The sequence below is a fragment of the Pseudomonas sp. GW821-FHT07E12 genome (assembly GCF_058986605.1).
The window spans coordinates 56749-147290 of record NZ_JBYSVX010000007.1 but is presented as its reverse complement, the minus strand read 5'-3'; the positions used below and the strand labels follow the sequence as shown (position 1 = coordinate 147290).

Below are 90542 nucleotides of genomic sequence, written 5' to 3'. Positions count from 1 at the left end.
GGCTTCAGCCGCGATGAGGCTTTCCCGAGAACGCCTCATCGCGGCTGAAGCCGCTCCTACAATCCATGGCATCCGTTATCACCGGTGCTGGTTTCTGCCTGGGCCATCGTGGCAAATATCAGCGGGTCTCCTCGGCCGCATCGGCCACCGGTGACGGCGGTTGTGCCGGAACTTCAGCAGGAACCGCCACTTCCAGTGCATGCGACGTCGACGTCAGCATGTGGGCACTGCGCCAGCCGCCCCAGCGGTAGTAGGCCAGCGACATCAGCATTGCGCACAGCGAACTGATCGGGAAGCTCCACCAGACCGCATCGGCGCCGAACCGGGGCATCAGCAATTCGGCGAGCGGCACCCGGATGCCCCATAGCGCCAAGGCCAGGATCACCAGCGGTGGTATCACCGCGCCGGTCGCGCGGACCACGCCGGAAATGACGAAGGTCACGCCGAACAGCAGGAACGACCAGATCGCGATGTGATTGAGGTGCCGCGCCGTCTCCAGCGCCACGCTGCCGGGCGGCAGGAACAATGACAGCGTCCAGCGATCGAGCAGGATCAACGGTGCAATCAGCGCGCCGGTCAGCAGGAAATTGAACAGCACACCGCTGCGTGCGGCAGCCCCGACCCGATCCCATTGGCGTGCGCCGACGTTCTGCGCGGCCATCGACGAGCATGCCGCACCGATCGCCATTGCCGGCATCTGCACATAGGTCCATAGCTGCAGCGCCGCCCCGTAGGCCGCCGCGGTATCGGTACCGAAGCCGTTGACCATGCGCATCATCGCGATCATCGCCAGCGAGATAAGCACCATCTGCAGGCCCATCGGAATACCCTTGCCGATCAGTGCCCGCAGGATCGGCAGGTTGATCAGGAACATCGCCGCATCGCGCCGGCCCAGCCACAGCACGTGGCCTCGACTGCGCATGTAGAGCAGCAGGCCGGACAGTGCGATCGCCTGGGCGGTGAGGGTCGCCCAGGCAGCGCCGGCGATCCCCAGTCGCGGGAACGGCCCGAGGCCAAAGATCAGCAGCGGGTTCAGCGCGATATCCAGCACCACCGACAGCAACAGGAAACGGAAGGGCGTGCGCGAGTCGCCAGCACCACGCAGCGCAGCCGACAGGAACGCGAACATGTACAGCAGCGGCATCGCCAGGAAGATCACCCGCAGATAGGCCTCGGCCAGCGCCAGCGAATCGTGGGGTGTCCCCATCGCCGCCAACAGGTGCCGGGCGAGCCAGACGCCGAAGATCGCGACCAGGACCGAGATGCCGACGAAGAACGTGGCGCTGGTGCCCATCACCCGCCGCGCCTGGACGACATCCTTGGCCCCCATCGCCTGGCCGATCAGGATGGTGGCCGCCATGCCGATGCCGAACACCGAGCCGATCAGGAAGAACATGATGTTGTTGGCATTGGCCGCCGCGGTCAGCGCGGCCTCGCCGAGGTAGCGCCCCACCCAGATCGCGTTGATCGAGCCATTGAGCGACTGGGCAATGTTGCCGGCCAGGATCGGCAGGGCAAATAGCAGCAAGTTCTTGCCGATTGGGCCCTCAGTAAGCGAAGTTGGACGCTGCATCGTGGCCAGGGCAGTTAAATTGAGGTGCAATCTTAACGGGGGCGCGCTCGTTAGTCGCTGCTGTGCGCTGTGTGGCTGCATGTCGAGAATTTGTTAAAATTAGACAAGAGGCACATATTTTGGTGTAGGTTTGACATGCGCTGACCCCCACAGCGTTTGTGTTTGTCCCCAGGAACGGGGGCAAGGTTCTGGAGGACTTGGCTTTGTTACATGGATCAGTTCGCGAGCTTGCCTTGAATGAGGCAGGTCTTCGCCATTCGCCAGGGGCATTAGCGGCAGTGGGTCTGTGGCTTCGGGTCGCGGATGTTTCCGTGCTGCTCGTAGCTGTTGCAGGCGCACACGTGCTGCGCTTTGGTTGGGTTGTGCCATCTGCGGTGCAGCGCATGTCGATCGGGACTTTGCTGCTCTACGCGCTTCTCTGCTTTGCCGTCGCGCCGCTGTATCGCCATTGGCGCAGCCGCAGCTTCGTGCGCGAACTGGCCATGCTTTCGATGTGCTGGCTGGCGATTTTCGCGGCCTTCTCCGTGCATTCGCTTCTGGTCCAGATGGCGGATGACGTTTCCCGGATCTGGCTCGCCTACAGTTTCCTGATCGGTTATTCCGGCATGGTGGCGGTGCGGTTCGGGGTAAAGACCCGGCTGCATATGCTGCGTCGCCAGGGCTGGGGGCAGCAGCGCGTGGTGGTGCTCGGACTCAGGCCGCCGGTGCTGAAGCTGCACCGCTATCTGATGGCATGCCCGGGCCTCGGTGTGGGCATCGCCGGCTACTTCGCTTCGCCGGATGACACCCGCTTCGGCAGAAGGAGTGATCTGCCGCGTTGCCTGGGGGCTCTCGATACCCTGGAAACCTACCTCCAGACTTCCCGGCACGAGATCGACCAGGTCTGGATCTCGATGCCGCTGACCGGTGAGGGGGGCAGGATGAAAGCGGTCCTCAAAATGCTGGAGCGCTTTCCGGTACCGGTCAAGCTGGTTCCGGACATTCGCACATTCGGGATGCTCAACCCCAGCGTCGAGCAGATCGGCAGAGTGCCGGTTATCAATCTGCGGCAGGGCCTGGCGAAGGGCAATTACCAGGTTCGCAAGCGGATCGAGGACGTCATCCTGGCACTGTGTGCGGCGATCTTTCTGTCGCCGTTATTGTTGCTGGTGGCGCTTGGCGTCAAGTTGAGTTCGCCGGGTCCTGTGCTGTTCCGTCAGCGTCGCCATGGATTGGGCGGGAAGGAATTCCACATGCTCAAGTTCCGCTCGATGCACGTGCACCAGGAGGAGTCCGGCAACGTGACCCAGGCGACGCGTAACGACCCGCGCGTCACCCGTTTCGGTGCCTTCCTGCGTCGTACCAGTCTCGACGAGCTGCCCCAGTTCTTCAACGTGCTGGGCGGCAGCATGTCGGTAGTGGGGCCGCGACCGCACGCGGTGCAGCACAACAATCATTACGAACACCTCATCGACCGCTACATGCATCGCCACTACGTGAAGCCGGGCATCACCGGCTGGGCCCAGGTGCACGGCCTGCGTGGTGAGATTCACGAGTTGCGTTCAATGCGAAAGCGCGTGCAGTACGACATCGATTACATCCGCCGTTGGACGCTGTGGCTGGATCTGAAAATCGTCGTGCTGACGGTGCTGAAGGTGCTTAGGCAGAAGACGGCGTACTGACATTTTGTTGTCGTATGCAGCGGCAGGGGACGGTTGAATGCTGTGGTGTAAGGCACTAAGGTTTGTTCAATCGTTGAACAAGGATGGCGCGTGTGCAGTCTGACGAAGTACGTCACCGATTGTTGAAAATGATCGAGGAGCGCCCCGAGCTGACCCAGCGCGAGGTCGCTATCGAGCTTGGTATCAGTGTGGGCAAGGTGAACTATTGCCTGCGTGCGCTGGTGAACCGTGGCTTCGTCAAGCTCGACAACTTCCGGCGCAGCGCCGACAAGCGCAAATACCGCTATTGGCTGACGCCATCCGGTATCGAGGAAAAGACCCGGATTACCTTTCAGTTTCTGCGCCGCAAGCTGGACGAATACGAGCGTCTCAAGCATGAGATCGCAGTATTGGTGGCCGAGCTCGGAGAGCTGAAAGCGGAGTCCGAGCGGCAGGAGGAGTTCAGCTGATGCGCGGCTGGCATCTCGTTCTCACTCGCCCAAAGCAGGAGCGGGTGGCTTTGGTGCAACTGGAGCGCCAGGGGTATGAGGCCTGGTTGCCGTTGGCACACGATCGCGCCGGCAATCAGGATTCCACACGTGTGATGCCACTATTTCCACGATATCTGTTTGTCAATGTGGATAGTGAAACCGACAACACAGCCCCGATTCGCAGCACGATCGGCTGCTGCGGGCTGGTGCGATTCGGAATGACGCTGGCCATGTTGCCGGTGCAGGTGGCAGAGGCCATTCGACTGCGCTGCGATGACCAGGGGTATGTGCGCACTGGTTGCGACTGGGAGCCGGGTGCTCGATTGAAAGTTCTGGATGGTCCGTTCTCAGGCTTCGAGGCGGTGTTCCAGGCGCGCTCGGCTGGTGAACGTGTCTCGGTCTTGTTGCATTGGCTGGGCGTAGCCCGGCCGGTCCAGATGTCGGCTGGGAGTCTGAGACTCGCCACCGACTGACGCTGCGGGTGCAGCACCCGCAGCGCACACCATTATGCGTGACCCCTTGGGCGAACGTAGGGCGGTAGCGTGCCTGAGGGGGGGGGGGCGATCTATTGTCGAGCAAGGTAGTGGTTCCATATGAAAATCGCACTTCGCGGATGACAGGCTGTGCCGGCTTCTCCAGCGTTGTATTGCGGGTGCAAAGATCGATTCCGGCGTGAAGTGCCTGAGCACCGGCAAGCATCCATCGCCTGATCGATTAAGGTGGCTTCAAACCATTTCCCCATCTCCCGTATCCAACCGGGGCATTGTGAAGAGCATCATTGGAAAGACCGGCGCGGTCATTTGAATGTTCCAAGGAGCTTGAATTTGTGAGGCGGGGCACCTTTTCACGGCGGATATTCCGGTGAATGTGCTTCAGTTGCACGCGACCCCTGTTTGGTCCGGTGTGCAGCCAGTTGGGGTATGCTTTAAGGTCACGTGCGACCAGAGGTCGCTTGAACAAGGGCCTACACTAGGGCCATGGACTCATCGGGATTTTTAGTAGGTGTTCAAGAACATTTTGTTCGTATGTATCGGCAACATCTGTCGAAGCCCTTCGGCCGAAGTGATGATGCGCCACGCGTTGCAGGGGCGGGACATCCAGGTTTCTTCGGCAGGTCTCGGCGCATTGGTTGGCCGTTCGATCGATCCTACGGCGCAAGAGTTGCTGACGGAGCATGGCCTTGACGCCAATACACACCGAGCTCGTCAGGTCGATTCCAGCATTCTTGCGATGGCCGACTTGGTGCTGGTGATGGAGCGCAAGCACCTGAAGGCCATCAGTGAGCAGGCCCCCGAAGCCTCAGGAAAAAGTTTCCTGCTGGGCAAATGGCAGTCCGACCGGGATATCCCTGACCCTTATCGACAGCAGCGCCCCGCTTTCGAGCATGTCTACCGCCTTATGGCGGAAGGTGTCGAAAGCTGGCGGCGCTATATCTAGTTTCGACTTTTCCATTTTTTCCCATTCTTCATTAATTCTTTCGAGCCATTCGCCTGCCATGACGAGCCAAGATCCACGAACCACCACTGCCGTTGACACGGATGAGATCGATCTGCGGCAACTGTTGGGAACCCTGATCGATCACAAGTGGTGGATCACCGGCATCACCGCGACTTTCTTCGTCATGGCGGTGGGCTATGCATTGCTGGCTACCCCCATTTACCGGGCCAATGCCATGGTGCAGGTGGAATCCAAGATTCCGTCGTTGCCTGGGCTGACGGATCTGACCCAGACCCTGGGGGTGGGCGGCAGCTCTGAGGCGACGACCGAGATCGCGTTGATCACCTCGCGTGCTGTGGTCGGCAGTGCCATGGACGAACTCAAGTTGGACGTGAAGGCCGAGCCCTATCGTTTTCCTTTGCTGGGGAGCTATCTCGCGCGCAAGGCGGAGAGAGCAGATCCGGACTCGATCGCCAAACCCTGGCTGGGGCTCAACAGCTTTGGCTGGGGAGGGGAGAGGCTGGACATTTTCCAACTGGAGATGCCGGCCCGCCTGCTGGAAACGAATTTCACGCTGACGGCTGGCGATAAGCCGGGAAGTTTCATTCTGTCTGCCGATAACGGGGACTTGCCCGCGTTGCAAGGACAGGTGGGAGAGCCTGTGGAGGGGCGCGGTATAAAGATCCAGGTGGCTCAGCTGAAAGCCAATCCAGGGACCCGCTTCCATGTGGCCAAGCTGCGTCGGCTGAACGTTGTTTCCAACCTGCAGAGCGACGTCGTGGTTTCCGAATCCGGCAAGGACTCGGGAATCCTGACATTGAGTTACGAGAATGCCGATCCGGCCTTGGCACAGGACTTCCTGCAACATGTGGCCCAGGCCTATGTGCGCCAAAACGTAGAGCGCAATTCTGCTGAAGCCTCCGCGCAGCTTGTTTTTGTCAAAGAGTTGTTGCCGAACGTCCGCAAACAGGTGGATGCGGCCCAGGAAGCACTGAGTGCCTATCAAACCAAGGCCAATTCGGTCGACCTGAGCCTGCAAACCAAGGGATTGCTGGACCAGGCTGTTGCGGTGGAAACCAGCATCCAGCAATTGCGCCTGCAGCAAGCTGAAATGGACCGCAAGTTCACCCGCGACCACCCGGCTTATCAGGCGTTGATGCGGCAGCTCGGTGAACTTGAAGGGCGCAAGGCCGGGTTCCAGGGGCAGGTCAAACAGTTGCCCGAAGCACAGCAGGAACTGCTCAAGCTGACTCGCGACATGCAGGTTGGCAATGAGATGTATACGGCGCTGCTGGGCCAGGCTCAGCAATTGGACGTGGCGCGTGCTGGCACCGTAGGCAACGTACGCATCGTCGATGCGGCGGCAGTGGACGAGACTGCACCGGTGAAACCCCGCAAGGGATTGGTCGTACTGGTAGGTGCATTGCTTGGGGCCTTCCTGTCCGTCGGCATCGTATTGCTGAAGCAGATGCTCAATCGGGGAATCGAGGATCCTGCGCACATCGAGGAACTGGGATTGCCGGTGTATGCCTCCATCCCCGTAAGCCCGACCCAGGTAAGCGACTCGGTGCGTGGCCGTTTTCGCGGCGACGGTAAACTCCATCTGCTCGCGGTCAACGAGCCTGCAGACCTGGCGGTGGAGGCCATTCGCAGTCTGCGTACAAGCCTGCATTTTGCGCGGCTGGAAGCGAAGAACAATGTTGTGCTGATCTCTGGTTCCAGCCCCAACGCAGGCAAGACCTTCGTGTCCTCGAACCTGGCGACGGTGATCGCACAGGCAGGGCAGCGAGTACTGATCATCGATGCAGACATGCGCAAGGGAACGCTGCACAAGGCATTGGGTGCTTCGCAGTCGCCGGGATTATCGGATGTGCTGGTTGGCGACGTTTCCGTTGAACGGGCTACTCATACGCTGCCGGGATTGGAAAACCTGCAGTTCATCGCGCGCGGCGATGTGCCGCCGAACCCCTCCGAACTGCTGATGCACGAGAATTTCACCCGTCTGCTGGAGCGGGTGACGAAGGAGTATGACTTGATCATCATCGATACCCCGCCGATTCTGGCAGTCACCGATGCGGCTATCATCGCCCATCATGCGGGGACCAGCCTGCTGGTCGCGAGGTTTGGCCTGAATCAACCCAAGGAGTTGGCGCTGGCGAAGAAGCGTTTCGAGCAGAATAACGTCAAGCTCAAGGGCGCGATCTTCAACGCCGTCGAACGACGTTCGACAGGCTATTACAGCTACGGCTACTACGAGTACAAATCCAGCTGAGGCATCTGTCGTTCCTTTGCCTGTCGGGAGAGGGGACGGGCCTGCTCCGGCATGTTTGATTCGTCACGCCATGGTTTTCTTGCGCCGGTTGGCGATATGGCCTGCATGACATGTGATGTTCCGCAGGTATGCGGCCTTGATCGCGTGGATTGATTCTTGGCCACGGGGGATGGTTACAAGGGGCTGCCGGAATCGGGCTTGTCATTTCGTTGGCACGTTGCCTGTTCCCGGGCAAGCCCTGTTTGCACCACGGCTTTCCACGGTTTCTATAGAGCCAAGCTTGCCTGGTTCTATTGGCTCCATGGCGCAATCCGTGCTGCTTGGCATCCCGAGGCCAGCCACTGTCGATCGCCTCTTCCACATCAGACAACTACATGAAAATTGCAATCGCCGGTACCGGCTACGTCGGGTTCTTCATCGTGGTGCTGCTTGCCCAGCACCATGCTGTGGTGGCGCTCGACGTCGACCCGATCAAGGTCCGGAAGCTCAATGACAGACAGTTCCCCATTGAGGACAAGGAAATTCAGGATTACCTGAGCAATCAGAGTCTCGATTTTCGCGTCGTATCGGACAGGCGCGAAGCCTACGAGGCCAGCCGCGTCACCGGCAACATCCGCGATGTGGCCAGCAAGGTCCACGGCCGCGATTTGTTCGGGGTGGATTGAACGTGATGGATATAACCAAGCTCAGAATCGCCATCGTGCATGACTGGCTGGTCGTGTATGGCGGTGCTGAACGGGTGCTCGAAGAACTCATTGGCCTGTTTCCTCAGGCCGACATTTTCAGCACGGTCCACGATCTGGACGACAGCAACAATGCTTTCCTGAAGGGCAAGGTCCCCACGACCACCTTCATCCAGAAGCTGCCGTTCGGCAGGAAGAAATACCGCAGCTACCTGTCACTGATGCCCCTGGCCATCGAGCAACTGGACCTGTCCGCCTACGATCTGGTGATCAGCTCTTCATCGAGTGTGGCCAAGGGAGTCATCACCTCGCCAAATCAGCACCACTTGGCTTACGTGTACAGCCCGGCACGCTATGCATGGGACCTGCAGCACTCCTATCTGAAGGAGGGGGGCATCGAGACGGGCGTGAAGAGCTGGCTAGCCCGTATTCTGTTGCACTACTTCCGCATCTGGGACGTGCGCACCGCCATGGGGGTGGACAAGTACGTGGCCATTTCCAAGTTCATCGGTGCTCGCATCCGCAAGATCTACGGCCGCGAATCGCAGGTGGTGTATCCCCCGGTTGACGTGGAGCGTTTCACTCCCGGCGGTGAAAAGGAAGACTTCTACCTGACCGCCTCGCGGATGGTGCCTTACAAGAAAATCCCGCTGATTGCCGAGGCATTCTCGCGCATGCCGGGCAAGAAGCTGGTCATCATCGGCGAGGGCCCGGAGATGGAGCGGGTCAAGGCGCTGGCCGGCCCGAATGTGAGTGTGCTGGGCTACCAGCCTGGCGCGGTGATGCTCGATCACATGCGCCGTGCCAAGGCCTTCGTGTTCGCCGCGGAGGAGGATTTTGGCATTGCCCCGCTGGAGGCGCAGGCCTGTGGCACGCCTGTCATTGCCTACGGCCGTGGCGGCGCGCTGGAAACGATTGTCGGCAATGGTGATTCGCCCACCGGCCTGTTCTTCGGCGAACAAACGGTGGATTCGATCTGTGCGGCCGTGGCCCGCTTCGAAGCCAGTCCTGCCGTCTTCCTTCCGGAGAACTGTCGTGCCAATGCGATGCGCTTTTCCACCGATGCCTTTCGCAGGAACTTCCTTGCCCAGGTTCACGAGTTGCTGCAGGGAGAATGACCCGCACATGCATGCCGACGACTTCGCCAAGCAAAACAAGCCACGCGTGACTGGAGGGTGGTCATGAAAAAACTGGTGCTTGTCCAGATCATGTTCTTCCTGTTCGCCATTGTCGGCGCCTTTGCAGGCTTGTCCGCGATCATCGAACTTGTCTATCTGCCATTTGCACTGGTCCTTGGCCTGTATTTGTTTCGCGCTTCGTCGCCCAACTACCTGGGCTTCTGTATGTGGTTGTGGATGCTGACGCCCTTCGTGCGGCGCGTGGTCGATTTCAATACCACCTACCACGCCGAGAGCCTGGTGATGCTGGCGCCCTACCTGGTCAGCTGCATCGCGGCCACGTCGATGCCCAAACTGCTGCGCAGGCGCATTTCGGCCTATGTCCTGCCTTACCTCGGGATCATTGCGATCGTGCTGTGGGGTTTCGTCATCGGCTTGTTCCAATCCGGCTTTTTCGCCGCCGCCTACGCAGCGCTGACCTGGTTGGGCCCGATTTTTATAGCTTTGCATATCCTCGGCCACCCAGAATTTATCGAAGCCAATACCTCGCAAGTATTCAAGGCTTTCGAATGGGGTGTGCTTATTATCGGCATCTATGGCCTTTACCAGTTCTTCTTCTATCCTGCATGGGACAAGTACTGGGTGACGAATGCGGAAATGGGGGCCATCGGTTTTGCCGAAGCGGGCAATGTTCGCCTGTTCTCGACCATGAATTCGCCCGGTGTATTCGCTCTCTTCCTCACCGCAGGGCTAATCACGATATTGCCCAAGCAGGGCATCTTCAAAAACATCGTGTTCGCCATCGGCCTTGCCGCACTGATGTTGTCGCTGGTGCGTTCGGCGTGGTTGTGCTTCCTGATGGGCTTCATCTTCATCCTGTTTGCCATGCAATGGAAGCGTCGAATCCGTTACATCATCGGGGCGCTGGTGCTTGCCGTTGTTTCCCTGCCATTGTTGCTGGTTGGTCCCATCGCAAATCAGATCCAATCCCGTCTGCAGACCTTCAGTAACCTCAGCCAGGATACTAGTTTCCAGTCACGATCGAATCTCTACGATCAATTCTCGCAATTCGCCTCAGGCTCCCTGTCCGGCAATGGACTTGGCAGTACAGGCGCTGCATCAAAGCTGTCATCCAGTGACTACAATTCCCTGGATAGTGGCCTGTTGGACCTTGTCTACACATTCGGGCTTTCCGCAATCGCGTTTTTTCTTTGCCTGCTAGGCCTCGCTTATTTCTGTTTCAAGAAACGAAATAATGGAATTCACGCACAAACAGCCATCGCCATCACGTTCGCGCTGATCTTTCAGTTGCTGATCGCAAACATTCTTTACGCGCCGACGGGTATATTGTTCTTCGTGTTCTCCGCCATTGCCATGCTTCACAAGCAAAGAATATCGAAAGCCCCCCATTTCTCTGACTTTTAACTTCAGAATCTTCAATTTCCTGCCATGCTAAAATTTCTGTGGGAAAACAGGGAGAGGCCAGCGATATTTACCAAGCGTTGGCTGGTGGTTTGGTTAAAAAGGGCATTGATGTCATGGAGACTCCTGAAAATTCATCTTGCACGAAGAAAGCTGCGAAGGGATGGCGTGCAATTGGGCGAGCTTTCCATTGTTCATAAGCTCGACATCAATGGCAGGCGCCAGAATATCCAGATCGGCTCGCATACCTTCATCGCCGATGGCGTGCATATCACATCCCATGGGGCGGTGAAAATAGGTTCTCGTGTGGCCATCAATAGCGGTGTCCGCATCCTTGCCGCAAGCCACGACTTGTCCGACCCCAAATGGAGCATGTTCTCTCGTCCGATCAACATCGGCGACCATGCATGGATAGCAACTGGGGTCATCATCCTTCCCGGTGTGAGCATCGGAACCGGTGCAGTCGTCGGAGCAGGCGCCGTGGTTTCGATCAATGTGCCGGATTACGCATTGGCAATAGGTAATCCCGCCAGCATCGTGCCTGATAGAAGATCGAAAAAGCTCGATTACAACCCTGTCCTCTTCACGGCTCCCTATGAGGCATGGCTAGGGAAAAATGCGCAATCTTGCACCACCGAACAAACAAGGCCGTAGGCATGCGAGTCACCTGGTTGGCATTGGAATGGCCCCGGATGGGTCACCATTCGGGAGGCGTGGGGCGTTATGCCGCGCGTCTTGCCGAGCGTACCGCGCAGTTGGTGGACCTCACTGTGGTGACCTATGAAGGCGCCGAACAGATTCCCGGCATTCGTTACGTGCTGCTGCCTGCCCCCAATGGACGCATCGACCGTTATTACGTATCGGCAGTGCGCGCACGCGCCGCCGTGCACTCCACGCAACCGGATGTGATCCACGCCCATGGGGACGATTTCCTGCTCGCCGGTGGCGTGCCCATCGTCCGCACCTTCTACGGTTCGTCGCTGAGCGAAGCCCGAGCTTCGCGTGGCCTGCGCCGTGCCAATCATTACATCTTGGGCGCGTTGGAATGGTGGTCGGCGCGATGCGCCTCGGTGCGCCTCGGCATCGCGCCGGAAACCATCGACCTGTTCGATTGCGAAGGACTGTTCCCGCCTTTTCTTGGCTCCACGCCGGTCGCGCCAAGGCAACCTGCCACATCACCCACGATTGTTTTCGTCGGCAGTTTCCATGGCCGAAAACAGGGCCGGCTGGCACAGCAGGCCGTCGCCCATTTGCGCGAACACTGCCATACAGATGCAAGGCTGGTGGTCATCGGCCCGCAGGATGATGCTGCCCGATGGGAACCATGGGTCGAACACCGCAGCGGTCTCTCCGATACGGAAGTATCGGCACTGCTTTCAACGGCGTGGTTGCTGGTGTCGCCTTCCAGCTATGAAGGCTTCGGTATCCCCGTTGTCGAGGCACTGGCGCATGATGTCGCCGTGGTCGCACTGCGCAATCCAGGGAGCGACTACATCCGCAGCCAAGCGGACTCCGATCTGCCATTGCAACTCACCGATGCCGAAGGCTTCGCAAACCTAGTTGCCACGCGAATTGCCAGTGGCCCAAAACTCTCCACAGTAGAATCGACAAGTGCACAAACTGTCGTTTCCAAACTGACTTATGCAGGATCACCCGGGCGACTGGTCTCCATCTATCGAAAAGTACTCGATCAACGGGGCGAATGAAATGAGTTTCATCAAACCTCGCCCCAAGGGCGCTATAACGACACGGTCTCCTGTAAAGCTTCCCCCAGCGCATCCAAACTCTTTCCAGTTGGTCCTGCAAGCTATTCGTCGCCGACTGGCAGATGGCCCCATCGGTCGCTTCATGCGCTTCGCAGTCGAACGCACCCCCTACATCGTCGGGGAACATGGGCCGGCTTGCAAAATCCATCCTACCGCGCATGTTGGGAATGCCGTTCTCAATGCAACAAGCGGCGTCATCATCGTAGAAGAATTTGCATTCTTCAGCCATGGCGTCAGCTTGTTGGCAGGGACTCACAACATAATGAAAACGGGCGCCGAGCGCCAACGCTCGATACCGAATTCCGGTCACGACATTATCATAGGGCGTGGTGCTTGGATTGCCACCAATGCGACCATCATCGGCCCTTGCCATATAGGTGAGAACGCCGTAGTCGCCGCCGGCTCGGTAGTAATGAGCGATGTGCCCGCGAATGCACTGGTCGCAGGTATTCCCGCACGGGTGATCAAGATCCTGGAATTTCCATCCCCATGAGAATTCTGATCATTACCCCACATTACCCCCCATACCCTGGTGGAACCGCTGACTACACCGCACGGATGTGTGTTGAGCTTCGAGATCGTGGTCACCTGGTGCGCGCAATCACACGCCATGGGAATCCAGCAAGCGAGCCCATCGAAGTTACCGCAATGCGGGATCCATGGTCACTACGCTCTCTTCGGCGTTTACTTGGCGAAATCAATCGAGATCGCCCTGATGTACTTCTGGTCCAGTACGGCCCGTACTCGTTCAATCAGCGCGGCCCAGGTATCCCAGTTGCCTTGCTGTTAATAGCAGCAGCCCGAATATCCAGCATCCCGATGGTTGTTTATGGGCATGAGCTGTATGCGCCATGGCACCAATCCTGGTTACGGGTCCCGTGGTATGTGACGCAGCGCGTGGCGGTAGGCATGCTGGCTTGGTTTAGCAGGAAGCTTGTTTTAACCATTGAGTCCCGACGCAGCAGGCTGATGCAGGTTCTTCCTTGGCTGCACAACCGATTGGACGTGATCCCGATTACGCCAACACTTGATCTGGAGTCAACAGACTCCGTTTGGCGCTCGAACAAGAAAATAGATGACGATGCAATCTTGCTTGCAGCCATGGGGACGGATGATCCAACCAAAGGTGCGAAAATATTGGGGGAGATAGCGAATGGCCTGTTGGCAGCCGGCATAAAATTCCGATTCGTCACTATCGGTGGACTCAAGCCCGACCATCCCTCCATCGAATCATGGGGTTATGTGAGTGCCCATGACGCGTGGAACCTGCTCTCAGCCGCAGATATTTTCGTGATGCCCTACGGCGATGGCATTTCCGCGCGCCGTACATCTGCAATGAATGCATTAACCGCAGGAACTGCAATATTGACTACTCGCGGCAGGAATACCGACTCCAGCCTATTTACCGATGCCAGCTTGGCGATGGCACCCGCTGGCGACTCTGAGGCGCTCGTCAATAAAGCCATTTATCTGGCTCATCATCCAGAGGTAAGAAGCAGATTGCGCGCAAACGCCAAACTGTTGGCGGAGTCATCATTTTCATGGAAGACCCATATCAAGCGATGGGAGGAGCTACTTGGCAGTGCGGTAACTTCTCCTTGAATGCATTCTACTTCCGAGCCATCAATGAATGGATGAATCTGAAATCTTCAGCTCTTGGCACGAGATATGAGCTCCACGATTCACCTGATGAACGTCCAGCCGCGATAACAAGGACCGCCAATGTAGTGACATAACCAAATGAGCTTCCGGCAGCGGCGCCTAATACTCCAGCTATTCGTGCCATGCCTATCATGGATGCCACCATTACTATAAGCCCCACAAGCTGCGCAAGCGCAGCCACCTTGGGTTTACCGGCCAGAGAGGTGGCGTACGCCAGAAAATTGGAGCCTGCACCGCAAACTGTCCCAAACAACAGTGCCCAGGCAATCGGAACAGATCTGGAAAAGTCGCTCCCGAAAAGCAAGGGCACCACCAACGGCGACACCAGCGCAATTGCCACGCTGGTTAACACCGTTATCGCCAACAACAAGCGTGATGCCCTGGCGGTCGCACTGCCGAGATTATCCAAAGATAGTCGCTTCGAAAACGACTGGCTGGCGGCACTCGCCAGCATCATTGGCATTCCAGCCAAGGTGGCGCCAACAACATAAAATCCGGCATCGCGAAACGATAGCATTTGTGCAACGATCAGTGCATCGGACCGATTATTCCCAATCGTGACCAACGTGGTCAGCATGGCAGCACCGCCAAACTTCCACATCTCCACAGTAGTAGTGTAATTGCGTTTGAGAGGGCGCGATTCCATTAGCGCCTTGATTGCCGGTGCTGCGGAAACTACATTGCCTATGAAATAGGCTAAACACGCAGTCGTCAGAGTCAACCGATCTGTAACAAATAGAAGCGTAAGGCCAATTACGGGGATAATCGCGCTACTTAGACGAATAGTCATCATCGTCTTCCAGCGTTCCTCTCCAAGCGCAATACCACTTCCCAGTTGAATCATTGCTGAGAACGGCAAAACCATCAATTGCGCGACGATAAGAATTTTAAGAAGAGAATCATCTTTGCCGAATATGGTCGCAATCGGCCATGCGGCTAGCAACCAAACGCCCAAGGAAATGATAACTATTGGCAGCGCAGAGCCAATCAGTTCTCCTCTGGTTCGCCCATGAGAACGCTGTCGAATGATATAGCCGAGTGCGCCAAAATCGACTAGAAAAGAAGCCATCTGACCAATAATTAGAACGACAGCAAGCCGACCCCTGCCATCCACACCCAAGCCACGTGCTTGGATCGGTCCGGACATCAAGGAAAGAATGGCTACCGTTACTTGGACTCCAGTGGTGGCGAACAAGTTTCGCATCAATGAACCGGTAGACGACTTCGAGTTCATGTCAGCCCAATTGGTTATTCAATTTTCTGATTGTACCTCACGGTAAGCCACTTATTGATTCATGGCCCAGTGATAGGTTTCTTTCAACCCTTCAACGAAGGCCATTTGTGGCTGGAATCCCAGCGTCTGCAACGAACTGATGTCCGCTTGCCAGCGTACTGGGTCGCCAACCCGGACTTCGCCGGAGAAATTGACTTCGGCCTGCAAGCCGCTGGTCGCAAGCAACGCTTCGGCCAGCTCGCCCAGCGTGGTTTCGTTGCCGGAGGCGACGTTGTAGCTTTCGCCTGCAAGGGCGCCGGTGTGCGCGATGGCAATGAAGGCCGCGACGGCGTCGGCTACATGCACGAAATCGCGCGACACTTCCGGGGCGCCGAAGAAGGAAAGGTTGCTTCCTCCTGCCCCAACCTTGCGCGCCCAGTCGTAAATGACCTGCTTATCCTGGCCGGGGCCATAAACCGAGAATAGCCGCGCCGATGCACCCGGTACGCCGAATGAATCAGCGTAAAGGCGCACATAGGCCTCTGCAGCAAATTTGGAAACGCCATAAGGCGACAGCGGATTCAGTGGATGCGTTTCGTGCATCGGTCGCATACGTGCGGTGCCATACACCGCCGCCGAAGATGCATAGATGAAGCTGGTCGTGCTCCGGCACTCACGCAAAGCCTGCAAGATGCGTACTGGTGCACGCAGGTTGCTCTCCAGATCTTCAAGCGGTGACTGCACGGAGGCTGGCACCGAAGCAATTCCGGCAAGAAAGAATATTGCATCGCACTCAGGTAGGTAATTTCGCGGGTCTTCGTTGGCAACATCTGCCTGAATCCATGCGTGTGGTGCCAGCAACCGTTTGGGCAACACGCGTTTTTCCCGTCGCGAAATGCCCGTAACACGCACTCCGTCCCTTGCCAATCTATCCACCAGCCAAGAACCAAGGAACCCGGAGGACCCGATCACGACTGCGTGGTTCAAGGGGCGACTCATGCTTCGTGTTCCTCGCTTGCCTCTCGTAACAGAGTTTCCAATTGTGCGCCGACATATTCCCAGCGGAAACTCTGCTCGACGCGTTCGCGTGATTGCGCCCCGAGACCCGCAGCATAAGCCGGATCGGACAACAGGCGAATCAGGGCCTGCGCAATTTCGGCGCTGCTTTCCGGGTCCACCGACAAGCCGGTCTTGCCGTCGAGCACGGCCTCGCGTGGGCCGCCGACATTCCCGGCGATTGCAGGCAGTGCCCATGCCGCTGCCTCGAGATAAACTACGGGGAACCCTTCGCCGCCGATTTCATCCTTCGGGTAGCGCGCCGGCATCGCGAACACGTGCGCGGCATCCAGCCAACGGTCGCGCTCGTCATCATCGACCGCACCGAGGAACTTTACCGCATCGCCCAGGCCAAGCTGTAATGCGCGCGCCTCAAGTTCGGGCTTGATGCGACCATCGCCGATCACCACCCATTGCGCATCCGGCACTACTTTGAGAACGGTGGGCAAGGCTTCGATGATCTTGTCGTGGCCCTTGTACCAATCGCGCAGGCGCGCCGTGGTGAGGACGGTAGGTCGCGATGCCGACTTGCTACCCGCCCGGGGCGGCACTTCCACGCCTGGATGGATCACCGACACCGGCGCCGGCAGCTGGCCACCACAAGCATCGACCATCAGGCCGCGGGTGAATTCACTGACGGCCACACCGGCATCGGAACGGCGCATCGTCCAGGCAGTCATGCCGGGACGACCCGCGACTTCCTTGCCGTAGGTGTAAAGCACATTCGCGGCGCGATAACGCCTGGCCAACCATGCCGCCGCAGGCCCGGACACGACATGGCCATTGAGAACCACGTCGGGCCGCCAGTCCGGCGCCCGCAGGATCGCGAAAACGTTGAACAGCGCATTGCGCACAACTGCCCGCTTGCTGATGGCAGGCACGCGAGTGATGACCTGATGCTGGCTCGCGTCGAAAACTGATGCGTCGGGATCATCCAGGGTGAGCACGCGTACTTCGGCGCGCGGCATGGCCATGGTGATGCGATGTAAGAGGCGCTGGATGCCCCCATGCGCTGGCGGGTAATCCGGAGTGACGAGGAGAACTCGCAGCGCGCGATCCTTCAGGGGAGTATTCGACATGAAGCCTCGGAAGAAAGTACTTTTGCTCTGCAGTATAGTCCAAGCATTGTCTTCATTTCCTGTATTCCCGCTCTCTTCACATGCCCAATCACATGCAATACCCATCCATCCTTTTCGTCGATCAAAGTGGGGAAATGGGAGGGGCAGAACTGTCGTTGTTCGACATCGCCCGTCACCACGCACGGGATGGCAAAGTCGTCCTGCTGTCCGACGGTTTGTTCCGCGAACAGCTGTGCGCAGTCGGCGTCGATGTTGAGGTGCTCGCATTGGGATCGGCGGGCAGGATCGAACGCGACAGCCGGTTGAGCAATGCGCTTTTCGCCATTCCGTCGCTGCTGAAAACCGCACTGGGCCTGGCCAGGCGAGCCCGTTCGCATGACCTGCTTTACGCCAATACGCAGAAGGCTTTCGTCGTTGCCGCACTCGCCTCGGCCATTGTGCGCAAGCCGCTGGTCTGGCATCTGCGGGACATCCTCACCGCCGCGCATTTCTCTCCCGGCTTGCGCAAGCTTGTCGTCGTGCTGGCCAATCGTTTCGCGACCTGCGTGATTGCCAATTCACAAGCCACCGCCGATGCCTTTCATTCTGCGGGCGGAAATTGCACCGTTCACGTGGTTCACAATGGCATCGATCCTGCGCCTTTCGATGCCATTGATCGTGATGGAGCGAGACAGGCCTTGCGCACGGAACTTGGCAGCGGCCCCGCGCCGCTGGTCGGGCTGTTCAGCCGCTTGGCCGAATGGAAAGGGCAGCACGTGCTGGTCGAGGCGATGCGCGACCTGCCTGATGTGCATGCAGCCTTCGTCGGCGGCGCGCTGTTCGGCGAGGACGCCTACGAGACCAAGCTCAAACGACTTGCGATGGACCTTGGCGTATCAGAGCGTTGCCATTTCCTCGGCTTTCGGCGCGACATTCCCGCTCTGATGGTTGGCATGGATATTGTGCTGCACACTTCGATCACTCCCGAACCCTTCGGTCGCGTGGTGGTCGAAGGCATGTTTTCGGGCAAGCCCGTGATCGCTACCGAAGGAGGCGGCGTCAACGAGATCATCGATGACGGCAACACCGGGCTGCTGGTACCTCCGGGCGATCAGCAAGCATTGCATGCCGCCATCCGGCAACTGCTCGATGCGCGCGATCGTGCCATGGCACTGGCAGAGCGCGGCAAGGCCGAGGCGCATCGGAAATTCTCGCTAAGTGCCTGTCTGGCGGGCGTGGATGCTGTCGTTGCCGGGATCATGCGCGCGCCGCGCGCCAAGCCTTGATCGAAAAGTATCCAACGCAGCGTTTCGCGCAACACTGGCAGCTCCCAGTCGCCGAGCAGCTTGCGCAAGCGCGCGTTGTCGCCGCTGAGCGTCTTCACTCCATTGGTGTGCACGAAGGCCGAATTACCCCGTAGTTCGATGGCATGGCCGCTCAGTTCCTCGCACGGCGCTATCACTCCGCGCAGCGACCATGCCTGGCCGGAGCTGATGTTGACCGTCCCGCCGGTGGCCCGGGCAGGTGTCGATACAAATACACGACAGTGAGCATGTCGTTGAATTCGCGCGCCACGTCGAGCTTGCCCAGTTCGATCGTTTCGGCGCCACGCTTGAAGTGATCGATCAGCTTCGGGAGCAGGAAGTTGCCGGCCTGGCCAGCGCCGGCGGCGCGCTTTCATCGAGTACGCCTTCCGAGGCATTGCCGCATACGTTCGCGCTGCTGGCCAGCAACATACAGTCCGCGTGGGGAAGGGCAAATGAAGAGCAGATGACCCGACGGGCTTCGCCATGGTTCCGCTCCCGGCCGATCATCGGTAAAGTCGATGGGGCGCAATGCAGCAAGTGCTCCATCGAGTTTGTCATAGAGCAGGCATACGGCTTTATCCCAACGCTTAAGGGCGGAGGATTTCGCGATGACTCGCAATTCCATCGTTGTGTGCCAATGCATGGGGGCCGCCCTGCTGGCCGCAGTACAGCTGACTTTGTTGTCTGGCAGCGCCACCGCGTACGCACAGGAGTCCGCTTCTGGTCGCCTGCGCCCCTATATCGTTCCCGATCAGCTCGATCTCCCCATGCCGAAATGGTCCGCGACCATGCAGCCATGGCGAGCCTATGCGCAAACGGTCCCCGCCGTGAACTACCTGCACGGCCTGGGCATCATGTGGGGGAGCATGCCGCGCAACATGACTCCGGACGCGATGGCCGGCCTGCTGCAAGACGCCGGATTCAGCCGCGTGCGCTACGAGTTGCAATGGGGCGCCGTCAAATGGGATGAGTCCGGTTTCGCCCCCGATCAGCAGGCCACACTTGATTCCTCGATGGCCGCTTTCCGCGCGCACAAGCTGCGGCCATTGATTCTGCTCAACGCACATCATCTGCGGCCCTGCCCGATAAAGGACATTCGTACTGTCACGTTGAAGCAAGCCGCGCCAGCGGGTGCGAAGAACCTCGAACTTGTCGATGATCTTTCCGACATGCCCGTCTGGAAGACCGAAATCCTGTCGCTCACTACTTCCAGGCAGGCAGGGCCGTTGCTCACTTCGCTGGACAAATCCGGCCATGTCGAACTCTCTCGTGCTCTTGCCAACGCCTTGCCGGCCGGCACCAGAATCACTGTCGGCACGCTCAAATACCTTCCGCTCTATCCGATGGGAACTCCGCAGTACAACGAGACCCTGGAGGGCTGGAACAAGTACGTCGCACTAGCCGTTGATGCGGTTGCCAAGGCTTATGGCAGCAATGATTTCGACGTCGAGATATGGAACGAGCTTGGCTTTGGTTCCAACTTCCTGGACATCAACAACTACACAGACGGAAATACCATCCCCAAAGCAACGAAAGATCCCCTGCGCCGAGGCGGATCGGACTGGAACCTGGCCAGCAATGCGGTGGACATAATCGGGAAGAGCCATCCAGGAGTGAAAGTCACCTGGGGATTTTCGAGCATCACTTTTTTCCATACTCCGATAGCCGAGTTGCCGCCCGGAATTGCGGGCCAGAGTTATCATCCATATAACGCAGGCCCAGGCTGTGTGCCTAAGGCCGCGGAAACCCGCCTGCAATACAACGCAGACTCGTTCGTGCCGAACTTCTGCTTGGCGATTCCCGAAGGCATTACCGCTACCTTCCAGAAAACCGAGTCGCTGCTTCGACTGATCAATCCAATCGCGCGCGAGACAAAACCGCACGGTTCGGCGGCATTCGACCACTACATCACCGAGCATGGTGAAACCGCATCCGATTTCGGCCTCGATGGCGCCCAAGCGCAGCGCATGAAGGCCAAGTTCGAACTGCGGGCACCCGCTTTCTGGCTGAACAAGGGAATCAAGGCCTTCTACACCTATCACGCCTACGATGATGCCGATACCGGCTTCGGCCTGCTCTCTGCTGGCAGTCTGCAGAGTTCCATCGTGCTGGCCTCACTCAAACGGATGACGCATGAATTCTCGGGCGCTATCGATATTGGAGCACCGCGACAGCTTGGCTTCGAATATTCCTCGGTGCAGGCTTCCCCGGCGGCCATCACATACGATAACGGCCAGGCGGCGTTGACGAATCAGGACCTTGTCCAGGTTCTTCCCTATCAGATCGATGCCAGTCACTTCGTCGTGCCGATGTACGTGATGGCATTCGGATTCCCGGCCGATCTGCCGCCGGAAAGTTTCGACTTCAGGATCAGTGGAGTACACGGACAAACCGTCAAGGCCAGACTTTACGATCCGTTGCTTGACAAGGATGAGCCCGTTTCCATTACGTCGCGATCCAGTGATGCGATAACGGTGCGCCTCGCGCTCACCGATTCGGTACGCTTGCTCAAGCTTGCAGAATGATCCTGCCGCGTACTGTAATGGCCCGCTGGTTTCTGTGCAGATCATCCGGTTAGGAAACGGGCCATTGAGACGATGCAGCGATAGGGCGTGCAGATCGTCATCCCTTGCCATTCAACGCGCAAAATACAGGGTGACTACGACCGGGCGCTATACAAACACCCCCTTGATCGGGAACTTCTTCGCCAAGCTCAAGCAGTATCGGGCTATTGCTACCCGATACGACAGGATCGCCTGCAACTTCCTTGGAGCCATCCACTGGATTGGCCTCGATCATCCTGCTCAATTGATGACACGCCCTGCTGGCTCGGTTCCGGGATTTTGAGTTACCTATCGATCTTGTCCAGATTCTCGTAGAAGAATCCCTCGTCACGCTCGCTCGTAATTGGGTACAGCGAGTACTTGCGGGCGAGCATTGCTCCGCCGTCGCGGATCAGGGGTTGCCACATTATGGTGGCGCGGCCTCGAGTCGAGCGTGGCAGGATCAGGTCGAACGGGATCGAGAAATAGATCCCCTTGTCGAAGCTGCCCTCGCCGAATTCGGTCGAAGAAACGTTGGTCTTGGTGGCATAGGCACCCATCGTTACACCATTGGAGAACGTACGGGCGACATCGAGCGTGGCGCCCCAGTCCCCTGCCAGGTAGCGGCCGGCACTGAGCGCGGCCACCACACGTTGTTCGCGACCAAAGGTGTAATAAAGGGTCGTGTGGCCCGTGGTGACGCTGTAGTCGCGCAGTCCGAAATGTTGGTTGTAGTCGCGCTGCTTGACCCAGTTGACGTTGGCGCCCAGGGCCCAGCGCTCGCCCATCGGGCGATACAGCATCTCACCGCCTGCGCCTGCATACATCCATTCCAGATAACCTGCATAAGCCATGCCGTACAGGTCGTGGCCTAGTTGGCCGGCCGTGGTCAGTTGGAAGTTGGGTAGGGTGACGTCCGAGGTCGTCATGTATTGACGCAGATCGGTGCGTACGCGCGGCATGTTGCTGGGAGCGTCGTACTTGAACTTGTCGTAGTTGTTGAGCAGGTTGCCGCTGATCGTGCCGGTAAGCCAGGTGTTGCGATTGAAGAACCAGCTGCCTGAATAGTTCGCGGAGATGCGGTACAGGATGAAGCCATCCGGACCACCCAGGTTCTGGTTGTAGCTCAGGTTGAAACCACCACCATAATGTTCCACTGGCGCGGTATAGAGCACATCGGTCTCACGCTTTGCAGGGGCATTGAGTTCTGTGCCTAGCTTGAGTTGATCCAGGTCGATGCGATGGTTGGCGTAGTCGACGAACTTCTCGCGATTGATGCTGGTTTCCGCGATGGGCATGCCCACACGTTTGTCGACCAGGGTGAACCACTCAATGTCCGCTGGGGCGACGTTGTCCAGGATACGGGCGCTGCGACCCAAGCCTTGCGTCGGATAGAAGTAGCGCAGCTGCTGGCCGGTGACGAACAGTTCCGATCCACGTCGCGAGATTTCCTCGACACGTATACCCGCGTTGTTGCGCAGCCGGCGAGCCACGTCTTCCCAATCCGGAGTGGTGGACGAGGAGGGAGCATCGACGCCTGGGGCGTTGTTGACCACGATAGACGTGTTCACGCCGGGTTTCGTGCCTGCGCTGGACTGCAACGGCTCGGGAGCAGGATCGAACGGCTTGGGCGCTACCGGCGAATGCCCCGGGTTGCTGCGGAAGGTAATGGCGAACATCGCGGTATTTCCGCGCTCCCAACCGGTGGTCAGCTGGATGTTGCGATTCAGGGTGAACACCGCGCCGATGTTGATGGGCGTGTCTTGCTTCTGATTGTTGTTCTGCGGCTCGTGCTTGTAGTCGTTGCCGTCGTACTCGAGCTTTAACTGCAGACGGTCCCACGGTGTCTGGTAGACGATGCCTCCGAAGACTCCGACGGGACCGTGGAACATGTTTTTACTGCTCAAGTTGCCCCATTCACCGGTGGCGGTTGGGCGAATCTTGTAGTCCTCGTCGGCCCAGCCCAGCGGATTGCTGAAATCCCCGCGGTTACCGATATAGCCGGTCGCCAGGCCCAGGCTGGCGTCCACCGGACCGAAGCGCTTGTTGGCTACAAGGTATTCGCTGGAAAACAAACCTGTGCCGCCAAAGTCACGGAATCCCAAGGCAATTTCCGGAATCCAACGACTTTCTTGCCAGAGCCGGAGTTTGAAGTCGATCGACTTGTCCTTGTAGTTCTGGTCGCCGCTGAGTGATTCGGCGCCGTAACGGCGATTGCTCACGTTGATATAGCGGAATGCGCCTTCCAGCCAAGGGAACGGCTGCAATACCACGTTGTAGCGGCTATACGGTGAGGTGTGCGAGGCCGTGAAAGAGATGTCGCCTTCTTCGGCCATGCGCGCGGTCGGGGTTTGCAGCAGGCCGATGCCACCCCAGTCACTGGCTGTTGGAGCAGGCGCTTCCTGGGCATGCACGGTGAAGGCCGTGGCTATCGCCAGAAGGCTCAAGGTGCAGCGAGTCAGGTCGGACGTGATGCGATGCGGCTTCAAAGGGTCACTCCGGGCGCCGGCAGCGGTTGAGTTGCCAGGAAGTCAGCGAGCAGGCGGTTGAAGTCGGGATCCACGTCGTGCAAGGCGCGCTGCGCTACCGGTACATAGACAACGGCGCCAGGTGCCAGTGGCTGTGGAGAGCTTCGATTCCAGGCAGCAATGCCCAGTTCCTGTACGTGGCCGTCAGGCTGGATCACGTAGAGCAGATCGCGATCCGCGATGGCTGACCCTGGGCATGCGGACAAGTAGGCCTTGACGTCCTGGAGGGGCACGTGTGGCAGTTGGCAGGGAGCCTTGACCGTGCCAACGACTTGGATGTGTTCGGGGCGGGTCGGATAGATCACGCGATCGCCGGATGCGACTGGCCGATTGAGCGCGGCATTGATTTCCAGCAGCCTCGGTTCCAGCTGTTGTGCTACGCGTCCAGTGACGGGAAGGGCGGCCAGCCATTCCGCCATCGACGAGGCTGTCGATGCAATGTCCGCGTCATTGCTGCCTCGCAGGGCTTGCAAGTCATAGAGCAAGCCTGCCTTGAGTCGGGTCTGTTCGCTCAGTGCGGATTGGCGTAGCAGTGCCGCACCCAGTGGATAGGCGGAAGGCATTGGGCGGGCGGCCAATACTGCCTGACTCAGGCGTGCTCCCCCAGGCAGAGGAAATTGACCGGCCGATTGAACCGCGCCTTCGACGGTGACGGTGATCGGCGCCGTGGAAGTCTCGGCCGCCGCCGGCAGGATGGAGCCGAAAAGGAAAAACAGGAGCGTGGCCGAACGTGGGAAAGTCATGCGGCTAGGACTTCGCTGGGAAATAGGGCTTGAGCTGAACGATCTCGACCGCTTGTCCCGGGGCGAGATACTGCTTGCTCTTCCAGATGAACCCGGTTTCGGGATCAGCCCAATAAGAGTTGGTGCCGGACAGGCCTGGGCCGTCCAGTGTTTCCTCGAAGCGGGTTAGCTGCAGCGTGTGCCCCAGGATCGTGACGGCTTCCGATCCAATCCGTCGTAGGCTGCCGGTAGCCGGAACGCCGTAGCGGTAGCCCGGCATCCAGTCATAGCGACGTTGCACCGTCACCGGACCCTGTACGGATTGCAGGTGCAGGAATGGGTTATCGCCCTCGATCCGGATCGAGGCGCTGCGCGCCTGGCTGACCGCGCCAAGGAGTAGGCCATTCTGCTGCAGGTAATAGATAGCGTGATGGCCGGCGTACCAGACTTGGCGCCCGTCCTCGACATGTCCCATCACCAGCACGCCGTTGACATCGGGTGCGTGCAGCAGAAGTTGCGGATAGGGCAATGCGGCGACCTGTGCAGGCGTCGGATCGGTCGATTTACCCTTGAAGAGCAGGCTGATCGCATCGGTAGTGGAGCGGCTGACCGTGGTGCAACCGGCGACACCAAGTACCAGCCCGGCTGCCAGTAGCAGCCGGGTATGGCCGGGCGTCGATCGTCGGGCCGTGCGCGAACGCTCGACTCTCATGGGTCAGTCCTGCAGATCGTTGCGGGCGCTGGCAGCATTGCTGATGATGCTGGTGAACGGCAGCAACTGATTCACGAAGCGGCTCCAGCGGGTAACGCCGGCGGCGCCGACGAAAACCACATCGCCCGGTCGCAGCTGGAACTGGCTGGCCACCGCGAAAGCAGTCGGAGAGCGTGCTTCCAGGTGATAGATCACTGACGGCTCCTGCTGGAGGTCATGAGCACCGCGAATGACATAGACCGCGTTGCCGTTGGCCGTGGTTTGCGCCAGACCGCGCGCGCGGCCCAACGCCTGACTGAGCGAGATATCGTTGGTGCGGAAGTTGTAGGCGCCGGGCAGCGTCACTTCGCCGACCACGAAGACTTCCTTGCGGTCCAGGTACGGTACGTAGATGCTGTCGCCGTCCTTGAGGTAGATCTGCTTGCCGTTGCTTTGCCGCGCCAGCTTTTCCAAGTCGATGGTGTGGGTGTGGCCGTCCCGGGTGAGTTGCACACCGGAGAGGTCGGCTTCGAGCTGGTTCAGCCCGGCCTGGCTGATGGCGTCGCCAAGGGTTATCGGCACCACGGTAAGCGGCACGGTTGTCGAGCGCTCGGCTGCACCGGTGACCCAGACGCGCTGGCTGGCGTAGGTCAGGATCGAGATGTCAATCTGCGGAGACTCGATGTACTTGGCCAGGTGCTGGCTGAGTTCATCGCGGAGCTGGATGGGAGTTTTGTCGAGCGCCTGGATCTTGCCGATATAGGGATAGAACAGGCTGCCGTCGGCCTGCACCTGGCGGCCGGCCATTGTTGCTTGTTGCTGTGCGCCCGCCGGTACGGTCAGTTCCGGATGATCCCAGACGGTGATGTAGAGCACGTCGCCTTTGCCGATGCGATAAGGCTCGGGCTGGTAGTCGAGCAACTCGGCTGGCAATGTCTGATGTGCCTGTGCGGCCTGATCCATCGCGATCAGCTTGGGCGTGATTGGGATCATCTCCATGCGGCCGTCATCGCTGGCGCGATCGGCGCTGACGTCGCTGCTGCGCAGATGCTGGCCAGGTGCCCAGATGCATGCGGAGAGGGAAAGGGAGGTCAGCAGGGCGGCGAGCAGGCGTGTGTATTTCATCGACATTCCATTAGTGAAAGTGCTCCAGGCATAAAAAAACCCTCGCCAAGCTTCGCCCGGCGAGGGCTCTTACACACCGGGTCAGGCCGAATTAACCGCCAGTGCCGCCAGTGCCACCCGTACCGCTGGTGCCACCCGTACCTGGACCACCCGGGTTGCCCGGGCCGCCTGGATTACTGCCTGCGTCGTTTTCGCCGCTCGAACTGTCGCCGGCAATGCTGTAGACAACTGCGGCAGCTGCGACACCCGCAGCAACCCAAGCTGCCGTGTTGACAGCGGCGTATTCCGCAGCTGCGCCATCGGCCGGCGTAGAGCTTCCGGCCGGAGCCGTCTGCGCCCATGCTGGCGACGTGAGAGCCAAGGCAATGGCCGTTACGATCAACTTCTTCATGGGACGCTCCTAAAAAGTCCATGTGAAAAGGAAGTCACAGGCAGGATCCTGTCGGAAGATGGCGGACTTGTCAATCGGTTTGGTTCATGGGGGATGACCGATTTCCGATTGCTTTCCAGAGGTTACGTGACCCCGATGCAGCCATTCACGTTGGTAGATCTTGTCGTGACCAGAGAGATATTTGGCAAGCATGACAACAAGCTGGTGTGTGCTGGCCTGGGGAGGAATGGTATGCAGGCCGAGTGCCAACAGTGCCGGGACAAGCCATTTCCAGGCCGATAACGGGGCGATCCGGGCCGGCCAGGCCGACAGGGTCAGCGCTGAGGCCAGGCCTCCGATGAGCAGTCCGCTGGCGATTTCGGAGACGGAGTGCGCATTCAGCGGGAGCCGGGAGTAGGCGATGGCCAGCGCAAGTACCCCACCGCTCGCGATGAGCCAGCGGCGCGAAATCTTCGAGCCGGCGCCCAGGAGGACGGCCAGCGGGGGATAGATGCTGGCTGCCATGGTGGCGTGGCCGCTGAAGCCGGTGAAGTCCAGTGCGGCTGATCCGATGCCCCAGCCCATGAACGCGATCTTGGAGGCCAGCACGATCGTTGCTGCAATGGCGATCGCGGCGGCCCAGCGCGAGGCGGCGCGCCAGGGCAGGTTGCCGGCGGCGGCGGATACGAGCATCAGTGCGGCGGTTGCGGGCAGCAGCCATTTGCTGTTGCCCAGCTCGGAGAGCAGCGCCCAAGCATTCGACATGAATTGGTTTTCTTGCGGGGGAGTGGAGGGTAGGTGAGGCGGGATGGCTGGGAGATGACCGGCCAACGGGAGGGGCGATCGTACCGGGGCCGAGGCGATATGCCACCGATTAAGGTCAAAGGAGAAAATTCTGCCCTGACGATTCGATCTTCGCTTCGGTCTGCGATGAGATAGAGCGAACGCCTGTTTGACCTGGGCTGTGACGGGCGAAGTTGGTGGCGTGGCGTGCTCGTCTTTACAATGGCTGAGGCGGATGGCGGCGCCCGTTTTTTCGTATCCGTCAGCGTCCGGGCGTGAGTTTCCGGCAGGTGGCCGGTCAGGCCGAATTTCGTGGCGAGTAGGTGCAGGGTTGGTGGCAGAGGTATGACGATCGAGTCCGTTATCGCACCGTCCGCGGTGCGTCTGGATGTGTGGCTTTGGGCTGCGCGCTTCTTCAAGACGCGTAGCTTGAGCAAGCAGGCGATCGAGACCGGGAAGGTGGAGGTCGATGGGCAGCGGCCGAAATCCTCGCGCGCGGTGCGCATGGGTGAGTTGTTGCGCATCAGCCGGGGCGATGAGGTGTTCGAAATCGTCGTGCGTGCGCTCAGTGAGCAGCGCGGGCCTGCGCCGGTTGCTCAACAGCTGTACGAGGAGAGTGAGGCTTCCCGGGCGAAACGAGCCGAGGTGCGGGCGCTGCGGGCTGCACAGCGTACGGGTTATCAGCCGCCGGAGCATCGGCCGGACAAGCGTGCGCGGCGCTTGATTCGTGCGTTGGGTGATATCGACGCGATGTAGTGTTTGCAGGGTGATAAGAAAAACGCCCCGACCAGGTCGGGGCGTTTCTGCTGCTCCCTTTGCCAAGGGATTCAGGGGCGTCGATCCGGACCAGGCGCCGGGCCGACACTGTCGGCATGCGTCCCGAAGGACGCATGCCGTGACGATCACGCCAGGTCGAAGCGATCCAGGTTCATCACCTTGGTCCAGGCGACGACGAAGTCGCGAACGAACTTCTCCTGGGCGTCCGCGCCTGCATAGACCTCGGCGACCGCGCGCAGCACCGAGTTGGAGCCAAATACCAGGTCGGTACGCGTGCCGGTCCACTTGAGCTCGCCGCTCTTGCGGTTGCGGCCTTCGAATACGTCGCGAGCCTGCGAAGCCGATTTCCATTCGGTATTCATGTCGAGCAGGTTGACGAAGAAGTCGTTGCTCAGCGTCTCCGGGCGGGCGGTGAACACGCCGTGCTTGGAGTCGCCGACGTTGGCGCCCAGCACGCGCAGGCCGCCGATCAGGACCGTCAGTTCCGGCGCGGTAAGGGTCAGCAACTGGGCGCGGTCGATCAGCAGATGCTCGGCCGGTACCACGTAGCGACCCTTGAGGTAGTTGCGGAAGCCGTCGGCGACCGGTTCGAGCGGCTCGAAGGAGGCGACGTCGGTCTGTTCCTGCGAGGCGTCGGTGCGGCCCGGTGCAAACGGCACTTCGATCGCGGTACCTGCTTTCTTCGCGGCCTGTTCGACACCGACGCCGCCGGCCAGCACGATCAGGTCGGCCAGCGAGACCTTCTTGCCGCCGCTCTGCGCGCCGTTGAACGTCTTCTGGATGTCTTCCAGCGCGCCCAGCACCTTCGCAAGCTGCGCCGGCTGGTTGACCGCCCAGTCCTTCTGCGGGGCCAGTCGGATGCGTGCGCCATTGGCGCCGCCGCGCTTGTCGCCGCCACGGAAGGTCGAGGCCGATGCCCAGGCGGTCGAAACCAACTGCGCAATCGTCAGGCCCGAGGCCTGGATCTTCTGCTTGAGCGAGGCGATGTCCTGCGCGTCGATCAGCGGATGCTCGGGGGCGGGAATCGGGTCCTGCCAGATCAGTTCTTCGGCCGGGACTTCCGGGCCGAGGTAACGCGCGCGCGGGCCCATGTCGCGGTGGGTCAGCTTGAACCAGGCGCGGGCGAAGGCGTCGGCGAACTGGTCGGGGTTTTCCAGGAAGCGGCGCGAGATCTTCTCGTAGGCCGGGTCGAAGCGCAGCGACAGATCGGTGGTCAGCATCTTCGGCCGGTGCTTCTTCGACGGATCGTGTGCGTCGGGCACGTCGGCTGCGGCGTCCTTGGCGACCCACTGATGCGCGCCAGCCGGGCTCTTGGTCAGCTCCCACTCGTGCTTGAACAGGTTCTCGAAGAAGAAGTGGCTCCATTGCGCCGGTGTCTGGGTCCAGGTGACTTCCAGGCCGCTGGTGATCGTGTCGCCGCCCTTGCCTGTGCCGAACTTGTTCGACCAGCCAAAGCCCTGGGTCTCGAGGTCGGCGGCCTCGGGCTCGACGCCAACGTTGTCGGCGGGGCCGGCGCCGTGGGTCTTGCCGAAGGTGTGGCCGCCGGCGATCAGCGCGACGGTCTCTTCGTCATTCATCGCCATGCGCGCGAAGGTGTCGCGGATATCGTGCGCGGCGGCGATCGGATCGGGGTTGCCGTCCGGGCCTTCCGGGTTCACGTAGATCAGGCCCATCTGCACGGCGGCGAGCGGGTTTTCCAGGTTACGGGAATGGCCGGCGTCTTCGGCCTTGTCGTCGGTCACCAGCACGCCTTCGTTGCCGGGGTTCTCGACGCCTTCCGAGCCGCGCGCGTAGCGCACGTCGCCGCCCAGCCAGGTGGTCTCGCGGCCCCAATACACGTCCTGGTCGGGTTCCCAGGTGTCCGGGCGGCCACCGGCAAAGCCGAAGGTCTTGAAGCCCATCGATTCCAGCGCGACGTTGCCGGTGAGGATCATCAGGTCGGACCAGGAGATTTTCTGGCCGTACTTCTGCTTGATCGGCCACAGCAGGCGACGTGCCTTGTCCAGGCTGACGTTGTCCGGCCAGCTGTTGAGCGGGGCGAAGCGCTGCTGTCCGCGACCGCCGCCGCCGCGACCATCGCCGATGCGGTAGGTGCCGGCACTGTGCCAGGCCATGCGGATGAACAGCGGGCCGTAGTGGCCGAAGTCCGCTGGCCACCAGTCCTGCGAGTCGGTCATCAGCGCGTGCAGGTCCTTTTTCAGCGAGGCGTAGTCGAGTTTCTTGAATTCCTCTGCGTAGTCGAATGTTTCGCCCAACGGATCGGACTTGTTCGAGTGTTGGTTCAACAGGTCTACGCGTAGCTGATTCGGCCACCAGTCCTTGTTGCTGGTGCCGCCACCGGCGGTTTGGTGGAAGGGGCACTTGGCTTCGGTTGTCATGACTTGTTTACCTGGGTTCGTACGCACTGGGTGACTGCTCGTCCCGATCTGGAGTTCGAGCACCGATGAAGGGATGTTCCCGTGGCGGAGTTACCGCTGCGCTGCATCACGCGGCAGGGTGCGGTGCGGGGGCGACATGGGCTGGGCCGGCTGTGCCGCGGTGTCCCGGGTGTTCGGGAGGCTATCGACGGTGGGCTTGCGCATGGCGGGCTCCTCACGGGGTTTGGACACGATAAGTAGCGTCGATCGTTTGGTGAATTCGAATTATTTGAATATTTCAATAGTCAGGGGCTATGGATTGGGGCGTGACGTGTCTGCCAGCCGCATGCGAGGCGTTTTCAGCGGGAGCCGCCGAACAGGTTGCCGCCGAGCTTCAGGAGATCACCGACGCCGAGCTTGCCGTCGCCGTCCTGATCCAGCACCTGACCGAGCAGGCCGGAAACACCGCTGTCGGCGCTGACTTGCTGATGTTCCTGTCCGAGCACCTGGCTCAACTGGTTGGCATTGGCGGGCGCACTGGTATCGGCATTGCCGCCGCCGAGGAAACGATGGGCAAGGAAGCCGAGCACGATCGGGGCGAGGATCTGCAGCAGCTGTCCGGACTTGCCGCTGTCCAGGCCGGTGGCCTGGCTGAGTCCACTGGCTGCCTGCGGGGTGTTGCCGCCGAAGATGTGGCCGAGGATGCCGGTGCCGTTGGTCTGGGATGAGCCGCCGCCGCCGAACACGGAACCGAGCAGGCCGCCCAGGTCGAAGCCGCCGCCGGTCGCCGCGCCGGCATGATCGTTCTGCAGGGCACCCAGCAATGCCTGTGCACCTCCCGGTTGCTGGGTGTTGTGGCCGAGCGCGCCGAGCAGCAGCGGCACTGCCGAGGACACGGCCGATTCTGCCTGGGTCGGATCGATGCCCAGCCGCGAGGCGATCTGTTGGATCCCGGGACCCTGGAGCTGCTGGAGCAGACTGCTGGTAAGGGTGTTGTCCATGACCTTGTCCTGACGAATTGCCGGAGCGGCGGGATGCCGAGCCTAGCAGAGGCATCCGTTGTCAAAATGCGAGCAAGTGCGCGGCCCGGCATCAGAGGGAGGGGCGGTTTGAATGGCCGCTCGGGTCTGGCGATGGCGGCGCGCTCGGGGTGACAAAACCCGCAGCGAAGGGGCTGGATTGCTGCGTCGCATCCAGTGATGGCGGTGTTCTCGCCAAGCGGTCGCAGCCGTTGCCGTTACGTCGGGGAATGCGTGGATGGTGCATCGCTGGGATCGGCGGGATTCGTGGCAATCGCGCCTGTAGCTGGCGTTATGCTGACCGACCTGTCGCCGAGTCCACGGATGACCATTCGCGCCGCCCGCCTGTTGCACTTGATCGACGAACTGCGCCGTCGGCGCGGGCCTGTGCGCGGGGCACGCTTGGCCGAGCTGCTCGGTGTGAGCCTGCGCACGCTGTATCGCGATATCGAATCCCTGCGGGAGCAGGGCGCGGATATCGTGGGTGACCCGGGCGTCGGTTTCCAGTTGCGTCCTGGCTTCCTGTTGCCACCGATGATGTTCTCGGCGGAGGAACTGGAAGCACTGGCGCTGGGCGCGCGCTGGGTTGCTTCGCATGCGGATCCGGAGCTGGCCGGCGCAGCGGTGCGTGCGTTGGATCGTGTCGTCGGCACGCTGCCGGATAACCTGCGTCTGCAGGTGGAAACCAGTGGCTTGTTCGCGCCGGACTGGAGCCCGAAGGTTCCGGAGCCGTGGTTGCCGGTGTTGCGCCGCACGATTCGCCAGGGTCATGTGGTGCGGATGCACTACCGCGATGCGGAAGACCGGACCACCGAGCGTACTGTCTGGCCCTTCGCGATGGCGTTCCTCGATGACGTGCGGCTGTTTGCCGCCTGGTGCGAGTTGCGCGCCGATTTCCGGCATTTCCGGGCCGATCGTGTGCTTTCGCTCGACGACACTGGCGTGCGCTACCCGAATCAGCGCCATCATCTGCTGCGGCGCTGGGAACAGGCGCGGCCGCGCGTCGATGGCGGATGATCGACTGCTGACAGCAGGTGTCAGCAGGCCATGCCCACACTGCAGCTTCTTTCAACGCAGGAGCATGTCATGGGCGCTACGCTGACCTTCTATACCCATCCGATGTCGCGCGCCCGGATCGCGCGCTGGATGTTGGAAGAAACCGGCCTGCCGTACGAGGAGGTGGTGCTGGATTTCGGTACCACGATGAAATCGCCCGACTATCTGGCGATCAACCCGATGGGCAAGGTGCCGGCGATACGGCATGGCGATACCGTCGTCACCGAGAGCGTGGCGGTGTGCGCCTACCTTGCCGAGCTGGTGCCAAGAAAAGGATTGGCGCCGGCTTATGGTTCAGCAGAGCGGGGCGCTTACTTCCGCTGGCTGTTCTTCCTCTCCGGGCCGCTGGAGTCGTTGATGACCGCAAAGCATGCCGGCACGTTGGCTCCGGCGATGCACGCGGGCTACGGTCGCGAGGAGGACGTGCTGCGCACGCTGGAACAGGCCGTGACCGGCAAGGAGTATCTGGTCGGCAACCGTTTCACCGCCAGCGACCTGATCATGGCCGCGTTTCTCAACTACTACATGATGATCGGTGTGCTGGAGAAACGACCGGCTTTCGAGGTTTACGCGAGCCGGCACGTGCGGCGCCCGGCCGCGCTGGCTGCCAATGCGCGCGATGAAGCGTTGGCGGCGATGCATGCGAAATCTGCTGCGTGAGCCGGCACGGATCCATTGTCTGAAGCAAGCCGTCTTGCCACGGGAACTCCCGTGGCAAGTGCGGCGATCCATCCATGAGTTGAACCGGCGGGACACGCCCTGGCGGGCGTCGCTGCGCTACAGCAGCGACCTGAGCCGGTAAAGCGCCTCCATGGCCTGCTTCGGTGTCAGCTCGTCCGGGTCGAGCGCCTGCAGCGCGTCCAGGGCGGCGGAGTTCGCTGCGAACAGGCCGAACTGCTGCGGGGCATCCAGCGACTGCGGTGCCATCTGCGCGGCGTGGCTTTCGCCACCGCGCTGTTCCAGCTCGGCCAGCCGGCGACGTGCCTGTGCCACGGTGGCCTTGGGCAGACCAGCCAGTGCGGCGACCTGCAGGCCGAAGCTGCGGTTGGCCGGGCCGTCCTTGACCGCGTGCATGAACACCAGCGTGTCGCCGCCGTTCTTGTCGGTATGTTCGACTGCGTCCAGGTGCACGTTGGCGATACCGCTGGGGCCGCCTTCGACCGATTCGTCGGCCAGTGCGGTCAGCTCGAAGTAATGGGTGGCGAACAACGTGTAGCAACGGTTGGCCTGGGCGAGATGGCGCGCGACCGCATCGGCCAGCGCCAGGCCGTCGTAGGTCGAGGTGCCGCGGCCGATCTCGTCCATCAGCACCAGCGAGTGCGCGGTGGCGTGGTGCAGGATGTAGCTGGTTTCGGCCATTTCGACCATGAAGGTCGATTGGCCCTTGGCGAGGTCGTCGCCGGCGCCGATGCGGGTCAGGATGCGGTCGATCGGACCGATCAGCGCGCGCGCGGCCGGCACGTAGCTGCCGATGTGCGCGAGCAGCACGATCAGTGCGTTCTGGCGCATGTAGGTCGATTTACCGCCCATGTTCGGGCCGGTGATGACCAGCATGCGGCGCTCCGGATGCAGGTCCAGATCGTTGGGCTCGAATGGCAGATCGCGCACCGCCTCGACCACCGGGTGGCGGCCGCGTTCGATGCGCAGATGCGGTTCGCTCTGCAGTTCCGGCTGCGACCAGTCCAGCGCCTGCGCGCGTTCGGCGAAGCAGCCCAGCACGTCCAGTTCGCTGAGTGCGCCGGCGCAGCGCTTGAGCGTTTCCAGTTCCGCGCCACTGAGTGTGTCCAGCAGTTGTTCGTACAGCAGCTTCTCGCGTGCCAGCGAGCGTTCGCGTGCGGACAGTACCTTGTCCTCGAAGGCTTTCAGCTCCTCGGTGATGTAGCGCTCGGCGTTGGTCAGGGTCTGGCGGCGGGTATAGTGCACCGGCGCTTTTTCGGACTGGCCCTTGCTGATTTCGATGTAGTAGCCGTGGACGCGGTTGTAGCCGACCTTGAGGGTCGGGATGCCGCTGGTCTGGCGCTCGCGGGTTTCCAGGTCGATCAGGAACTGATCGGCATGCGTGGACAGGCGCCGCAGTTCGTCCAGTTCGGTGTCGAAGCCTTCGGCGATCACGCCACCGTCGGAGAGCTTGAGCGGCGGTTGCTCGGCGATCGCCGAGGCGAGCAGGTGGGCGGTGGCGTCGTGTTCGCCGAGTTCGGCATGCAGCGCTTGCAGGCGTGGCGAATCCAGCGGCTGCAGGATCGCGCGTACCTGCGGCAGCAGCGCCAGACCATCGCGCAGGGTCGAGAAGTCACGCGGGCGCGCCGAGCGCAGTGCCACGCGGGTGAGGATGCGTTCCAGGTCGCCGAGTGCGCGGAAGGTCTCGCGCAGTTCGACATCGGCGCCATGGTGGATCAGCGTGCCGATTGCGGCGTGACGCTGCGCGAGCACATCGCGCAGGCGCAGCGGGCGATGCAGCCAGCGTCGCAGCAGGCGCCCGCCCATCGGCGTCACCGTGCTGTCGAGCACGCCGAGCAGGGTGTTGCGGGTGTCGCCATCGACGCGGGTATCGAGTTCAAGGTGGCGGCGGGTGGCGGCGTTCATCGCGATCGCTTCGCTGGCCACTTCCATCGCGATCGAGGTCAGGTGCGGCAGGCGCTGCTTCTGGGTTTCCTCGACATAGCCGAGCAGAGCGCCAGCGGCGGCGGTGGCGCGCGGCTTGTCGTCGATGCCGAAGCCGGACAGGTCATGCAGCTTGAAGAACGCCAGCAGCTGGCGACGGCCGCTGTCGGCGTCGAACAGCCACGGTGCGCGACGGCGCACGCCGCTGCGCTGGCGCAGGAATTCCGGCCAGGCCTCTTCGTCGGGGATCAGCAGCTCGGCCGGCTCCAAGCGTGCAAGTTCGGCTTCCAGCGCATCCTCGCTGTCGACTTCGTTGACCATGAAGCGGCCGCCGGCCAGATCGGCCCAGGCCAGGCCGTAACCGCTCTTGTTGCGCGAGAGTGCCATCAGCAGCGTGTCGCGGCGCTCGTCGAGCAGCGCCTCGTCGGTGACGGTACCCGGGGTGACGATGCGTACCACCTTGCGTTCGACCAGGCCCTTGGCCAGCGCCGGATCGCCGATCTGCTCGCAGATCGCCACCGATTCGCCCAGCGCCACCAGCCGCGCCAGATAGCCCTCGTAGGCGTGCGCCGGCACGCCGGCCATCGGGATCGGCGCGCCGCCGGAGCTGCCACGCTGGGTCAGGGTGATGTCGAGCAGGCGCGCGGCCTTGCGCGCGTCGTCGTAGAACAGCTCGTAGAAGTCGCCCATCCGGAAGAACAGCAGCAGCTCGGGGTACTCCGTCTTGGCGGCGAAGTACTGCTTCATCAGGGGCGTATGTTCCACAGAACCCTTGTCCTGCTTGCTTTTTGCGGTTGAATCCAGGTCTTGCAAGTTCTTGGCTTCCGGCGGTTGGAAAAGAGCGCTTAGCGCGGCGGCCATGATAAGGGAGAGCGCTGACCATGTATTGCAACAGGTCCTTGGCGCCCGGCGCATGGCCGGTGATGCCGTCGTTGCCGGTGCACAGCTGCCGGGCCAGGGCGCCGAAGCCGGGGGCTACAAATTCACATGCGCGGAATGCCTGGGGATACCCGGTAAATCACAGGCAGGACCAGGCAATTGGAATGCGTTTGGCAGATCGATATGGCGGCCATTGACGTCATTGTCGGGGCTACCAAGAATCGCCAGCGCAGCAGGGGATGCTGACCACACTTAATTCGAAGGCTGCTCCTTGAAGGGATCGGTCTCGTTCCATGTTGTTTCTGTCCGGAATCATCCATGAGCAATAAGTCTCGTATTCCTCCCCGCTCCGTCCTGGCCGACGCCGTATCGAACAAAAGCATCGAGATGGGAGTGCTCGATGAGTTGCCTGCCTTGACCCGGCGAGGCTTCATGGTCGGCCTTGCGGGAATGATGCTTCAAGCCACGGCTACCGGCTTGTGGGCGGCGGACAGCAGCGATGCGGACAGTTCCAGTACCACGCAGTCGACGACCGGTTCCACCAGCACGGGATTCGTGCATCCCGGGCTGCTGCATACGCAGAATGACTTCTCGCGGATGGCGGAGATGGTGGCCGCCGGATCGTCTCCATGGATCGACAGCTGGAAGATTCTGATTGCGAATGGCACCAGCAGCGTGGACTGGGTTCCGCTACCCCAGGAAATGATCTATCGCGGCAGCGATGGTACCCATGCGGAGAATTACCCGCTGCTCTATCGCGATGTCGCCGCGGCGTATGCGAACGCGCTGCGCTACAAGATATCCGGTGACACCGCCCATGCGGATGAGGCGATCAAGATCATGAATGCCTGGGGAAGCACCTTGAAGGGCATGGGCGGAAGTTCGGATATGTGCCTCGCCGCCGGCATCTACGGCTACGAGTTTGCCAACGCGGCCGAGATCATGCGCGATTACAGCGGTTGGGCGGCAGCGGATTTCGCACAGTTCCAGCAGATGATGCTCGATGTCTTCTATGTGCGGAACGCGTGGTTCCTGGAGACGCATAGCGGGCGAGCAAATACGCATTACTGGGCCAACTGGGATCTGTGCAACATGGCCTCCATGCTCGCGATCGGTGTGCTCTGCGACGATCAGGACGTCTTCAACGAGGCCGTCAGCTACTTCAAGTCGGGTATCGGTACCGGATCGGTGATGCAGTCGATCTACTACGTGCATGACGGCCACCTCGGGCAATGGCAGGAGAGCGGCCGGGATCAGGGGCATGCGACCCTCGGCCTCGTCCTGATGGGGGCGTTCTGCGAGATGGCCTGGAATCAAGGCCTGGATCTGTACGGTTATGAGAACAACCGGTTCCTTGCCGGCGCCGAATATGTATCCAAGAGCAATCTGATTGAATCGGGCACGAGCTACTACACGATGCCCTTCGCGAAGTACAACAACGCTGATAACGTCAATCAGACGGCCTTGTCGACCGCAGCGCAAGGCACGGTGCGGGCATGCATGGCCTTGATCTACAACCACTACGTGAGACGTAAGGGGCTTGCGGCGCCATACACGGCCAAGGCTATGGCGATCATTGCCCCGGAAGGGGGCGGGGGCAACTATGGTGGAAACAGCGGAGGCTACGATCAGCTCGGATATGGCACGCTGACCCACACGCGCGCAGCTGAAGTGAGCGGGATCGCGCCCAGTGGCCTGGTGGCGCGCACCAGCGCCGGCAACGTGATCCTCTCCTGGTGGGGTGTCGCGGAAGGGCTGAGCTACAACGTCAAGCGAGCGGCCAATGATGGAGGTTTCACGACCATTGCCACCGGTATTTCGGGTCTGTTGACCTATACCGACACCACTGTCGTTGCCGGCACTTACCAATATGTCGTCAGTGCCAATACGACCGATGGCGAGACGGCAACCTCGGATCCGGTAACGGTGGTGACCGCAAAGCAGTTGCACACACTGCTCAAGCTCAACGAAACCAGCGGCGATGTCGCCGCGGATGCCACCGGCAACGGCCATGAAGCGATTCTGTCCGGCGGGTTCTCATGGGGCAGCGGACGGAGTGGAAGTGCATTGTCCCTGGACGGAACCAGCGGATTCGCCAGCCTTCCAGATGACATCACAAGAGATCTTTCGGATTTCACGATCGCGGTGTGGGTTCGTTGCGATGCAGCCAAGACCTGGGCTCGGATCTTCGACTTTGGGGCTGGCTCCAACCAGTACATGACGCTGGTTTCCAGGAATGGAAGTCAAAAACTGTGTTTCCTGATGACACTCAATTCGGGGCCGGGAGAGGAGGTCATTGTGGCTCCGAATATTCTGTCGGTCGGCGTATGGACTCATGTGGCGGTCACGCTGTCCGGCAGCGTCGGCTCGCTGTATGTCGACGGTGTTCTGGTAGCGACCAACACGGAGATGCGGTTCGCTCCTTTCAGGTTCGGCGCGACGACGAACAACTGGCTTGGGCGGTCGCAGTACTCGGGCGATCCCTATTTCAACGGCTTGTTGGAGGACTTCCGCATCTACCACAACGCCCTGTCGGCGGATGAGATCGCCAGTCTGGCTTCGAGCTGAGCGAGGGCCCCGTGTGTCGGGGATGGCCTGTAACGGTGACCGCGTCGCCATTACGGGCCATTCCCGGTATCGTCCAGGGAGCTCTCTGCTCAGAAGGTGTATTTGACAGTGGTCTGGAAGCGCTCCAGCTCACCCTCCGCATCCCCGGCGAGCTGGCGTTGCGCCCAACTGATCTCGGCGCCGATGTCGAGGCGGGGAATCGGCGAGTAGATGAGGTTGGCGCGCCACGATTGGGTACGCTTGGTGGCCTGTGAGGTCACAGCACGCTCGTCGGTGTCGATGTAGGCGGCCGAGTAGGCGAGGGTGCTGCGCAGTTGGTCGCTCCAGTTGTGCCGCCAGGCGGCGAAGCCGGCATACATGTCCTGTGCCTTGAGACGGCCGTCGGTGTCGATGTAGGCATCCGGCACCAGGCCGAAGCCGATGTAGCGCCCCAACCCGGGGCCACCGCTGAAGGTGTATTGCAGCAGGTCTTTCTCGCTCAGCTTGAACGAGCCGGCCACGCTCAGCGCATAGCCGGTGGCACTGTCGTTGTCGGTGCGCAACTGGCGGGCAAGAGCGCCGATGCTGAAGTGACCCCAGTCGCCGCGCGTCTGCCAGCGTGCGGTGATATCCGGCACGTTGTTGTCGCCCGAGCTGACGTGGGCCGGCGTGCCGTTCTGGTACCAGGTCTGCGGGTTTTCCAGCGAGAACGACCAGTGGCCGGTGCTGTAGCGGATCTGCGCCTGACGGGCGAACAAGGTGCCGTCGACGATGCCGACGAAGTCCACGCTTTCAGGCAGCGAGCCGAGATCCATCAGGTTGGTCCAGGTCTGTCCGGCCAGCCAGTTGTTCCATTGCACGTAGGCGTGGCGCAGGGTCGGCGGATAGCCGTTGGAGAACTTCTCGTTGCCGACGTTGTTGTTGCCGCCGCCGAAGAAATCGAACTCGACATAACCCTTGAGCTTGTCGCCGGCATCGGTGACGCGATCCACACCAAACCAGATGCGCGAGAACTGAGCGTGGAAGTCGAGGTAGTTCTTGCCGTTGCCGGCATTCACCGGTGTGGCTGCGGGGAAGTAGAACAGCCGGCCGGGCGTGCTGTCGGCGATCGGGCCATCGCTGGTGCGGGTGGAGAGCATGTCGAGCTTGATGAAGCCGCCGAAATTGAAGCGGCTGTCGCCGCTGACGATACCGGTGGCCTGGATCGGCGCGGGCATGGTCACCGGTGGCGTGTGCGCGATGACGCCGCTGGCGACGGCGCCTGGGCCAGCGAGCGTGGTGGTACCCGCCGGAACGGTAGGCAAAGTGGCTGCCGCAACGCCGGTGTCGGCCGCTGAGGGCGTGTGGGCGGGCAATGACAGCTGCTGTTGCAGGGCTTGTTTCAACTCCTGTACTTCGGCCTCGAGCTGCTGGATGCGCTGGTCCTGTTCGGCCTCCTTGCTCGACTGCGCGAGTGCAGTGTGTGGAGCGAACAAGGCGACGGTGATGGCGCACGCGAGCGATGCGCGCCGGATGGCGACGACGGGTGATGGCATGTTTCCCTCCCAGGAACATGGGTGGATCGATGTGATGGCCGCAGATCGCGGCATGAGGACAGCTACGGGGTTTCGGAGTACGGCGGATTGAAGCCGGCGGAACGATTCATCGGGAGGTCTGACCGATCGCGATGGCCTCGCGCGCACGGCGCCGACGCAGCAACAGGTGGACGGCCAGACCGAACAACAGACTCCAGAACGCAGCGCCCAGGCCGAACAGCGACATCCCCGAGGCGCTGACGATGAACGTCACCAGGGCCGCGTCGCGATCGCTGGAGTTGGCCATCGTGGTGCCCAGCGCATTGCTGATGGTCGGGAACAGCGCCAGTCCTGCGAGGGTGGCGATCAGTTCCTTCGGCAGCGTTGCGAAGAGCGCCAGCACGGTGCCGGCGAAACAGCCCAGCACCAGATAGACCACGCTGCCGGCGACGCCAGCCACGTAGCGGCGTCGCGGATCTTCATGGGCATCGGGACTCGTGCAGATTGCTGCGGTGACCGCGCCCAGATTCAGGCCATGGCAGCCGAACGGCGCCAACAGCGCCGAGCCCAATCCTGACCATGCCAGCAGGGCACCTGCCGGTGGTTGCGAGTAGCCGCTGGCACGCAGCAACGCGACGCCCGGCATGAACTGGCCGGTCAGCGCCACCACCACCAGCGGCACCGAGATGCTGACGACGGCCTGCCAGTCGAAGCGCGGTGTCACCCAGACCGGTACGGTCGGATGCAGCGGCGGCAAGGTGCCGGCGATCTGTCCGCTCGACAGCGCCACCGCAATCCCGCTAATCAGCACCGCCACCACGGCATAGCGCGGAAACCAGCGTCGACCGACGAAGAACGCCGCAAACATCGCCAGCACCAGCAGCGGTTGTGAGCCCATGCCGACGAACAGCCTGGTGGCGAAGCCGAACAGGATCCCGGCGAGCATGGCCGAGGTGATCGCCGGGGGCAGTCGCGCCACGATGCGATCGAAGGCGCCCGACAACCCCACCGCCAGCACCACCAGACTGGCGATCACGTACGCACCCACCGCGACGGCGAAATCCACCGTGGGCAACATCGTGACCAGCAGCACCGAGCCTGGAATCGACCACGCGATCACCACCGGCACCCGGTAACGCAGGCTCAGTGCCAGACCCAGCACGCCGCTGCCGATGGCGATCGCCCATACCCACGATGCCAGCAGCGGTGCCGGCAACCCGGAGGCGGCCTGGAACACGATCACCAGCGGCCCGGCGAAGGAGATCAGCGTGGCGATCGTGCCGGCCAGGATCGCCGGCAGCGATGCATCCCTGATGAGTTGGCGGCTCATGGACATGGCGGCAGTCAGGGATTGGCCGCCGCGATCACCTGCGTCGGCCGCGCCGCACGCTGGTTGAGCACCGCGAACACCACCATCGCCAACGTGGACACGGCCGCCGGCACCGCGAAGATCAGAAAGCTCTGCTGCAACGGCAGTTCGCGCGCCAGCAACACGCCGCCCAGGGTCGGGCCGACGATCGCGCCCACACGTCCCACGCCGGAGGCCCAACCCAGTCCGGTGGAACGCACCGACAGGTTGTAGAGCTGGGCGACGCTGGCGTACAGCAGGATCTGCGTGCCGATGGTGGTGGCACCGGCGATGAACACCAGTGTGAACAGGATCGCGGTCGGCGGGTTGTAGCCGATCAGCATGATCGACACCGTCGCCGCGGCGAAGAAGCCGACCACCACCTTGGGCAAACCGAAGCGATCACCCAGCCGGCCGCCGATGATGGCTCCGACCATGCCACCGAAGTTCAGCGAGAACAACGTCAGCAGGCTTGCCTTCTGCGCATAGCCGGCTTCCTGCATCACCTTGGGCAGCCACGAGCTGAGCAGGTAGACCAGCAGCAGGCAGCAGAAGAACGACAACCACAGCATCAGCGTGCGCAGGCTGCGATCGTGGCGGAACAACTCGGCCACCGAGGCCGCCGCGCCCTTGGTCTCGTTGAACACCAGCACGTCCTGCATGCCGATCGGGCTGATCCGCGCGAAGATCGCGCGCGCTTCGTGTTGGCGTCCCTGGCGGATCAGGAAGCCGAGCGATTCCGGCAGCCGCCACAGGATCAGCGGCAGCGCCAGCAGCGGCACTGCCGCGACCCAGAACATCGGTTGCCAACCCAGGCTCGGAATCATCCAGATGCCGAACGCGGCGGCGACCATGCCACCGACCGAGTAGCCGCTGAACATCAGCGCCACCATCGTGCCGCGCAGCCGCTTGGGCGCGTACTCGTTCATCAGCGCCACCGCGTTGGGCATCAGCCCGCCGCAGCCAAGACCGGCGATGAAGCGGAACGTCTTGAACTGATCAGGATTGCTGGCGAAGCCGGTGAACACGGTCGCCACGGTGAACAGCGTGAAGCTGATGGCGATGCCTTTCTTGCGGCCGATCCTGTCGGCCAGCGGGCCGAACACCAGCGCGCCGAACATCATGCCGAACAGGGCCCAGGCCTGCAGCACGCCGGCCCCGGGTTTGCTCAGTCCCCATTCCTTGATCAGCGTGGGCAGCACCGTGCCGGCCACGAACACGTCGTAGCCGTCGACGATCAGCAACAGCGCACACAGCGCCACTACCGACCACTGAAAGCGCCCGAAACGGGCGCCGTCGATTTCCTCACTCACGTCGATGCTGCGCATGATCTCCCTCCCAGGATGTGTGCACTGCGGTGATAGAACGCGACCGTCCCCCCCGGACGGCCGCGCGTGGGCTTCAGCCCAGATCGCCCCCGGCCACCGGCAGGATCGAGCCGGTGATGTATGACGCTTCGTCGGAGGCCAGGAACAGGATCGGTGCGATCTGTTCGTCCAGCGTTGCGTAACGTTTGAGAAAGCTGGAGGTGGTGACCTGTTCGACCACCTCGGCCATCCACGCCTGTTCCTGCGCGCTGTCGCCCTCGGCATTGCGCGGCACCCGACGTGGCGGCGCGGTGGTGCCGCCCGGTGCGGTGGCGACCACGCGGATGCCGTGCCCGGCGTATTCCATCGCCAATGATTGGGTGATCGCGTTGATCCCGCCCTTGGCCGCCGAATACGGCACGCGGAAGATCCCGCGCGTGGCATTGGAAGACACGTTGACGATCGTGCCGCCGCCGCGCGCCAGCAGGTGCGGCAACACCGCGTGGCAGCCGTACAGGGTGGGCATCAGCGAGCGGCGTACTTCGGCGTCGATCTGTGCCGGTTCGAACTGGTCGTACGGACGCATGCGGATCGCGCCGCCGACGTTGTTGATCAGGATGTCGATGCCACCGAAGTGGCGTGCGCCAAAATCCATCGCCGCTGCGTTGCCGGTGTGGGTTTCCAGATCGGCATTGAAGGCCAGTACCCGGTCCGGCGCGTTGGCGTCCGCGGCGATCGCTTCGGCCACCTCGCCGACGAAGTCCGCGCGATCCACCAGCAACACGCTGCCACCTTCGGCCACCGCACGCGCGGCGACGCCACGGCCGATGCCCTGCGCGGCACCGGTGACCACCAACACTTTGCCGCTGAAGCGCGTGACGCTCATGCGGCGCGCTCCTGCGCGGGCAGGCTCGGGGTGAATTTCTCGTAGTGGAAGCTGGCCGGCTTGACGCCCACTTCATCGAAGTGACGTCGCACTGCATCCACCATCGGCGGCGGGCCGCACAGATACACGTCCATGTCGCCGGCGTTGAGCGCTTCGGCCGCCATGTGCTGGGTTACCCAACCCTTGCGTGGATGGGACGAGGCGGCGTCGGCCACCACCGTGCAATAGCTGAAGTTCGGCAGACGTGCGAGGTAGCTGTCGATCTGCTCAACCAGCACCAGATCCAGATCGCGGGTCACGCCGTAGATCAGGTGCACCGGCTGGGTGGAACCGGATTGCGCCAGCACTTCCAGCATCGACAGGAACGGCGCCAACCCGGTACCACCGGCCAGCAGCAACAGCGGACGCTGCACGGGGCGCAGGTAGAAACTGCCGAGCGGGCCGGTCAGTTCGACCATCGCACCGGGTTCGGCGCGCTCCAGCCAGTGCGTCATCAAGCCACCCGGTACCCGCTTGATCAGGAACGACACGCGCGTCTGGCCCGGCATCGAGCTGAAGGAATAGGAGCGGTGCTGGCCGCTGCCGGGCACATTGATGTTGACGTACTGACCGGGCAGGAAATGCGGCGCATCGCCGTCCACGTCCAGCTCCAGCACGATGGCCGCGTCGTTGTGTGCCTCCAGGCGTGCCACGGTGGCCTTGAAACTCGACTGCCCGGTCTTGCACGTACTCGATGCGGTCGGTACCGCGATCACGCAATCGCTGAACGGCACCATCTGGCAGGTCAGCACCAGTCCGTCGGCGGCTTCGTCCGCGCTCAGTGCGTCGTCGATGTAGTCATCGCCCAGCGCGTACTGGCCGCTCTCGGCGCGGCACTTGCAGGTGCCGCACACGCCGTCGGAGCAATCCATCGGCAGGTTGATGCGCTGGCGGAACGCGGCGTCGAGGACTTTCTCGCCGTCCTTGCAGTCGATGAAGCGGGTGACCCCGTCTTCGAAGTTCAGGGCTATGCGGTAACTCATGGTCGTCTCCTGCGGGCTCGGCGTCGGATTCAGATGTGGTAGACGTCGATGACCTGGCGGATGTAGTCGTTCTTCAGCACGATCTTCTTGCGGCTGATCAGCAGGTTCTCGCCGGCCTTGCGCAGGGTGACGAAGCTGGTGCCGAAGAACTGGTCGGTGACCTTGTAGCGATGGCACAGGGTGTGGAAGTTGTAGCGGACATCGATCTCGTCGCCGCGCTCGGCCAGCACTTCGATATTGCTGACGTTATGGCTGGTGCGCGGTTCCGGCGTTGACGCACCGGAGCGCTCGGTCTTGATGCGGAACACGCGGTCTTCCAGGCCGTCGCGGCTGGGGTAATAGATCAGCGAGATTTCCGACTGCGGGTCTTCGGTGAGCTGATCGTCGTCGTCCCAGGCCGGCATCCAGTAGCTGAGGTCTTCGGCATACAGCTGCAGCCATTCGTCCCACTGGCGGTCGTCGAGCAAGCGTGCTTCGCGGTACAGGAACGCGGCGATCGTGGCGTACTGCGTGGTCATTCGATCTCCCCGCGCAGCTCGCGTGCCAGCGCCTGACGCATCGCCTTGGCCCAGTATTCGTGTTGACGCACGAACAAGCCTTCGTCCTCGCTACGGCCACCGCTGAGCAGCGGTTTCATGCCCATCCGGGTGGCGTTCTCATCCGGCCCTTCCACCCACAGCGGTGCGCCACGGCTGAGATCGTTCCACTGCGCGGCGGCGCCGGCATAACCGGCCTGGCAGGCGCGGAACTCTTCCAGGTCATCGGCGGTGCCCATGCCGGAGACGTTGAAGAAATCCTCGTACTGGCGGATGCGGGTGGCGCGGTCTTCGGCGCTTTCGCCCTTCGGGCCGAAGCAATAGATGGTGACCTCGGTCTTGTCCACGCTGATCGGGCGGGTGACGCGGATCTGGGTGGAGAACTGATCCATCAGATACACGTTCGGATACAGGCACAGGTTGCGGGTCTGGCGAGTGATGAAATCGGCCTTGTCCTGGCCCACGCGTGCGGCGATTTCCTCGCGGTGGTTCCACACCGGCCGCACTTCCGGGTTGAGCGAGTTGGTCCACAGCAGGATGTGGCCGTTCTCGAAGCCGTACACGCCGCCGACGCTCTTGCTCCAGCCGTTGGCGTCCACCGCCTTGGTGCCGGTGTCCTTGCGCCGGCCCATGGTCGCCGCGTAGTTCCAGTGCACGCTGCTGACGTGATAACCGTCGCAGCCGTTTTCCATCTGCAGTTTCCAGTTGCCGTCGTAGATGTACGACGAGCTGCCACGCAGCACTTCCAGCCCATTCGGGGCCTGATCGACGATCTGGTCGATGACGACCCGGGTTTCGCCGAGGTAATCCTCAAGCGCTATCGCGTCCGCATCCAGGTTGCCGAACAGGAAGCCGCGATAGCTCTCGAAGCGCGCAACGCGCTTGAGATCGTGCGAACCGTTCTCGCCGAACTGCGGCGGATACTCGGTGGTCTTCTCGTCCTTGACCTTGAGCAGCTTGCCGCTGTTGCTGAAGGTCCAGCCGTGGAACGGGCAGGTGAAGCTGCCCTTGTTGCCGTGCTTGCGTCGACACAGCATCGCGCCGCGATGCGCGCAGGCGTTGATCACCGCGTGCAGCGTGCCGGTCTTGTCGCGGGTGATCACCACCGGCTGGCGGCCGATGTAGGTGGTGAAGTAGTCGTTCGGATTGGGGATCTGGCTTTCGTGGGCCAGATAGATCCAGTTCGACTCGAACAGGTGCTTCATCTCCAGCTCGAACAGATCCGGGTCGGTGAAGATGTCGCGGCGGCAACGGTAGATGCCGGCTTCGGGATCGTCCTGCAGCGCGTTGGCGAGCAGATGGTCGATGTCGGAGGCTTTTTCTAGGATCGTGGACATGGCGGGCTCTCCCGATGGGGCCTGATGCGCGCCGGGGTGTGGCGCGGTGATGCGATGACGTGGGTGTCGAACAACACGCTGACGGCGCGCACGGCACCATCAGCGGGCATGACTCAGGCGGCGACGCGCGGGCGCTCGACCACCTGGTTGTCCTTGCCTTCGACCAGCGCCGTCAGGTGGAAGTCGAAGCGGATTTCCGCGAACGGTGCGTCCAGCCCGGCGGCGTGGATGGCGTCGGCATCGCGGTGTTCGACGATCTCCGGCACCAACCCGTCGCGAGTCGCGTAGGCGAAGTCATCGTTGACCAGCGGATCGCCGGCGATGTTGATCTGCGTGGTCAACTTGCGATGCTCGTCCGCGCCAACGAAGAAGTGGATGTGCGCCGGACGCTGGCCATGCCGACCAAGCGCGAACAGCAGCTTCTCGGTCGGGCTGCCCGGTGGCACCCCGTAGCCCTTGGGCACGATGCTGCGGAAGCGATAGCGACCCAGATCGTCGGCGATGATGGTGCGGCGCATGTTGAACGGCGCCTGCGCACCGGTCGGATCGAAGTGCGAGTAGAAACCACGCGTATCGCAATGCCACACCTCCACGCTTGCGCCCGGCAGCGGCTTGCCGTCGGTGCCATAGACGGTGCCGTGCATGATCAGCAACTGGCCATCGGTATCGCGACCGTCGTCGAGGCGGGCAAAACCATGCTCGACCGGCGCACCGGCCACGTACAGCGGCCCTTCGATGGTGCGCGGGGTTTCGTTGTCGATGCCCAGCGCAGCGTCCTCGGCATCCATGCGCAGGTCCAGGAAGTGGTCCAGGCCCAGCCCGGGCGAGATCAGGCCGGCCTGGCTGGCCGCACCGAGTTCGTTGAACCAGGCGATGCCGGCCCAGTATTCGTCCGGGGTGATGTCCAGATCGTCGATGGCCTTGAACAGGTCCGACAGCAGGCGGTGGATGATCTGCTTCACGCGCGGATCGCCTTCGGCCTTGTCCAGTCCGCTGACGGTTTTCAGGAACGCCTGCACTTCGGGCTGGGCGAAGATCTTGATGCTCATGGGATGTCTCCTCTTGGTGGCGAAGGCTGCCTGGACGCGTCCCCTCCCAGGGAGCGCACCGGATACGGTGGGTGCTGTCAGCTGTCGTCGTCGCGGATCGACGAGGGGTGACGGCACAGCGGGGTAACGGAGATGGTCATGTATGGAAACAGCGGCAGGCTGGTGAGAATGCTGTGCAGCTCTTCGTTGCTGGAGACATCGAAAAGGCTGTAGTTGGCGTACTCACCGGCGATGCGCCAGATGTGCCGCCACTTGCCCTGCTGCTGCAGCTGATGCGAGTACGCCTTCTCGCGTTGCTTGATCTCGTCGGCGGTGTCCGCCGGGAGATCAGCCGGAAGATGGACGTCCATTCGTACGTGGAAAAGCATGGTCTTGATGCTCCTGATGTGGCCTCAGCGGGCGACGCTGATGGTTCGGCGCAGGCCGTCGCGGGCGAAGAACGCAACGCGCTCTTCGTCCAGGGTGATGCCCAGGCCGGGGCCGGACGGCACGGTCAGTTCGAAATCGCGATAGGCCAGCGGCTCGACCAGGATTTCCTCGGTCAGCAGCAGTGGCCCGAACAGTTCGGTGCCCCACTGCAACTGCGCGAACGTGGAAAACACCTGCGCACTGGCAATGGTGCCGACCGCGCCTTCGAGCATCGTGCCGCCGTACAGGCCGATACCGGCGGCATCGGCGATCGCAGCCACGCGCTGGGCGCCGAACAGGCCGCCGCTCTGCTCGATCTTGACCGCGAACACGTCCGCGCCATGCCGGCGCGCCAGTTCGAACGCCGATTCCGGGCCGGTCAGCGATTCGTCGGCCATCAGCGCGATCGGAAACCGGCGTACCAGCCGCGACAGCGCGGCGGCGGACGCCACCGGTTGTTCGACCAGCTCGCAGCCGGCATCGGCCAACGCGGCCATGCCGCGTGCAGCGTCGGTTTCGCTCCAGGCCATGTTGACGTCGACCCGCACCGCGGCGCGATCGCCGAGCGCACGTTTGATAGCCGCCACGTGCGTGATGTCGTCGGCCAGCGGGCGCGCGCCGATCTTGAGCTTGAAGATGTTGTGCCGGCGCCGCAGCAGCATCGCTTCGGCCTCGGCGATATCGGTGCTGGTATTGCCCGACGCCAGTGTCCACGCCACCGGCAGGCTGTCGCGGCGACGCCCCCCCATCAGTTCGGAGACCGGCAGGCCGACACGCTTGCCGTGCGCATCCAGCAGCGCGGTTTCCACCGCGCTCTTGGCGAAACGGTTCTCCTTGATCATCTTGCCGACGCGCGCCATCAGCGCCTGGATGCGGGTGGCGTCCTGGCCGACCAGCGCCGGGTTGAAATAGGTGTCGATGGCCTGCTTCATGCTCTCGGGGCTCTCGCCGCCGTAGGCGAGGCCGCCGATGGTTGTGCCTTCGCCGATGCCGACGAAACCGTCGCTGCAATGGATGCGCACCAGCATCAGGGTCTGGCCATCCATCGTTGCCACCGACAGCTTGTGCGGGCGGATCGTGGGCAAGTCGACCAATACGGTTTCGATCCGCTCGACACGAGCGGGGCGGGAACTGGAGGAAGCGAGGACGGCGTTCATGGGACGCTGTTATGCGACCTGTCCGGCCCCGTGATCCAACACCATTTTTGTGTAAATCAATACCTTTAAGGTATTTTGTAGGAGATCACGTTGATTTAAATGATTTGTTGCACTGCAAAATACCTATTGAGTATTACCCTGTGACAGCCTCGACTTAGACCAAAGTATGGACCTGCGCCAGCTCCGCTACTTCTGCGCCGTTGCCCGCGAGCGCAACTTCACCCGTGCCGCCGAGGTGCTGCATATCGCCCAGCCGCCGCTGAGCCGGCAGATCCAGCAGTTGGAGGAAGAGCTCGGCGTGACCCTGCTGGTACGCAGCAGTCGCCCGATCCGGTTGACCGACGCCGGCCGCCTGCTCTACGAGGAAGCTCAGCAGGTGTTGGGACGCATGGAGCGGATGAAGGACGCCACCCGACGCCTGGGCCGCAGCGAACGCCGGCTGGTCAACATCGGCTTCGTCGCATCGACGTTGTATGGCGGTCTGCCGACGGTGGTGCGTCGGCTGCGCCAGATACGTCCGGACCTGGATCTGCGCCTGGTCGAGATGATGTCCGGCCAGCAGATCGAGGCCTTGAAGGAAGGGCGTATCGACATCGGCTTCGGCCGGCTGCGTACCGGCGACTCGGCGGTGGAGCGTGTGCTGTTGCGTGAGGAGCGCCTGGTGGTGGCGATTCCGCCGGGCTTCGCACTGGCCGCCGAGGACACGCCGATCAAGCCCGCGCAGTTGCAGGGGCAGCGGCTGGTGGTCTATCCGAGTGAGCCACGGCCCAGCTTTGCCGATCAGGTGTTGTCACTGCTCAAGGACCACGGCGTGCAGCCGTTGGAAGTGCAGGAGGTACGCGAGTTGCAGACCGCACTGGGGCTGGTCGCTGCCGAGACCGGCGTCTGCCTGATTCCCGCAGCGGCACGCGCGCAGCGCTCGGACCTGCATTACCGGCTGATCGACGATGAGCATGCGACCTCGCCGATCATCATGAGTTTCCGGCCGCGTGAGGACGATGAGCTGATCGATCAGGTCAAACAGTTGATCCGCGAGATGTACGCGGAGAAGCCGGCCTGGCTGGATGTGTCCTACAACCGGTTGCACACGCCCTAAAGGATGCAGGGTGCAAGCACCCCACATCCCGCAATGGGCATCGGTACAGGGGAGGGCGACGTACCTCCGTCTACGAAGCCGCCGGCGCGGCATGCGCTACTTCGTAGGCGAAAGCTTTCGACGCAAAGTCCACTACTGCCCGGAGTGTTTACCCGTCAGTGGCTCTTCTTGTAGCTCTCGATGGCGGCAGTCAGCTGGCTGACGTACGACTTGGCCGCGTCATAGATGACCTGCGGGTTCTGCAGTGCCCAGGTGATCTGGTCGCTGGCGGCACCGGAGACGGCCTGGATTTCGTTCGTTTCGAGCTTGCGCATTTCATTCACCTTTGAACAGGGGTAGTGGAAAGCCTCCACCGGGCAAGGAACGGCATCAGACAGATCGCCGCTCAATTCTTGGATCTCTCAATTCGATGGTCTTGTGCGTGCTGGCCACGGTTTCGGGCCGGTGCGCGATCACGATGCGGGTGACGTCGAGCTGGCCGATCGCTGCGTTGACCAGGCGCTCGCGTTCCACGTCCAGATGGCTGGTGGCCTCGTCCAGCACCAATAGCCTGGGCAGGCGATACAACGCCCTGGCCAGGATCACCCGTTGCTTCTGGCCGCCGGAAAGGCTCGAGCCCATGTCGCCGACCAGGCTCTGGTAGCCCATCGGCATCGCCGCGATGTCCTGATCGACCGCGGCCAGACGCGCCGCCGCCACGATCTGCGCAGGCGCGGCATCGGCGGCACCGAAGCTGATGTTGTCGGCGATGTTGCCGGCGAACAGTTGGTCGTCCTGCATCACCGCGCCGAGCAGGCTGCGGTAGCGCCGATAACCCAGCTTCTTGATCGGCACGCCGCCGAACAGCACTTCGCCCTCGGTGGGCTCCAGCAGACCCAGGATGATCTTGGCCAATGTGGTCTTGCCGCAGCCGGAGGGGCCAACGATCGCCGCCGACTCGCCCGAGGCGATGCGCAGGTTGCAATGCCGGAGCACCCAGGGCTCGTTGTCGGCGTAGCGGAAGCTCACGTTGCGCACTTCCACGCTGGCATCGGCAAGTTCGCCTTGCCAGTTTTCGGTGTCTTCCTGCTCCGGCGCGCTCAGTGCGATGTCGGCCAGGCGCTCGCCGTGCAGCTTGAGCATGCGCAGATCGACCCACTTGTCGATCAGCCCCGCTGCGCGGCTGATGAACTGATCGGCGTAGGCGATGAAGGCGATCAGCATGCCGGCCGAGAATTCACCGCGCAGCGTCAGCAGCGCCGCGATCCAGATCATCGCGACCCGGCCGATGCCGAACAGCAACTGATTGGCCGCACTGAAACCGATGCCCAATCGCTGGATGCCGATGTCGCGATTGGTGGTTTCCACCGTGGCGTTGGCGTAGCGGGCGCGGCGGGTGTCCTGCTGGTTGGCCAGCTTGATCGGCAGCACGCCGCGGATCGTTTCCAGCAACTCGCTCTGCTGGCGCGCGGCGTAGACGATCTGCGCCTCGTTGGCGCGCCGCAGCGGCGTGAAGAATCCCCAGCGCAGCAGCCCGTACACCACGAACAGGCCCAGCACCAACCCCGCCAGCGGCAGGCTGTAGATGGCCATCACCACCAGCGTGACCACGGACATCAATCCATCCAGCAACGAGCCGATGAACTGGGTGGTCAAGGTTCTCTGGATGGTCTGCAGCGAACCCATCCGTGAGACCACGTCGCCCATGTGGCGTTTTTCGAACCAGTCCAGCGGCAGCCGCAGCATGTGCGCGGTCAGGTTGCTCGCCCATTGCACGGTGATGTTGGCGCCCAGCCAGGCCACCAGCCACGAGCGCATGGCGGTGATCGCGGCCTGGAACACGGCAATGGCGATGAAGCCCAGGCCCAGCAGGGTGAGCAGGTCGCGATCGGCCGACACCAGTACCTGGTCCATCGTCCATTGCAGGTAGAACGGCCCGGCCAGGCTGAAGATTTCCAGCACCGCCGCCAGCACCAGGATCTGCACCAGCGCAGGCACCACGCCGCGCACCTTGCCGGTCAGCGCACGCAGCGAAATCTGCTGTTGCGCGCTGACCGGGGTGAAATCGGCGGTCGGCGTCAGCTCCAGCGCTACGCCACTGAAGTGGCGCGATGCTTCGGCGAAATCCAGCGTGCACACGCCGCGGGCGGGATCGTGGATCACGATGCCGTTGGCGTTGACCTGTTTCAACACCACGAAGTGGTTCAGATCCCAATGCAGGATGCAGGGGCGCTCCAGCTGCGGCAGTTCGTCCAGTTCCAGCCGCAATGGCCTGCTGTCGAGGCTCAGCTGCGCGGCCACGGCCATCGTCTGCGCCAGATCCACGCCTTTGAGCGAGCCGGAAAAACGCTGGCGCAGGCCGGGCAGGTCGACTGCGTGCCCGTGGTAGCGGCCGACCATGGTCAGGCAGGCCAGCGCGCATTCGGCCGCTTCGGTCTGCAGGATCATCGGCAGCGCGGGACGCCAGCCGAACTGCAGGTCGACCGTGGCTTGAGAGGCGACGCGCGGCGCGCTGGAGGTGCCGTCAGCCATGCGCGTTTGCGTCCTTGCCCAGGAACCGGCGGGCCATCCCGTACAGCGGTTCGAACGACCATTCGACCAGGCTGCGACGTTCCATCAGGATGTCCGCATCCAGCGCCATGCCGGGCTTGACCGACTCCGGTTTGCCATAGGCCTGCACCTGCTGGCGATCCAGCGCGACCTGCACCCGATACAGCGGGCCCTGGTCCTGCTGCGGCGACTGGCCCAGCACGGCGGCGACTTCCGGCGGCGTCAACGCGCTGCGCGAAACCTCGGCGACACGGCCGTATTGCTGGCCGAACTTCTGATAGGGGAACGCCTGATAGCGCAGCACCACGCGGTTGCCCGGTGCGATGAAACCGACCGCGCGGCTGGGCACCAGAAGCTGCGCCTGCAGCGTCGATTTCATCGGCAGCAGCGACAGCAGCGACTGTCCCACGGTCACCATCTGCCCGGCTTTGGGCAGCACCACCGACACCACGCCATCGACCGGGGCACGCAGGATCACCGCGCGCTGCATCTCGTTCTGCGCCATCGACTGGTTCACGTCGGCCAGCTTGCGTTCGGTGTCATTGCGCAGGGTGCTGCTGTCCAGCGGCAGCTTGGCCAGCTGCTGCTCGGCATCGGCGATCTGCTGGCGCAGGTCCAGTTGCTGGCGGACCAGGGCCTTGTATTGGGATTGCGCATCCAGCATCGCCGACTTCTGCTGCTGGATCTGGAAGGCGGAGATGTATCCCTTCGCGATCAGCGGCTCGACGCGCTTCAACATATCCGCAGCGCTTTGCGCCTGCTGCCGCTGGATGTCGATCTGCGAACCCATCTGTCCGAGTTGCGAGCGCAGCAGGACGATCTTGCCGCGTAGTGCCTGTTCGAGCTGCTGCGTCGCCTGCCGTTGGGTATCCAGATCCGCATCGAGCCGGCCATGTTGATCGGCAAGCTGGCGGGCGATCAGGGCGTGGGTATCGCCGAGCACGGCGCTGCCTTGCTCGCTGGAGATTTCCAGCAACGGCGTGCCCGCCTGCACCTGCTGGCCGTCGCGCACCAGCACGCGGCTGACCACGCCAGCGTTCACCGCGCTGACATTGAGCAAACCGCCACTGGGCACGATCTGGCCGGTGACACTTTCGCGACGGGTGTAGCTGCCGAAGCAGAAGAACAACAGCAACACGCCCCCCAGCGAGCCGGCCAACGCCACCAGCCACCAGCGCGAAGGCGGTGCCGTTATCGAGATGCCGCCGATCCAAGGGGTCTGCCGAGCCTGCAGAACCTCCTGGCGGAACAACGCATTTGTCATCGCAGCGTCCCGGCTGCGGTGACGGTGGCTTGCGGCAACGACGTCGCGTTGCCGAATGGAGCGTGCTTCAGCCTCATGTCCCGCTTCGATCCGGTGCCGGCGACGCGTGTACCGCATGCGATCGATCGAACACCTCAGGATGTCTCGCGGGTGGAAACATCAGCGCCACATCCCGCCAACCACCCAGAAAAGGCACCGCTGTGCCCTGGAAGGAAGCGGCCAGATGCTCGCCCAACGCATCCAGGATCAGGTAATCCTCAGCGGCGCCGAAGGGTTGGCCGTCCGCCACGATCACGATGTGTTCGGAAGGAGCATGGAAATGTTTGTGGATCCACGCGGTCAGCATCGGAATCGCGACGGGATGTAGCTGGCTGACGATGACGATATGCGGGATGTAGCCCATTCGCGCCAGGTAACTCATCCCTTCCGGGGCACCGAGTAGCGGCGGGCAGGAGCCATGCTCGGAGCCCGGTGATGGGCTCAATACCTGGATCATCGCCTCGATATCGAGCAACGGTCCTTCGAGCGCGACATAGGCGCGCTGCCCTGGGCGAGCGAAAGGGAATGCCGCGTTCGCCGATGTGATGGGCTGCTGCTCACTTCGCTCGAATCCGTTTTTCAGGATGCGCAAGGCGGCTGCCGGGTACCTGGATGAACCTTTCATTTCGTCGCTCACGATGTAGGGGGATGGGCTCCACGGACATGGCGTCATGCCCGTGACACATTTCCGCAACCGCCGCGCGAATTGCGCGGGTATTCGCCTTGTTTCGATAGCGCGTTGGAGCGTGCAGAACCTCGTGGCGATCCCGTGCCGGAGTGTCGTGTGACCGGCATCCCGCCGTTCAGGTAAAACCGTACAGTACGGTTCACTTTAGGTGCCGGGTTTTCCTGGTGTCAAGGAAAAAAGTACAGTGCGGTTCACTTCTGGTTTTGGTAGAAAAATGAAAGTACGCACGGACGTGAGGCGGGAAGCGATCATTGAGGCAGCCGCAGCGCTGTTTCAGGAACTCGGTTACGAAAGAGCCTCGATGAATGAATTGACGAAGCGGCTGGGCGGATCGAAAGCCACGCTCTATGGCTACTTCCCATCGAAGAAGGTTCTGTTCGAAACCGTGGTCCGCTCGTTGGCCACTGCGCATCTGTCCGAAGCCGTACGGGAACTTCCGGCAAGCGTGACGACGCTGGTTGAGCTCAGGGCGGCGTTGACGTGTTTTTCCGAACAGACATTGCTGGTGCTTACCAACGATGAGCGCGCGCGTGCCATCCACCGGCTGGTGCTGGCGGAGGTGGGCCATTCCGAGGCGGCGCAGTTGTTCTATGAATCAGGTCCGAGCGAATCCCTCGCGGCCTTGGGCAAGTTGTTTCGCGTGGCGATCGAGCACGACGTGCTGCGCCGGGGGACGGCGTCGGTGTTCGCGAAACAGTTCATGTCGCTGGTCACGGCCGAGATCAATGCGCGGGTGTATCAGCGCGATCCCGCGCCGATAGGACGCACCGCGATCCGGAGTCTGGCCAGGCGCGCTGTCGAGATGTTCCTGGCGGGCGCCGAGCCGCGATAGCGCATGGCGCTTTTCCGATGGGGATATCAGAGCCCGGGAAGTGACCTGGGCCGCAACAGGCTCGGAAACGCACGCTGCACGCAATCGTCGCGTTCGCAGGTCAGGCAGCCGGGGCCGATCGGTACCGCATCGTCGATCGCCTTCAGGTCCCAGCCGCGCGAGTAGATCAGTTGATCGGCGTGGCGCAGGTCGCAGCCGACGGTGAGGGCGAAGGTCTTGCGCGGCTGGCCATAGCCCGGTTCACCGCTGCTGACCTGCCGCGCCAGCCAGAAATAGGCGCGACCGTCCGGCATGCGCGCGATCTGGGTGAGGATGCGGCCGGGTTGGTTGAACGCCTCGTAGACGATCCACAGCGGGCACGAGCCGCCGACGTGGGAGAAGTGGAAATCGGTGGACGAGTGGCGCTTGGAGACGTTGCCGGCCCGATCCACCCGCATGAAGAAGATCGGCAACCCGGTGTGGCCGCGTCGCTGCAAGGTGCTCAGGCGATGGCAGACCGCTTCGAAACCGACCCCGAAACGGTGCGCCAGCCAGTCGATGTCGTAGCGCGAGGTCTGTGCGCTGTGCAGGAACTCGGCATAGGGCATCACCAGCGCACCGGCGAAGTAGTTCGACAGCCCGATCCGCATCAGCGCGATGCGCTCCGGATCGTCGAAGCCGGCGTCGGCGATGCGCGCGTCCAGCAGCGGCGCGTATTCCAGCAGCGCGAGCTGGGCGGCCAGTTGGAAGGCCTGTTGGCCGGGTTTGAGGTGATCGGCCAGCCATAGCGTGCGACGGGCGGCATCGAGTTCGCGCTTGATCCCGCCCAGAGGTGCGCCGGGCGTTTCCACGACGATGCCGTGGCGGTCGGCCAATCGCTGGCGCAACCGGCCGGCCAGGTTGCCGGGCGTCAGGCCGAGTTCGGCATAGAGCGCCTCGGCGCGCTCATCCAGTTCGACGATATGGTTGTGCGCGCGGTTGAAGTAGTCGCGGACCTGATCGCCAGGCGGCAGCAGCGGCGCGGCGGATTGGTGGTTGCCCACCTGCTGCTCCAGCGCGGCGGCGCGTTCGTGCAGGTGGCGATGTTGCCGGTGCAGATCGAGCAAGGCATGCGCGACCTGCGGCAGGTTGCCGGCCAGCAGGCGCAACTCGCTGCTGGACAGATTGCCGTGACCGAGCGCGCGCAGGGTCTGATCGAGCGGTTCGACCAGGGCGGACGGATCGCCGGCGTCGAGCAGATCGCCCAGGTCGCCGAGTACTTCCTGCAGACGCCGTTGCACGTCCAGGGTCAGCGGCCGCTGGTTGCGCTCGATCTGGTTCAGGTAGCTCGGCGAGAGCTGCAGGCGCCGCGCCAATTCGGCCTGGGTCAGGCCGTGTTGCTGGCGCAGGCGCTGCAGGCGCAGGCCCAGCTGGCGATGTGGATGTGGCATGGATTCGCAATATTCGCAAATTTGTGCGGGGAGCTTAGCGCGATTAAGCGGATTTCCGGGTGAATGTGCTGCCCTGGGTGCGAACAATGCGAAGAGTTCTTCCCTGGATCCCCCACATGAGCGATTCCGTTTCCCGCGTGCGCCTGCTGATCGACGGCGAATTCGTCCAATCCACCTCCACCGACTGGAGGGACGTGGTCAACCCGGCCACCCAGCAGGTGCTGGCGAAGGTGCCGTTCGCGACTTCCGCCGAGGTCGATGCGGCGGTGGCCGCGGCCAGGACCGCATTCCAGACCTGGCGCAAGACCCCGGTCGGCGTCCGTGCCCGCATCTTCCTGAAGTACCAGCAGCTGATCCGCGAAAACATGAAGGAGCTGGCCGCGTTGCTGACCGCCGAGCAGGGCAAGACCCTGCCGGATGCCGAGGGCGATGTGTTCCGCGGGCTGGAAGTGGTCGAGCACGCCGCGGCGATCGGCAATCTGCAACTGGGCGAGCTGGCCAACAACGTCGCCACCGGTGTGGATACCTACACGCTGCTGCAACCGCTGGGCGTGTGCGCCGGCATCACCCCGTTCAATTTCCCGGCGATGATCCCGCTGTGGATGTTCCCGATGGCGATCGCCACCGGCAACACCTTCGTGCTCAAACCGTCCGAACAGGACCCGATGGTGACGATGCGCCTGGTCGAACTGGCGCTGGAAGCCGGCATCCCGAAGGGCGTGCTCAACGTCGTCCACGGCGGCCCGGACGTGGTCAACGCGATCTGCGACCACCCCGACATCAAGGCGGTCTCGTTCGTCGGTTCCACCAAGGTCGGCACCCACGTCTATCAACGCGCTTCGCTGGCCGGCAAGCGCGTGCAATGCATGATGGGCGCCAAGAACCACGCGGTGGTGCTGCCTGACGCCAACAAGGAACAGACCCTCAACGCGACGGCGGGCGCGGCGTTCGGCGCCGCCGGTCAGCGCTGCATGGCCGCGTCGACGCTGGTGCTGGTTGGTGAGGCGCGCGGCTGGATTGACGAACTGGTCGCCAAGGCGAAGACGCTCAAGGTCAACGGCGGCACCGAGGCCGGGACCGATGTCGGCCCGCTGATCTCGTGCGCGGCGCGCGAGCGGGTCGAGGCGTTGATCGCCTCCGGTGTCGAGCAGGGCGCCAAGCTCGAACTGGACGGGCGCAATCCGCGTATCGACGGCTATGACAAGGGCAACTTCGTCGGCCCGACCATCTTCTCCGGTGTCAAACCGGGCATGCGCATCTACGACGAAGAAATCTTCGGACCGGTGCTGGTGATCCTCGAAGTGGACACGCTCGACGAAGCGATCGCACTGGTCAACGCCAATCCGAACGGCAATGGCACCGCCGTGTTCACTCAGTCCGGCGCGGCCGCGCGCAGGTTCCAGGAAGACATCGACGTCGGCCAGGTCGGCATCAACGTGCCGATCCCGGTGCCGGTGCCGCTGTTCTCCTTCACCGGTTCGCGCGCCTCCAAGCTCGGCGACCTCGGCCCGTACGGCAAGCAGGTGGTCATGTTCTACACCCAGACCAAGACCGTGACCGCGCGCTGGTTCGACGACGAGACGCTGGGCCACGGCGTCAACACCACGATCAATTTGAAGTGACGCCATGAACGCCGCAATGCAGATGCCGTACGAAACCGCTGACTTGACCGAAGAACAAGAAGCCTTCCGCGCCGCTGCGCGTGATTTCGCCGAGAAGGAACTGGCCCCGCACGCCGCGCACTGGGATGCCGAGAGCGAGTTCCCGCGCGAGGCATTGCGCAAGGGTGCCGAGCTGGGCTTCTGTGGGTTGTACACCGATGAGGCCTGGGGCGGGCTGGGGATGAGCCGGCTGGATTCGGCGGTGGTATTCGAGGAAATGGCGCGGGTCGATCCCTCGACTTCGGCGTTCTTCAGCATCCACAACATGGCGAACTGGTTGATCACCCGTTTTGCGCAGGATGCCGTGCGCGGATATTGGGGGCCGTTGCTGAGCAATGGCGACAAACTGGCCTCGTATTGTCTGACCGAGCCGGGCGCTGGCTCCGATGCGGCTTCGTTGAAGACCCGCGCAGTGCGTGACGGGGACAGCTATGTGCTCGACGGCAGCAAGGCCTTCATCTCCGGTGCCGGCGCCACCGATGTATTGGTGGTGATGGCACGCACGGGCGAGGAGGGCGCGCGTGGCATCAGCGCGTTCGTGGTACCGGCCGATACGCCGGGGATTTCCTACGGACGCAAGGAAGAGAAGATGGGCTGGAACAGCCAGCCCACGCGCGGCATCAGTTTCGAAGGCGTGCGTATCCCGGCGCAGAACCTGCTCGGCAAGGAAGGCGAAGGCTTCAAGCAGGCGATGAAGGCGCTCGATGGTGGTCGCATCAACATCGCTGCCTGCTCGATCGGCGCCGCGCAAGGCGCATTCGACGCGGCGCGCCGCTACATGGGCGAGCGGCGCCAGTTCGGCCAGCGCCTGGCCGACTTTCAGGCATTGCAGTTCAAGCTTGCCGACATGGCGACCCAATTGGTTGCGGCACGGCAGATGGTGCACACCGCCGCGCGCAAGCTCGACGCCGGCGCGCGCGACGCCACCGTGTGGTGCGCGATGGCCAAGCGCTTCGCCACCGATGCCGGTTTTGCGATCTGCGACGAGGCGCTGCAGATCCACGGCGGCTACGGCTATATCCGCGAATATCCGATCGAGCGGCTGCTGCGCGACTCGCGCGTGCACCGCATCCTGGAAGGTACCAACGAGGTGATGCGGATGATCATCGCGCGGCATCTGCTCGGCACCGGGGAGGAACTGCGATGAGCGATGGAGCGCAGCGCGAGTTCACCGGATTGAAGCTCGAGCGCGACGGCCACGTGGCCATTGTCACGTTGAGCAATCCGCCGGCCCATACCTGGACCGTGCACAGCCTGGCAGCGTTGCGCGATCTGGTGCGGACGTTGGATGCCGATCGCAGCACCTACGCATTGGTCATCACCGGTGAGGGCGAGAAATTCTTCTCTGCCGGCGCCGATCTCAAACAGTTCGCGTCGGGCGACAAGGCCGCGGCGCGCGAGGCGGCGCGTCGCTTCGGCGAGGCCTTCGAGGCGCTGAGCGCGTTCCGCGGCGTATCGATTGCCGCGATCAATGGCTATGCGATGGGCGGTGGCCTGGAATGCGCATTGGCTTGCGACCTGCGCATCGTCGAGGAGCATGCCCAGCTCGCGCTGCCGGAGGCCACGGTCGGTCTGCTGCCGTGCGCGGGGGGTACCCAGAACCTGCCGCGTCTGGTCGGCGAGGGTTGGGCCAAACGCATGATCCTGCTCGGCGAGCGTATCGACGCCGATACGGCGGTGCGTATCGGTCTGGCTGAGGAAAAGGTTGGACGGGGCGAGGCGAGGGCGCGCGCGATCGAGTGGGCGCACAAGGCGGGCGGGCAGAGCCCGTCCAGCGTTGCGGCGTGCAAGGCGCTGGTGCAGGCCACGCGCACCGGCACCCATGCCTCGGCGTTGGTTGCCGAGCGTGAGGCGTTCGTCGATCTGTTCGACACCGCCGATCAGGTTGAAGGTGTCGCCGCATTCCTGGAGAAGCGCGCTCCGCAATGGAAGAACGCATGAACGCTCCGCACGACGCGCAGGCGGTAGTTCTGTTCGAGGAGCGCGAAGCCGGCGGCGGCCACCGCATCGGCATTGCCACGCTCAACACGCCCAAGACCCTCAACGGCCTGTCGCTGGAAATGACCGGCCTGCTCGATGCGCAATTGCGCCATTGGCAGAACGACGCGCGCATCGCCTGCGTGGTGCTGCAAGGCGCGGGCGAGAAGGCGTTCTGCGCCGGTGGCGATCTGCATGGCCTGTACCGCGGCATGCTGGAATTCCGCGAATCGGGCGCGAACGACATCACCGCCAATCACTACGCCGCCGCGTTCTTCGAGGAGGAGTACCGCCTCGATTACCGTATCCACACCTACCCCAAGCCGATCCTGTGCTGGGGCCATGGCATCGTGATGGGCGGTGGCATCGGCTTGATGTCCGGCGCCAGCCATCGCGTGGTGACCGAGCGTTCGAAGCTGGCCTTCCCCGAGATCACGATTGGTCTGTTTCCCGACGTCGGCGGCAGTTGGCTGATGCAACGTGTACCGAATGGCGCCGGCCTGTTCCTCGCGCTGACCGGTGCACCGCTGAATGCCAGCGACGCGATCCATGCCGGACTGGCCGACGTCTGCGTGGACAGCCGCCAGCATGCCGCCCTGCTCGACAGCCTGTGTGCACATGCCTGGACCGGCGATGCGGCGCTGGACGGCGAGCAGCTTTCGCGGTTTCTGAGCGGGATTGCGCAGATGCCGGAACCGGGGCCGCTGCAGATCCACGCCGAACTGATCGCGCGGATCGGCGCGCAGCCGACGCTGGAAACTGCGGTCGCCGCGATCGAAGCGCTCGACAGCGAGGACGCGTGGCTGCAAACCGCGCGCAGCACGTTCCGCAGTGGCGCACCTGGCTCGGCGCGGCTGGCGTGGGCGTTGCAGCACAGCGAGGCTACCCTCGATCTGGCCGACACCTTCCGCATCGAGTACGTGGTCGCGCTGCATGCCGCCGCGCATGGCGACTTCGCCGAAGGCATCCGTGCGTTGCTGATCGACAAGGACCGCCAGCCACACTGGAACCCGGCCGCGCTCGCGGAAGCTGATGCAGCCTGGGCGGCGCGTTTCTTCGAGTCACCGTGGACGCCAGCCCAGCATCCACTGGCCGATCTGCACTGACGAATGCTGCTTTCGAGTCCTCCTCCCGCGTGCGGGAGAAGGTGCCCCGAAGGGGCGGATGAGGGCAAGCAATCCCGCCTTCCCATAGTTTGGAGACAACCAATGAGCCACATCGCTTTCATCGGACTGGGCAACATGGGCGGCCCGATGGCCGCCAATCTGGTCAAGGCCGGTCACACCGTTCACGCCTACGATCTGGTTCCGGCAGCGCTGGAGGCAGCTGTCGCCGCCGGCGTCACTGCAGCGACATCGGCACTCGCCGCGCTCGACAACGCCGAGGTCGTGATCTCGATGCTGCCGGCCAGCCGCCATGTCGAAGGGCTTTACCTGGGCGAGAACGGCATCCTTCGCGAGATTCCCGCGGGTGCGCTGGTGATCGACTGCAGCACGATCGCCCCGGCGAGCGCGCGCAAGGTCGCCGCGGCGGTGCAGGCCCGTGGTTTGCAGATACTCGATGCCCCGGTTTCCGGCGGCACCGCCGGCGCGGCCGCCGGCACGTTGACCTTCATCGTCGGTGGTGAAACCGAGGTGCTGGAGCGCGCGCGGCCGATCCTGCAGGCGATGGGCAAGAACATCTTCCACGTCGGCGACAGCGGGGCCGGCCAGGTCGCCAAGCTGTGCAACAACATGGCGCTGGGCGTGATCATGGCGGTCACCGGCGAAGCGATCGCACTCGGCGCGGCGCACGGGCTCGATCCCAAGGTGCTGTCGCAGATGATGGCGGTCAGTACCGGCCGCAGTTGGGCCACCGAGGTCTGCAACCCGTGGCCGGGTGTGCTGGAGAATGCTCCGGCCTCGCGCGGCTACAGCGGCGGTTTCGGCAACGACCTGATGCTCAAGGATCTGGGCTTGGCGGCCGAGGCCGCGATGAGCGTCGGTGCCTCGATCCCGCTTGGTGAGCTGGCGCGCAACCTGTATGCGATGAACAGTCGCGCCGGCAACGGCAAGCTGGATTTTTCCAGCGTGGTCAAGCTGGTCGCGCCCTCGGAGTGAGCGCCGTGCGTGGACATCCACCGTCAGTAGATGGTGGATGTAATAGTCTCCGGCCATGTCGGCGCATAAGGTGCGCGCATTCAGCCGGATCGAGATCATGGGACACGACCACAACCACGCACCGAGCGTAATCCGCCACGAAAAGCCGCTTTGGTGGGCACTGGGCCTGACCGGCGGCTTCCTGCTCGTCGAGATCGCCGGTGCCTTCATCACCAACAGCCTGGCGTTGCTGTCCGACGCCGCGCACATGGCGACCGACACGCTCGGCCTGATGATCGCGCTGGTCGCGGTGCGCCTGAGCCGGCGTCCGCCCGACGCACGCCGCACCTACGGCTACGCCCGCCTGGAAGCGCTCGGCGCACTGGTCAACGGCGCCCTGCTGTTCGTGGTCGGCGCCTACATCCTGTGGGAAGCGGTGGAGCGCTTCCGCGAACCGCAGGCGATCGCTTCCAGCGGCATGCTGGGCATCGCCGCACTGGGCTTGATCGTCAATCTGATCGCGATGCGCCTGCTGCACGCCGGCAGCGGCGAGAACCTCAACGTCAAAGGCGCTTACCTGGAAGTCTGGAGCGACATGCTCGGTTCGGTGGCGGTGATCATCGGCGCGCTGCTGATCCGCTTTACCGGCTGGCAGGTGATCGATCCGATCCTGGCCGTGTTGATCGGCCTGTGGGTGCTACCGCGGACCTGGGTGCTGCTGCGCGAGGCGATCAACGTACTGCTCGAAGGCGTGCCCAAGGGCGTGGACCTGCACGCGGTGCGCGAAGAACTGTGCGCGCATGAGCGGGTCGTGGACGTGCATGACCTGCACGTGTGGGCGCTGGCGTCGAGCACGCCAGCACTCACCGCGCACATAGTGACGGAAGAGGGCAGCGACGCCGATCTGGTGCGGCGCCAACTCGGCCAGCGCCTGCACGAGCGCTTCGAGATCGACCACGTCACCTTGCAGATCGAGACCGACCACTGCGGCGACGCTTGCAGTGTCGGCAGTCCGCGCGAGCATCGTAACGACCACGACCACGACCACGACCACGACCACGGGCATGGGCATGGGCATGATCACGGTAAGGCCGACTCGCAAGGGCATCACGGTCCGATGCATCGCTGAGTCCGAACCACTTGTATGATCGAGGTCGGGAGGCCTTGCGCGATACGGGGGGCAACATGGCGGTGCAGGAATCGGGACTTGATGGGGACGTGACTCGATACGTGGCTGCAGCGGCGCAGGCTGCTGCAGCCGGAGATTGGCAGGAAGCGGAACGGCGCTGGCGGAAAGTAATCGAGCTGTCGCCCGGACATCCGCAGGCGCTGTACAGCCTCGGGGTGCATGCGTACCGGCGAGGTGACTGGGCCGCGGCAATGGAACATCTGCAGGCGGCCCGGCGGGCGGCACCAACCGATCCGATGATCGTACTGAGCATCGCTATGGTGCGGCAGGCGATGGGGGATCTGGATGGGGAATGGCAGGCGATCGGGGCAGCGCTGACGCTGGATCCCTACTTTCTGCCCGGCCTATTGGCCAAGGCCGAGTTCCAGCAGGCGCGGGGGCGCAGGCATGCGGCGGCAGCGATCTATCGCGACGCGTTGCTAGCGGCTCCGCCCGAGCCGCAATGGCCGGCACCTTTGCGACGTCGTCTGGAGCAGGCGCGGCAGGCGATCGATCTGGACGCAACAGAACTGGCCACACATCTTCAGCAGGCGGTGGCGCCGGCGCGCACGGCGTTGAACGCGGGGAGCATTGCGAAATGGGACGAGGCCGTCGCCATCGCCAGTGGTCGCAGTCGTCCGTATCCGTCACAGAGCAATCGATTGCTGGTGCCGCGGTTGCCGGCCCACACTTTCTATGACGAAGCGCTGTTCCCTTGGATCGAGGCGCTGCAGGCGCATACGGATGAGATAGAAGCCGAGTTGTGGGCCGCGTTGTCCGCCGATGCGGAAAGCTTTACGCCTTACGTGGCGTATGCGCCGGATCAACCGGTGAATCAATGGCGCCAGCTCAATCACTCCCGCGCCTGGAGTTCCTATCCGTTATGGGCACATGGCCGGCCGGTCGAGGAAAACCTGGCGCGATGTCCGGCCACTGCCGCGGCGCTGCGTACGGTGGATGCGGCCGTGATCGACGGGATGTGCCCGAACGCCATGTTTTCGGTACTGGCCCCGCATACCGCGATCCCGCCGCACAACGGCGAAACCAACGCACGTCTGGTCGCGCACCTGCCGTTGGTGGTACCTGAGCGTTGCCGCTTCCGGGTGGGCTATGACTGGCGCGAGTGGCAGCGTGGCAAGGTGCTGGTGTTCGACGATTCAATCGAGCATGAAGCCCGCAACGACAGTGACGAAGTCAGGGTGGTGCTGATCTTCGATGTGTGGAATCCGTTGCTGACATCTGCCGAACGCACGATGGTTCAGGCAATGGAGCGTGCCTTGGTGGACTACCACACGCACTGAATCAACGCAGGATCAATCCGCCAGCTCGACACCGGATGCGGCCAGCGCCTGGCGCAGCGGAGCCAATTGATCGCGATATCGGCGCCAACGACCGGATGCCTGGGTGTGCAGGGGGCGGCGCACTTGCCAATAGCTTGCGGTCCTGACCGCATTGCCGGCCTGGTGCGGTTGCAGGCAACGCGGATCCCAGGGCAGTTCGAGGAAGTCCAGCAGCGTGCGCATGGCCGGCTCGGGATCGGCGACGAAGGCGTCGTAGTCGAAGTCATGGATGCTGCCGGGATACTGCACATGCCAGTGCCGCATCAGCTGGCTGTACTGGCCATAGTGATGGCCGATGTCCTTGAGCTTGCCGGCGTAGTCGAACCGGGCCGGGTTGAGGTGATGCATGAAGATGGACAGCCCGGTGTCGAGCGGATGACGGATGGTGTGGACGATACGAGCATGCGGGAACATGCGCTTGATGAGGCCGATCAGCATGAAGTTGTCTGGCCGTTTGTCGCTTATGTAGTGGTATCCGGCCGTCTGCGGGAACAGCCGTGCGCAGTGTTGGCGGTAAGCACGTGCCAGCTCGGCGAAGGCGTGCTCGGAAAGGCCGCGCACGGCTTCGGGAAACGGCGCGAGCCGGCCTGCAATCAGGCGTGGCAACAGATCCAGTTCGCCGCCGGCGTGGACCAGCGGGTGGCAGGCCAAGGCCTGTTCGAGCAGGGTCGAGCCGGAGCGGAACATGCCGCAGATGAACAATGGCGAGGGTGGATCTTTCGTCCCCAGGGGCGAGCCCGGTCCGGTGAACACTTCGGCGATACGTCGGAATCGTGCTTCCGTTTCTTCGTGGTGGTAGCCGGGAGCGCCGGCATGGGCGATACAGTTGCCGGTTTCGGCAAGGGAGAAGGCCTGCTCCGGATTTTTCAGCCGGTCATGGGCTTGGGCCAATGCGAACAGGCCGGTAGCGCGCGTGTCCGGATCGATATCAGGCTTTGCGCAGGCCTGGTGCAGGTCGTCCAGACGCGGATCATCCAACGTGCGCGGCGGCTCCAGCTGAAGCAATCGTGCCTGCGCCTGCAATCGCAATCCAATGGCCGCGGATGGACTAGACAGCAGTCGCCGATAGGCGCTGCCTGCCTGCGCTTCTTCGCCGCGTTCCTCGTGCAGGTTGCCCAGGTTCAACAGCGCCGGTGGATAGTCTGGATACAGGCGCAGTGCTTGTTTCAGTTCGTGCTCTGCTTCTGGATAGCGCTGCAGGTGATCGCTGAAAAGAGCTGCGCGGTTGAGGTGAACTTGCTCGGGTTCCGAGCAGCCATAAGCAAGGGCCTGTGCATAGGCATTCAGGGCTGAAGAGAAGTCTCCCAGCTGTCGCAGCAGGTAGCCGAGGTTGTACCAGGCATCGGCGTGACGCGGTTGGGCCGCCAGCACCTGGCGATAGGTTTGGGCGGCCTCGCGCAAGCGTCCAGTTCGCATCAGGGCGGCGGCGGTTTGCAGTGATGGCGCTGAGTTGTCCAAGTGAATGATGGAAATGGAGCGAAGGCCCTCAGCATAGAGGGTGTGCGGCACCCGCGGGCAGAGGTTATGCTCGGATGTCGATTCGGGGGACTGGACAGATGTGTAACCGTACCGCGGCGGTGGTCGCGATCGTAAGCGTGAGCGTTCTGTTGGGCGTCAGCGGCAGGCTGGCTGCGGAGGAGGTCGTTTCGCATCGCTGCGCAACGGTGATCGAGCCATCGGCGCGTTTGAGCTGCTATGACGCCGAGTACCCACCCAGCGTCCAGGTACAGGCCGCGGCCGCTAATCGCCAGATCAATGAGTTCGGTTGGAATGGGCAGCGCGAGCCTGCCGCAGTGGAGACGGGGCCTGCATCGCTCACGGTAAAGGTGACTTCGTTGGTCTATCGCCCAGACGGCACTCGCACGGTCGAACTCGACAGCGACCAGCAATGGCTGATTACCGAAGCAACCAGCCGCGGTCATCTGGTTGAGGGAGACCAGGTGATCTTGCGCAAGGCGGCACTGGGCAGTTACATGCTGGTCACGCCAGCCGGAGTGACCTTGCGCGCGCGTCGGATCCGTTGAAAACGAAGGTGGATGAGGGCGATGGTGGAGACAGGAATTGTGAAGGGCGTGGTGGTGCGGACTGACGTCGATGATGTGGTCAGACAGGGCTATGTCCTGTTGCGCTCGGGACGCTATGCAGAGGCGGTGGAGTACGCCGCGCGGGCCTGTTCCGAAAATGCTGCCGATGCCGCCGTGTACGAGCTTGCCGCCGAGGCACTGTTGGCGAATGAAGATCCATCGTCCGCAGTACGGCATATCGAGTACGCCGCCACGGTGGCGTCAAATCCTTTGCCATTGCTGCTCAAACAAGCCGATCTGCTGATGCGGCTACGTCGTCGGCGCGAAGCGTTGCAAGTAGCGGAGCGAGCCGAAGCATTGGTCGGTACCGACGGCGAAGCATGGCGTCGCTTGGCAGCACTCCGCAGTGGCTGCCAGGATGTTGCGGGTGCCGAACGGGCTTATCGCAGGGCACGCGAGCTGCTGGGCGATCAGCCAGGCTTGCTCTATGACCTGGCCACCATGCAGTTCTTCAAGGGTGATTTCGAGCAGGCTGAGGTAACGCTCGATCGCCTGCTGACAATCGTGCCTGATGCGGGAGACGCTTATTACCTGCGTGCGACATTGCGGCGCCAGGATCCGCAACGCCACCATCTGGAACAGTTGCGTGCGGCGCTGGCGGCAGGATTCAGCAGTCGCGCCGGCAGTGCTGCGTGCTTGTATGCCTTAGCCAAGGAATTGGAGGATCTGCAGCGTCACGACGAGGCATTCGAGACGCTGTCCGAAGCCGCCCGGCATAAACGGGCGAGCCTGAACTACAGCGTGGCGGCAGAGTGTACGAATATTGCCGAGATACGGAATGTTTATACCGCCGAAGCCTTGGCGTCGCTGCCTTGCGGTGAAGCTGGAGAGGGTGCGATTTTCATCGTGGGTATGCCACGTACCGGCACCACGCTGCTGGAGCGGTTGTTGGTGGAGCGGGCTGGGGCACGCTCGGCCGGTGAATTGATGGATTTCAGCAGCCTGCTTTCCCAGGCGACTGCCCAGCAGCGTCTACGCCTTCCAGATAGTTCGCCGGCGCAGGCGTCACTGGCGATCGACTTTTCCGCAGTCGGGCGGGAGTACCTGCGAGGCGCTCGGGAAGCGGCCGGAGGCCACGGGGTGTTCATCGACAAGATGCCGGTGAACTATCTGTACTGCGGAATGATCGCCACGGCGTTGCCGAAGGCACGCATCCTGCATCTGGTACGCGATCCACTTGACACCTGTTACGCCATCTACAAAACGTTGTTCTATGGTGCGTACCCGTTCTCCTACGACCTAGCCGAGTTGGCTGAGTACTACTTGGCCTACCGCGAGACGATGGCGCATTGGCACGAGGTGATCCCCGGGCGGATCCTTGATGTGCATTACGAGCAACTGGTAAGCGCACCGGAAGCCGAATTGCAACGGGTACTGTCCTGCTGTGGCTTGACTGATCTTGGTACATCGGTGGAATTACGCGATCAGCCATTCGCCACCGCCAGCGCTGCACAAGTGCGTGGCGCCATCCATACCCGATCCATCCATGGCTCCCGCAGGCACCTGGTGGGATTGGCGCCGCTGCTGCGGCGGCTGCGTGAGGCAGGGATCCAGGTCCCAACCTGACAACGCACATCCTGTTGGTTTCCGGTCGTTGAAACGGCCTGTAGATGGCGATTTGCGTCATTTATGTCGCCTTGCATCATTATCTTGTTTAATTTCTGTTTAATACGGCATAACATCAGGTTGGCAGGCAACTGGTAGGGGACCTCGTGTCGCCAGCTGCCCGCCACGTTTTTTCGCCGGAGATGGTCCCGGCGTATTGCCTACTGAAGTTGCCCCATTCGCAGCACGCCCCGTAAGGGACGCGTATGTGCGTGGCTGTCATTCCCTTTGGAGAGAGAGCAGAGAATGAAACCGAAGACCAGTAAATTACGCGACGCCATAGTCTGTTCGCTTGCCGTTGGCGCGGTCATGGCGATGTCAGCGCCGGTCATGGCGCAGGACCAGAGCGGCTCGGAGGCGGCCAAGACGCTTGACACCATCAGCGTCACCGGTACGCGCTTGAAGAGCCAGTCGATGACCGCCTCAAGCCCGGTTGCGGAAATCAGTAAAGAAGAGTTCCAGTACTCCGGCGCCACCAAGGTCGAAGACCTTGTGAATCAATACCCGCAATTGGCTGCGACTTTCGATGGGTTCTCCAACAACGGTTCGCTCGGCTACGCCACGGTCGATCTGCGCGGACTTGGTGCGCAGCGCACGCTGACCCTAGTCAACGGTCGCCGCATTCCCAAGGGTATCGGCGAAACCCCCGACATCAGCATCATCCCGGCGGCGCTGGTAAGCCGTGTCGATCTGCTTACAGGTGGTGCCTCGGCGGTGTACGGCTCGGATGCCGTGGCTGGCGTAGTCAATTTCATGCTCGACGATACCTTCGAAGGTGTCAGCGTCAACATGGGCTATTCGGCTTACCAGCACGACAACAGCAACAGTCTGATGCGTGGGCTGATGGATGATGCCAACTACGACTATCCCACGGGAAATTCCGGATTCGACGGCATTTCGCGCAACCTCGATCTCGCGATTGGCGGTGCTTTTGGCGAGTCCGGCCATGCAGTCGCCTGGGCAACCTGGCGTGAGAACGATGCCTTGCGGCAAGGGCAGCGCGACTACTCGGCCTGCGCACTGAGCAACCGGGGCACCGCTTGCGGCGGCTCGGCCACCGCCGACCCGGCCAACTTCTACGTTGTGGCGCCGTCCGTCGGTGCGTTCTACGTGCTGCCATCGGCCAGCGGCACCTGGTCCCAGACCGACACACCATACCTGTACAACTACGCGCCGGTGAATTACTACCAGCGCCCAGATACGCGCTATACCGCCGGTACCAGCGTTAAGTACCAGGTCAATGAGCACTTCGAGCCATACCTGGAAACGATGTTCGTTAACCATCGCAGTTCCACCCAGATCGCCCCGTCGGGTGCGTTCTTCACTGACGTCACCGTCAATTGCAATACCGCGGTCATCGGTAGCATGTGTTCGGATATCGGCATCACCGATGACGAGTTCACCGTCTACGTGGCCAAGCGCAACGTTGAGGGGGGGCCGCGCATCACCAATAGCGATAGCACTGCCTTCAGCATCACCGGCGGCGCACGTGGTGCGATCGCCGGCAACTGGTCCTACGACGCGTCGTTCACCTATAACCGTAGCTCCACTCGCAGCGAGAGCATCAACGATTTTGTCACTACGCGGGTGCAGGACGCGCTGCTGGGGTGCCCGAGCGGTTCGTTCGATGGCTGTGTGCCGTATAGCGTATGGACTAACAGTGTCACCACCGCGGAAGCCGAGGCCTTGCAGGGCGTCGGCATCGTCAACTATGAAACCACGATGCGGGTCCTGAACGCCTACGTCACCGGTGACTTCGGTTATGGGCTGCCGTGGGCCGGCGACGCCCATCCGATCAGCCTGGTGGCCGGCGTCGAGACCCGTACCGAGACCTACGATCGCATCGCCGACAGCAACATGCAGACCGGTAATTTCACAGGACTGGGAGGGCCCACTACCAATGTCTCCGGCGACATCAAGGTGGACGAGCTGTTCTTGGAAAGCGCAGTGCCGCTGGTGGCCGATGTCGGCAGCCTGAACCTGCTGGATCTCCAATTGGGCTACCGCTACTCCGATTACGACACGTCCGGCGGAGTGAGCACCTACAAGGCCGGTCTCGGTGCCGCATTCATCGATGGCAAGCTCAAGCTGCGTGCCGGCTGGAACCGTGCGATCCGCGCGCCCAGCATCACCGAGCTTTACGACGCCAACACCATCGGTTTGTGGAGTGGTACCGATCCCTGTGCCGGCAGCTCGCCTGTGTACACCGCCGCTCAGTGCGCCAATACCGGCGTGACTGCTGCCCAATACGGCAATGTCGCGGCCAACCCGGCAGGCCAGTACAACCAGGTTGCCGGTGGCAACACCGAACTGACCCCGGAGACTGCCAACACCTGGACAGTAGGGTTCGCAGCGACACCGATCAGCAATCTCGACTTGAGCGTGGACTACTACGACATCAAGATCGAGGATGCGATTCGTGCGGTCGGTGCCTCCAACATCCTGACAGCCTGCGCGTTGACTGGGAATGCGGATCTGTGCAGCCGCATCCGCCGCAACGCGACCACCGGCGATCTGTTTCGCGGTAGTGATCTGGACACGTCCGGCCTGGTCTACAACTCGCTGGGCAATTTCGGCTCGATGCACTTCCAGGGTGTCGACCTGACCGCAGCCTATGCGTGGAGTGTTGGGCCTGGCCGGTTGTCGACCACGTTGATGGGCAGCTACGTGATCAAGCAGGAGTACGAGCCGCTGCCCGGCATGGATGATCTGACCTACGATTGTGCGGGGGTGGTCAATACCTCGTGTCAGACCCCGAAATGGCGGCACGTGCTGAACGCGCGCTACAGCTTCGACCGCTACACGGTCGGTCTGCGGTGGCGCTACATCAGCGAACTGGACTACGAGAACACCGACGGCACCCGCGGCACGACCGATGTTCGTTTGGTCAATCAGGGTAACAAGGTCTCGGCTTACAACTACTTCGACCTGTCCGGTTCGGTGCAGTTGGGCGATTACGTGACCTGGACTGTCGGCATCAACAACATCGCTGACAAGGAACCGCCGCTGGTGGGTGGCAGCCTGACCTATAACGGCAATTCGCTGGGTGGATACGACCAGGCCGGTCGTTACATCTTCACCAGCCTCGGCCTGCGGTTCTGAGGAAGGGAAGGGTCTAGGTTAGAAAAGAAAAGCGGCGGGCCAAGGTCCGCCGCTTTTTGTTTGGGCCATGCAACCTGCGCGATTAAATCACCGGCTCACGCAACACCGGCGAATCCCAGCCCGGACGCGGCGCGAAGCGATCGCCGTAGCGGCTCTGCAAGGTCTTCAGGCGCGCAAGCAGTGCATCGGCGCCGGTGGCGCGGATGTGCTGGATCGGGCCACCGCGGAATGGAGCGAAGCCGGTGCCGAAGATCACGCCGGCGTCGAGCAGGTCGGCATCGGCGACCACGCCGTCGTGCAGGCAGGCCACGGCTTCGTTGAGCAGCGGCAGGATGAGCCGGTCTTCCAGGTCGTCAGCTGCCTTGTAGTCAGCCGGCACCTCCGGTTTGACCGGCCTGCCGTTCTCCCATTTGTAGATGCCCTGGCCATCCTTCTTGCCGCGCTTGCCCGGCTCGACGGTCTGCAACGTCGCCGGGATCTGCAGGCCCAGGAACGGCGCCAACTCTTCGCCGACACCGGCGGCCACATCCAGGCCGACCGTATCGATCAGTTCGATCGGCCCCATTGGCATGCCGAACTTCACCGCGGCCTTGTCGATCACCGCGCCGGGGATGCCCTCGGCATACGCGGTGGCCGCTTCCAGCATGTACGGGAACAGCACGCGGTTGACCAGGAAACCCGGCGTGCCAGCCACCGGCACCGGGAACTTGTCCAGCGCCTTGCAGAACGCGGCAAGGCGCTTGACGTTGGCTTGATCGAGCTGGTCGTGCTGCACGATCTCGACCAGCGGCATCAGCGCCACCGGGTTGAAGTAGTGCAGGCCGGCGAACTGCGCCGGTCGCGCGATGTGCTCGCGCAGTTCGATCAGCGGGATCGAGGAGGTGTTGGTGGTCAGCAGTGCATCAGGTTTGAGGCGCGGCTCCAGTGACTGATACAGCTCGCGCTTGGCTTCCGGGTTCTCGATGATCGCCTCGATCACCAGATCGGCCTGCGCCACGCCATCGCCGGCAAGATCGCCCTTCAAGCGTGCGGCGACCGCCGGGCGCTTGCGCTCGTCCTTGACTCTCTTGGCGAACAGCTCCTGCGCGCGTGACAGCGCACCATCAACGAAGCGTTGTTCGCGGTCCTGCAGCGTCACCTCGAAGCCCTTGTAGGCCGACCAGGCGGCGATGTCGCCGCCCATCACGCCGGCACCGACCACATGTACGTGCTTGATCCCGTGATTCTTGCCGCCGAGGCCCTTGAGGCGCTCGCTCAGGAAGAAGATGCGGATCAGATTGCGCGCGGTCGGGGTGCTGGCCAGCTTGACCACCGCGCGGCGCTCGGCGTCCAGACGGGCCTGGATGCCGCTGCTGCCGCTGCGTTCCCACACGCCGATCAGCGCGTACGGCGCCGGGTACTGGTCCTTCTTGGCCTTGCGCGCCACCTGCTTGGTCATCTGCGGCGCGAGGATCTTGCGCGCGATCCAGGTGTTGGTGGCCCAGCCGAGCAGGCGCTGCTTGAGCGGACGCGTGGTGCCCGACAGCGCCAGCGCGACCGCGCCATCGACCAACACGGCCGGTGCCGTCACCTTGTCGACCAGGCCCATCGCCCGGGCGGCGCTGGCCGATACGGTGCGCCCGGTCAGCATCAGATCCATCGCCGACGGCGCGCCGATCAAGCGCGGCAGCCGCGCGCTGCCGCCCCAGCCCGGGAAGATGCCCAGCTTGGTCTCCGGCAGGCCGATGCGGGTGGATGGATCGTCGCTGGCGATGCGGTAGTCGCAGGCCAGCGCGATCTCGGTGCCGCCGCCCATGCAGAAGCCATGGATCGCCGCGACGGTCGGGCAGGGCAGCTCGGCGAGTTTCTGGAATACGTTCTGGCCGCGGCGGATCGCGTCATTGACGGTGCCGCGGCGGTCGAATTCCTGGAATTCCTTCAGGTCGGCACCGGCGATGAAGCCATTGGCCTTCGCCGAACGGATCACCACGCCCCTGGGCGGGTCGATCGCGATGCGTTCGAGGAGGTCGGCCAGTTCCAGCAGCACGTCCTGGGAGAATGCATTGACCGGCGCGTCCTGGCGGTCGAGGCTCAGCACCACCACGCCGTCATCGCGGATGTCGGCTTGCCAGTGACTGAATCGGAGCCCATCGAAGCCTGAGAGCATGGCGCGGTCCATCCGGTTATGTATGGAAAGGCCCGTTATCATCCAGAGGTTGTTTCCTTCACGTCAAATCCCAATAGGGGGAGGGAGGCGTGAGCTCTGCGGCCGGCGGGCATCCCACTGGGCTCACGCAGCGCCCGTTAATCTTGAGACGGTCGTCGCTGGCGGACGGCTGAACTTTTCCATCCAACTGCGGTCACAAAGCCCGAGCTGGTTCGGGCGACAGGAGTGCGGCCCGACATGGCCGAGGTAGAAACACCACAGGAGCTGGACCTGGAACTGGTCCGGCGTGTGCAGCGCGGCGAGAGCGCGGCGTTCGACGTGTTGGTCCGCAAGTACCAGCACCGGATCGTCGCCCTCATCGGGCGCTACATCGCCGACTGGAGCGAGTGCCAGGATGTGGCTCAGGAGACCTTCATCCGCGCTTATCGCGCGATCGGGAACTTCCGGGGCGACAGCCAGTTCTATACATGGCTGCACCGAATCGCCGTGAACACCGCCAAGAACCACCTTGTCGCCCACAACCGCCGTCCGCCCACCGATGACATCGACATCACCGATGCCGAGCAGTTCGATGGTGCCACCCGGTTACGCGACAGCGACACCCCGGAGCATGAACTGATGCGACAGGAGCTGGAACAAACCGTGATGCGTGCGGTCCAAGCCTTGCCCGAGGAATTGCGCGAGGCGATCACCCTGCGAGAGGTTGAAGGCATGAGCTATGAAGACATCGCGCAGAAGATGGAGTGTCCGATCGGCACGGTGCGTTCGCGCATCTTCCGGGCGCGTGAAGCCATCGACACCGAGCTGCGTCCCCTGCTCGAAACCGCCAGTGCGACCCGTGAGCGACATCGTGTATGAGCCATAACCCGTCCATGACTACCGACAAGTTCGAGATCCACTACCGGCAGCAGCTGTCCGCGTTGATCGACGGCGAGCTGGCGGCGGACGAGACCCGTTTCCTGCTGCGCCGCCTGGAGCACGACGAGGAGTTGTCCGGCTGCCACGAGCGCTGGCAAATCCTCGGCGACGTGCTGCGCGGCGCTGCCTGTGCGCCGGCCCCGAGCGAATTCGCCTCGCGGGTGCGTGATGCGTTGGCTGCCGAGCCCAGGCCGATGCCGGGCAGCACACAGGGTCGACCGCGCACCGGTTGGCGCTGGGGCGGCGGTGCGGCGATCGCCGCATCGGTGGCCGCGTTGGCGTTGTTCATGACCCGCGAACGTCTGCCCGACGAGGCCGTGCCGTCTCCCGAACCGGTGGCCGTGGTGGCGACGACCGCGCAGGTGCCTTCCGTCCCGGCCAAACCGGCGCCAGCCGATCCCGATACCACGCTTGCCGACGCCATGGCGGCGGTGCCAGCCGTTGCGCTGGCCTCGGCCCGCCGTCAGGAGGCCGCCGCACAACGGCGGACGGGCAGTGCCACGCGTACCCAGCAGGCTGCGCGCAACGTCGCGACCCGCCAGCAGGAGCCCGAATTGCGGGTTGCCTCGGCGCAGCCTGCGCCGGCTGCACCAGGCAATGCCGAGGCCGCGTCGCCGGCGGTCAATCCGTTCGCGCATCCCTCCACGCTGCAGGCCAAGCCTTGGCCGCGCTCGGTGATTTCCAACGACGGCGCGCTCAATGCCAGCTTCACGCGGCAGCGGTCGGATACGGCGTTCTACCCGTTCGAGCCACGCTTGCCGGCGCAGCCGGTCGTTTCCGGACCGCCTGAACCGCCGTTGCCTCAGCCGTAACCTGAGTCGTCGATTTCCACTCCGCTGTACCTGATCGGTCCGCGTGCTGCGCGGGCCATGAGCATCCCTTTGTCTGCACCTGTTTGCCATTGGAGGCGTGCCCTGATGAATCCCCGTATCCGCACCCAGATGTTCGGCCTGCTGGCCATGACGCTGCCGCTCGTCGCCTGCGCGCAGCCGCCCGCAGCGCAAGCACCTGCGTCCTCACCGATCGCGACCAACCGCAGCGCGACGCCCCCGCCGCAGCTGGTGGCGGGCTTGCCGGACTTCACCAATCTGGTCGAGCAGGTCGGCCCCGGCGTGGTCAACATCGACACCACCGTGACCCGCAAGGACATGCAGCGTCGTTCCGGCCGCAGCCAGCAGATGCCGGATGACGATCAGATCCCGGAATTCTTCCGCCGCTTCTTCGGCCCGGACTTCCAGATGCCGGGCAACCCGCGCCAGTCTCCGCGCGGCGACGATGGCGATGACATCGCCGGCAAGTCGATGGGCTCGGGTTTCATCATTTCCGCCGACGGTTACGTGCTGACCAACCATCACGTGATCGATGGCGCCAGCCAGGTCACCGTGAAGCTGTCCGATGGCCGCGAACTCAAGGCCAAGGTGATCGGCAGCGATGAGCAGTACGACGTGGCGCTGCTGAAGGTCGAGGCGAACAACCTGCCGACCGTGCGCATCGGTGATTCCAATACGCTCAAGGCCGGCCAGTGGGTGGTCGCGATCGGCTCGCCGTTCGGGCTGGATCACTCGGTCACCGCCGGTATCGTCAGCGCGGTCGGTCGCAGCAATCCGTACGCCAACCAGAACTACGTACCGTTCATCCAGACCGACGTGGCGATCAACCAGGGCAACTCCGGTGGGCCGCTGCTGAACACCCGTGGCGAGGTGGTCGGCATCAACTCGCAGATCTTCTCCGCCTCCGGCGGCTACATGGGTATCAGTTTCGCGATCCCGATCGATCTGGCAATCAACGCCGCCGAGCAGATCAAGGCCACCGGTCGTGTGACTCGTGGTCAGCTGGGCGTGGCGATCGGTGCGATCGACTCACTGAAGGCGCAGGGCCTGGGCCTGCCGGACAGCCGGGGTGCGCTGGTCAACGAAATTCCGGCCGGCAGCCCGGCGGGCAAGGCCGGTGTCGAGGTGGGTGACGTGATCCGCTCGGTCAACGGCAAGCAGATCGACGCCGCCACCGACCTGCCGCCGATGATCGGCCTGATGGCGCCGGGCTCCAAGGTGCGTCTGGGTGTCATCCGTGACGGCAAGCCGCGCGAGATCAACGTGACCCTGGGTGCGCAGCAGGGTGATCCGGATGCGACTGCCAATGCGGGCAGTGGTGAGGACGACACCGCTGCAGCGGCACCGGCTTCGGTGAGCCTGCTCGGCCTGCAGGTCGCCGATCTGACCTCCGCCGAACGCAGCCGCCTGGGCCTGGAAGCCGGGCAGGGCGTACGCATCACTGCCGTGACCGGGTCGCAGGCGCGCAACACCACGCCGGCGCTGTCGCCGGGTCTGGCGATCCTGCGTGTGGGCCGTACCCCGGTCGGCAGCGTGGCCGAGCTGAACCGCGCGCTGGCCAGCTACAAGAAGGGCGATGTGGTGATGTTGCTGGTCTCCAGCGGCAAGGCGACCAGCTACGTGGCGATCAAGGCCGGCGGCTGATGAAGCCCGTGCCCGCTGCCGCTCCGGCAGCGGGCATGCTCTCGCAGGAGCGGCTTCAGCCGCGATGGGGCTTCCCCCTGTGAATCCCGCACAAATGGGTGCAGGCTTTTGTGGAGGGATCTGCGTGAAAGCCTCATCGCGGCTGAAGCCGCTCCTACGAGAAGTGCGGAAGTCATCCCCTGAATGATCCGCCGGGCGTCACCGGTCCTGGCGTGCGATAATGCGCCGTTATCCTGACGACGGCTGCGCCGGCGCCCACCTCCATGTCATCTGATCCAATGCGGAACATCCGCAACTTCTCCATCATCGCCCACGTCGATCACGGCAAATCCACCTTGGCTGATCGCATCATCCAGTTGTGTGGTGGCCTGGAGGCCCGCGAGATGGAGGCCCAGGTGCTCGATTCCAATCCGATCGAGCGCGAGCGCGGCATCACCATCAAGGCCCAGTCGGTCTCGCTGCCATACGTGGCCAAGGACGGGCAGACCTACCACCTGAATTTCATCGACACCCCCGGGCACGTCGACTTCTCCTATGAAGTCAGCCGTTCGCTGGCCGCCTGCGAAGGCGCGCTGTTGGTGGTCGATGCGGCCCAGGGCGTGGAGGCGCAGTCGGTTGCCAACTGCTACACCGCAGTCGAGCAGGGCCTGGAAGTGGTGCCGGTGCTGAACAAGATCGACCTGCCGACCGCCGACATCGAGCGCGCCAAGGCCGAGATCGAGGCGGTGATCGGCATCGACGCCGAGGACGCGGTCGCGGTCAGCGCCAAGACCGGTCTGAACGTGCGCGATGTGCTGGAGGCGATCGTGCTGCGCATTCCGCCGCCGAAGCCGCGCGACACCGACAAGCTGCAGGCGCTGATCATCGACTCCTGGTTCGACAACTACCTCGGCGTGGTGTCGCTGGTGCGGGTGATGCAGGGCGAGATCACTGCCGGCAGCAAGATCCAGGTGATGTCGACCGGTCGTACCCACCTGGTCGACAAGGTCGGCGTGTTCACCCCCAAGCGCAAGGAGCTGCCACGTCTGGCGGCCGGCGAGGTGGGCTGGATCAACGCCAGCATCAAGGACGTGCACGGCGCGCCGGTCGGCGACACCCTGACCCTGGCCTCGGACCCGGCCTCCAAGCCGCTGCCCGGCTTCCAGGAGATGCAGCCGCGCGTGTTCGCCGGCCTGTTCCCGGTCGATGCCGAGGATTACCCGGATCTGCGCGAGGCACTGGACAAGCTGCGCCTGAACGACGCGGCGCTGCGCTTCGAGCCGGAAAGCTCCGAGGCGATGGGCTTCGGCTTCCGCTGCGGCTTCCTCGGCATGCTGCACATGGAGATCGTGCAGGAGCGGCTGGAACGCGAATACAACCTCAATCTGATCTCGACCGCGCCGACGGTGGTCTACGAGGTGCTGAAGACCGACGGTTCGATCATCTCGATGGACAACCCGTCCAAGCTGCCGCCGTTGAACAACGTCGAGGAGATCCGCGAGCCGATCATCCGCGCCAACATCCTCACCCCGCCGGACTACGTCGGCAATGTGATCACCTTGTGCGAGGAAAAGCGCGGCAGCCAGATCAGCATCAGCTACATGGGCAGCCAGGTGCAGATCAGCTATGAACTGCCGATGGCCGAAGTGGTGCTGGACTTCTTCGACAAGCTCAAGTCGGTCAGCCGTGGCTACGCGTCGTTGGACTATTCCTTCCTGCGTTTCCAGGCCGGTCCGTTCGTGCGCGTTGACACGCTGATCAACGGCGACAAGGTCGATGCGCTCAGCATCATCGTGCACCGCAGCCACGCCGATCGCCGCGGCCGCGACCTGTGCGAGAAGATGAAGGATCTGATCCCGCGGCAGATGTTCGACGTGGCGATCCAGGCCGCGATCGGCGCGCAGATCATCTCGCGTTCCACGGTCAAGGCGATGCGCAAGAACGTGTTGGCCAAGTGCTATGGTGGCGACGTTTCGCGCAAGAAGAAGCTTCTGGAAAAGCAGAAGGAAGGCAAGAAACGCATGAAGCAGGTAGGCCGCGTGGAGATCCCGCAGGAAGCCTTCCTGGCTGTGTTGCAGATGGACAAGTAGCCGGGATTGGGGATCCGGGATTCGGGATTGGCAAAAGCGTAAGCAGCCGATCTCCGCCCCCGCTCTTGCGAATCCCCAATCCCCAATATCGAATCTCGTTCCAAAGGAACCCGAATGAAATGGTTTGAAATCGCGCTGGTGGTACTGACGCTGGGTAGCGGCTTCATCTGGCTGCTGGACAAGCTGTTCCTCGCCAAGCGGCGTGCCGCCAAGGCTGGCCTGCTCGATGCCGAGCCGGCGCTCGTGGACTATTCCAAGGCGTTCTTCCCGGTGCTGGCGGTTGTGCTGATCCTGCGCAGCTTCGTGGCCGAGCCGTACAAGATTCCGTCCAGCTCGATGATGCCGAACCTGTTGATCGGCGACTTCATCCTGGTCAACAAGTTCGCTTACGGTTTCCGCCTGCCGATCACCAACACCAAGTTCATCCCGACCGGTGAACCCAAGCGTGGCGACGTGGTGGTGTTCAAGCCGCCGCACCGCCCGGACGAGAACTGGATCAAGCGCGTGGTCGGCCTGCCGGGCGACCGGATCGGCTTCCACGGCGACACGCTGTACATCAACGGCGAGCCGATGAAGTACCAGGTCAAGGGCGAGTACATCGGCAAGGGCCGTGGCGCGGAAATGACCGGCACCACGCTGTTGACCGAGGATCTGCCGGGCCGTCCGCATACCGTGCTGGAATGGATCGATCGGGCCAATCCGGCCGGCCAGGGTGACTGGGTCGTGCCGCCGGGCAAGTATTTCGTGATGGGGGACAATCGCGATAATAGCGAGGACAGCCGGTTCTGGACCCAGACGCACTTCCTGCCGGAGGAGAACCTCCGCGGCCGCGCGTTCCTGATCTGGCTGAACTGCGAAGGCTGGTTCTGCAAGGGGAGTTTCGATCCGTCGCGGATCGGGACAGGTATTCAGTGACGCACGTCGGGGCGTGCCAGGGGAAAGCTATGAAGCGCAAGCAGGGCGGGATGACGTTGATGTCGTTCGTGGTGGTGCTGGCGGTGGCCGGCTTTGCCATCTACATCGGCATGCAGCTGTTTCCGATGTACCAGGAGTACTACTCGGTACGCACGGCGATGAAGGGTCTGGCCAGCGAGCCGGGCAGCGCCGACATGGATCCGGCCAAGGCCCAGGATCTGTTCTTCCGCCGCCTGTACATCAACTACTCCGAGAATGTGCAGAAGAACGACGTCAAGTTCGAGCGCATCGAAGGCGGCTGGCGCATGAAGGTGGCCTACGAGGTGCGTCGTCCGCTGGTCGGCAATCTCGACGTGGTCGGCAAGTTCGAGAGCACGCAGGACCTGACCAGGCGTGGTGGTGATCAGTAAGACCATCCAGCGCGGCGACCGGATCGGCCACGTCTTTGCCGATCCGGAGCTGCTGAAGCAGGCGCTGACGCATCGCAGCGCCGGTGCTCCGCACAACGAACGACTGGAATTCCTCGGCGACGGCATCGTCAACCTGCTGATCGCCGAGGCGCTGTACCTGCGCTGGCCCAAGGCCGACGAGGGTGCGTTGACCCGCGCGCGTGCCGAGCTGGTGCGCGAGGCTTCGCTGGCGGTGATCGGCCGCGAGCTGCAGCTGGGCGAGCGGCTGACGCTGGGGCCGGGCGAGATGAAGTCGGGCGGGCACCGTCGCGATTCGATTCTTGCCGATGCGGTGGAGGCGGTGGTCGCCGCGATCTACCTCGATGTCGGCTTCGAGGCTTGCCGCAGCACTGTGTTGCCATGGTTCGAGGCCGCGCTGGCGGCCCTGCCGGTTGGCAAGCCGGAAAAGGACGCCAAGACCCGCCTGCAGGAATGGCTGCAGGCACGTCAGCGCCCGTTGCCGAGCTATGAACTGATTTCCGAGACCGGCGGCGACCACGCCAAGCAATTCCGGGTAGCCTGCATCCTGGGCGACCCGCCGCTGCGGGCCGAGGGCGAGGGCAGCTCGCGCCGGCTCGCCGAGCAGCAGGCCGCGGCAGCCCTTATCAGCCAACTGGATCCAAGCAAGTGAGCGACAACTCTTCCCATCGTTGCGGCAGTGTTGCCGTCATCGGTCGCCCCAATGTGGGCAAATCGACCCTGACCAACGCCCTGGTGGGCGCCAAGGTCAGCATCGTCTCCAACCGGCCGCAGACCACCCGGCATCGTCTGCTGGGCATCGCGACCTTCCCGGCGGGCCAGATCGTGCTGGTGGACACCCCCGGCCTGCACCGCGAGCAGGGCAAGTTCAAGGCCTCGGCGATGAGCCGGGTGATGAACCGTGCCGCACGCGGCTCGCTGGAGGACGTCGATGCGGCGCTGCTGGTGATCGAAGCCGGCCGCTGGGACGAGGAAGACACGCTGGCCTACAACGTGCTCAGCGACGCCGGTATCCCGGTGCTGCTGATCGTCAACAAGGTCGACCGGCTCAAGGACAAGAGCGCGCTGCTGCCGTTCCTGGCGCAGGTCAGCGAAGGCCGCACGTTTGCCGCGGTGCATCCGGTTTCCGCGCTCAAGCGCAAGGGGCTGGAAGCGCTGGTCAAGGACGTGCTCAGACTGCTGCCCGAAGCGCCGCCGATGTTCGGCGAGGACGAGATCACCGATCGCAGCCAGCGCTTCCTGGCCGGTGAACTGGTGCGCGAGCAGTTGATGCGCCAGCTCGGCGAGGAATTGCCGTACGCCACCACGGTGGAGATCGAGCGCTTCGCCGAGGATGGCAACCTGCTGCGGATCGGCGCGGTGATCTGGGTCGAGCGCGAAGGCCAGAAGGCGATCGTGATCGGCAAGGGCGGCACCCGCCTGAAGGAAATCGGCGCCAAGGCGCGCCTGCAGATGGAACGCCTGTTCGGCGCCAAGGTGTTCCTGGAGACCTGGGTACGCGTACGCGAAGGCTGGTCGGACGATGAGTCCGCGTTGAAGGCGTTCGGGTACGAGTGAGTCCGTGATTCGTGATGGGTGATTCGCAGGAACGAAGCGATCGCCAAAGTTGCTTTTGAACGAATCACGAATCACCCATCACCCATCACGGCTCCCCATGCATATCGAGCACGAGCCCGCTTTCGTCCTGCATGCCCGGGCCTGGCGCGAGACCAGCCTGCTGGTGGAGGTGCTTACCCGCGAGCATGGCCGGGTCGGGTTGTTGGCGCGCGGCGTGCAGGGGCCGAAGAAGCAGGCGCTGCGAGCCGCATTGCAGCCGTTGCAGTCGATCGTGTTCAGTGCGATGCAGCGTGGCGAGCTGGCCCAACTGCGCCAGGCCGAGGCGGTGGATGCCGCGCCGCGCCTGTTCGGCGATGCGATGCTGGGCGGCTTCTATGTCAATGAACTGATGCTGCGGCTGGCGCCTCGTCACGATCCGGTGCCGGAGCTGCATGCGCTCTACGCGCAGGTGCGGGCGCGTCTGCCGGAGCCTGCGATGCTGGCCTGGACCTTGCGGCGCTTCGAGCGAGACCTGCTGGAAATCCTCGGCTTCGGCTTCGACCTGCAACACGATGCCGACGGCGCGCCGATCGATCCGGCCGCGCGCTATCTGCTGGATCCGATGGAAGGGCCGCGTCGCGTGCTGAGCGAGCGAGAGCAACAGGATCGTCGGGGGACCGCGACCGGGCGGGCATTGCTGGCGTTGGCCCTCGACCAGCAGCCCGTGACGGAAGACATGCCGGGCTTGCGCCTCGGCATGCGGGCGGTGCTGGCCCATCACCTCGGCGGGCGCGGACTGAAGTCGTGGGAGATGCTGGAGGAGCTGGGGCGGAGAGGCCAGAAAGGCCGGGATTAGGGATGCGTCAAAGCGCGCTTCGGACTGAATGCTGCTGTGGGAGGGACTTCAGTCCCGACAGCCGGTCCGACAAGGCCTGTCGGGACTGAAGTCCCTCCCACAGGAAAAACCATAAGCTTTTGCCGAATCCCGGCTTTTCACAGCCGAAGGGCCGGTCATCCCTGATCCCGGCTCAATGCAACAACGCCGCCACGGCTTCATGGAACTGATCGCGTGCGCCGGTCGATTGCGGATCGCCACGCAGTTGCCGCACTGCACCCGCGAGGCGGGCGGCGCCGACGAAGCCGCAACTGGCCTGTAGCCGATGCAGGTGTCCGCGCAGGGCCTGGGCGTCGTCGATCCGCAGCGCCAGATCGACCGCGTCGCGGGTCGCCGGCAGCTCGGCCAGGAACAGTTCGCGCAATGCATTGAGATGATTCTGCTGGCCGTTGAGGGCCAGCAATGCCGCGTTTTCGTCCCAATCGCTGCTGTTCTGACTGGTCTCCAGCGCTTTCGTGCGCCCGTGGGTCAGGCCGCGGCGCACCGCCTGCAGCAGGCGATCGGCCGAGAGCGGCTTGACCAGGACATCGAGGAAGCCTTCGGCGCGCAGGTTGCGCTGGGCGTCCGATGACAGTTCGGCGGTATGTGCCAGCGCGGGCAGATGGCGATGATCGTGACGCAGCGAGGCCAGCAGTTCCGAGCCGTTGCCGTCGGGCAGGTTCACATCGATCAGGGCCAGGTCGTAGGCGCGTCCGGCCGCCAAGGCCAGCGCCGAAGCCTTCGAGTCGCAGCAGTCGACCTCGGCTGGCAGCGCTTCCAGCGCGATCCGGAAAAAGCCACTGCTGATCGGGTCATCCTCGACCAACAACAGGCGGGGGCGGGATTCCTGGTGCAAAATCATGAGTGGCTGCCTCCATGTCAGCTGCCGGCAGCTTAGCGTGCGCGGCCGGAGCTGAGTTTGCCGTTCAATGGCAGAAGCAGCAATGAACGAGGGCGCCGGGCCCTGTCGGGTGGGTTCTGCGACAATACGCGCCCATTTTTGCCCGCAGCCGTTACGCCACGTGGCCAGAACCCGAAACCGCTTCGACCGCACGCCCTTCCAGACCGATATCACCGACCTCAGCCACGATGGCCGCGGCGTCGCCCGCCGTGACGGCGAGGGCGGCAAGGTCACCTTCATCAGCGGCGCCCTGCCGGGCGAGACCGTGGTGGCCGAGCCGACGGCGCGCAGCCGGCATTTCGACGAGGCCAAGGTGCTGGAAGTGCTGAGCGCCTCGCCGGATCGCGTCACGCCGCGCTGCCCGCATTTCGGCGTCTGTGCCGGTTGCGTGCTGCAGCACCTGGACGAGGACAAGCAGATCCTCGCCAAGCAGCGTGTGTTGATGGAGAACCTGGAGCGGATCGGCCACGTCACTCCCGAGTCCGTGTTGCCGGTGCTGGCCGGCGAGAGCTGGGGCTATCGACGCAAGGGCCGGTTCTCGGTACGCCGGGTCGAAAAGAAGGACAAGACCCTGGTCGGCTTCCGGGAGCAGGATCCGCGCTTCGTCGCCGATCTGTCGGTCTGCTACACGGTGATCCCGCAGATCGGCGAGAAGGTCTCGGCGCTGGCCGAGCTGGTCGAGAGTCTGGACGGCAAGCGCGACATCCCGCAGATCGAGTTCATCGCCGGCGACGAGGCGATCGCGCTGACGATCCGGCACATGCAGCCGCTCAGCGAGGGTGATCGGCACGCGCTCGCGGAATTCGGTCGCGCCCACGGCTTTGCGATCTTCCTGCAGCCCGGCGGTGTGGAAAGCGTGCATCCGCTGGAAGATATCCCGGTGCCGCTGTCGTTCCGTCTGCCGCAATGGGATGTGGAACTGGCGTTCCGGCCGCTGGACTTCATCCAGGTCAATGCCTCGCTCAACCAGAAGATGATCGCGCACGCGCTGGCCTTGCTCGATGCCCGGCCGGAGGATCGCGTACTCGATCTGTTCTGCGGGCTCGGCAACTTCACCCTGCCGCTGGCGCGCGGGGTGCGTGAGGTGGTCGGCGTGGAAGGCGATGCCGGGCTGGTGGCGCGTGCGAAGGAGAATGCACAGCGCAACGGCCTCGACAACGCGCAGTTTTTCGCGGCCGACCTGACCCAGGACCAGCGTGGCGCGCCGTGGATGCGCCAGGGCTTCGACAAGCTGCTGCTGGATCCGCCGCGCTCGGGCGCGATCGACGTGCTCAAGCAGCTGCCGTTGAAGAAATTCAGCCGGATCGTCTACGTCAGCTGCCACCCCGGTTCGCTGGCGCGTGATGCCGGCTATCTGGTCAACGAACAGGGCTTCAAGTTGAAGGCGGCCGGTGCGATGGACATGTTTCCGCATACCGCGCATGTGGAGAGCATTGCCTTGTTTGAGAGGTCGTGATTTGTGATTCGTGATTGGTGATTCGTAAAAGCCTGCTTCGGCGGGATGGCTTTTGTGGGAGGGACTTCAGTCCCGACAGGCATTACCGGCCGATTGTCGGGGCTGAAGCCCCTCCCACAAAAAAAACCAGAACGCTTGACAGCCGGAACCCGGCAAAGATGCTTTTCACGAATCACGAATCACGAATCACGAATCACGAATCACGAATCACGAATCACGAATCACGAATCCCATGCCTGTAGAAATCGAACGCAAGTTCCTGGTCACCGGTGACGGCTGGCGTGCCGCTGCGCATCAGGTCATCCCGATGGCGCAGGGTTATCTCAATGACGTCGGTGCGCTGGAGCGCAGCGAACAGAAGGCCTCGGTGCGGGTGCGGATCCAGGGCGAGCAGGCATTCCTCAACCTGAAATCGCGCGAGCTGGGCCATACCCGGCAGGAATTCGAGTATCCGATCCCGGTCGACGAGGCGCGCGAGCTGCTGGCGTTGTGCGTGGGCGGGCTGATCGACAAGCGCCGGCATCTGGTCGAGTACGCCGGCCACCTGTGGGAGGTGGACGAGTTCCTTGGCGACAACGCTGGGCTGGTAGTCGCCGAAATCGAGCTGGACAGCGCCGATGAGTTCTTCGAGCGGCCGGACTGGCTGGGCGAGGAGGTCACCGACGAGGTGCGCTATTACAATCTGGCGCTGGCCGCGCACCCGTATTCGACCTGGGGCGAGCCACCGGTGTCGTAGAGCGGAGCTCGCTCCGCCGGGGCTCATCGGGAATGCCTCGGCGGAGCGAGCTCCGCTCTACGGATTCCAGGGATTTCCGGGGCTTGCCTGGCGCGCCAGTGACCGCATATCGCAACGATGAGAATCGACATCTGGTCTGACGTGGTGTGTCCCTGGTGCTGGATCGGCAAGCGCCGCTTCCAGCGTGGGGTGGCGTTGCTGGGCGCCGATGCGCCGGCGCTGGAGGTGCATTTTCATGCCTACCAGCTCGATCCGGAGGCCGGCACCGAGCCGGTGCCGCTGCGCGAGGCCTATGCCGCCAAGTTCGGCAGCCGCGAGCGCACCGAGCAGATCCTCGCCCAGACCCAGACCACCGCACGCGCCGAAGGGCTGCCTTTCGATTTCGATCGTGGTCAGGTGCGGGTGACCACGCTGCCGGCGCACCGGCTGCTGTGGCTGGCCGCGCGCGAGGGCGATCCCGACGCCGTGGCCGAGGCGCTGTTCCACGCGCATTTCGCCGAGGGCCGCAATCTGGCCGATCCGACCACGCTGGTCGCGGCCGGTGCCGCTGGCGGGCTGAGCGAGGCCCGGATCCGCGCACTGCTCGATTCGGACGAGGGGCTGGCCGAGGTGAACGCCGAACTGGATCAGGCACGGGCGATGGGGATCACCGCGGTGCCGAGCTTCGTGATCGACGGCCGCTATCTGGTGCAGGGCGCGCAGGCGCCGGAGGCGTTCGCACAGATCCTGGCCAAGGTCGCCGCCGAAGGTCGTCCGCCGGCGGATGCGGCCGGCGATGCCTGCGGTCCGGACGGCTGCCCGGTCTGATTGCCGGATTGTCCTGCTTCGGTACGTCTCCGGCGCCTGGCGTCCGCATGGACGGTACAGGCCAAGGTTCCCTTTGACGTGGCAATGACCGGCGTGAAGCGGCTTGTTGGACACGTCCCGGGCCGGCTTCTGCGACAATGCGGCGCCGCGCCATTTGGCGCGTGCCCACGGAGATTCCCCGCATGTTGTTGATCGGCGTTGCCGGCACCGAACTCACCGCCCAGGAGCGTGACTGGCTGCAGCACGATTGCGTGGCGGGTGTGGTGCTGTTCAAGCGCAACTTCGCCTCGCGCGCGCAGGTGACCGAGCTGAGCGCCGCGATCCGCGCCTCGGCCCGCTTGCCGCAGCTGATCTGCGTGGATCAGGAGGGCGGGCGCGTGCAGCGCTTTCGCGAGGGTTACAGCGCATTGCCGCCGCTGCAGGGTTTCGGCGAACTGTATGCCCGCGAACCTCGGGCCGCGCTGCAGCTGGCACGCGAGCACGCCTGGCTGATGGCCAGCGAGATCCGCGCCAGCGGCGTGGACCTGAGCTTCGCCCCGGTGGTGGACCTGGCGCGCGGCAATCGCGCGATCGGTGATCGCGCCTTCAGCGCCGATCCCGAGGTGGTGGCCGCGTTCACCCATGCCTACGTCGAAGCGATGCATGAGGCCGGGATGCCGGCCACCCTCAAGCATTTCCCCGGGCACGGCACGGTGCTGGAAGACACCCATGTCGATGTCGCGGTCGATCCGCGGCCGCTGGAAGCGCTGCGTCGCGAGGACCTGGTGCCGTTCGCCGAGGGCATCCGCGCCGGTGCCGACGCGGTGATGATGGCGCACGTGCTGTATCCGCAGGTCGCGCCCGAACCGGCCGGCTACTCGCCGCGCTGGATCGGCGAGATCCTGCGTGGCGAGCTGGGCTTCCGTGGCGTGGTGTTCTCCGACGACATCGGCATGGCCGCCTCGCACAGCGCGGGTGGCGTGGCCGCGCGCGTGCATGCCCACCTCGATGCCGGCTGCGATGCCGTGCTGGTCTGCCATCCGGAGCTGGTCGACGAGGCGCTGGGCGCCGTCGCCGGCCGCCAACTCAACACCGCCGCGCTGATCGGACTGATCGGCCGCGGCGTCCTCGGCTGGGACGGCTTGCTCGCCGACGGCCGTCATGCCGCTTCACAATCCCGTTTGCTGGAACAACTCGGAAAAACCGCCTGATGCCCACACTTTCCATCCCCCAGGCCCTGGAACAGGCCGACCTGCTGGTCGGTCGCCCCGCCATCGACACGGCCATCGGCCGCATCGCCGATGAGATCGCCCGCGATTACCACGGCGAAGTGCCGGTGTACCTGACCATCATGCACGGCGCGCTGCCGTTCTCCGGCCAGCTCGCACTGGAACTGGGCGCACGCGGCCAGGATCTGCAGTTCGATTACCTGCACGCCACCCGCTATCGCGGCGAGATCACCGGCGGCGACCTGGTCTGGAAGCATCGTCCGGCCACTGCGCTGTTCGGGCGCCGGGTGATCCTGGTCGACGACATCCTCGACGAGGGCTACACCCTGCAGGGCGTGCGCCAGTGGTGTCTGGAGCAGGGCGCCACCGATGTGCGTCTGGCGGTGCTGACGGTCAAGAAGCACGACCGCTGCGTGCCGGGTATCGCGGCCGACTACGTAGGGGTCGAGGTTGAGGATCGTTACGTGTTCGGCTTCGGCATGGACGTCAACGAACAGCTGCGCGGTGTGCCTGCGATCTACGCGATGAAGGTGTAGCGGAAAGAGGCCAGAGGTCAGGGAACGCATTCTTTCCCTGGTCTTCCGGTCCCTGGCCCCTGGTCCCTTTCGTCCCCCCCTCCCAAGAAATTCCGACTCCCATGAACCACATCGCATTGGCCGTCATCGGCGGCACCGGCGTCTACAAGCTCGCCCAGCTCGACGACGTACAGACCCACCAGGTCGACACCCGCTTCGGCAGCCCGTCCGGCCCGGTTCGCGTCGGCACGCTGCTCGGCCATCGCGTGGCGTTCCTGGCGCGGCACGGTGAAGGTCATTCGATCCCGCCGCATCGCATCAACTACCGCGCCAACCTCGCCGCATTGCAACAGATAGGCGCGACCCGGGTGCTGGCATTGAACACGGTCGGCGGCATCACCGAGCATTTCGGTCCGCGCGTGCTGGCCTGCCCTGATCAACTGATCGACTACACCTGGGGTCGCATCTCGACCATCTGCGAGGAGCCGGGCAGTGAGGTGATGCACGTCGATTTCGGCCATCCGTATTCGCCGATGTTCCGCAGCAAGGTGATTGCCGCCGCGCGCGTGACCGGCGTGAAACTGGTCGAGCACGGCTGCTACGGCGCCACCCAAGGGCCGCGTCTGGAAACGATTGCAGAGATCGCGCGGATGCGTCGCGACGGCTGCGATCTGGTCGGCATGACCGGCATGCCCGAGGCGGCGTTGGCGCGCGAACTGGGTTTGGACTATGCGTGTCTGGCGATCGTCGCCAATTGGGCGGCCGGATGCGGCGATGCACAAGAGATCACGATGGCCGAGGTGCTGGCCAATGTCGAAGCGGCTTCGTCGGGGCTTCCCGAGCTGATCGGCGAACTTGCCCGAGGCTGACCGCACATGCGGGTGATTGTCATCGGGGCATAAGCTTTGCATACTCGGCGTGCGGTAGTTGCCGCACACCACCCAATTCACTGTAAACAAGGTCACGCATCACCATGCCGAACGGTACCGTCAAGTGGTTCAACGACGCCAAGGGATTTGGCTTCATCTCACCGGAGGACGGCAGCGCCGATGTTTTCGCGCACTTCTCCGCGATCAACTCCAAGGGCTTTCGCAGCCTGCAGGAAGGCCAGAAGGTCAGCTATGACGTGACCCAGGGTCCGAAGGGCGCACAAGCCTCGAATATCACGCCGATCGGCTGATCCATCGCTTGATCGTGCTTTGAACCCCGCTTCGGCGGGGTTTTTTATGGAAGTCATCGCAAGGAAGGAAGAACGCATGCAAGGCCGGTTGCGCATCGCGATCGTCGGCTACGGCACCGCGGGGCAGGCGCTGTCGGTGCTGCTTGCGCGTGATGGACATCAGCTCGAAGTATTCGAGCGCGCCGCCGAGCCGGGACCGGTGGGCGCGGGGTTCCTGCTGCAGCCGACCGGGCTGCAGGTGCTGTGG

General features: G+C 63.1%; 77 protein-coding genes (1 of these 77 running past the window's edge). 47 read left to right on the top strand and 30 right to left on the bottom strand.

All coding sequences use genetic code 11. The annotated features are described in order from the left end of the window. Positions 1–118: 118 nt before the first annotated feature. Positions 119–1528, bottom strand: a complete 1410-nt coding sequence (locus tag AC3WJE_RS06980; protein ID WP_493730060.1) for an MATE family efflux transporter — start codon at positions 1526–1528, stop codon at positions 119–121. Between the two features lie 356 nt (positions 1529–1884). Between AC3WJE_RS06980 and AC3WJE_RS06975 the strand changes: the two genes are divergently transcribed. The 12 genes from AC3WJE_RS06975 to AC3WJE_RS06920 all read left to right on the top strand — a co-directional run bounded on the left by AC3WJE_RS06975 (position 1885) and on the right by AC3WJE_RS06920 (position 14004). After that, entirely contained in the window at positions 1885–3234 is a 1350-nt protein-coding gene (locus AC3WJE_RS06975; RefSeq protein ID WP_493730059.1) for an undecaprenyl-phosphate glucose phosphotransferase, read from the top strand. A 92-nt stretch (positions 3235–3326) separates the two neighbouring features. Next, positions 3327–3683: a MarR family EPS-associated transcriptional regulator gene (locus tag AC3WJE_RS06970; protein WP_493730058.1), complete on the top strand. Its 357-nt coding sequence runs from the start codon at positions 3327–3329 to the stop codon at positions 3681–3683. Beyond that, the gene (locus AC3WJE_RS06965) at positions 3683–4177 is read left to right on the top strand and encodes a transcription termination/antitermination NusG family protein (RefSeq protein WP_493730057.1); all 495 of its coding nucleotides are present in this window, start codon (positions 3683–3685) and stop codon (positions 4175–4177) included. The genes AC3WJE_RS06970 and AC3WJE_RS06965 overlap by 1 nt, the downstream gene beginning before the upstream one ends. Before the next feature lie 529 nt (positions 4178–4706). After that, positions 4707–5141, top strand: coding sequence for a low molecular weight protein-tyrosine-phosphatase (locus tag AC3WJE_RS06960; RefSeq protein WP_493730056.1), 435 nt, complete (start codon positions 4707–4709; stop codon positions 5139–5141). Between the two features lie 58 nt (positions 5142–5199). Continuing rightward, the gene (locus tag AC3WJE_RS06955) at positions 5200–7413 is read left to right on the top strand and encodes a polysaccharide biosynthesis tyrosine autokinase (RefSeq protein WP_493730055.1); all 2214 of its coding nucleotides are present in this window, start codon (positions 5200–5202) and stop codon (positions 7411–7413) included. A 374-nt stretch (positions 7414–7787) separates the two neighbouring features. Then, positions 7788–8078, top strand: a complete 291-nt coding sequence (locus AC3WJE_RS06950; RefSeq protein ID WP_493730054.1) for a hypothetical protein — start codon at positions 7788–7790, stop codon at positions 8076–8078. 5 nt (positions 8079–8083) lie between these two features. Continuing rightward, a complete protein-coding gene (locus tag AC3WJE_RS06945; protein WP_493730053.1) occupies positions 8084–9214 on the top strand; it encodes a glycosyltransferase family 4 protein in 1131 nt (376 codons plus the stop codon). A 63-nt stretch (positions 9215–9277) separates the two neighbouring features. After that, positions 9278–10639, top strand: coding sequence for an O-antigen ligase family protein (locus AC3WJE_RS06940; protein ID WP_493730052.1), 1362 nt, complete (start codon positions 9278–9280; stop codon positions 10637–10639). Between the two features lie 24 nt (positions 10640–10663). Next, positions 10664–11290 (top strand): acyltransferase, encoded by a 627-nt coding sequence (locus tag AC3WJE_RS06935; RefSeq protein WP_493730051.1) that lies wholly within the window; start codon positions 10664–10666, stop codon positions 11288–11290. 38 nt (positions 11291–11328) lie between these two features. Further along, complete coding sequence (locus AC3WJE_RS06930) at positions 11329–12342, top strand: glycosyltransferase family 4 protein (protein ID WP_493730050.1); 1014 nt, start codon at positions 11329–11331, stop codon at positions 12340–12342. A 1-nt stretch (position 12343) separates the two neighbouring features. Further along, a complete protein-coding gene (locus AC3WJE_RS06925) occupies positions 12344–12895 on the top strand; it encodes an acyltransferase (protein ID WP_493730049.1) in 552 nt (183 codons plus the stop codon). Then, the gene (locus AC3WJE_RS06920) at positions 12892–14004 is read left to right on the top strand and encodes a glycosyltransferase family 4 protein (protein WP_493730048.1); all 1113 of its coding nucleotides are present in this window, start codon (positions 12892–12894) and stop codon (positions 14002–14004) included. Before AC3WJE_RS06925 ends, AC3WJE_RS06920 begins: the two co-directional genes overlap by 4 nt. A 7-nt stretch (positions 14005–14011) precedes the next feature. On the opposite strand, the gene AC3WJE_RS06915 is transcribed toward AC3WJE_RS06920, so the two are convergent. The 3 genes from AC3WJE_RS06915 to AC3WJE_RS06905 form a co-directional block, all read right to left on the bottom strand. Then, a complete protein-coding gene (locus AC3WJE_RS06915; protein ID WP_493730047.1) occupies positions 14012–15259 on the bottom strand; it encodes a lipopolysaccharide biosynthesis protein in 1248 nt (415 codons plus the stop codon). Positions 15260–15349: 90 nt separating this feature from the next. Beyond that, entirely contained in the window at positions 15350–16276 is a 927-nt protein-coding gene (locus tag AC3WJE_RS06910) for an NAD-dependent epimerase/dehydratase family protein (RefSeq protein ID WP_493730046.1), read from the bottom strand. Continuing rightward, positions 16273–17412 carry a glycosyltransferase family 4 protein gene (locus AC3WJE_RS06905; protein WP_493730045.1) on the bottom strand — a complete coding sequence of 380 codons (1140 nt, stop codon included), beginning with the start codon at positions 17410–17412 and terminating at the stop codon, positions 16273–16275. The genes AC3WJE_RS06910 and AC3WJE_RS06905 overlap by 4 nt, the downstream gene beginning before the upstream one ends. A 92-nt stretch (positions 17413–17504) precedes the next feature. Here AC3WJE_RS06905 and AC3WJE_RS06900 point away from each other — a divergent pair, with 92 nt between their 5' ends. Together AC3WJE_RS06900 and AC3WJE_RS06895 are read left to right on the top strand one after the other, a co-directional pair. Next, the gene (locus AC3WJE_RS06900; RefSeq protein WP_493730044.1) at positions 17505–18677 is read left to right on the top strand and encodes a glycosyltransferase family 4 protein; all 1173 of its coding nucleotides are present in this window, start codon (positions 17505–17507) and stop codon (positions 18675–18677) included. Between the two features lie 629 nt (positions 18678–19306). After that, positions 19307–21223 (top strand): hypothetical protein, encoded by a 1917-nt coding sequence (locus AC3WJE_RS06895; RefSeq protein WP_493730043.1) that lies wholly within the window; start codon positions 19307–19309, stop codon positions 21221–21223. A gap of 323 nt (positions 21224–21546) precedes the next feature. On the opposite strand, the gene AC3WJE_RS06890 is transcribed toward AC3WJE_RS06895, so the two are convergent. The 5 genes from AC3WJE_RS06890 to AC3WJE_RS06870 all read right to left on the bottom strand — a co-directional run bounded on the left by AC3WJE_RS06890 (position 21547) and on the right by AC3WJE_RS06870 (position 27442). Further along, positions 21547–23688 (bottom strand): YjbH domain-containing protein, encoded by a 2142-nt coding sequence (locus tag AC3WJE_RS06890; protein ID WP_493730066.1) that lies wholly within the window; start codon positions 23686–23688, stop codon positions 21547–21549. Positions 23689–23726: 38 nt separating this feature from the next. Next, positions 23727–24512, bottom strand: a complete 786-nt coding sequence (locus tag AC3WJE_RS06885) for a capsule biosynthesis GfcC family protein (protein ID WP_493730042.1) — start codon at positions 24510–24512, stop codon at positions 23727–23729. A gap of 4 nt (positions 24513–24516) precedes the next feature. Beyond that, positions 24517–25203 (bottom strand): YjbF family lipoprotein, encoded by a 687-nt coding sequence (locus AC3WJE_RS06880; RefSeq protein WP_493730041.1) that lies wholly within the window; start codon positions 25201–25203, stop codon positions 24517–24519. A gap of 3 nt (positions 25204–25206) precedes the next feature. Continuing rightward, a complete protein-coding gene (locus AC3WJE_RS06875) occupies positions 25207–26307 on the bottom strand; it encodes a polysaccharide biosynthesis/export family protein (protein WP_493730040.1) in 1101 nt (366 codons plus the stop codon). Between the two features lie 475 nt (positions 26308–26782). Beyond that, positions 26783–27442, bottom strand: a complete 660-nt coding sequence (locus AC3WJE_RS06870; RefSeq protein WP_493730039.1) for a phosphatase PAP2 family protein — start codon at positions 27440–27442, stop codon at positions 26783–26785. Between the two features lie 363 nt (positions 27443–27805). On the opposite strand from AC3WJE_RS06870, the gene AC3WJE_RS06865 reads away from it, so the two are divergent. After that, positions 27806–28216: an RNA-binding S4 domain-containing protein gene (locus AC3WJE_RS06865; RefSeq protein ID WP_493730038.1), complete on the top strand. Its 411-nt coding sequence runs from the start codon at positions 27806–27808 to the stop codon at positions 28214–28216. A gap of 146 nt (positions 28217–28362) precedes the next feature. Here AC3WJE_RS06865 and katG read toward each other — a convergent pair whose 3' ends face one another. Together katG and AC3WJE_RS06855 are read right to left on the bottom strand one after the other, a co-directional pair. Next, on the bottom strand, positions 28363–30615 hold the full coding sequence (katG, locus tag AC3WJE_RS06860) for a catalase/peroxidase HPI (protein WP_493730037.1): 2253 nt from the start codon (positions 30613–30615) through the stop codon (positions 28363–28365). A 338-nt stretch (positions 30616–30953) separates the two neighbouring features. Continuing rightward, positions 30954–31595 (bottom strand): DUF937 domain-containing protein, encoded by a 642-nt coding sequence (locus AC3WJE_RS06855; RefSeq protein WP_493730036.1) that lies wholly within the window; start codon positions 31593–31595, stop codon positions 30954–30956. A 342-nt stretch (positions 31596–31937) separates the two neighbouring features. Between AC3WJE_RS06855 and AC3WJE_RS06850 the strand changes: the two genes are divergently transcribed. Continuing rightward, positions 31938–32630 carry a helix-turn-helix transcriptional regulator gene (locus AC3WJE_RS06850; RefSeq protein WP_493730035.1) on the top strand — a complete coding sequence of 231 codons (693 nt, stop codon included), beginning with the start codon at positions 31938–31940 and terminating at the stop codon, positions 32628–32630. A gap of 69 nt (positions 32631–32699) precedes the next feature. Beyond that, on the top strand, positions 32700–33329 hold the full coding sequence (locus AC3WJE_RS06845; RefSeq protein ID WP_493730034.1) for a glutathione S-transferase family protein: 630 nt from the start codon (positions 32700–32702) through the stop codon (positions 33327–33329). A 117-nt stretch (positions 33330–33446) separates the two neighbouring features. On the opposite strand, the gene mutS is transcribed toward AC3WJE_RS06845, so the two are convergent. Further along, on the bottom strand, positions 33447–36017 hold the full coding sequence (gene mutS, locus AC3WJE_RS06840) for a DNA mismatch repair protein MutS (protein WP_493730065.1): 2571 nt from the start codon (positions 36015–36017) through the stop codon (positions 33447–33449). Positions 36018–36467: 450 nt separating this feature from the next. Here mutS and AC3WJE_RS06835 point away from each other — a divergent pair, with 450 nt between their 5' ends. Further along, a complete protein-coding gene (locus AC3WJE_RS06835; RefSeq protein ID WP_493730033.1) occupies positions 36468–38717 on the top strand; it encodes a LamG-like jellyroll fold domain-containing protein in 2250 nt (749 codons plus the stop codon). Positions 38718–38806: 89 nt separating this feature from the next. On the opposite strand, the gene AC3WJE_RS06830 is transcribed toward AC3WJE_RS06835, so the two are convergent. The 10 genes from AC3WJE_RS06830 to AC3WJE_RS06785 form a co-directional block, all read right to left on the bottom strand. Then, positions 38807–40231, bottom strand: coding sequence for a DcaP family trimeric outer membrane transporter (locus tag AC3WJE_RS06830; protein WP_493730032.1), 1425 nt, complete (start codon positions 40229–40231; stop codon positions 38807–38809). A 106-nt stretch (positions 40232–40337) separates the two neighbouring features. Then, positions 40338–41540 carry a benzoate/H(+) symporter BenE family transporter gene (locus AC3WJE_RS06825; protein WP_493730031.1) on the bottom strand — a complete coding sequence of 401 codons (1203 nt, stop codon included), beginning with the start codon at positions 41538–41540 and terminating at the stop codon, positions 40338–40340. A gap of 14 nt (positions 41541–41554) precedes the next feature. Continuing rightward, positions 41555–42886 carry an MFS transporter gene (locus AC3WJE_RS06820; RefSeq protein WP_493730030.1) on the bottom strand — a complete coding sequence of 444 codons (1332 nt, stop codon included), beginning with the start codon at positions 42884–42886 and terminating at the stop codon, positions 41555–41557. A 73-nt stretch (positions 42887–42959) separates the two neighbouring features. Then, positions 42960–43751 (bottom strand): benzoate diol dehydrogenase BenD, encoded by a 792-nt coding sequence (benD, locus tag AC3WJE_RS06815; protein ID WP_493730029.1) that lies wholly within the window; start codon positions 43749–43751, stop codon positions 42960–42962. Beyond that, entirely contained in the window at positions 43748–44773 is a 1026-nt protein-coding gene (benC, locus tag AC3WJE_RS06810) for a benzoate 1,2-dioxygenase electron transfer component BenC (protein ID WP_493730028.1), read from the bottom strand. The genes benD and benC overlap by 4 nt, the downstream gene beginning before the upstream one ends. A gap of 29 nt (positions 44774–44802) precedes the next feature. After that, positions 44803–45291, bottom strand: coding sequence for a benzoate 1,2-dioxygenase small subunit (gene benB / locus AC3WJE_RS06805; RefSeq protein ID WP_493730027.1), 489 nt, complete (start codon positions 45289–45291; stop codon positions 44803–44805). Beyond that, a complete protein-coding gene (locus AC3WJE_RS06800; RefSeq protein WP_493730026.1) occupies positions 45288–46646 on the bottom strand; it encodes a Rieske 2Fe-2S domain-containing protein in 1359 nt (452 codons plus the stop codon). The genes benB and AC3WJE_RS06800 overlap by 4 nt, the downstream gene beginning before the upstream one ends. 113 nt (positions 46647–46759) lie before the next feature. Beyond that, positions 46760–47695 carry a catechol 1,2-dioxygenase gene (gene catA / locus AC3WJE_RS06795; protein WP_493730025.1) on the bottom strand — a complete coding sequence of 312 codons (936 nt, stop codon included), beginning with the start codon at positions 47693–47695 and terminating at the stop codon, positions 46760–46762. Positions 47696–47772: 77 nt separating this feature from the next. Beyond that, the gene (catC, locus tag AC3WJE_RS06790; RefSeq protein ID WP_493730024.1) at positions 47773–48063 is read right to left on the bottom strand and encodes a muconolactone Delta-isomerase; all 291 of its coding nucleotides are present in this window, start codon (positions 48061–48063) and stop codon (positions 47773–47775) included. 24 nt (positions 48064–48087) lie between these two features. Next, positions 48088–49260, bottom strand: coding sequence for a muconate/chloromuconate family cycloisomerase (locus AC3WJE_RS06785; RefSeq protein ID WP_493730023.1), 1173 nt, complete (start codon positions 49258–49260; stop codon positions 48088–48090). Between the two features lie 166 nt (positions 49261–49426). Here AC3WJE_RS06785 and AC3WJE_RS06780 point away from each other — a divergent pair, with 166 nt between their 5' ends. Further along, positions 49427–50356: a LysR family transcriptional regulator gene (locus AC3WJE_RS06780; RefSeq protein ID WP_493730022.1), complete on the top strand. Its 930-nt coding sequence runs from the start codon at positions 49427–49429 to the stop codon at positions 50354–50356. Between the two features lie 155 nt (positions 50357–50511). On the opposite strand, the gene AC3WJE_RS06775 is transcribed toward AC3WJE_RS06780, so the two are convergent. The 4 genes from AC3WJE_RS06775 to AC3WJE_RS06760 all read right to left on the bottom strand — a co-directional run bounded on the left by AC3WJE_RS06775 (position 50512) and on the right by AC3WJE_RS06760 (position 54813). Beyond that, the gene (locus AC3WJE_RS06775; protein ID WP_493730021.1) at positions 50512–50670 is read right to left on the bottom strand and encodes a hypothetical protein; all 159 of its coding nucleotides are present in this window, start codon (positions 50668–50670) and stop codon (positions 50512–50514) included. A gap of 55 nt (positions 50671–50725) precedes the next feature. Further along, positions 50726–52867: a peptidase domain-containing ABC transporter gene (locus tag AC3WJE_RS06770; RefSeq protein ID WP_493730020.1), complete on the bottom strand. Its 2142-nt coding sequence runs from the start codon at positions 52865–52867 to the stop codon at positions 50726–50728. Continuing rightward, the gene (locus tag AC3WJE_RS06765) at positions 52860–54149 is read right to left on the bottom strand and encodes an HlyD family secretion protein (RefSeq protein ID WP_493730019.1); all 1290 of its coding nucleotides are present in this window, start codon (positions 54147–54149) and stop codon (positions 52860–52862) included. The genes AC3WJE_RS06770 and AC3WJE_RS06765 overlap by 8 nt, the downstream gene beginning before the upstream one ends. A gap of 73 nt (positions 54150–54222) precedes the next feature. Next, the gene (locus AC3WJE_RS06760) at positions 54223–54813 is read right to left on the bottom strand and encodes a hypothetical protein (RefSeq protein ID WP_493730018.1); all 591 of its coding nucleotides are present in this window, start codon (positions 54811–54813) and stop codon (positions 54223–54225) included. 277 nt (positions 54814–55090) lie between these two features. Between AC3WJE_RS06760 and AC3WJE_RS06755 the strand changes: the two genes are divergently transcribed. Continuing rightward, on the top strand, positions 55091–55708 hold the full coding sequence (locus AC3WJE_RS06755) for a TetR/AcrR family transcriptional regulator (protein ID WP_493730017.1): 618 nt from the start codon (positions 55091–55093) through the stop codon (positions 55706–55708). Between the two features lie 26 nt (positions 55709–55734). On the opposite strand, the gene AC3WJE_RS06750 is transcribed toward AC3WJE_RS06755, so the two are convergent. Then, entirely contained in the window at positions 55735–57117 is a 1383-nt protein-coding gene (locus AC3WJE_RS06750) for a helix-turn-helix domain-containing protein (protein WP_493730016.1), read from the bottom strand. A 116-nt stretch (positions 57118–57233) separates the two neighbouring features. Here AC3WJE_RS06750 and AC3WJE_RS06745 point away from each other — a divergent pair, with 116 nt between their 5' ends. The 7 genes from AC3WJE_RS06745 to AC3WJE_RS06715 all read left to right on the top strand — a co-directional run bounded on the left by AC3WJE_RS06745 (position 57234) and on the right by AC3WJE_RS06715 (position 65302). Beyond that, positions 57234–58739 (top strand): CoA-acylating methylmalonate-semialdehyde dehydrogenase, encoded by a 1506-nt coding sequence (locus tag AC3WJE_RS06745; protein ID WP_493730015.1) that lies wholly within the window; start codon positions 57234–57236, stop codon positions 58737–58739. Between the two features lie 4 nt (positions 58740–58743). Continuing rightward, positions 58744–59925, top strand: coding sequence for an acyl-CoA dehydrogenase family protein (locus AC3WJE_RS06740; protein WP_493730014.1), 1182 nt, complete (start codon positions 58744–58746; stop codon positions 59923–59925). Then, positions 59922–60719, top strand: a complete 798-nt coding sequence (locus AC3WJE_RS06735) for an enoyl-CoA hydratase (RefSeq protein WP_493730013.1) — start codon at positions 59922–59924, stop codon at positions 60717–60719. Before AC3WJE_RS06740 ends, AC3WJE_RS06735 begins: the two co-directional genes overlap by 4 nt. Then, positions 60716–61861 carry an enoyl-CoA hydratase/isomerase family protein gene (locus AC3WJE_RS06730; protein WP_493730012.1) on the top strand — a complete coding sequence of 382 codons (1146 nt, stop codon included), beginning with the start codon at positions 60716–60718 and terminating at the stop codon, positions 61859–61861. The genes AC3WJE_RS06735 and AC3WJE_RS06730 overlap by 4 nt, the downstream gene beginning before the upstream one ends. A 102-nt stretch (positions 61862–61963) precedes the next feature. Then, positions 61964–62854: a 3-hydroxyisobutyrate dehydrogenase gene (mmsB, locus tag AC3WJE_RS06725; protein ID WP_493730011.1), complete on the top strand. Its 891-nt coding sequence runs from the start codon at positions 61964–61966 to the stop codon at positions 62852–62854. A 97-nt stretch (positions 62855–62951) separates the two neighbouring features. Further along, on the top strand, positions 62952–63962 hold the full coding sequence (locus tag AC3WJE_RS06720; protein ID WP_493730064.1) for a cation diffusion facilitator family transporter: 1011 nt from the start codon (positions 62952–62954) through the stop codon (positions 63960–63962). Between the two features lie 89 nt (positions 63963–64051). After that, positions 64052–65302, top strand: coding sequence for an aspartyl/asparaginyl beta-hydroxylase domain-containing protein (locus tag AC3WJE_RS06715; RefSeq protein ID WP_493730010.1), 1251 nt, complete (start codon positions 64052–64054; stop codon positions 65300–65302). A gap of 12 nt (positions 65303–65314) precedes the next feature. Here the strand turns inward: AC3WJE_RS06715 and AC3WJE_RS06710 are convergent, their stop codons facing one another. Continuing rightward, the gene (locus AC3WJE_RS06710) at positions 65315–66850 is read right to left on the bottom strand and encodes a sulfotransferase family protein (RefSeq protein ID WP_493730009.1); all 1536 of its coding nucleotides are present in this window, start codon (positions 66848–66850) and stop codon (positions 65315–65317) included. Positions 66851–66897: 47 nt separating this feature from the next. On the opposite strand from AC3WJE_RS06710, the gene AC3WJE_RS06705 reads away from it, so the two are divergent. From AC3WJE_RS06705 to AC3WJE_RS06695, 3 genes are all read left to right on the top strand, one after another. Continuing rightward, a complete protein-coding gene (locus tag AC3WJE_RS06705; RefSeq protein ID WP_493730008.1) occupies positions 66898–67365 on the top strand; it encodes a hypothetical protein in 468 nt (155 codons plus the stop codon). A gap of 12 nt (positions 67366–67377) precedes the next feature. Further along, the gene (locus tag AC3WJE_RS06700) at positions 67378–68991 is read left to right on the top strand and encodes a sulfotransferase family protein (RefSeq protein WP_493730007.1); all 1614 of its coding nucleotides are present in this window, start codon (positions 67378–67380) and stop codon (positions 68989–68991) included. Between the two features lie 354 nt (positions 68992–69345). After that, complete coding sequence (locus AC3WJE_RS06695; protein WP_493730006.1) at positions 69346–72132, top strand: TonB-dependent receptor domain-containing protein; 2787 nt, start codon at positions 69346–69348, stop codon at positions 72130–72132. Between the two features lie 82 nt (positions 72133–72214). Here the strand turns inward: AC3WJE_RS06695 and AC3WJE_RS06690 are convergent, their stop codons facing one another. Beyond that, entirely contained in the window at positions 72215–74278 is a 2064-nt protein-coding gene (locus AC3WJE_RS06690; RefSeq protein WP_493730005.1) for a 3-hydroxyacyl-CoA dehydrogenase NAD-binding domain-containing protein, read from the bottom strand. A 237-nt stretch (positions 74279–74515) separates the two neighbouring features. On the opposite strand from AC3WJE_RS06690, the gene rpoE reads away from it, so the two are divergent. The 9 genes from rpoE (at position 74516) to recO (ending at position 83474) form a co-directional block, all read left to right on the top strand. Further along, the gene (gene rpoE / locus AC3WJE_RS06685; protein WP_493730004.1) at positions 74516–75136 is read left to right on the top strand and encodes an RNA polymerase sigma factor RpoE; all 621 of its coding nucleotides are present in this window, start codon (positions 74516–74518) and stop codon (positions 75134–75136) included. Between the two features lie 14 nt (positions 75137–75150). Beyond that, positions 75151–76008 (top strand): sigma-E factor negative regulatory protein, encoded by an 858-nt coding sequence (locus AC3WJE_RS06680; protein ID WP_493730003.1) that lies wholly within the window; start codon positions 75151–75153, stop codon positions 76006–76008. Positions 76009–76113: 105 nt separating this feature from the next. Continuing rightward, positions 76114–77670 carry a DegQ family serine endoprotease gene (locus AC3WJE_RS06675; protein ID WP_493730002.1) on the top strand — a complete coding sequence of 519 codons (1557 nt, stop codon included), beginning with the start codon at positions 76114–76116 and terminating at the stop codon, positions 77668–77670. Between the two features lie 278 nt (positions 77671–77948). Then, positions 77949–79739: a translation elongation factor 4 gene (lepA, locus tag AC3WJE_RS06670; RefSeq protein ID WP_493730063.1), complete on the top strand. Its 1791-nt coding sequence runs from the start codon at positions 77949–77951 to the stop codon at positions 79737–79739. Between the two features lie 114 nt (positions 79740–79853). Next, complete coding sequence (gene lepB, locus AC3WJE_RS06665) at positions 79854–80654, top strand: signal peptidase I (protein WP_493730001.1); 801 nt, start codon at positions 79854–79856, stop codon at positions 80652–80654. Positions 80655–80683: 29 nt separating this feature from the next. Then, on the top strand, positions 80684–81064 hold the full coding sequence (locus AC3WJE_RS06660; protein ID WP_493730000.1) for a DUF4845 domain-containing protein: 381 nt from the start codon (positions 80684–80686) through the stop codon (positions 81062–81064). Beyond that, the gene (gene rnc / locus AC3WJE_RS06655) at positions 81057–81734 is read left to right on the top strand and encodes a ribonuclease III (protein WP_493730062.1); all 678 of its coding nucleotides are present in this window, start codon (positions 81057–81059) and stop codon (positions 81732–81734) included. The genes AC3WJE_RS06660 and rnc overlap by 8 nt, the downstream gene beginning before the upstream one ends. Next, a complete protein-coding gene (gene era, locus AC3WJE_RS06650; protein ID WP_493729999.1) occupies positions 81731–82639 on the top strand; it encodes a GTPase Era in 909 nt (302 codons plus the stop codon). The genes rnc and era overlap by 4 nt, the downstream gene beginning before the upstream one ends. 97 nt (positions 82640–82736) lie before the next feature. Then, a complete protein-coding gene (recO, locus tag AC3WJE_RS06645) occupies positions 82737–83474 on the top strand; it encodes a DNA repair protein RecO (RefSeq protein ID WP_493729998.1) in 738 nt (245 codons plus the stop codon). 172 nt (positions 83475–83646) lie between these two features. Here the strand turns inward: recO and AC3WJE_RS06640 are convergent, their stop codons facing one another. After that, positions 83647–84354: an Hpt domain-containing response regulator gene (locus AC3WJE_RS06640; RefSeq protein ID WP_493729997.1), complete on the bottom strand. Its 708-nt coding sequence runs from the start codon at positions 84352–84354 to the stop codon at positions 83647–83649. 160 nt (positions 84355–84514) lie between these two features. Between AC3WJE_RS06640 and rlmD the strand changes: the two genes are divergently transcribed. The 8 genes from rlmD to AC3WJE_RS06600 form a co-directional block, all read left to right on the top strand. Continuing rightward, positions 84515–85849, top strand: coding sequence for a 23S rRNA (uracil(1939)-C(5))-methyltransferase RlmD (gene rlmD / locus AC3WJE_RS06635; RefSeq protein WP_493729996.1), 1335 nt, complete (start codon positions 84515–84517; stop codon positions 85847–85849). A 232-nt stretch (positions 85850–86081) separates the two neighbouring features. Next, the gene (locus tag AC3WJE_RS06630) at positions 86082–86585 is read left to right on the top strand and encodes a CYTH domain-containing protein (protein WP_493729995.1); all 504 of its coding nucleotides are present in this window, start codon (positions 86082–86084) and stop codon (positions 86583–86585) included. A gap of 117 nt (positions 86586–86702) precedes the next feature. Then, a complete protein-coding gene (locus AC3WJE_RS06625; protein WP_493729994.1) occupies positions 86703–87392 on the top strand; it encodes a DsbA family oxidoreductase in 690 nt (229 codons plus the stop codon). 182 nt (positions 87393–87574) lie between these two features. Further along, positions 87575–88582, top strand: a complete 1008-nt coding sequence (nagZ, locus tag AC3WJE_RS06620; protein ID WP_493729993.1) for a beta-N-acetylhexosaminidase — start codon at positions 87575–87577, stop codon at positions 88580–88582. After that, positions 88582–89136, top strand: coding sequence for a hypoxanthine-guanine phosphoribosyltransferase (locus AC3WJE_RS06615; protein ID WP_493729992.1), 555 nt, complete (start codon positions 88582–88584; stop codon positions 89134–89136). Before nagZ ends, AC3WJE_RS06615 begins: the two co-directional genes overlap by 1 nt. 101 nt (positions 89137–89237) lie before the next feature. Continuing rightward, positions 89238–89984, top strand: a complete 747-nt coding sequence (locus AC3WJE_RS06610) for an S-methyl-5'-thioinosine phosphorylase (protein ID WP_493729991.1) — start codon at positions 89238–89240, stop codon at positions 89982–89984. Between the two features lie 104 nt (positions 89985–90088). Continuing rightward, positions 90089–90295, top strand: a complete 207-nt coding sequence (gene cspE / locus AC3WJE_RS06605; protein WP_493729990.1) for a transcription antiterminator/RNA stability regulator CspE — start codon at positions 90089–90091, stop codon at positions 90293–90295. Between the two features lie 76 nt (positions 90296–90371). Beyond that, positions 90372–90542 carry the 5' end (the start) of an FAD-dependent oxidoreductase gene (locus tag AC3WJE_RS06600; protein ID WP_493729989.1) on the top strand. 1107 nt of this gene lie beyond the right edge of the window, so only the first 171 of its 1278 coding nucleotides appear in the window; its start codon is at positions 90372–90374; its stop codon lies off the right edge, out of view.

Coding starts and splice junctions, on each gene's coding strand:
- AC3WJE_RS06965 (WP_493730057.1), top strand. CDS start 3,683: ATGCGCGGCTGGCATCTCGTTCTCACTCGCCCAAAGCAGGAGCGGGTG.
- AC3WJE_RS06955 (WP_493730055.1), top strand. CDS start 5,200: ATGACGAGCCAAGATCCACGAACCACCACTGCCGTTGACACGGATGAG.
- AC3WJE_RS06950 (WP_493730054.1), top strand. CDS start 7,788: ATGAAAATTGCAATCGCCGGTACCGGCTACGTCGGGTTCTTCATCGTG.
- AC3WJE_RS06945 (WP_493730053.1), top strand. CDS start 8,084: ATGGATATAACCAAGCTCAGAATCGCCATCGTGCATGACTGGCTGGTC.
- AC3WJE_RS06940 (WP_493730052.1), top strand. CDS start 9,278: ATGAAAAAACTGGTGCTTGTCCAGATCATGTTCTTCCTGTTCGCCATT.
- AC3WJE_RS06935 (WP_493730051.1), top strand. CDS start 10,664: ATGCTAAAATTTCTGTGGGAAAACAGGGAGAGGCCAGCGATATTTACC.
- AC3WJE_RS06930 (WP_493730050.1), top strand. CDS start 11,329: ATGGGTCACCATTCGGGAGGCGTGGGGCGTTATGCCGCGCGTCTTGCC.
- AC3WJE_RS06925 (WP_493730049.1), top strand. CDS start 12,344: ATGAGTTTCATCAAACCTCGCCCCAAGGGCGCTATAACGACACGGTCT.
- AC3WJE_RS06920 (WP_493730048.1), top strand. CDS start 12,892: ATGAGAATTCTGATCATTACCCCACATTACCCCCCATACCCTGGTGGA.
- AC3WJE_RS06910 (WP_493730046.1), bottom strand. CDS start 16,276: ATGAGTCGCCCCTTGAACCACGCAGTCGTGATCGGGTCCTCCGGGTTC.
- AC3WJE_RS06905 (WP_493730045.1), bottom strand. CDS start 17,412: ATGTCGAATACTCCCCTGAAGGATCGCGCGCTGCGAGTTCTCCTCGTC.
- AC3WJE_RS06900 (WP_493730044.1), top strand. CDS start 17,505: ATGCAATACCCATCCATCCTTTTCGTCGATCAAAGTGGGGAAATGGGA.
- AC3WJE_RS06895 (WP_493730043.1), top strand. CDS start 19,307: ATGACTCGCAATTCCATCGTTGTGTGCCAATGCATGGGGGCCGCCCTG.
- AC3WJE_RS06885 (WP_493730042.1), bottom strand. CDS start 24,512: ATGACTTTCCCACGTTCGGCCACGCTCCTGTTTTTCCTTTTCGGCTCC.
- AC3WJE_RS06880 (WP_493730041.1), bottom strand. CDS start 25,203: ATGAGAGTCGAGCGTTCGCGCACGGCCCGACGATCGACGCCCGGCCAT.
- AC3WJE_RS06875 (WP_493730040.1), bottom strand. CDS start 26,307: ATGAAATACACACGCCTGCTCGCCGCCCTGCTGACCTCCCTTTCCCTC.
- AC3WJE_RS06870 (WP_493730039.1), bottom strand. CDS start 27,442: ATGTCGAATGCTTGGGCGCTGCTCTCCGAGCTGGGCAACAGCAAATGG.
- AC3WJE_RS06865 (WP_493730038.1), top strand. CDS start 27,806: ATGACGATCGAGTCCGTTATCGCACCGTCCGCGGTGCGTCTGGATGTG.
- katG (WP_493730037.1), bottom strand. CDS start 30,615: ATGACAACCGAAGCCAAGTGCCCCTTCCACCAAACCGCCGGTGGCGGC.
- AC3WJE_RS06855 (WP_493730036.1), bottom strand. CDS start 31,595: ATGGACAACACCCTTACCAGCAGTCTGCTCCAGCAGCTCCAGGGTCCC.
- AC3WJE_RS06850 (WP_493730035.1), top strand. CDS start 31,938: ATGACCATTCGCGCCGCCCGCCTGTTGCACTTGATCGACGAACTGCGC.
- AC3WJE_RS06845 (WP_493730034.1), top strand. CDS start 32,700: ATGGGCGCTACGCTGACCTTCTATACCCATCCGATGTCGCGCGCCCGG.
- mutS (WP_493730065.1), bottom strand. CDS start 36,017: ATGAAGCAGTACTTCGCCGCCAAGACGGAGTACCCCGAGCTGCTGCTG.
- AC3WJE_RS06835 (WP_493730033.1), top strand. CDS start 36,468: ATGAGCAATAAGTCTCGTATTCCTCCCCGCTCCGTCCTGGCCGACGCC.
- AC3WJE_RS06830 (WP_493730032.1), bottom strand. CDS start 40,231: ATGCCATCACCCGTCGTCGCCATCCGGCGCGCATCGCTCGCGTGCGCC.
- AC3WJE_RS06825 (WP_493730031.1), bottom strand. CDS start 41,540: ATGAGCCGCCAACTCATCAGGGATGCATCGCTGCCGGCGATCCTGGCC.
- AC3WJE_RS06820 (WP_493730030.1), bottom strand. CDS start 42,886: ATGCGCAGCATCGACGTGAGTGAGGAAATCGACGGCGCCCGTTTCGGG.
- benD (WP_493730029.1), bottom strand. CDS start 43,751: ATGAGCGTCACGCGCTTCAGCGGCAAAGTGTTGGTGGTCACCGGTGCC.
- benC (WP_493730028.1), bottom strand. CDS start 44,773: ATGAGTTACCGCATAGCCCTGAACTTCGAAGACGGGGTCACCCGCTTC.
- benB (WP_493730027.1), bottom strand. CDS start 45,291: ATGACCACGCAGTACGCCACGATCGCCGCGTTCCTGTACCGCGAAGCA.
- AC3WJE_RS06800 (WP_493730026.1), bottom strand. CDS start 46,646: ATGTCCACGATCCTAGAAAAAGCCTCCGACATCGACCATCTGCTCGCC.
- catA (WP_493730025.1), bottom strand. CDS start 47,695: ATGAGCATCAAGATCTTCGCCCAGCCCGAAGTGCAGGCGTTCCTGAAA.
- catC (WP_493730024.1), bottom strand. CDS start 48,063: ATGCTTTTCCACGTACGAATGGACGTCCATCTTCCGGCTGATCTCCCG.
- AC3WJE_RS06785 (WP_493730023.1), bottom strand. CDS start 49,260: ATGAACGCCGTCCTCGCTTCCTCCAGTTCCCGCCCCGCTCGTGTCGAG.
- AC3WJE_RS06780 (WP_493730022.1), top strand. CDS start 49,427: ATGGACCTGCGCCAGCTCCGCTACTTCTGCGCCGTTGCCCGCGAGCGC.
- AC3WJE_RS06775 (WP_493730021.1), bottom strand. CDS start 50,670: ATGCGCAAGCTCGAAACGAACGAAATCCAGGCCGTCTCCGGTGCCGCC.
- AC3WJE_RS06770 (WP_493730020.1), bottom strand. CDS start 52,867: ATGGCTGACGGCACCTCCAGCGCGCCGCGCGTCGCCTCTCAAGCCACG.
- AC3WJE_RS06765 (WP_493730019.1), bottom strand. CDS start 54,149: ATGACAAATGCGTTGTTCCGCCAGGAGGTTCTGCAGGCTCGGCAGACC.
- AC3WJE_RS06760 (WP_493730018.1), bottom strand. CDS start 54,813: ATGAAAGGTTCATCCAGGTACCCGGCAGCCGCCTTGCGCATCCTGAAA.
- AC3WJE_RS06755 (WP_493730017.1), top strand. CDS start 55,091: ATGAAAGTACGCACGGACGTGAGGCGGGAAGCGATCATTGAGGCAGCC.
- AC3WJE_RS06750 (WP_493730016.1), bottom strand. CDS start 57,117: ATGCCACATCCACATCGCCAGCTGGGCCTGCGCCTGCAGCGCCTGCGC.
- AC3WJE_RS06745 (WP_493730015.1), top strand. CDS start 57,234: ATGAGCGATTCCGTTTCCCGCGTGCGCCTGCTGATCGACGGCGAATTC.
- AC3WJE_RS06740 (WP_493730014.1), top strand. CDS start 58,744: ATGAACGCCGCAATGCAGATGCCGTACGAAACCGCTGACTTGACCGAA.
- AC3WJE_RS06735 (WP_493730013.1), top strand. CDS start 59,922: ATGAGCGATGGAGCGCAGCGCGAGTTCACCGGATTGAAGCTCGAGCGC.
- AC3WJE_RS06730 (WP_493730012.1), top strand. CDS start 60,716: ATGAACGCTCCGCACGACGCGCAGGCGGTAGTTCTGTTCGAGGAGCGC.
- mmsB (WP_493730011.1), top strand. CDS start 61,964: ATGAGCCACATCGCTTTCATCGGACTGGGCAACATGGGCGGCCCGATG.
- AC3WJE_RS06720 (WP_493730064.1), top strand. CDS start 62,952: ATGGGACACGACCACAACCACGCACCGAGCGTAATCCGCCACGAAAAG.
- AC3WJE_RS06705 (WP_493730008.1), top strand. CDS start 66,898: ATGTGTAACCGTACCGCGGCGGTGGTCGCGATCGTAAGCGTGAGCGTT.
- AC3WJE_RS06700 (WP_493730007.1), top strand. CDS start 67,378: ATGAGGGCGATGGTGGAGACAGGAATTGTGAAGGGCGTGGTGGTGCGG.
- AC3WJE_RS06695 (WP_493730006.1), top strand. CDS start 69,346: ATGTCAGCGCCGGTCATGGCGCAGGACCAGAGCGGCTCGGAGGCGGCC.
- AC3WJE_RS06690 (WP_493730005.1), bottom strand. CDS start 74,278: ATGCTCTCAGGCTTCGATGGGCTCCGATTCAGTCACTGGCAAGCCGAC.
- rpoE (WP_493730004.1), top strand. CDS start 74,516: ATGGCCGAGGTAGAAACACCACAGGAGCTGGACCTGGAACTGGTCCGG.
- AC3WJE_RS06680 (WP_493730003.1), top strand. CDS start 75,151: ATGACTACCGACAAGTTCGAGATCCACTACCGGCAGCAGCTGTCCGCG.
- AC3WJE_RS06675 (WP_493730002.1), top strand. CDS start 76,114: ATGAATCCCCGTATCCGCACCCAGATGTTCGGCCTGCTGGCCATGACG.
- lepA (WP_493730063.1), top strand. CDS start 77,949: ATGCGGAACATCCGCAACTTCTCCATCATCGCCCACGTCGATCACGGC.
- lepB (WP_493730001.1), top strand. CDS start 79,854: ATGAAATGGTTTGAAATCGCGCTGGTGGTACTGACGCTGGGTAGCGGC.
- AC3WJE_RS06660 (WP_493730000.1), top strand. CDS start 80,684: ATGAAGCGCAAGCAGGGCGGGATGACGTTGATGTCGTTCGTGGTGGTG.
- recO (WP_493729998.1), top strand. CDS start 82,737: ATGCATATCGAGCACGAGCCCGCTTTCGTCCTGCATGCCCGGGCCTGG.
- AC3WJE_RS06640 (WP_493729997.1), bottom strand. CDS start 84,354: ATGATTTTGCACCAGGAATCCCGCCCCCGCCTGTTGTTGGTCGAGGAT.
- AC3WJE_RS06630 (WP_493729995.1), top strand. CDS start 86,082: ATGCCTGTAGAAATCGAACGCAAGTTCCTGGTCACCGGTGACGGCTGG.
- AC3WJE_RS06625 (WP_493729994.1), top strand. CDS start 86,703: ATGAGAATCGACATCTGGTCTGACGTGGTGTGTCCCTGGTGCTGGATC.
- nagZ (WP_493729993.1), top strand. CDS start 87,575: ATGTTGTTGATCGGCGTTGCCGGCACCGAACTCACCGCCCAGGAGCGT.
- AC3WJE_RS06615 (WP_493729992.1), top strand. CDS start 88,582: ATGCCCACACTTTCCATCCCCCAGGCCCTGGAACAGGCCGACCTGCTG.
- AC3WJE_RS06610 (WP_493729991.1), top strand. CDS start 89,238: ATGAACCACATCGCATTGGCCGTCATCGGCGGCACCGGCGTCTACAAG.
- cspE (WP_493729990.1), top strand. CDS start 90,089: ATGCCGAACGGTACCGTCAAGTGGTTCAACGACGCCAAGGGATTTGGC.